99 protein-coding genes (1 of these 99 running past the window's edge) are annotated in these 115,343 nt (G+C 62.7%); 43 read left to right on the top strand and 56 right to left on the bottom strand.

Translation table 11 applies throughout. The features are described from left to right. The 3 genes in view from SB822_RS22550 to mdlC are tightly spaced (at most 19 nt apart) and all read right to left on the bottom strand, a layout consistent with a single transcriptional unit that may run on beyond the window. Window positions 1-330 carry the beginning of an enolase C-terminal domain-like protein gene (locus tag SB822_RS22550; RefSeq protein ID WP_410855697.1) on the bottom strand. It extends 750 nt beyond the left edge of the window, so the window shows 330 of its 1,080 coding nt (coding positions 1-330); it begins with the start codon at window positions 328-330; its stop codon lies beyond the left edge, outside the window. After that, complete coding sequence (locus tag SB822_RS22545) at window positions 327-1,505, bottom strand: alpha-hydroxy-acid oxidizing protein (protein WP_410855696.1); 1,179 nt, start codon at window positions 1,503-1,505, stop codon at window positions 327-329. Before SB822_RS22545 ends, SB822_RS22550 begins: the two co-directional genes overlap by 4 nt. Before the next feature lie 19 nt (window positions 1,506-1,524). Continuing rightward, window positions 1,525-3,102, bottom strand: a complete 1,578-nt coding sequence (mdlC, locus tag SB822_RS22540; RefSeq protein ID WP_009771482.1) for a benzoylformate decarboxylase — start codon at window positions 3,100-3,102, stop codon at window positions 1,525-1,527. A 108-nt stretch (window positions 3,103-3,210) separates the two neighbouring features. On the opposite strand from mdlC, the gene SB822_RS22535 reads away from it, so the two are divergent. Further along, window positions 3,211-4,104 (top strand): LysR family transcriptional regulator, encoded by an 894-nt coding sequence (locus tag SB822_RS22535; RefSeq protein ID WP_007731513.1) that lies wholly within the window; start codon window positions 3,211-3,213, stop codon window positions 4,102-4,104. A 16-nt stretch (window positions 4,105-4,120) separates the two neighbouring features. On the opposite strand, the gene SB822_RS22530 is transcribed toward SB822_RS22535, so the two are convergent. Then, a complete protein-coding gene (locus SB822_RS22530; RefSeq protein ID WP_410855695.1) occupies window positions 4,121-5,455 on the bottom strand; it encodes a PLP-dependent aminotransferase family protein in 1,335 nt (444 codons plus the stop codon). Between the two features lie 86 nt (window positions 5,456-5,541). On the opposite strand from SB822_RS22530, the gene SB822_RS22525 reads away from it, so the two are divergent. Beyond that, window positions 5,542-6,159, top strand: coding sequence for a DJ-1/PfpI family protein (locus SB822_RS22525; RefSeq protein ID WP_007731516.1), 618 nt, complete (start codon window positions 5,542-5,544; stop codon window positions 6,157-6,159). A gap of 247 nt (window positions 6,160-6,406) precedes the next feature. Then, window positions 6,407-8,299, top strand: coding sequence for a methyl-accepting chemotaxis protein (locus tag SB822_RS22520; protein ID WP_410855694.1), 1,893 nt, complete (start codon window positions 6,407-6,409; stop codon window positions 8,297-8,299). A gap of 34 nt (window positions 8,300-8,333) precedes the next feature. Here SB822_RS22520 and SB822_RS22515 read toward each other — a convergent pair whose 3' ends face one another. Continuing rightward, window positions 8,334-8,963: a TetR/AcrR family transcriptional regulator gene (locus tag SB822_RS22515; RefSeq protein WP_410855693.1), complete on the bottom strand. Its 630-nt coding sequence runs from the start codon at window positions 8,961-8,963 to the stop codon at window positions 8,334-8,336. Between the two features lie 219 nt (window positions 8,964-9,182). Between SB822_RS22515 and SB822_RS22510 the strand changes: the two genes are divergently transcribed. The 7 genes from SB822_RS22510 (at window position 9,183) to SB822_RS22480 (ending at window position 16,005) form a co-directional block, all read left to right on the top strand. Next, window positions 9,183-10,262 (top strand): AbrB family transcriptional regulator, encoded by a 1,080-nt coding sequence (locus tag SB822_RS22510; protein ID WP_410855692.1) that lies wholly within the window; start codon window positions 9,183-9,185, stop codon window positions 10,260-10,262. 38 nt (window positions 10,263-10,300) lie between these two features. Beyond that, window positions 10,301-10,612, top strand: a complete 312-nt coding sequence (locus SB822_RS22505; RefSeq protein ID WP_007731523.1) for a hypothetical protein — start codon at window positions 10,301-10,303, stop codon at window positions 10,610-10,612. 155 nt (window positions 10,613-10,767) lie between these two features. After that, window positions 10,768-11,385 carry a glutathione S-transferase family protein gene (locus SB822_RS22500; protein WP_007731526.1) on the top strand — a complete coding sequence of 206 codons (618 nt, stop codon included), beginning with the start codon at window positions 10,768-10,770 and terminating at the stop codon, window positions 11,383-11,385. Window positions 11,386-11,447: 62 nt separating this feature from the next. Further along, window positions 11,448-13,520, top strand: coding sequence for a pyridoxamine 5'-phosphate oxidase family protein (locus SB822_RS22495; protein WP_410855691.1), 2,073 nt, complete (start codon window positions 11,448-11,450; stop codon window positions 13,518-13,520). Window positions 13,521-13,627: 107 nt separating this feature from the next. After that, complete coding sequence (locus SB822_RS22490; RefSeq protein ID WP_079502206.1) at window positions 13,628-14,533, top strand: LysR family transcriptional regulator; 906 nt, start codon at window positions 13,628-13,630, stop codon at window positions 14,531-14,533. Between the two features lie 33 nt (window positions 14,534-14,566). Next, complete coding sequence (locus tag SB822_RS22485; RefSeq protein WP_114223737.1) at window positions 14,567-15,424, top strand: helix-turn-helix domain-containing protein; 858 nt, start codon at window positions 14,567-14,569, stop codon at window positions 15,422-15,424. 59 nt (window positions 15,425-15,483) lie between these two features. Continuing rightward, complete coding sequence (locus tag SB822_RS22480) at window positions 15,484-16,005, top strand: GNAT family N-acetyltransferase (protein WP_114223738.1); 522 nt, start codon at window positions 15,484-15,486, stop codon at window positions 16,003-16,005. Here SB822_RS22480 and SB822_RS22475 read toward each other — a convergent pair. From SB822_RS22475 to SB822_RS22450, 6 genes are all read right to left on the bottom strand, one after another. Continuing rightward, window positions 15,993-16,844 (bottom strand): MipA/OmpV family protein, encoded by an 852-nt coding sequence (locus tag SB822_RS22475; RefSeq protein WP_410855690.1) that lies wholly within the window; start codon window positions 16,842-16,844, stop codon window positions 15,993-15,995. The two genes, SB822_RS22480 and SB822_RS22475, sit on opposite strands and share 13 nt — an antisense overlap. After that, window positions 16,844-17,734, bottom strand: coding sequence for an alpha/beta hydrolase (locus SB822_RS22470; protein WP_079502202.1), 891 nt, complete (start codon window positions 17,732-17,734; stop codon window positions 16,844-16,846). The genes SB822_RS22475 and SB822_RS22470 overlap by 1 nt, the downstream gene beginning before the upstream one ends. A 5-nt stretch (window positions 17,735-17,739) precedes the next feature. After that, window positions 17,740-18,582, bottom strand: coding sequence for a DUF4118 domain-containing protein (locus SB822_RS22465; RefSeq protein WP_410855689.1), 843 nt, complete (start codon window positions 18,580-18,582; stop codon window positions 17,740-17,742). 511 nt (window positions 18,583-19,093) lie between these two features. Then, window positions 19,094-20,260, bottom strand: a complete 1,167-nt coding sequence (locus SB822_RS22460) for a branched-chain amino acid ABC transporter substrate-binding protein (RefSeq protein ID WP_410855688.1) — start codon at window positions 20,258-20,260, stop codon at window positions 19,094-19,096. 119 nt (window positions 20,261-20,379) lie between these two features. After that, on the bottom strand, window positions 20,380-21,735 hold the full coding sequence (locus SB822_RS22455; protein ID WP_410855687.1) for an amidase: 1,356 nt from the start codon (window positions 21,733-21,735) through the stop codon (window positions 20,380-20,382). Between the two features lie 5 nt (window positions 21,736-21,740). Then, window positions 21,741-22,424, bottom strand: coding sequence for a DUF2848 domain-containing protein (locus SB822_RS22450; protein WP_410855686.1), 684 nt, complete (start codon window positions 22,422-22,424; stop codon window positions 21,741-21,743). Window positions 22,425-22,611: 187 nt separating this feature from the next. Here SB822_RS22450 and SB822_RS22445 point away from each other — a divergent pair, with 187 nt between their 5' ends. From SB822_RS22445 to SB822_RS22435, 3 genes are all read left to right on the top strand, one after another. Then, complete coding sequence (locus SB822_RS22445; protein WP_007731552.1) at window positions 22,612-23,556, top strand: LysR family transcriptional regulator; 945 nt, start codon at window positions 22,612-22,614, stop codon at window positions 23,554-23,556. Window positions 23,557-23,587: 31 nt separating this feature from the next. Next, window positions 23,588-24,130 carry an ureidoglycolate lyase gene (locus SB822_RS22440; protein WP_009771463.1) on the top strand — a complete coding sequence of 181 codons (543 nt, stop codon included), beginning with the start codon at window positions 23,588-23,590 and terminating at the stop codon, window positions 24,128-24,130. Window positions 24,131-24,367: 237 nt separating this feature from the next. Next, a complete protein-coding gene (locus SB822_RS22435; RefSeq protein ID WP_410855685.1) occupies window positions 24,368-26,797 on the top strand; it encodes a glucose/quinate/shikimate family membrane-bound PQQ-dependent dehydrogenase in 2,430 nt (809 codons plus the stop codon). A gap of 3 nt (window positions 26,798-26,800) precedes the next feature. Here SB822_RS22435 and SB822_RS22430 read toward each other — a convergent pair whose 3' ends face one another. Together SB822_RS22430 and SB822_RS22425 are read right to left on the bottom strand one after the other, a co-directional pair. Beyond that, complete coding sequence (locus tag SB822_RS22430) at window positions 26,801-28,111, bottom strand: chloride channel protein (protein ID WP_410855684.1); 1,311 nt, start codon at window positions 28,109-28,111, stop codon at window positions 26,801-26,803. 92 nt (window positions 28,112-28,203) lie between these two features. After that, the gene (locus SB822_RS22425; protein WP_007731186.1) at window positions 28,204-28,623 is read right to left on the bottom strand and encodes a MarR family winged helix-turn-helix transcriptional regulator; all 420 of its coding nucleotides are present in this window, start codon (window positions 28,621-28,623) and stop codon (window positions 28,204-28,206) included. A gap of 201 nt (window positions 28,624-28,824) precedes the next feature. On the opposite strand from SB822_RS22425, the gene SB822_RS22420 reads away from it, so the two are divergent. Further along, window positions 28,825-29,886, top strand: coding sequence for a class I SAM-dependent methyltransferase (locus SB822_RS22420; protein WP_410855683.1), 1,062 nt, complete (start codon window positions 28,825-28,827; stop codon window positions 29,884-29,886). 60 nt (window positions 29,887-29,946) lie between these two features. On the opposite strand, the gene SB822_RS22415 is transcribed toward SB822_RS22420, so the two are convergent. The 3 genes from SB822_RS22415 to SB822_RS22405 form a co-directional block, all read right to left on the bottom strand. After that, window positions 29,947-30,180: a pentapeptide MXKDX repeat protein gene (locus SB822_RS22415; RefSeq protein WP_007731183.1), complete on the bottom strand. Its 234-nt coding sequence runs from the start codon at window positions 30,178-30,180 to the stop codon at window positions 29,947-29,949. 68 nt (window positions 30,181-30,248) lie between these two features. Next, the gene (locus SB822_RS22410) at window positions 30,249-31,025 is read right to left on the bottom strand and encodes a molybdopterin-dependent oxidoreductase (RefSeq protein ID WP_007731181.1); all 777 of its coding nucleotides are present in this window, start codon (window positions 31,023-31,025) and stop codon (window positions 30,249-30,251) included. 20 nt (window positions 31,026-31,045) lie between these two features. After that, entirely contained in the window at window positions 31,046-31,684 is a 639-nt protein-coding gene (locus SB822_RS22405; protein WP_035536614.1) for a cytochrome b/b6 domain-containing protein, read from the bottom strand. 312 nt (window positions 31,685-31,996) lie between these two features. Between SB822_RS22405 and SB822_RS22400 the strand changes: the two genes are divergently transcribed. After that, window positions 31,997-32,545, top strand: coding sequence for a sigma-70 family RNA polymerase sigma factor (locus tag SB822_RS22400; RefSeq protein WP_054931368.1), 549 nt, complete (start codon window positions 31,997-31,999; stop codon window positions 32,543-32,545). Next, window positions 32,542-33,183 (top strand): DUF1109 domain-containing protein, encoded by a 642-nt coding sequence (locus SB822_RS22395; RefSeq protein WP_009771456.1) that lies wholly within the window; start codon window positions 32,542-32,544, stop codon window positions 33,181-33,183. The genes SB822_RS22400 and SB822_RS22395 overlap by 4 nt, the downstream gene beginning before the upstream one ends. A gap of 14 nt (window positions 33,184-33,197) precedes the next feature. On the opposite strand, the gene SB822_RS22390 is transcribed toward SB822_RS22395, so the two are convergent. After that, window positions 33,198-34,349 (bottom strand): citrate synthase, encoded by a 1,152-nt coding sequence (locus tag SB822_RS22390; protein ID WP_410855736.1) that lies wholly within the window; start codon window positions 34,347-34,349, stop codon window positions 33,198-33,200. A 119-nt stretch (window positions 34,350-34,468) separates the two neighbouring features. Here SB822_RS22390 and SB822_RS22385 point away from each other — a divergent pair, with 119 nt between their 5' ends. The 3 genes from SB822_RS22385 (at window position 34,469) to SB822_RS22375 (ending at window position 37,178) form a co-directional block, all read left to right on the top strand. Continuing rightward, window positions 34,469-35,836, top strand: coding sequence for an MFS transporter (locus SB822_RS22385; protein WP_079490592.1), 1,368 nt, complete (start codon window positions 34,469-34,471; stop codon window positions 35,834-35,836). Window positions 35,837-35,849: 13 nt separating this feature from the next. Next, a complete protein-coding gene (locus tag SB822_RS22380) occupies window positions 35,850-36,830 on the top strand; it encodes a 2-hydroxyacid dehydrogenase (RefSeq protein ID WP_410855682.1) in 981 nt (326 codons plus the stop codon). A 75-nt stretch (window positions 36,831-36,905) separates the two neighbouring features. Then, window positions 36,906-37,178 carry a DUF2934 domain-containing protein gene (locus SB822_RS22375; RefSeq protein ID WP_007731171.1) on the top strand — a complete coding sequence of 91 codons (273 nt, stop codon included), beginning with the start codon at window positions 36,906-36,908 and terminating at the stop codon, window positions 37,176-37,178. A 97-nt stretch (window positions 37,179-37,275) separates the two neighbouring features. On the opposite strand, the gene SB822_RS22370 is transcribed toward SB822_RS22375, so the two are convergent. From SB822_RS22370 to SB822_RS22345, 6 genes are read right to left on the bottom strand one after another with little or no spacing between them, the layout of a single operon-like run. Further along, window positions 37,276-38,541, bottom strand: a complete 1,266-nt coding sequence (locus tag SB822_RS22370) for an MFS transporter (protein ID WP_410855681.1) — start codon at window positions 38,539-38,541, stop codon at window positions 37,276-37,278. Then, window positions 38,510-39,271, bottom strand: coding sequence for an arsenical resistance protein ArsH (arsH, locus tag SB822_RS22365; RefSeq protein WP_009771450.1), 762 nt, complete (start codon window positions 39,269-39,271; stop codon window positions 38,510-38,512). The genes SB822_RS22370 and arsH overlap by 32 nt, the downstream gene beginning before the upstream one ends. A gap of 2 nt (window positions 39,272-39,273) precedes the next feature. Beyond that, complete coding sequence (gene arsB, locus SB822_RS22360) at window positions 39,274-40,365, bottom strand: ACR3 family arsenite efflux transporter (protein ID WP_009771449.1); 1,092 nt, start codon at window positions 40,363-40,365, stop codon at window positions 39,274-39,276. Continuing rightward, window positions 40,352-40,873: an arsenate reductase ArsC gene (locus tag SB822_RS22355; protein WP_079490606.1), complete on the bottom strand. Its 522-nt coding sequence runs from the start codon at window positions 40,871-40,873 to the stop codon at window positions 40,352-40,354. Before SB822_RS22355 ends, arsB begins: the two co-directional genes overlap by 14 nt. Beyond that, a complete protein-coding gene (locus tag SB822_RS22350) occupies window positions 40,870-41,337 on the bottom strand; it encodes an ArsI/CadI family heavy metal resistance metalloenzyme (protein ID WP_007731159.1) in 468 nt (155 codons plus the stop codon). Before SB822_RS22350 ends, SB822_RS22355 begins: the two co-directional genes overlap by 4 nt. Next, entirely contained in the window at window positions 41,334-41,666 is a 333-nt protein-coding gene (locus tag SB822_RS22345; RefSeq protein ID WP_410855680.1) for an ArsR/SmtB family transcription factor, read from the bottom strand. The genes SB822_RS22350 and SB822_RS22345 overlap by 4 nt, the downstream gene beginning before the upstream one ends. Window positions 41,667-42,115: 449 nt before the next feature. Between SB822_RS22345 and SB822_RS22340 the strand changes: the two genes are divergently transcribed. Then, entirely contained in the window at window positions 42,116-43,321 is a 1,206-nt protein-coding gene (locus SB822_RS22340; protein ID WP_079502190.1) for a GAF domain-containing sensor histidine kinase, read from the top strand. 293 nt (window positions 43,322-43,614) lie between these two features. Here the strand turns inward: SB822_RS22340 and SB822_RS22335 are convergent, their stop codons facing one another. The 3 genes from SB822_RS22335 to SB822_RS22325 all read right to left on the bottom strand — a co-directional run bounded on the left by SB822_RS22335 (window position 43,615) and on the right by SB822_RS22325 (window position 45,890). Next, a complete protein-coding gene (locus SB822_RS22335; protein WP_007581066.1) occupies window positions 43,615-43,818 on the bottom strand; it encodes a cold-shock protein in 204 nt (67 codons plus the stop codon). Between the two features lie 395 nt (window positions 43,819-44,213). Beyond that, window positions 44,214-44,720 carry a phasin family protein gene (locus SB822_RS22330; protein WP_009771444.1) on the bottom strand — a complete coding sequence of 169 codons (507 nt, stop codon included), beginning with the start codon at window positions 44,718-44,720 and terminating at the stop codon, window positions 44,214-44,216. A gap of 1,038 nt (window positions 44,721-45,758) precedes the next feature. Then, complete coding sequence (locus SB822_RS22325) at window positions 45,759-45,890, bottom strand: helix-turn-helix domain-containing protein (RefSeq protein WP_236674407.1); 132 nt, start codon at window positions 45,888-45,890, stop codon at window positions 45,759-45,761. Window positions 45,891-46,248: 358 nt separating this feature from the next. On the opposite strand from SB822_RS22325, the gene SB822_RS22320 reads away from it, so the two are divergent. The 5 genes from SB822_RS22320 to SB822_RS22300 all read left to right on the top strand — a co-directional run bounded on the left by SB822_RS22320 (window position 46,249) and on the right by SB822_RS22300 (window position 52,847). Next, the gene (locus SB822_RS22320; protein WP_410855679.1) at window positions 46,249-46,983 is read left to right on the top strand and encodes an ABC transporter substrate-binding protein; all 735 of its coding nucleotides are present in this window, start codon (window positions 46,249-46,251) and stop codon (window positions 46,981-46,983) included. A 257-nt stretch (window positions 46,984-47,240) separates the two neighbouring features. Next, window positions 47,241-48,227, top strand: coding sequence for an alpha/beta fold hydrolase (locus SB822_RS22315; protein WP_410855678.1), 987 nt, complete (start codon window positions 47,241-47,243; stop codon window positions 48,225-48,227). Window positions 48,228-48,370: 143 nt separating this feature from the next. Beyond that, complete coding sequence (locus tag SB822_RS22310; protein WP_086915626.1) at window positions 48,371-49,264, top strand: LysR family transcriptional regulator; 894 nt, start codon at window positions 48,371-48,373, stop codon at window positions 49,262-49,264. Between the two features lie 95 nt (window positions 49,265-49,359). Then, window positions 49,360-51,327, top strand: coding sequence for an aconitase family protein (locus SB822_RS22305; protein WP_410855677.1), 1,968 nt, complete (start codon window positions 49,360-49,362; stop codon window positions 51,325-51,327). 77 nt (window positions 51,328-51,404) lie between these two features. Further along, the gene (locus SB822_RS22300) at window positions 51,405-52,847 is read left to right on the top strand and encodes an MFS transporter (RefSeq protein WP_007736322.1); all 1,443 of its coding nucleotides are present in this window, start codon (window positions 51,405-51,407) and stop codon (window positions 52,845-52,847) included. Window positions 52,848-52,902: 55 nt separating this feature from the next. On the opposite strand, the gene SB822_RS22295 is transcribed toward SB822_RS22300, so the two are convergent. Further along, a complete protein-coding gene (locus tag SB822_RS22295) occupies window positions 52,903-53,808 on the bottom strand; it encodes a LysR family transcriptional regulator (protein ID WP_410855676.1) in 906 nt (301 codons plus the stop codon). Window positions 53,809-53,908: 100 nt separating this feature from the next. Here SB822_RS22295 and SB822_RS22290 point away from each other — a divergent pair, with 100 nt between their 5' ends. Both SB822_RS22290 and SB822_RS22285 read left to right on the top strand, forming a co-directional pair. Next, entirely contained in the window at window positions 53,909-57,496 is a 3,588-nt protein-coding gene (locus SB822_RS22290) for an indolepyruvate ferredoxin oxidoreductase family protein (protein ID WP_410855675.1), read from the top strand. Window positions 57,497-58,167: 671 nt separating this feature from the next. Then, the gene (locus tag SB822_RS22285; RefSeq protein WP_114223810.1) at window positions 58,168-60,381 is read left to right on the top strand and encodes a TonB-dependent receptor; all 2,214 of its coding nucleotides are present in this window, start codon (window positions 58,168-58,170) and stop codon (window positions 60,379-60,381) included. Here the strand turns inward: SB822_RS22285 and SB822_RS22280 are convergent. From SB822_RS22280 to SB822_RS22245, 8 genes are all read right to left on the bottom strand, one after another. Further along, the gene (locus SB822_RS22280; protein ID WP_410855674.1) at window positions 60,333-61,967 is read right to left on the bottom strand and encodes a PepSY-associated TM helix domain-containing protein; all 1,635 of its coding nucleotides are present in this window, start codon (window positions 61,965-61,967) and stop codon (window positions 60,333-60,335) included. The genes SB822_RS22285 and SB822_RS22280 overlap by 49 nt on opposite strands. Before the next feature lie 5 nt (window positions 61,968-61,972). Next, on the bottom strand, window positions 61,973-62,275 hold the full coding sequence (locus SB822_RS22275) for a hypothetical protein (protein ID WP_410855673.1): 303 nt from the start codon (window positions 62,273-62,275) through the stop codon (window positions 61,973-61,975). Beyond that, the gene (locus SB822_RS22270; RefSeq protein WP_079490639.1) at window positions 62,272-62,544 is read right to left on the bottom strand and encodes a hypothetical protein; all 273 of its coding nucleotides are present in this window, start codon (window positions 62,542-62,544) and stop codon (window positions 62,272-62,274) included. Before SB822_RS22270 ends, SB822_RS22275 begins: the two co-directional genes overlap by 4 nt. An 84-nt stretch (window positions 62,545-62,628) precedes the next feature. Beyond that, complete coding sequence (locus SB822_RS22265; RefSeq protein WP_410855672.1) at window positions 62,629-62,856, bottom strand: helix-turn-helix domain-containing protein; 228 nt, start codon at window positions 62,854-62,856, stop codon at window positions 62,629-62,631. Further along, on the bottom strand, window positions 62,840-63,625 hold the full coding sequence (locus SB822_RS22260; RefSeq protein ID WP_410855671.1) for a hypothetical protein: 786 nt from the start codon (window positions 63,623-63,625) through the stop codon (window positions 62,840-62,842). The genes SB822_RS22265 and SB822_RS22260 overlap by 17 nt, the downstream gene beginning before the upstream one ends. Before the next feature lie 87 nt (window positions 63,626-63,712). Next, window positions 63,713-64,480 (bottom strand): aldolase, encoded by a 768-nt coding sequence (locus SB822_RS22255; RefSeq protein WP_086915630.1) that lies wholly within the window; start codon window positions 64,478-64,480, stop codon window positions 63,713-63,715. Between the two features lie 40 nt (window positions 64,481-64,520). After that, on the bottom strand, window positions 64,521-65,864 hold the full coding sequence (locus SB822_RS22250) for an MFS transporter (protein ID WP_410855670.1): 1,344 nt from the start codon (window positions 65,862-65,864) through the stop codon (window positions 64,521-64,523). A 140-nt stretch (window positions 65,865-66,004) separates the two neighbouring features. Beyond that, window positions 66,005-67,594, bottom strand: a complete 1,590-nt coding sequence (locus SB822_RS22245; protein WP_410855669.1) for an FAD-dependent monooxygenase — start codon at window positions 67,592-67,594, stop codon at window positions 66,005-66,007. A 351-nt stretch (window positions 67,595-67,945) separates the two neighbouring features. Here SB822_RS22245 and katG point away from each other — a divergent pair, with 351 nt between their 5' ends. The 9 genes from katG to SB822_RS22200 all read left to right on the top strand — a co-directional run bounded on the left by katG (window position 67,946) and on the right by SB822_RS22200 (window position 79,579). After that, window positions 67,946-70,210, top strand: a complete 2,265-nt coding sequence (katG, locus tag SB822_RS22240) for a catalase/peroxidase HPI (protein ID WP_410855668.1) — start codon at window positions 67,946-67,948, stop codon at window positions 70,208-70,210. Between the two features lie 328 nt (window positions 70,211-70,538). After that, the gene (locus tag SB822_RS22235) at window positions 70,539-72,353 is read left to right on the top strand and encodes an L-lactate permease (RefSeq protein WP_079502175.1); all 1,815 of its coding nucleotides are present in this window, start codon (window positions 70,539-70,541) and stop codon (window positions 72,351-72,353) included. A gap of 242 nt (window positions 72,354-72,595) precedes the next feature. Continuing rightward, complete coding sequence (gene phoU / locus SB822_RS22230; RefSeq protein ID WP_007736342.1) at window positions 72,596-73,303, top strand: phosphate signaling complex protein PhoU; 708 nt, start codon at window positions 72,596-72,598, stop codon at window positions 73,301-73,303. 224 nt (window positions 73,304-73,527) lie between these two features. Next, window positions 73,528-74,337, top strand: a complete 810-nt coding sequence (locus tag SB822_RS22225) for a class I SAM-dependent methyltransferase (protein ID WP_410855667.1) — start codon at window positions 73,528-73,530, stop codon at window positions 74,335-74,337. Window positions 74,338-74,408: 71 nt separating this feature from the next. Continuing rightward, window positions 74,409-75,491, top strand: coding sequence for an ABC transporter substrate-binding protein (locus tag SB822_RS22220; protein WP_410855666.1), 1,083 nt, complete (start codon window positions 74,409-74,411; stop codon window positions 75,489-75,491). Window positions 75,492-75,502: 11 nt separating this feature from the next. Further along, complete coding sequence (locus SB822_RS22215) at window positions 75,503-76,366, top strand: ABC transporter permease (protein WP_410855665.1); 864 nt, start codon at window positions 75,503-75,505, stop codon at window positions 76,364-76,366. Window positions 76,367-76,390: 24 nt separating this feature from the next. Continuing rightward, window positions 76,391-77,284: an ABC transporter permease gene (locus SB822_RS22210; RefSeq protein ID WP_410855664.1), complete on the top strand. Its 894-nt coding sequence runs from the start codon at window positions 76,391-76,393 to the stop codon at window positions 77,282-77,284. Window positions 77,285-77,307: 23 nt separating this feature from the next. Continuing rightward, a complete protein-coding gene (locus SB822_RS22205) occupies window positions 77,308-78,165 on the top strand; it encodes an ABC transporter ATP-binding protein (protein WP_009771419.1) in 858 nt (285 codons plus the stop codon). Window positions 78,166-78,202: 37 nt separating this feature from the next. Beyond that, window positions 78,203-79,579 carry an LLM class flavin-dependent oxidoreductase gene (locus SB822_RS22200; RefSeq protein WP_410855663.1) on the top strand — a complete coding sequence of 459 codons (1,377 nt, stop codon included), beginning with the start codon at window positions 78,203-78,205 and terminating at the stop codon, window positions 79,577-79,579. A 32-nt stretch (window positions 79,580-79,611) separates the two neighbouring features. On the opposite strand, the gene SB822_RS22195 is transcribed toward SB822_RS22200, so the two are convergent. The 12 genes from SB822_RS22195 to SB822_RS22140 form a co-directional block, all read right to left on the bottom strand. Beyond that, window positions 79,612-80,193, bottom strand: a complete 582-nt coding sequence (locus SB822_RS22195) for a c-type cytochrome (protein ID WP_410855662.1) — start codon at window positions 80,191-80,193, stop codon at window positions 79,612-79,614. Then, entirely contained in the window at window positions 80,186-81,463 is a 1,278-nt protein-coding gene (soxC, locus tag SB822_RS22190; protein WP_086915639.1) for a sulfite dehydrogenase, read from the bottom strand. The genes SB822_RS22195 and soxC overlap by 8 nt, the downstream gene beginning before the upstream one ends. Further along, on the bottom strand, window positions 81,441-82,181 hold the full coding sequence (locus SB822_RS22185) for an amino acid ABC transporter permease (protein ID WP_086915640.1): 741 nt from the start codon (window positions 82,179-82,181) through the stop codon (window positions 81,441-81,443). The genes soxC and SB822_RS22185 overlap by 23 nt, the downstream gene beginning before the upstream one ends. Then, window positions 82,178-82,909 (bottom strand): amino acid ABC transporter permease, encoded by a 732-nt coding sequence (locus SB822_RS22180; RefSeq protein ID WP_410855661.1) that lies wholly within the window; start codon window positions 82,907-82,909, stop codon window positions 82,178-82,180. Before SB822_RS22180 ends, SB822_RS22185 begins: the two co-directional genes overlap by 4 nt. A gap of 7 nt (window positions 82,910-82,916) precedes the next feature. Beyond that, a complete protein-coding gene (locus SB822_RS22175; RefSeq protein ID WP_007736359.1) occupies window positions 82,917-83,735 on the bottom strand; it encodes an ABC transporter substrate-binding protein in 819 nt (272 codons plus the stop codon). A gap of 169 nt (window positions 83,736-83,904) precedes the next feature. Then, window positions 83,905-85,404, bottom strand: coding sequence for an efflux transporter outer membrane subunit (locus SB822_RS22170; protein WP_410855660.1), 1,500 nt, complete (start codon window positions 85,402-85,404; stop codon window positions 83,905-83,907). Further along, a complete protein-coding gene (locus tag SB822_RS22165; RefSeq protein ID WP_410855659.1) occupies window positions 85,401-88,496 on the bottom strand; it encodes an efflux RND transporter permease subunit in 3,096 nt (1,031 codons plus the stop codon). Before SB822_RS22165 ends, SB822_RS22170 begins: the two co-directional genes overlap by 4 nt. Window positions 88,497-88,499: 3 nt before the next feature. Then, a complete protein-coding gene (locus tag SB822_RS22160) occupies window positions 88,500-91,628 on the bottom strand; it encodes an efflux RND transporter permease subunit (RefSeq protein ID WP_410855658.1) in 3,129 nt (1,042 codons plus the stop codon). Between the two features lie 27 nt (window positions 91,629-91,655). Then, window positions 91,656-92,801 carry an efflux RND transporter periplasmic adaptor subunit gene (locus SB822_RS22155; protein WP_410855657.1) on the bottom strand — a complete coding sequence of 382 codons (1,146 nt, stop codon included), beginning with the start codon at window positions 92,799-92,801 and terminating at the stop codon, window positions 91,656-91,658. 190 nt (window positions 92,802-92,991) lie between these two features. After that, window positions 92,992-94,512 (bottom strand): efflux transporter outer membrane subunit, encoded by a 1,521-nt coding sequence (locus SB822_RS22150; protein WP_079494443.1) that lies wholly within the window; start codon window positions 94,510-94,512, stop codon window positions 92,992-92,994. A gap of 10 nt (window positions 94,513-94,522) precedes the next feature. Then, window positions 94,523-97,681: an efflux RND transporter permease subunit gene (locus SB822_RS22145; RefSeq protein ID WP_410855656.1), complete on the bottom strand. Its 3,159-nt coding sequence runs from the start codon at window positions 97,679-97,681 to the stop codon at window positions 94,523-94,525. Between the two features lie 13 nt (window positions 97,682-97,694). Then, the gene (locus tag SB822_RS22140) at window positions 97,695-98,882 is read right to left on the bottom strand and encodes an efflux RND transporter periplasmic adaptor subunit (protein WP_410855735.1); all 1,188 of its coding nucleotides are present in this window, start codon (window positions 98,880-98,882) and stop codon (window positions 97,695-97,697) included. Between the two features lie 275 nt (window positions 98,883-99,157). On the opposite strand from SB822_RS22140, the gene SB822_RS22135 reads away from it, so the two are divergent. The 3 genes from SB822_RS22135 to SB822_RS22125 all read left to right on the top strand — a co-directional run bounded on the left by SB822_RS22135 (window position 99,158) and on the right by SB822_RS22125 (window position 101,997). Beyond that, window positions 99,158-99,802, top strand: a complete 645-nt coding sequence (locus tag SB822_RS22135) for a TetR family transcriptional regulator (RefSeq protein ID WP_086915652.1) — start codon at window positions 99,158-99,160, stop codon at window positions 99,800-99,802. 174 nt (window positions 99,803-99,976) lie between these two features. Next, window positions 99,977-100,747, top strand: coding sequence for a response regulator (locus SB822_RS22130; RefSeq protein WP_086915653.1), 771 nt, complete (start codon window positions 99,977-99,979; stop codon window positions 100,745-100,747). Beyond that, window positions 100,744-101,997 (top strand): ATP-binding protein, encoded by a 1,254-nt coding sequence (locus SB822_RS22125; protein WP_410855655.1) that lies wholly within the window; start codon window positions 100,744-100,746, stop codon window positions 101,995-101,997. Before SB822_RS22130 ends, SB822_RS22125 begins: the two co-directional genes overlap by 4 nt. 67 nt (window positions 101,998-102,064) lie before the next feature. Here the strand turns inward: SB822_RS22125 and SB822_RS22120 are convergent, their stop codons facing one another. The 3 genes from SB822_RS22120 to SB822_RS22110 form a co-directional block, all read right to left on the bottom strand. Continuing rightward, window positions 102,065-102,475, bottom strand: coding sequence for an RcnB family protein (locus SB822_RS22120; protein WP_410855654.1), 411 nt, complete (start codon window positions 102,473-102,475; stop codon window positions 102,065-102,067). Window positions 102,476-102,557: 82 nt separating this feature from the next. Next, a complete protein-coding gene (locus SB822_RS22115; protein WP_410855653.1) occupies window positions 102,558-103,727 on the bottom strand; it encodes a M20 aminoacylase family protein in 1,170 nt (389 codons plus the stop codon). Between the two features lie 37 nt (window positions 103,728-103,764). Then, window positions 103,765-104,985, bottom strand: a complete 1,221-nt coding sequence (locus tag SB822_RS22110) for a diaminopropionate ammonia-lyase (protein WP_410855652.1) — start codon at window positions 104,983-104,985, stop codon at window positions 103,765-103,767. A gap of 173 nt (window positions 104,986-105,158) precedes the next feature. On the opposite strand from SB822_RS22110, the gene SB822_RS22105 reads away from it, so the two are divergent. Beyond that, complete coding sequence (locus tag SB822_RS22105; protein ID WP_079490695.1) at window positions 105,159-105,638, top strand: Lrp/AsnC family transcriptional regulator; 480 nt, start codon at window positions 105,159-105,161, stop codon at window positions 105,636-105,638. A 4-nt stretch (window positions 105,639-105,642) separates the two neighbouring features. Here the strand turns inward: SB822_RS22105 and SB822_RS22100 are convergent, their stop codons facing one another. Next, window positions 105,643-106,779, bottom strand: a complete 1,137-nt coding sequence (locus SB822_RS22100) for a branched-chain amino acid ABC transporter substrate-binding protein (protein ID WP_007736382.1) — start codon at window positions 106,777-106,779, stop codon at window positions 105,643-105,645. A 356-nt stretch (window positions 106,780-107,135) separates the two neighbouring features. Between SB822_RS22100 and SB822_RS22095 the strand changes: the two genes are divergently transcribed. Next, window positions 107,136-107,660: a DUF6622 family protein gene (locus SB822_RS22095; RefSeq protein WP_007736385.1), complete on the top strand. Its 525-nt coding sequence runs from the start codon at window positions 107,136-107,138 to the stop codon at window positions 107,658-107,660. A 194-nt stretch (window positions 107,661-107,854) separates the two neighbouring features. Continuing rightward, the gene (locus SB822_RS22090) at window positions 107,855-108,640 is read left to right on the top strand and encodes a DUF899 domain-containing protein (RefSeq protein WP_007736388.1); all 786 of its coding nucleotides are present in this window, start codon (window positions 107,855-107,857) and stop codon (window positions 108,638-108,640) included. A 13-nt stretch (window positions 108,641-108,653) separates the two neighbouring features. Here the strand turns inward: SB822_RS22090 and SB822_RS22085 are convergent, their stop codons facing one another. The 5 genes from SB822_RS22085 to SB822_RS22065 all read right to left on the bottom strand — a co-directional run bounded on the left by SB822_RS22085 (window position 108,654) and on the right by SB822_RS22065 (window position 114,372). After that, window positions 108,654-109,256, bottom strand: a complete 603-nt coding sequence (locus SB822_RS22085; protein WP_410855651.1) for a DUF4136 domain-containing protein — start codon at window positions 109,254-109,256, stop codon at window positions 108,654-108,656. 56 nt (window positions 109,257-109,312) lie between these two features. Then, the gene (locus SB822_RS22080; protein WP_410855650.1) at window positions 109,313-111,757 is read right to left on the bottom strand and encodes a CHASE2 domain-containing protein; all 2,445 of its coding nucleotides are present in this window, start codon (window positions 111,755-111,757) and stop codon (window positions 109,313-109,315) included. Beyond that, window positions 111,757-113,175, bottom strand: coding sequence for a FecR domain-containing protein (locus tag SB822_RS22075; RefSeq protein WP_410855649.1), 1,419 nt, complete (start codon window positions 113,173-113,175; stop codon window positions 111,757-111,759). The genes SB822_RS22080 and SB822_RS22075 overlap by 1 nt, the downstream gene beginning before the upstream one ends. After that, complete coding sequence (locus tag SB822_RS22070) at window positions 113,172-113,870, bottom strand: response regulator transcription factor (RefSeq protein WP_410855648.1); 699 nt, start codon at window positions 113,868-113,870, stop codon at window positions 113,172-113,174. Before SB822_RS22070 ends, SB822_RS22075 begins: the two co-directional genes overlap by 4 nt. A gap of 100 nt (window positions 113,871-113,970) precedes the next feature. Then, complete coding sequence (locus SB822_RS22065) at window positions 113,971-114,372, bottom strand: hypothetical protein (RefSeq protein WP_079490706.1); 402 nt, start codon at window positions 114,370-114,372, stop codon at window positions 113,971-113,973. Between the two features lie 595 nt (window positions 114,373-114,967). Here SB822_RS22065 and SB822_RS22060 point away from each other — a divergent pair. Further along, window positions 114,968-115,240, top strand: a complete 273-nt coding sequence (locus tag SB822_RS22060) for a hypothetical protein (protein ID WP_007736397.1) — start codon at window positions 114,968-114,970, stop codon at window positions 115,238-115,240. The last annotated feature ends 103 nt before the right edge of the window (window positions 115,241-115,343 follow it).

The raw sequence follows: 115,343 nt of genomic DNA, 5'->3' as shown, positions 1-115,343 counted from the left end.
GGCCATGTCGATGCCCGCTGTCGCCATCCGCAAAAGGCCCGTATGGCCGATCAGCCTGAACTTCGACTGCATCAGGCGATCGATTTCGTGCGGCGCAACGGGCATCCCCCTGATCAGCACCGCCAGTTCCTCGACCATCCGCTGCACAGGCTTCAGCGCCAGCGGTGTGTAGGTGAACAGATACGCGTGACCCGTGACGTTTGCGTTCGTCGTCAGGTCGATCAACACCAGCGGCGCGGTGTCGACCGTGCCGACCGCCGTTCTGATCGGGTAGTGCAGCGGAACGTTGACGGCCCGCGCGCGGAGATCGGTGATACGGATATCGTTCATGATTCGATGCAAGCGTGAGTGTTGGTTCGCAGCGTAGTCTTTTCGATGGACGCGTGCGTCCACAGATAATCGCGCGACAGCCGGTTGATGTCGGCGCAGCCGATCTGCGCGAGCGTCGTGTCGATCTCGCTCTTCATGATCGACAACACAGACTCCACGCCCTGCTCGCCGTGAGCTGCGAGGCCGTACAGCGTCGCCCTGCCGAGCAGCACCGCTTTCGCGCCCATCGCAACGGCTTTCACCACATCCGAACCGCGACGGATTCCGCTATCGATCAACACAGGCGCAGCGACGCGCGATGCCGTCTCACCCAGCGCTTCGAACGGCGCGATCGCGCTATCCAGTTGACGGCCGCCGTGATTCGACAGGATCACGCCGTCCGCGCCGAGCGCGATGCAGCGCTGCGCATCGTCGGCGCGGCTGATGCCCTTGATCAGCAACTTATGCGGCCACAGATCGCGCAACCATTGCAGGTCTTCCCGTGCAAAGCTCGCGTCCATCTGACGGCTCATCAGCGCCGCCTGCAATTCCGTGTCCTTGACGTCCGCACTGGCGAAGTTCGCCAGTTGCGGCATGCCGTGCCGCACCAGATCGAACGACCAGCGCGGATGCAGCGCGCCGTCCAGGATCGTGCGCAGGCTGTATTGCATCGGCATGCCGAAGCCGTTCCTCATGTCGCGCTCGCGCTTGCCGTTGACGCCGACGTCGGTGGTCAGAATCAGCGTCGTATATCCCGCGTTCAGCGCGCGCTTGACCAGCAGTTCCGCCAGCTTGCGATGCACGACGTAAAGCTGAAACCACAGTTCGCCCGTCGCGGCCTTCGCGACGCGCTCGATCGAAGCCGTCGATGCCGTCGACAGCGCGAAAGGAATGCCGAACTTTCCCGCCGCGCGCGCAAGCGCGAGATCGCCATCGTGCCAGAAGATGCCGTTCAGTCCCGTCGGCGCGATCACGAGCGGCGCTGTGATCGGCTTGCCGAACAGCGACGTCTGCAAGTTGCGCTGGCTGACATCGACGAGACGCCGTGGCTGAAACCTCACAGCGTGATAGACATCGCGATTGTGTTTCAATCCGAGTTCGTCTTCCGCGCCACCTTCCAGATAATCGAACACGATCTTCGGAAGCCGCTTCTTTGCGAGCGCGCGAAAGTCCGCGATGTTCACTGGCTTGCTCATTGCACAGTCCTCCGCATCTTCAAGTGCGCGTCTCGACCTCGATGAGCATCGGCTTGTTGCTCGCGAGTGCCTGTCGCAATGCACGCGTCAGCGATTCGCTGGAGTCCGCGCGCAGCGCATCGACGCCATAGCCTCGCGCCAACGCGCAGAAGTCGAGACCCGGCACATCGAGACCCGGCACGTTTTCCACCTGCAGCACGCCCGCAAACCAGCGCAGCGCGCCGTATGTGCCGTTCTTCATGATGATGAAGATGGCGGGGATGTTGTATTGCGCAGCGGTCCAGAGCGCCTGGATGCCGTAATTCGCCGAGCCGTCGCCGATCACGCCGATCACGCGCCGTTCCGGCTTCGCCAGTTGAATGCCGACGGCTGCAGGCAGCGCGAAACCGAGGCCACCCGCCGCGGCGAAGTAATAGCTGCCCTGCTCCGTCATACGAAGACGTTGCCACAGCGTGCCCGTCGTGGAAGTCGATTCGTTCACGTAGATCGCATCGCGCGGCGCCATGTCGTCGAGAATGTCGAACACGCGTTCGGGCGTAAGCGGGCCGGATTCTTCGCGAGCGGGTTCGGGACGCCGCATCGCCGCAGGCAGCGGCCGCGCGCTCTGCGATACGCGCCCGGCAAGCGCGCGCAAGGTCTGCGCGATATCGGCGATGAGCGCGTCGCCCATCGGCGCGCGCGTGGCTTCGTTGATGTCGCAGGTGATCGCGATCAGGCGCGTGCCTTTCGGCAAATACTCGCCCGGCTCGTACTGGTGATACCGGAACACGGGCGCGCCGACCACGAGCACGACATCGTGACCTTCCAGCAACCGGCTGATGCTTGCGATGCCCGCCGGCAGCAAGCCGCGAAAACATGCGTGCGTAGTCGGAAACGAGCAGCGCGGCGCGGACGGCGCCATCCACACGGGCATCGACAGCTTTTCCGCGAGCGTCACGGCAAAGCTGTTGGCATCCGCCGCATCCACGTCCGGGCCAACAATCATCGCCGGATTTTTTGCCTGCTCCAGCGTGCTGACGAGCGACGCGAGCGTCTCGTCAGAAGGCAGGCCCGCCAGTTCGACGCGGCGTCCGGCGAGATGCTCGACGCCCGGCCCCGCTTCCTGTTTCCAGTCGTCGTAGGGCACGGACAGATACACGGGCCCTTTGGCGGGCGTCGCCGATGTGTGGATTGCGCGGCTCAATGCGAGCGGCACTTCCTGCGCGCAGGCGGGCTCGCAACTCCATTTGACGAGCGGACGCGGCAGGCTCGGCGCATCGACATTCGCGAGCAGCGCTTCGACGCCGACCATGGTTCGCACCTGCTGCCCTGCCGTGACGACGAGCGGCGTGTGGGAATTCCACGCGTTCGCCAGCGCGCCCATTGCATTGCCCGTACCGGCAGCGGAATGCAGATTGACGAGCGCAGGCTTGCCCGTCGCCTGCGCGTAGCCGTCGGCCATGCCGACCACGGCGCCTTCGTGCAACCCGAGGATGTAGCGGAAATCAGTGGGAAAGTCCTGCAGAAACGGCAGCTCGTTCGAGCCGGGATTTCCAAAGAACGTCGTCAATCCTTGTTCGCGAAGGATTTCATAGCATGCCTGGTGAACTGTTTTCATAGCCAATATTCCTGATCAACAGGCTCATGCTAGGCAGCGAAGCTCGATAAATCCAATCATCGTTTTTTTGTTCTTATAATAGAACGTGTCTATATCCCCCCCTCCGACGTGACCACAGACCTCAACCTGATCCGGACATTCGTCGCGATCTACGAGACCCGGAGTGTCAGCGCAGCGGCACGGCGGCTGAGCATCACGCAGCCCTCCGTCAGCTATTCGCTGAACCGTCTGCGCGACCTGCTGCAAGACCCGCTTTTCACGCGCACACGCGACGGCATGGTGCCGACCTTCAACGCGACGCAACTGTTCAACGCGTTCAAGAGCGCGCTCGACAGCATCGAAACGGCAATATCGACGACACGTCAGTTCGACCCAACGGGCTCGAACCGCTGCTTCCGGCTCGCGCTCTCCGATCTCGGCGAACTGCATTTCCTGCCGTTTCTCGTGCGCGAGCTTCAGGCCATCGCACCTTCGGTGGAACTGGAGATCGTGCAGATCGACAGCGAGCGGATCACTGAATGGCTGCAAACCGGCAGCGTCGATGCGGTGGTAGGTAATCTGCAATTCGTCGGCGGGCAGGTGCGCAAAAAGGCGCTATTCACCGAGAGCTATTCGTGTTTGCTCAGCGCGACGCATCCTTCGATTGGCAACGCGATGACACTCGCGGACTATGTATCGGCAAATCACGTGGTGGTCGCGCCATTCACGGGACACCATCTCGTCGAGGACGTGATGGGCAGCATGGGACTGACCCGCAAGATTTCGCTGCGCGTGCCGCATTTCACGAGCCTTGTCGCGGTGATTGCTACGACCGATCTGGTGCTCACGCTGCCGACGCGTATCGCGCGTTCATTCGCAAGCGACGGCAGAATGCGTGTATTACCGCTGCCACTGGAGATACCGCCGTTCGAGGTGAATCTGTACTGGTATCCGCACGCCGAAGATTCCGCCGCGCAGCAGTGGTTCTGCGACACGATCGCGCAGTGCCTGAGCGACGTCTGAAGCGCAAGCGCCGCTTTCAGTACGCGTAACCGCTTATCACGCGCCTGACCGTTTCCAGCGACTCGCGCAGCACATCGAGTTCGACGGAACCCAACGCGAGGCGGACCGCATGCGGCACATGGTGCGAAGTCGCGTAGGGTTCCGCCGTCGACACCGAAATGCGCTCGCGCATGAGCGCCGCCGCAACCTGGTCAGCGCGCACTTCTTCCGACAACGGCAGCCAGACGAAATACGACGACGGGTGACGAACGCAATTCAGGCCCGCGAGAATCTCGGCGGCCATGGCTTGCCGGATCTTCGCGTCGCGGCGTTTCTCCGCTTCGAGCCGCTTGACGGTGCCATCGTCGAGCCACGCACACGCGATCGACGTCATCACACCGGGCGTATTCCACGTCGTCGCTCTGATGATCCGCTCGATGGCTTGCATCGATTCAGCGGACGCCACGACAAAACCCACGCGCAGCCCGGTAGCGACGCTCTTCGAAAAACCGGATACATACACGGTCGTTTCCGGCGCGAGCGCGGCGAGCGGCGCGGGCGGCTTTTCGGCGAGGAAGGCGTACGCGGCGTCTTCGATAATCAGTAGCCCATGCCGGCGCGCAATCGACACAAGCTGCTTGCGCCATTGCGCACTCGTCACCCAACCGAGCGGATTGTGCAGCGTCGGCATCACGTACACGGCGCGCACGCGCCGCGACCTGCACAAGCGTTCGAGCGCGTCGAGGTCGAACCCTTGCCCGTCCGCCGGGATCGGTGCCAGTTCGAGGCGACACGCCTCGGCCAGCACCCTGAAACCCGGATACGTCAACGTGTCCACTGCGACCACGTCGCCCGGACTTAGCAACGCCATCACGGTCGACGCCAGGCCCGCTTGCGCGCCGTTCACGAGCGACACCTGTTCCCAGCCGACTTCGAGCCCCCGGCTCGCGAGATGACGAGCCACGGCCGCACGTTCGTGCTGGCGTCCGCCATGCGGCTGATAGCGAAGCAGGCTTTCCAGATCGCCGGACGCAGCAAGCTGGCGCAACGCGCCGCGCAACAGATCGGCCTGACCCGGCAGAGCCGGATAGTTGAAGTTGAGGTCGACCGTGCCCGCCGCGAGCGCGAACTGATCGATGCCTTGTCTAGGCCGCAGCGAAATTTCCCGCACGAACGTGCCGCGTCCCGTCTCTCCGCTGACGAGGCCCATCGCCGCGAGCTCGGCGTAGACCCGCGTCGCCGTGACGAGCGCGAGGCCACGCTCGGACGCGAGCTGCCGATGCGTCGGCAGGCGCGTGCCGGCGCGCAAGCGTCCCGAGCGGATATCCGCGGCAAGCGTGTCGACAAGCTCCTTGTACCGGGGCTGAGCCATATGGAGATGTATCCATGACAATTATTTGATTGTAATGGTATCTGCGCTTAGCATCTCTTCACCACATTCATCGGCGGGCGGACATCATGCACATCGCGATTCTCACTTTCGAAGGCTTCAACGAACTCGATTCGCTGATTGCGCTCGGCATTCTCAACCGGATCAAGAAGCCGGACTGGCGCGTGTCGATTGCGACGCCGCATGCGCGCGTGAAGTCGATGAACGGCGTGGTGATCGAAGGGCAGATCGCGCTGCACGAGGCGAATGCTGCGGATGCAGTTATTGTTGGCAGCGGCATGTCGACGCGCAACGTCGTTGCCGATCAGACGTTGATGGCGCAGATGCAATTCGACCCGTCGCGCCAACTGCTCGGCGCGCAGTGTTCCGGCACACTCGTGCTGGCGAAACTCGGGCTGCTCAATGGCGTACCCGCCTGTACGGACCTGACCACGAAGCCATGGGTCGAGGAAGCCGGCGTGGACGTGCTCAATCAGCCGTTCGTCGCGCGAGGCAACGTCGCGACTGCGGGCGGGTGTCTTGCGTCCCAGTATCTGGCCGCGTGGATCATTGCGCGATTCGAAGGCGTCGATGCAGCCGCGAGCGCGATGCATTACGTCGCGCCTGTCGGCGAAAAGGAAGAGTACGTTGCGCGCGCGATGCGCAATATCACGCCTTTTCTGCAAGAGACGAGCGCGGCCATTTAAGCGCCGCACTTTTAAACCGTTTGCCGCTTCTCTGTTATCGAAATCGCGACACGATTCCCACGCGATGCGACATGGGAAAAGGTACGAAAAAGCCACCAAAAAATATTTATCGAATCCAGCGTCATATCCGCTCAAGCCGCCCCGATATCGGCCGACAACCAACGTAATCAACGATGCGCATTGCTTCGTCTTTAGCGCACCGCAAGTCGATATCGGTTGGTAGTTCGTCATTGGGGCAGAGGTCATTTTGAAGCTTACGGATTCGATCGCATTCAAATTCAGCGCGGCATCGGGCGCCGCGCTCGCAGTCACGGTTCTACTTCTCACGACGGTCGGCGCGTTGAACGTGCGTCATCAGGCTGTCGACGAGTTCGAGCAGTCCAGTCACGCCAGAATCGTCCAGGCCGACGAATCGCTCGATGTGAGCTTCAAAGAGGTCGAACAGAACCTCACGTATCTGACGCAAACGGCGCAACTGAAAGCCGCCGACCAGAGCATCACCGACTATCTGAACCACGGCGGCCAGATGACGCCGGACAAGAACGGCGAAGTCGAGAAGACGATCTTCGCGTTGCTCAAGCAGTTCGGCGACACGCATCCCAACATGCGCTATCTCGACATCGGCACGCATTGGGGCGGCTATGTGCAATGGCCGATCGAAAGCCTGAACGGCGAGCACTACGATCCGCGCGTCAGGCCGTGGTATCAACTGGCGATGACGGCGCCCGATCGTGTCGTGCGGCCCGCGCCTTATCTGAGCGCGGCCGGTTCCGGCGGCGCGATCATTCCGTTCGCTCGCGTCGTGAAGGACAGCAAGGACGAGATTCTCGGCGTGCTCGAAGGCGACATATCGCTCGACGACTTCGCGCGACTCACCAGCGGGATCCAGTTCGGCAAGACCGGCTATCTGCTCGTCACGGACAGCAGCGGAAAAATTCTGATCGATCCGCGCGAGAAGAAACACGAGTTCAAGGAACTGAAGGGCCTGGGCGGCGGATACGAACAACTGTCCAATGGCAGCGATGGGCTCGTTCGCATCCAGATGGACGGCGTCGAGTATCAGTCGTTCATCTACACGTCGCCGAAGAACGGCTGGAAGTACTACGCGCTCGTGCCCGAATCGGAAATGATGGCGGCCGCCAACCGGCTCACGTGGACGCTGATCGGGATGGGGCTGCTGGTGCTCGTGGTCGCCGTGCTCATCATGATTGCATTGGGTCGCCGGATAACTGATCCCATTCGCAATCTTGCCAACTCGATGCACGAAATCGCATCCGGCGACGGCGACATGACGCGGCGTCTGCCTCAACTCAGCAACGACGAAGTGGGCCATCTCGCGAAGCAGTTCAACGCATTCGTCGAAAAGCTGCATGGCGTTTTGCTTAAGGTGAGGACGAACAGCCGTCACCTCGAACTCGCTGCCGGTGAAGTGTCAGCGGGCAATCTCGATCTGTCGTCGAGAACCGAACAACAGGCGGCGTCGATCCAGCAAACGGCGGCCAGCATGGAAGAACTGGCGGGCACGGTGCGCGGCACGGCCGATCAGGCGACGACGGCCAACGCCGTCGCTGCGGGCGCCGTGGATGTGGCGCGGCGCGGCAACGAGGCCGTTGCGGGCGCGGCGAAGACGATGAACATCGCCGTCGAACAATCGGGGCGTATCGTCGGCATTGTCGGGATGATCGAGGGCATCGCGTTCCAGACCAACATCCTGGCGTTGAATGCCGCTGTCGAATCGGCGCGCGCGGGCGAGAGCGGCCGTGGGTTTGCCGTCGTCGCCGCCGAAGTGCGCAACCTGGCGCAGCGTTCGACCAGCGCGGCAAAAGAGATCAAGGGACTGCTGGAGGCGTCCGTCGGTAATGTCGAGGCGGGTGCCGAACAGGTCAACCTCGCGGGCAAGACAATCGCCGAACTGACGGATGCCGTGTCCAACCTCGCCACCATTACCAGCGAAATCGCGGATTCCGCACGCGAGCAAAGCCGCGCGATTGGCGAGGTCAACCAGGCTGTGTCATTGATGGACCAGTCGACCCAGCAGAACGCAGCGCTGGTCGAGGAGATTGCCGCCACGTCCGAATCGCTCAGCACGCAAGGCAAGGATCTGAACGCGACAGTTGGGTTCTTCAAGCTCGGTGCGTGAGGCACGCAACAGTTAGCGGCAAAGCGGCCCGAATCTAACCGCCGCTTTGCTGCGCCGCCGAGACGAGATACATGCGCACGAGTTGACGCATTTCGGCGAGCAGCGCGGCTCGCACCGAAGATTCCTCGTCGGCGATGCCGACGACGGCCTTGAGCATATGGATCAGCACCACCGACATCACCTTCGCCTTCGCGGCGGACAACGCGGGAATCGCTTCACACAGGATATCCGCCACACCGCCGCGCATGACCTTGCGAAAGCGCTTGCGTTCGTCCGCGCTTCCGCCGCGTGCATCCATCAACGCGATCGCGAAACTGCGCTGCGACCGTAGCAGAAGCATCATATCGACGAATGCGTCGGCCACACGCTCCAGCGTCATGCCGGGCACCTGTTGTTTCAGTTCGGTCAGCCCGTTCTTCACGTGCTGCGCGTATTGCAGCAGCAGTGCATCGGCAAGCGCCTCCTTGGTCGGAAAGAAGCGATACAGCGAGCCGATCGCCGTTCCCGAACGCGCCGCGATCTCAGTCATCGTGGCGGCATCGTAGCCCTTCTCCGAAAATACTTCGACGCCCGCGGTCATGATCGCGGCGACGCGCAGCCGCCCTCGTTCGCGTTTGGGTTCGGTGGCGCGCGCCGGGTCGGTTGATGATGTGCTTGTAGTCATTGAGATTGGACGATATGCGAGGATTTGATAGGCTTTCCTCGCATATTATCGCACTCCGTTTGTTGTGCGTCTGGTTCCTGTAATTTCGCTGAAATGCACGATACATTGACTTATGCGAGGGTGTTCTCTAGTATATTTTGAGAGGATACCCTCGCATTTAATCGTCACCGGTCGCATTGCTCATTCGTCATGTTCCAGAAAATGCTCCGCGAGCCTTTCGTGTGGATCGATCGCTCGCCGCCGGCCTGGCAGTGGGCGGCGCTCATCGGCCTGTCGCTTGCGTTCGGCGCCCTACTTTTTTGGCTCGATATTCCGGCCGCCATGTTGATCGGTCCGTTGCTCGCGGGGATCGTGGTCGCTGGTAGCGGTGCAAGGCTGCCGCTCTCGCGGCGCGCGTTCGTGCCCGTCCAGGGGCTGATCGGCTGCATGATCGCGAAAATGCTGCCGTCGTCGGCATCGATGGAACTCGCCGTTCATTGGCCGCTGTTTGCCGCTGGCGTGTTCTCCGTCATTGCGGCAAGCGCCCTGCTTGGGTGGCTGCTGGTCCGCATGGACGTGTTGCCGGGCACAACCGCGTTGTGGGGCGTCAGTCCAGGCGCGGCCACGGTGATGACCTTGATGGCGGAATCGTTTGGCGCGGATGCGCAGCTGGTCGCTGTCATGCAGTACCTCCGGGTGCTGATCGTGGCCGCCGTCGCGTCCGTTCTCGCCCGGATCGTCGGGGCAAGCGGGCCCCACGCGGCGCCCGTCGTCACGTGGCTCGCGCCCATTGCGACATTGCCGCTCGTCCAGACGCTTGCGCTCGCGCTAGTCGGATCGCTCGTTGGGCAGCGCTTGCGCATTCCGCTCGGACCCATGCTCGTCACGATCGTTGCGGGCGTATTGCTCGCGCATCACGGCTGGCTCACGATCGAACTGCCGCGCTGGCTGCTCGCCGTCGCCTACGCGTTCGTAGGCTGGCGCATCGGCCTGAGATTCACCCGGCCGCTGCTCGCGCACGCGATGAAGGCGTTGCCTCGTCTGATCGCGTGCTCGGTCGCGTTGATCGCGATTTGCGCGGGCATCGGCGGCGCGCTCGTCGTGACGGCGGGTGTCGATCCGCTGACCGCGTACCTGGCGACAAGCCCCGGCGGCGCGGATTCAGTGGCGATCATCGCGGCATCGAGCAACGTCGATGTGCGCTTTGTCATGGCGATGCAGATGGCCCGCTTCGTCGCCGTGCTCGCCATCGGACCGGCGGCAGCACGCTTCATTGCGAAACGCGTGCATTCGAAAACCGATGAACCCCGGCGTTCGTAAAGCAACGCCTTTTCACTCCCCACGCAAGAGGTAAAACCATGCAGCAGGTCTGGCTCTTTTTCGCCGGAGCGCTTTTGTGCAATAGCGTCCCGCATCTGTCTTCCGGCCTGCAAGGGCATCCGTTTCCCACGCCTTTTGCGAAGCCGCACGGCGTCGGCGACTCGTCACCTCTGGTGAATATCCTGTGGGGATTCGTGAATCTTGCGCTGGCGCTGGTGATCACCTCGCATCACTGGGACGCGGCTCGCATCGTTCCGGATGCCACGGTCATGCTGCTGGGCGCGCTCGCGATCGGGATTTTTCTTTCGCTTCACTTCGGCAAGGTGCAACGAGACAAACGCGTGGCCTGACGCCGAACGCCATTGTTCTCGGGCGCAGAACCACCGTTCTCGTTTCGAGAAGTATCAATTGACCTGGCGAGGGATTCTGCTGCGAAGGCAGCGTCCCTAGACTTTGCATCAAGTGATCGGGATGTCCCAGTCACATCTGACCAAAGGAAACCGCCATGAAGCTCTACTACCACCCGTTGTCCGGCCACTCGCACCGCGCCCGCCTGTTCCTGTCGCTGCTCGGCATCGAGCATCAATCGATTCAGGTCGATCTCGCCGCTGCCGAGCACAAATCCGCCGAATTTCTGAAGCTCAACCGCTTCGGCCAGGTCCCGGTTCTCGTCGACGGCGACACCACGATCGCCGACTCCAACGCGATTCTGGTGTACATCGCCCGCAAGTTCGGCAAGACCGACTGGCTGCCGCAAACGCCCGCGCTGGAAGCCGCCGTGCAGCGCTGGCTGTCCGTGGCCGCCGGCGAGATCGCTTTCGGCCCGGCCGCCGCGCGACTGATCACCGTGTTCGGCGCAAAATACAACGCCGAAGAGCTGATTGCCCGCGCGCATCGCATCCTCAAGCTGATCGACGAAGAGCTGGCCGGGCGTGAGTTCATCGCGCAACCGCATCCGACGGTCGCCGATGTCGCGCTGTACAGCTACATCGCACGTGCGCCGGAAGGCAACGTCGACCTGTCGTTCTACCCGAACGTCAACGCGTGGTTGCGCCGCATCGAGGCGCTGCCTGGCTTCGTCGAGTTCCAGAAAACGCCTGTCGGCCTCGCCGCCAACAGCTGAGCGCGTCAGTGAGCGGGAAGCCCAACGCGTGGCTTTCCCGGCTTTACGCCCGGAGGCAAATCATGAGCACGGTATCGACGGATAAAGGGTCGCCCTGGCATGCAGGCGAACTGGCGCTGCAAGAGAAAGTCGGCGTGGCCGCGAAGATGCAGGAACTCGGCCGCCGGGTGGTTCGCGACTACATGCCCGATCAGCATCGCACTTTCTACAGACAATTGCCGTTCATCGTGGCCGGCGCAGTGGCTGACGACGGTGACGTATGGGCAACACTCGTCGCCGGTCAGCCGGGCTTCATGCAGTCGCCGACCGAGAAGATTCTGCACATGCACGTTGCCGCCGATCCGCACGATCCTGCATCCGGCGGCATTCACGAAGGCGCGGCAATCGGTCTGCTCGGGATCGAGCTGGACACGCGCCGCCGCAATCGCTTGAACGGTCTGTTGCGTGGTGCGACGTCGCAAGGTTTCGACGTCGAGGTCATACAGAGCTTCGGCAATTGCCCGCAATATATCCAGGCTCGCGATTTCGAATTCATCCGCGATCCCGGTATGTTTTCCGATATCGCGCCCACGGAGTTCGACGGCCTGACCGGTCACGCCCGCGCGATGATCGAAGCAGCGGACACGCTGTTTGTCGCGTCCTATGTGGGCGAAGGCGAGCAACGCCAGGTCGACGTGTCGCATCGCGGCGGCAAGGCGGGCTTCGTGCGTATCGGTGACGACGGCCGCCTGACCATTCCCGATTTCGCGGGCAACCTCTTCTTTGCTACGCTCGGCAACTTCCTCGTCAATCCGCGCGCGGGGCTCATCTTCGCCGACTTCGAAACGGGCGACGTCCTGCAATTGACGGGCGACGCGACCGTCGATCTCGACTCGCCCGAGATCGCCGCGTTTCAGGGCGCGGAGCGGCTGTGGCATTTCACGCCGCGACGCATCGTCTATCGCAAGGGCGCGCTGCCGCTGCGATGGAAATTTCGGGCCAATGGCTGGTCGCCGAACTCGCTGATGACAGGCAGCTGGGACGAAGTGACAAGCCGCCTGAAGGCCGCCGAACTGGCGAATGCATGGCGGCCGTTCAAGGTGACGAACGTCGTCGATGAAAGCGCGGTGATCCGTTCGTTTCATCTCGAACCTGTGGACGGCGCGGGGCTCATTCCACATATCGCGGGTCAGCATCTGCCCATCCGCGTCATGCCGCCCGGTCACGATAAGCCTGTGATCCGAACCTATACGCTGTCGACGGCACCCGCCGATGGTCTCTATCGGATCAGCGTGAAGCGTGATGGACTCGTGTCGTCGCATCTTCATGACACGCTGCACATCGGCAGCATCATCGAAGCGCGTGCGCCCGCTGGCCAGTTCACGATCGATGCCGCCGAGCGCCGTCCCGCCGTGCTGCTCGCCGCCGGCGTCGGCATCACGCCGATGCTCGCGATGCTCAGGCATATCGTGTACGAAGGGCTGCGCACGCGGCGCGTACGCCCGACGTGGTTCTTCCATTCGGCGCGTTCGCTGAAAGAGCGCGCGTTCAGCCGTGAGATCGAAACGCTCGCGGTATCCGCGAAAGGCGCGGTGAACGTGGTGCGCGCATTGAGTCACACCGACGGTGCACGCGAAGGCAAGGACTTCGACGTGGAAGGCCGGATCGATGTCGCGCTACTGTGCGACACGCTGCCCTTCAACGACTACGACTTCTATCTTTGCGGACCGTCAGCGTTCATGCAGTCCATGTACGATGGCTTGCGCAATCTCAACGTCGCTGACAACCGCATTCATGCCGAAGCGTTTGGGCCGTCCGGGCTGCACCGCAGGAAGGATGCTGCAGCCGTCACAGGTCCCGCTCGCGTCGCAGCGGACCAACCGGTCCCCATCGCGTTCGTCAAGTCGGGAAAGGAAGCGCGCTGGAATCCGGACAGCGGTACGTTGCTGGAGCTTGCGGAAGCACGCGGACTGAATCCTGAATTCGGTTGCCGCGGCGGCAGTTGCGGCACGTGCCGCACGCGCATCGTGGAGGGCGCGGTGGCGTACACCATTACGCCGGAATTCACGGTGCCGGACAACGAAGCCTTGATCTGTTGCGCCGTGCCCGCCAATACGGAGACGGGCGGCGGCGACCGTCTGCTGCTCGATCTGTGAGGCAGGCCGTGCGCGGCGGGGTGGGAAACGCTGTTATGCTTGACGCTCGCTTGCCTGTCGACGCCCGGCAGGCGTCCTATATCCCCTTCCCGTTCATCTCCTCAGACATGGACAGGCTCCAGGCAATGAACACCTTCGTGACCGTGGTCGAGACGGAAGGCTTCGCGTCCGCGGCGCGCAAGCTCAACGTGTCGCCGTCGGTCATCAGCCGGGTGATGAACGAGCTCGAAGAACACCTTGGCGTGCGGCTGTTGACCCGCACGACGCGCGTCGTGCGAATGACGGATGCAGGCGCCACGTTCTTCGAGGATTGTCGCCGCATCCTCTCGGAAATCGAGGTGGCCGAGCTTTCCGCTGCCGGTGCGAACACCACGCCGCGCGGCCAGTTGACCGTGACGGCACCTGTCCTGTTTGGAAAGATGTATGTGACGCCCATCGCTCACGACTATCTGACGCGCTATCCGGCCGTCAATCTGAATTGCTGGTTTCTGGACCGCATCGTGAATCTCGTCGACGAAGGGGCGGATGTCGCGATCCGCATCGGCGAGTTGCCGAGTTCATCGTTGCAGGCGATTGCTGTCGGCAAGGTGCGTCGCATGCTGTGCGCTTCGCCCGCTTATCTGGACGCGCACGGCGTGCCGCAGCATCCCGACGATCTCGCGTCTCACGTGACCATCCAGGCGACAGGCCTCACGTCCGCGCCCGAATGGCGCTTCCGCGTGGACGACAAGCCGCTGACGGTGCCGATCCAGCCGCGTCTGGTGACCACCACGAATGATTCCGCGATCTCGGCAGCATTGGCGGGGCTAGGCATCGTGCGTCTGTTGTCGTATCAGATCGCGCAAGAACTGGCGGACGGTACGCTACGCGCCGTGTTGGCCGATTACGAGCTAGCTACCTTACCCGTACATGTCGTCCATCGCGAAGGCAAGCATGCGAATCAGAAAGTGCGCGCATTTCTCGACCTCGCAATCGAAACGCTCAGGGCGAAGGCTTCGCTCTGGCATGCGTAGATAGCGCCGCCCGGCTGATTCATGAAACGTACGATGCCCCATTCCGCACACAACACGCAGCTCGCAACGAGAGAGCATACGCAGTATGGCTATGTCGACGGCGCGGGTATCGAAGTGCTTCATGCCCGCTTCGAGCACCATCGGTTTGCTACGCATGCGCACGACACGTGGGCTATCGGCGCGGTGCTACGCGGCGCAAAGGACTCGATGACCAGCGCGCGGCAACCGTCGATCGTCAACGCCGGCGAGGTGTACGCGATCCCACCGCATGTCGCCCATGCGGGAATGTCCATCGGCGATCACGGCTGCGAATACGTGATGCTCTATGTGCCCGACGCCGAATGGCAATTGCAGTGCGATATTCACGGTGTTTCGCCGCATGCGTTTTCGCAGCCCGTGAAGATGCGCCGTGCGATGGCTCCGTTCGTGCAGTTCGCTGCGCTGTCGATGCAAAGCTCGCACATGTCATCGACATGGCCCGATGAATGGGCGCTGTTGTGTGAAGCGGTGCTCGGTTCGATGAACAATCGCGATGCGTCTGCACAGTCGTCTTCGATAGTCGCCGACAAGCGTCTGCGCGACGCGAAGGCCTACTTGCAGGCATTTTCCAGCCGTAACGTGTCGCTCGACGAGCTGGCGCGCGAGGCGTCGCTATCCGCGTCAGAGTTGTGCCGTCGCTTTACTGCTGCGTTTGGGTTGAGTCCACATCGTTACCAGCTCGTGCTGCGCCTGAAGACCGCAAAGCACTTGTTGCTGGATGGCATGACGCCTTCCGCCGCAGCCGCCGCAACCGGCTTCGCGGATCAAAGCCACCTCGGACGCCACTTCAAGGCCGTGTTCGGCGTGACGCCTGGCGCCGTCGCGCGGCGAAACAGCGCAAGAACGTTCTAGATCGCATCCTGCCCGACGCATAAGGTAGTGCCTCGCACATTGCCCGAGAGCACTTTTCTATGCACACCGCGACCACACCGCCTCGCATCGCCACCTTTCAGGATTCGTTCACCGACGAAGTGGTCGGCTTGATCCTGCATATCCAGAATGACGAGAGCAAGGTCGGCATATCGATCGAGGATCAGCCCGAGCTTCTCGATATCAATCGATACTTCATCGCGAATGGCGGTGGCTTCTGGATTGCACTCGACCAGCAAGGACATGTGGTCGGCACAATCGCCCTGCAGATCGAGACGGCAACGGTTGCCGTGCTGAAGAAGTTCTTTGTGTCGGCAGCGTGGAGAGGCGCGGGGATGGGATGCGCGTCGCGCCTTTACGAAACGCTGTTGGCGCATGCAAGGCTCAAAGGCATCGAAACGATCCTGCTCGATACCCCTTCCGTTTCGACGCGCTCACATGCATTTTATCGACGTCAGGGGTTTCAGCAGATCGCGGCTGGAGAATTGCCCGTCAAGTACGCTTACCCCGATCGGGATTCGTTGCTGTTCAGGCTGGAACTTGCCTCAAATCAAAACCGGTAATTCACCGATGCAAGCGTATTGAGTTCGCTTCGACGCTCGGTGATCGGGCTCGCGGCGGCGTAGTGCTGCAAACGGCCAAGCGTCACCGCGACCGAGGCGGCCCAGTGCTTCGAAATGTCGTAGCTGACGTAGCCGTTCAGATGCACGTCACGAATGCCTGCGCCCGTGTTGTACGCAGGTAGTCCCGACGCTGCGCTCTGCTGGCTCGACACACCAAAGAACGTTCGCGTGTACTCCGCATCCGCCCAGGTAAAGCCGGGACCCATCGAAAACAGCCAGCCTCCAACAGGCAGCGACGCGTAAAGGTCGGTGACAACGGTCTTGCCCTGACCATGCCCGGCGATGTCCTGATACATCGCCACGGACCCGGTGAACATCCACACCGTGTAGTCAGCGAAGAGCTTCAGTTTCGGACCGCCGTCGACGTTCCCCAGCCCGTGCAGATGCGGATCGTCCTTTTCCTGGCGCGACTGGAAATCGAAGCTCAGCGCTGCACCGACGTGATAGTCCTCGCTGCGCAGCACGTTCAGGCCAAGCACGTCGGGACCTTGCGAAAACACGCGATCGTCGTAAGAGATGTCGAGCGCGGGATAGGGAAACACACGCAGTTCACGCGAGCCGGGGTACAGCGGCGTGATGACGACACCCGGCCCGATGCCAATCTTCCATTTGCTGGCGGGCTTTGCTGTCGCGTCGCTTTGCTGCGAAGTTGACGAAGAGGACGAAGAGGAAGGCGGCGCCTCGTCAGCCCATGCTCCCGCTGTGTGGAGCGTCAACGTCATTGCCGCCGCCAGCGTAGCGGCGCGTCTTGCCGCGATGAAGGAACTCGACTTCGCCATCACGCGCGACCTTTGCCCATCGCCGCCAGTTGCCGCAACCGGCGTGCAAGCGCCTTCGACACCACGGGCTTTCCGCCTGCATCGCCCGTACGGCTCGCGATTTCGCTTTCGCGCAGGAACAGCGCGGTCTCCCGCGCGACGATCTCGCGCTCGTTGTCGGATGTAATCATGTGATACGAATCGTCGAGCCAGATGGTGCGCAAGAACGTCGATCCAATCGACGAAGACACGAAGCGTGGATTGCGCGGACTCGATGTTTCATCGTCGATGGCGTGAATGATCAGGCAGTCGTTGCGGATTGCGCGCACTTGCGAGCGCACGCTCGCCGCGAGCCGGCTGGCTTCGTGCAGCGCGGGCAGCGAGATCGTCGATGGGCCGACTTCGCTGAAGTCGTCGCGTTCCATCGCGCGCGCGATCTTGGCCCGCAGCGCGTCGTTGCGTAGTCCATACGGCGCCGATTCGCGATAGCGGTAGCGCGAACGCAACGGCGAGTAGTACGCCCAGTTCAGCAAGAAGCGATACCACGGAATCGCCCAGCCGTCGTACGCGAGCGTAAGCGACAGCAGCGCGACAGCCTGTGCCTGCGGGCGACGATGCACGAGCGAGAGCGAGAGCGCCGCGCCGATCGAAAGCCCGCAGATCGACACGCGCTCGTAGCGCGCGGCAAGCGCATCGTATTCTCGTGTCGCCGCGTCGAGCCAGTGCTCCATCGCCTGCTCTTTCGAACCCGCCGTGTAGCCATTGAGCACGGGCACGCAGGTCGTGAAGCCTTCGTCGTTCAGAAAGCGCGCGAGGTAGCGCAATTCCAGCGGCGAGCTGGATAGACCATGCAACATCAGCACGGCATGGCCGTCGCCTTCGTTGAAGATCGTTCGGACAGAGGTTTTCATAGGCGTCACTCGCCGACGCGCAGCACGAGGAAATCGCCCGCGTGTGTCGTGAAGCGTTCGCAGACACAATCGACAAGTTGCGCGGCGCTATCGCCCGTCTCGCCTTGAACACCTGCCGATGCATGCATCGCGGTGGCATCGCCCGCGCGCAGCCGCACACGATGCGAGCCGGGCCACAGTGCGTTCGAAAGGCGGCGAATATCCTCGGGGTCGACATCGTCGAAGCGAGGGCCTGGTGCGATCTCCGCTGGTGGCAGCGCAACGGCAAGAACGCTGGCCCCGGCCTCGCGCGTGCTGCCAGCGTCAGTACCGTGGGTCCATGCGGGCATGCGCTCGAGTGCCTGAATCAGCACAAACGACTTGCTGTGTTGCGACAGATGACGCAGCAGCCTGTGTGTTTCATCGACGGCGCGGCGCGCGAGCATGCGATCGTTGTCGTGACGCAGCAGCATCTCGTAGCGCGACTGCGCGACCGACGTAATCAGCTCCGCGCGAAATTGCGCGCGCCTCAACCTTTCAACCAATGTAATAAAGACGAGCGCAACCATCGGGTACGACACGACGAACAGCACATCGGAGCGGTCGATGAAACCAAACATCGCGTAAGGCGGCACGAACAGATAGTCGCCGATGCACACGCCGGCCAGCATCATGGTCAGCGCTGGCGCAAGGCCGAAGTAGTACTCGATCAGGACGGCTGCAACGCAGAACGCAGCGCCCGGCATCGCTGGACCGAGCAGCGGATGCAGGAGAAGACGCACGCCACTCGCAATACAGAGCGCGGCAATCGCGGCAAGCCATCGCCGTGCCCCGCGAGGCGCCCAGCGACGGGCGTTTTGAACTTGCATGAATTGTTGTTTGCCGGACTACCGGACACTCTTCGACGTGTGGCCGTCATGGCCAAGATGGACAGACAAACTAGAAAGCCTGGAACGGCCCGAAAGATATCACATGTAATTCGCCGTAATACTTGAACTTTTCCTATTTCAGCATTTATGCGACGGTAGTATTTGCCTTATATGCGCGCTAACGTTTGCGTGCTTTAGGGGAACAAATCGAAAGCAAAGTGACAGGAAGTCAGAGTACTTATTTCTATTCGCGCCGTGGTCCCACTTCGCCTTGAGCATTCGCTGGAGATCTTCCGCGAACAATTGAAAGGAACCCGTCAGGAAAGCCGTCAATGCGCGTGCTTTTTGTCGTACTTCACTACTCGATCCGGTCGCGCCGTCGGTACTGACGAGCACCACAGCGCGGGTAATAGAGCAGATTCACATCGCGCCGCTACTCTCTTTTCTTATCAACTATCAATCCATGCAATTCAAACGGTAATTCGTATCCGCGCGATGCGCGGATACGATCTCACATTCGAATCACATCCATTACCGTTTTCTTCTTGTCCTTGAACTGATAAATCGTAATGGCCGCGTCCTTCAGATCGCCGTGCATATCGAATGCGATTTTGCCGATCACACCGTCATACTGCGTGACGGGCATCGCAGCGAGAACTTTGGTCCGCTCGGTCGAATTGGCGCGCTTCATCGCGTCGTAAATGACGTAGACGGCATCGTACGCAAATGGCGCGTACGCATCGATGGGCACCTTGTAGCGCGCGGTGTAACGACGGTCGAACTCCTGCCCCTTCGGCATCTTCGAGAGCGCGAGTCCCGCTTCGGAGCACACCAGGTTGCCGATCGCGTCGCCCGCAAGGCTCACCATCTTGTCCGTGCATGCACCGTCGCCGCCGAGCACGCTCGCCGTCATACCGAGATTCGCCGCCTGCTTCACCAGCGGTCCCGCCGTCGCATCGGAACCGCCATACATGATGACGTCGGGCCGCAGCCCCTTGATCTTGGTCAAGATCGCGCGGAAGTCGGTGGCCTTGTCGTTGGTCGCTTCGCGCGCGACGATCGTACCGCCGTTCGCCTTCGCCGCTTTCACGAACTCGTCGGCAAGGCCCTGTCCATAAGCCGTCGAATCGTCGATCACGGCAATCCGTTTCGCGTGCAGCGAATTGAGCGCGTAACGCGCGAGTGCCGGTCCCTGCAATGCATCCGTCGCCACGACGCGAAACGTCGTCTTGTAGCCCTGTTGCGTGTAAGCAGGATTCGTCGAGCCTTGCGAAATCTGCACGACTTGCGCTTCGCTATAGATGCGCGACGCGGGAATCGACACGCCTGAGTTGATGTCGCCGACTACGGCCACCACGCCATCGTCGACCAGTTTTTGCGCGACCTGGGTTCCCGTGCGTGGATCAGCGGCATCATCCTGCGAGTCCAGTTGCAGACGTACCGGCTTGCCGCCGATCACAGGGTGCTGACTGTTGATCTCATCGACTGCGAGGCGCGCAGCGTTTTCGCTGTCCTTGCCCATGTTCGCGAGTTGCCCGGTGAGCGGCGCCGCGTGCCCGATCAGCACGACAGCGGGAGTGGCATCGGCGGCATGCGCGGATGTCTGAATAGCGGCCAGCGCAACGACACCAGCTAATGAGCGAAAAGTTTGATTCACGGACTGCCTCACTTTGGTCATGAATGCGGTAAAGGTGCTAAACAAGCGCGCCGTCGATCTCATCGCGCCTGAAATCCAGTATTCGTTCGCCGTAATTGCGCGTCCAACGAGAAATTCTTTTTGCTGTCGATAAACAAATGTTATGCGGGCACGACAGTCTCGCTATGCCTGAGTAACGCTTCAATGCTGCGCGCTATCGCGAGAATCGATGCATCGGCGAGCGCAGGCCCGCAGATCGACAGGCCGACGGGCAGTTCGCCTTCGCGATGGCAAGGCAACGTCAGCGCGCAGCCGTCCATGAAGTTCACGACAGCGGGATTGCGCAGCACCTTCGCATTCGTCGACGAGAACGCCTCGTCGTCGCTTTCGACGCTCGCAATGGCAGGCGGAACGATGGCGACAGTCGGCATCAGCCACGCATCGAATCTCGCAAGACGCGCCCGCGTGTCGCGCACGAAGCGCTCGCGCGCGGCGAGCAGGTCGATATAGTCGGCGGCGCTGCGCCCTTCTCCTGCGCGCAGACGTTTGAGCACGCGCGGGTCGTACCCATCAGCATCACGCGCGACGTGCTCGCGATGCCACGCCCACGCCTGCGCCGCCGTGATGCCCGCAAGCGGATAGCGGCCCGCGACCTCATGCAACTCGGGAAACGCAAAGCGCTCCACGGACGCGCCCGCGCGCCGCAACATGCCGATCGCGCGATTGAACGCGGTGCTGACGGTCTCGTCGAGATCGTCAGCCACGTAGTCGGACGTGACACCGAGCCGAAGTCCTGCGAGCGGGCGCGGCGCCGTGTCGAGCGCTTGTCCGGAGACAATGCCGTCGATCAGCGCACAACAGTCGACGCTGCGCGCAATCGGCCCGATCGAATCGAACGACGTTGACAGCGGCACGATGCCGTCGAGCGGCACGCGCCGCGCGGTCGGCTTGAAGCCGATCAGTCCGCAGAACGCGGCGGGAATGCGGACCGAGCCGCCCGTGTCGGTGCCGAGCGCGGCGGCCACATGGCCGAGCGCGACAGACACCGCCGCGCCTGAACTGGAGCCGCCCGCAAGACGCTTCGCATGAGCAGGATTCACGGGCGTGCCGTAGTGCGGATTTAGCCCGAGGCCGGAGAACGCAAACTCGCTCATGTTGGTGCGGCCCACGAACACCGCGCCCGCCTCGCGCAAACGCGCGACGGCGGCAGCGTCGCGCACGGCAGGCGCCGCGTTGCGCAGTATCCGCGAGCCCGCTGTCGTCACCTGTCCTTTGATGTCGAACAGGTCTTTTACCGAAACGGGGACGCCCGCCAACGCGGAAGGCACGTAGCCGCGCTCGCGAAACGCGTCGCTGCTGGCGGCCGCTTCGCGTGCCGCCACCCGGTCGATATGCGTGTAGGTCGATCCGCCTCGTGCGAGGTCGGCGTCGATAGCCGCGAGGCTCGCGTCGAGCAGTTCGCCTGCCGAGAGCTTGTTGGCCGCGAGCGCCTTGCCGGAATCACGAATGGTGCGCATCGCGATCACTCCGTATGCGCAAGCGCATCGACGCTATAGCGATGCCGCAAGCTGCGTCCCAGCACAGGATCGTGCAACTCCAGTTCGTACGCGCCCGCGGGCGTCAGCGCACCGAGCACGGGCTGCGTGCCGCAGAACAGCACGGTCTCGGGAATCATCGACGTCGAACCGAACGCGCGCCAGATCAGCGGCTCGGGATGCATCAGCCGCGCAAGCGTGCCTTCCTGATAGCGGATACGCTCGCCGCTCGCATCGATACGCCAGCTACGCGCGATCAGCGCGTCCCAATGCGCAGCCACGTCCGCATAGCGCCACAGCGTTTTGCCGAGCGGCTTCGCACACATCTGCTTCGACACGGCAACGTCATAGCCTTCGACCTTGCGGTCCGTATGATCCGAACCGATGCCGACCAGCAAGCCATCCTCTTGCGTCTGGATCAGCACGACTTCCACTTCGCCCGACGAATGGTCGCCGATCACTTCAATGCTGTCCGCCGTCGTCAGCAGGGCGGGCGCGACTTCGTAGAAGCATGGCACGCTCGACGGCCTGCGCACGCCGATCGCTTCCAGTTCGCGAATATGATGCTCGACCTCGGCGTGGTCGCGTCCCGCCCAGCCCGCAATCACGAGACGGCTCGCGTTCACTTCGACGTGCAGCCCGCCTTCGATTTCGCATGACACTTTCTTCATCGCAACGTCCTCTGGTTTGACAGTGTGTTTGCCCTTCCATCAACGGGCATTTGCTGCGAAGTGTTGGCGCGTGCGCCGTGCGTGTCCAACAAATTAAAGTTGTCGCGTGGTTGAAATTTTTCTTGTCACCCAAGGCGTGACGCGGCGCTACACTGAGCCATTCGTGCTTGCCTCGTCAGGGTTGTGAATGAATCTGCGATTTCTCGAAACGTTTGTCTGGCTGGCGCGACTGCGCAGCTTCCGCCTGACGGCCGAGCGGCTGCACGCAACCCAGGCGGCCATTTCGAGCCGCATCTCCGCGCTCGAACAGGAACTCGGCGTGCGGCTATTCGAGCGCGGCTCGAAGGAAGCGACGCTCACGCAGGACGGCAGCAAAGCGCTGCCATTCGCCGAACAGATGCTGAAGCTGAATCAGGCGATGCTGGCGAGCGTCGGCGATCGCTCGAAGGTCTCGGGCCTGCTGCGGCTCGGCGCGATCGAATCGATCGTGCATACATGGCTGCCCGATCTGCTCAAGCGCATCCGCGACGAGTATCCGAACCTCGTGATCGAGCTGACCAGCGACACATCCGCGAATCTCTCCGCGCAACTGGCGAACGGCCATATCGATGTGTCGTTTCAGACGACGAGCGTCGCTGGCGCGGACATGACGAATGTTCCGCTCGGCAGTCTCCCGATGCGCTGGATGGCAAGCCCGGCGCTCAATCTGTCCGCGCAGGCGCTCACCGAAACTGAACTGGCCGCGTATCCGGTGATCAGCTTCGCGCGCCATTCGCCGCCGCATGAGTTTCTGACGGGCCTGTTCGCGGCTAGCGGGGACGTGCAGGTGCAGATCAATTGTCTTTCGTCGGTGGCGGCGATCATCCGGCTCGTGGTCGACGGATTCGGTATTGCCGTGCTGCCGCCCGCGTTCGTGATGCGCGAACTCGAAACGGGCCAGTTGCAACTGCTGCAAGTCACGCACCGCGTGCCCGCGTTGCCGCTGGTCGCCGCGTACCGGCGCACGCCCGACAGCCTGCTTGCCGAGTCGATCACGCGGCTCGCGCTGAACGTCGTGCTCGATTTCAGCCTGAAGCATGGGCCAGAGTTCGCGCTGTTCCCGCCATCGGACGACGCCATCTCGCATGCATGACCGATCCATTCATCAACACGAGTACGCCGACATGCTGACCGCTCTTTCCATACCGATCGAACCGCTCGAAGTGAATCGCTGTGAACCGTATGGCTGGATGCTCGGCAAGCCTGTGCGCACGGACGGCGACGCGCCGGCGTTCGTCAGCCCCGCGTCGGACTTCTGGCGCGAGCATCTGTTCGATACGGGCACAGCGGGCGAAACCGAAATACTCTGGGTCGTGTACCGCAATCGTGGCGCAGAGATCTCCGCGCTCGAATTGCATCGTTTGACGCAGCAGGCCATCGTGCCGTTGACGGCACCCGTCGTGCATATCGTCGCGACGTCGCTCGAAGACGGCGAGCCGGACCTCAATTCGCTGCGCGCATTCGAGATTCCCGTTGGCAAAGGTCTTTGCATGCGGCCTAACGTCTGGCACGCGACGCGTGTCACGAACACAGAGTCCACCTGTTTGATGCTCACTCGCCCTTCGACAACCTACGATCTCGTCGTCCATCTGAAGACGGGCGCGCCTGCTTGCGAAAGCGTCATCAGGACAATCGACACACGCACGCTCGAATTCAGCACGGCCTGAACGTGTTCGCGTGCTATCGCACGCGTCATGCCTCTAGAAAGTTTTGTGTAGTGACTGTCTGCTTGCGATGCGTCCAGACACGGTGCAGGATAAGTCGAGTCAACAGGACGCATGTGCCGCATCGCCTTCCGCACTGATCCACTTCGCATACGCGTTCAGGTCCGCATGTTGCTAACCGATACAGGTTGAGCATCGCACGCGCAACGCGCCGTGAAGCACGAACAGGAGGCTGACAGCATGAACGACGAGAGCAAAGCGAGCACCTCTAAAGGCCCGTCGAGGCACCGGTCACCGTCCGTCGTCGCAAGATGGCTCAGTGTTCTCTTTGCCGTGCTGGCTGGTCTGTATCTGCTGATAGGCGGTATCTGGCTCGTCACGATTGGCGGCTCACCTTATTACATCGTTGCCGGCGTCGTTCTGCTCGCCGTCGCGCGGCTGATCCATCGCGGCAACGGGCTCGCGTTGTCGCTCTATTCCCTCTTGCTGATCGGCACATTGATATGGGCCGTCTTCGAAGCGGGTTTCGATTTCTGGGCGCTTGCGCCGCGCACCGATATCCTCGTTCTGTTCGGCGTCTGGCTGCTGTCGCCGTTCGTCTTCCGTCTGTTCGATGTGTCCGCTCGGCGGGGCGGCGCCGTTGCGCTCGTGGTATGCCTCGTTCTCACGGGGGTCGCGCTCGCGTATGCGGCATTCAACGACCCGCAGGAGATCAACGGCAAGGTCGCGGAAAACGCGGCCGTGTCGCCGATGCAACCCGACTCGCATGCCGGCGACTGGACGGCATACGGCCGCACGCAAGCGGGCACCCGCTATTCGCCGCTCACGCAGATCAACCAGGAAAACGCGAAAGACCTGCAGGTCGCGTGGACCTTCCAGACGGGCGACAAGAAAGGCCCGAACGATCCCGGTGAAATCACCGACGAAGTCACGCCTCTGAAGGTCGGCGACATGCTCTATCTGTGCTCGCCGCATCAGAACCTGTTCGCACTGGACGCCGCGACAGGCAAGGAGAAATGGCGCTTCGATCCGGGCCTGAAAACCGACCCGAGCTTCCAGCACGTGACCTGCCGCGGCGTGTCGTATCACGAGTCGGCGGCTGCCGCCGCCGCGAAGGACGAAGCCGCGCAACGCGCGTTGCCCGCGTGCGCGCGCCGCGTGATCCTGCCCGTCAACAACGGCCATCTTTTCGAAGTCGATGCCGCAACGGGACAGCGCTGCGCCGGCTTCGGCAACGACGGCGACCTCGACTTGCAGCATCTGCAACCGGTGACCACGGTGGGAGAGTACGAGCCGACCTCGCCGCCCATCGTCACCGACAAGATCATCGTCATGGCGGGAGCGGTGACGGACAACTATTCGACCCGCGAGCCGTCCGGCGTGATACGCGGCTTCGACGTCGAAACGGGACAACTCGTGTGGGCGTTCGATCCAGGCTCGGCCACACCGAACGCCATTCCCGACGACCAGCACACGTTCACATCGAATTCTCCCAACTCGTGGGCACCCGCCGCCTACGACGCGAAACTCGACCTCGTCTATCTGCCGATGGGCGTAAAGACGCCCGACATCTGGGGCGGCAATCGCACGCCGCAGGACGAGCGCTACGCCAGCGGGCTGCTGGCGCTGCATGCATCGACGGGCAAGCTCGCGTGGTTCTATCAGACGGTGCATCACGATCTGTGGGACATGGACCTGCCCGCGCAGCCAACCATCGCCGACATCACCGACCGCAACGGCAACGTCGTGCCCGCGATCTACGCGCCTGCGAAGACGGGCAACATCTTCGTGCTGGATCGCCGCACGGGCACGCCGATCGTGCCCGCGCCCGAGCAGCCCGTGCCGCAAGGCGCGGCCGAAGGCGATCGTGTGTCGCCGACGCAGCCGTACTCGCAACTGACTTTCCGGCCCGCGAAGAACCTATCCGGCGCCGACATGTGGGGCGCAACGATGTTCGACCAGCTCGCGTGCCGCGTGATCTTTCACCGGCTGCGCTACGAAGGCCCGTTCACGCCGCCGTCCGAAAACGGCACGCTGGTTTTTCCGGGCAATCTCGGCATGTTCGAATGGGGCGGTCTCGCCGTCGATACCGACCGGCAACTCGCAATCGCGAACCCGATCGCGCTGCCGTTCGTCTCGAAGCTCGTCGCGCGCGGGCCACACAACCCGATTCAGCCGCCAGAGAACGGCCAGGGCGGCACGGGCACGGAATCGGGCATCCAGCCGCAATATGGCGTGCCGTTTGGGGTGGAGCTGAACCCGTTCCTGTCGCCCATCGGCTTGCCTTGCAAACAGCCCGCATGGGGTTACGTGGCAGCGCTCGATCTGAAGACGAACCAGGTGGTGTGGAAAAAGCGCATCGGCACGGTTCGCGATAGCGCGCCCGTTCCGCTGCCGTTCAAGATGGGCATGCCGATGCTAGGCGGTCCGATGACGACGGCAGGCCACGTGTTCTTCATCGGCGCGACGGCCGATAACTATCTGCGCGCCTACAGCACCGACACGGGCGAAGAGCTATGGCGCGCGCGGCTTCCCGCTGGCGGCCAGGCCACGCCGATGACCTATGAAGCGAACGGCAAGCAGTACGTGGTGATCGCTGCGGGCGGACATGGGTCGTTCGGCACGAAGCTCGGCGACTATGTGATCGCGTATGCACTGCCGAACAAGTGACGCTCACTGCTTCGCGAGGTACCGCTGCGCCAGCGCTTCATAAAGCGGTGGCGCAAACAGCTTTGACATCTGGCTGGAAATGAGCGCGGTCGCCATCAGCGAGAGCACCAGCGCGTGTCCGTTGATCATCTCGATCACGATCACGAACGCGGTAATCGGACTTTGCGTGACTGCTGCAAGATAGCCGACCATGCCGAGCGCGATCAGCATCGGCAGTTGCATTTGCCCGAACACGAGATGCAGCGCGTTGCCGATGCCCGCTCCGATCGCGAGCGAAGGTGCAAACAACCCGCCCGGCGCGCCAGGCAGATACGACCCGACCATCGACGCCATCTTCAGCACCGGATAACTCGCGCCAAGCTGTGTATTGCCTTCCAGCATGCCGCGCGCTTCGGCATAGCCGCTGCCGAACGTGTGACCGCCCGCAGCCACACCGATCACCGCAATGAAGAGGCCGCACGCCGCGCCGAACGCAACCGGATGTTCTTTTCTCCACGCCACGACCCGCGCGGGCATCCAGCGATCGGTGTTCAGCAGCAGCCAGCAAAACGCGCCGCCTGCCACGCCCGTCACGACCCCCAGCATCACGACAGCAACGACGAGCAGATCGGGAAAATGCCCGTCGATGTCGATCGTGCCGAAGTACGTGTAGTTGCCCTGCAAGCCTAGCGAGACGATGCCCGCGAAGATGATCGCCGTAATCAGCACGCCGCTGGTTCGCGTTTCGAAGCTGCGTGTCAGTTCTTCGATGGCGAAGACAACGCCCGCGAGCGGCGCATTGAATGCCGCGGACAGCCCGGCAGCCGCACCGGCCAGCGCGAGTTTGCGCTCCAGGCCCACGCCGCGAAGACTGCGCAAGCGCGCCGGATAGAAGCGCCGCAGGCTGAACATCAGCGCGGCGCCGATGTGGATGGTCGGCCCTTCACGTCCGATGGTGAATCCGCCGAGAATCGACAGAAACGACACGGCGATCTTGCCGACCAGAATACGCATGTTCAGCAGACGCGGACCGAGGTCGCGCCCTTCGTGCAGCGTCGCGATGACTTGCGGAATGCCGCTGCCTTCAGCGCCCGCGAAGCAGCGCCGCGTAATCCAGACACCGAGCGCCGCGACTGCGGGTGTGAGCACGAGCGGCAGCCACCAGAACTTCGTCGTATAGCGCAGAAACGCGTCGTAGCCGAAATCGATCAGCCGCGCATACATGACGGCGACAAGCCCGGTCGCGACCGCGCCGAGCCAGAATACGCCGTAATGCAGCCAAAGCCGCCTGCCGCGCAGCAACGCGCGTCGGTCGAGAAGTACGGGAATGCGCATCGGGGCGTCAGTGTGACTAAAGCAAAGTAAGGCACATTGTGACATAAATGCGCGATCCTCCGTTTCGACACGTACAACCCGTGCGCAAATGGTTATTCGCTCGTGTCGCCGAACACCCAGCCAAATGAGCCGTAGTGCGCCTTGTGCTCGGCTGCGAGCTTGAGCAGGCAGCGCTCGCCCTTCGGCGTCAGATGCACCTGCACCTGGCGGCGATCTTCGGCGTCAGGCTTGCGCGTTACGAGACCGGCCGATTCGCAGCGCGACACGAGCGCCGCCGTGCCGTTCGGCGCGGCCTGCAGACGCTCCGCCAGTTCGCCGACAGTGGCCCACTGCCTCCCCTCGAAACCGCGCACATGCAGCAGCAATTGATATTGCAGCGTCGTAATACCCGCCGCGTTGGCGATCTCCTCGGACGCGCGCAAGAACTTGCGCAGCTCGTAACGGAATACCGACATCGCTTCCAGATCCTGTTTGCCCGGAAGGTTGCGTTTGGGCTGCCTGCTTGAACTCATCTGAAGTCCTGGTGAATGGATAAAGACACGGTGATGTTCGCGGATCATACACACGATCGAATCGCCCGCCGTCACCTGTACTTTGCCTTTCATCTGTCTTTTCAGTATCTATACTTTGCATGGGCGAAGTCGGCGAAACGCACGCATCGACGGGACGCTCTTTTCGTCATATCAATTCTGCCTTCTTCAGGGAGGTGGCACGTGCAATACGACGAACAGAAAGTGCAGGACTTCATGGAGCGCATGGTTGGAGAGTTCGGCGCGGTCGCCTCGGCGCCGCTGATCGCGCTGGGCGACCGGCTCGGCCTGTACAAGGCGATGACCGAACAGGGCTGGATGACCTCCGAACAGGTCGCCGACCGCGCCGGCCTCGCCGAGCGATACGTGCGCGAATGGCTTGCGGCGCAGGCCGCATCGGGCTTCATCCGCTACGATGCCGAAACCGCCCGCTACCAGCTCGAAAACGAAATGGCGATGTGCTTTGCCGAAGAAGGCAGCCCGACGTTCATCCCCGGTTTCGCCGACTGCGCCGAAGCGATGTTCCGCAGCCTGCCGAAGCTCGAAGGCGCATTTCGCACGGGGCTGGGCGTCGGATGGCATCAGCATCATCCATCGCTGTTCAAGGGCACAGAGCGATTCTTTCGTCCAGGCTATGCGGCGCATCTGGTCGACGAGTGGATTCCGGCTTTAATCGGTGTCGAAGCCATACTCAAGGGACGCGGCGCGAAAGTCGCGGATGTTGGCTGCGGCCACGGCATATCGACGATGCTGATGGCGCAGGCCTATCCGGACGCGACCTTCGTCGGCTTCGACTATCACGAACCGTCCGTGCAACGAGCACGAGAACTCGCGGATGAATCGGGTCTCAGCGAGCGCGTCACGTTCGAAATGGCAAGCGCACAACAATACCCGGGAAGCGACTACGATCTCGTCGCATTCTTCGATTGCCTGCACGACATGGGCGACCCGACGGGCGCGGCGGCCCATGTATTGCAATCGCTGAAGCCCGAGGGCACGTGGATGATCGTCGAGCCCTTTGCGAACGACCGGCTCGAAGACAATCTCAACCCTATCGGGCGCGTGTTTTATTCGGCATCGACGATGATCTGCACGGGCGCGTCGTTGTCGCAGGAAGGCAGAAAAGCGCTCGGCGCGCAGGCGGGCGAAGCGCGGCTCAGGGAAGTCGTGACTGCGGGCGGCTTCACGCGTTTCAGGCGCGCGACGCAAACGCCGTTCAATCTGGTTTTTCAGGCGCAGGCCTGAACGGCCCATATGGAATCAGCCGGGCGCGCATGCACGCCCGGCTTGTGCGGTTGCGCCGGCTTACTGCGACATCGCCCCCGACGCCGGATGATCCATTCCCATCGCGTCGTGCTTCTTCATCTTGTCGCTCTTCTTCATCGAATCGTGCGACATGTTGTCCTTTTTCATCGCGTCGTGCGACATGCTGTCTTTGCTCATCGCATCGTTTGCCATCGCGCCGCTTGCCTGCGCGAATGCAGCCGTCGTGCCTAACGCCATCGCTGCTGCGAATACTGCCGTCATCAGTCGTTTCATTGCTCATCTCCTTGCTGGGTTGAAATTGGTATCCGGCATGACCGGAACCGGAAAAAGAAGAACTGCGCTCAGGAACCGCCGAACCAGTTGTAGCCCTGATCGACCCAATAGCCGCCGGGATAGGTATTGGTAACGAAGATCTCGACGATATGCTTCGGGTTCTTGTAGCCGAGCTTGGTCGGCATCCGCAGCTTCATCGGGTAGCCGTATTTCGCAGGCAAACGTTCGCCGTCGTATTCGAACGTGAGCAAGGTCTGCGGATGCAGCGCCGTCGGCATGTCGATGCTCTCGTAGTAGTCGTCGGCGCAGCGAAAGCCGACATACTTCGCGCTCGTATCCGCCCCGACGCGGCGGAGGAACTCCGCGAACGGCGTGCCGCCCCAGCGTCCGATTGCGCTCCACCCTTCCACGCAGATATGCCGCGTGATCTGCTCCGCGTGCGGCAGCGCGTACAACTCGGGCAGCGTCCACACGCGTTGCCCTGTCACGAGACCGCTCACCTTCAGCCGATAGTCGCTGCCGTTCACTTCGGGCACGTCGTCGATGCCGTAGAACGCATTGAACGGAAAGGGCCGCGTGAGTTGCGCTTCGGTGTAGGTCGGCGCGAGCTGGTTTGGATCGAACAGGAACGCCTGCGCGCGATCGTTCAGCCGTGAGACGGCAGTCAGAAATGCGTTGACCGATTTGTCGTCGGTGATCGAGCAGCCTGTGAGCAGCGACAGGCCGCCCAAGGTCAACAGGCGCTTGCCGAACAGACGGCGCGAAGGCATGTCCAGTTCGCGGCGCGCATCCGCGAGAATCGCTGCGCGGTCGAGCTTGATGATGGGTTTGTCGTCGGTCTTCATGTCGTGTCCTCGGGCGGAAATCAGCGGCCGCGCAACATGGTCAGGAGCGAGCGCGGCACGAGCGCGACCATCGCGACATGCACGACGACGAACGCCGCCATCACAGCCATCGCGCAGAAGTGAACGATGCGCGCGTTGTCATAGCCGCCCATCAGCTCGCGCAACAGCGGAAACTGGACCGACTTCCAGATCGCAAGCCCCGACAGCACGAGCACCACGAGATCGACGATCACGACGAGATACGCGAGCTTCTGCACCGCGTTGTACTGGCGCAAATCTGTGTGAGCGAGCTTGCCGCTCAATGCGGCGAGGAAGTCGCGCAGCACGGCGCGCGGCGAGATCGGGAAGAACTTCGCGACGAGGCGCCCGCTTGCGATGTTCAGCGCGAGATACACGATGCCGTTGAACACCAGCAGCCACATCGCCGCGAAGTGCCATTGCAGCGCGCCGCCAAGCCAGCCGCCGAGGGTAATAGACGGTGGAATCACGATGTTGTGAAACACCGGCGACGCGTCATAGATGCGCCAGCCCGAGAACATCATCACGAGTGCGGCGAAAGCATTGAGCCAATGCGTGATGCGCAGCCAGATCGGATGAATCGGTGCATTGCGCGGTGCGGTTTCGGGTGCCGGAGTGAGGGTCGCTTTCATCGTGTCCATGTCGATCACCATGACGGTCTGATACACGTCAATTCGTCAGGGACACGGGATTGGTTACAGCCTCGCGTGCTTTTTCGAGCAATTCACTCCGCTCGCGAAAAAATTTCGAACACGTGTAACCGGAAACGGTGAAACGACGAATTAACCCGGTAAAGGAGGCGGGTGACGACGATGGACGACGACCGCGCTATAGTGGCGCATCACGGCTTCGGCTGTGCCGAAACGCTCGATCTGAAGCTCAGCGCCCCGCTCGCCGCGGCAGCGAGCCACGTGCACGTCTCGTCGTCTCGCCGTCCTGCCAATAAGGGAGCCATGTTGCAAGAAGCGGAAAGCCGCCTGAAAGCATTGTTCGTGCGCGGACTCGACGGCGATGCCGACGCTTATCGCAGCTTTCTGCAGGCACTCACGCGGCACCTGCGCGGCTTTCTGCGCAGACGCATTCCGCACTATCGCGACGACGTCGAAGACCTCGTCCAGGAGATTCTGCTCGCAGTGCATAATGCGCGTCACACCTATCGTCCGGACGAACCGCTGACTGCGTGGCTGCATGCGATCGCCCGCTACAAGCTGATGGATTTCTTCCGTTCGCGCGCACGCCGCGAATCCCTCAACGATCCGCTCGACGACTACGCCGAGCTGCTCGCCGACACCGACGACGAACCCGCTCAGGCGCGCCACGATATCGGCAAGCTGCTTGAACATCTGCCCGACAAGCAGCGATTGCCCATCGTTCACATGAAGCTCGAAGGCCTGTCGGTGACGGAGACGGCGCGCATCACGGGCCTGTCCGAATCGGCCGTTAAGGTCGGCGTGCACAGGGGTCTCAAGGCGCTGTCCGCGCTCATTCGGGGGCTGCGATGAAGACCGACGATCTCATTGGCCTGCTGTCGAACCAGGTGACGCGTATCGAGCGCGGCGCTGTTGCGCGCCGCTTCACCAAAGCGCTGCTGCTCGGCGCGTTGGGCTCGCTGATCCTGATGAGCGTGGTGTTCGGCGTGCGGCACGATCTGGGCAGCGTCGCGCGCACCACGATCTTCTGGGCGAAGATGGCGTATCCGCTTGCGATCGCGGTGGGCGCGATGCTCGCCGTGATGCGGCTCGGCCGACCGGGCGCGCGTGCGGGCTATTCGTGGGCGATCATCGCGTTGCCGTTTGTCGCGGTGTGGATCGCGAGCATGATGGTGCTCGACAGCGCGGCGCCCGGCACGCGCTTGCCGATCGTGCTCGGTCATACGTGGCGCACGTGCCCGTTCAATATCGTGCTGCTGTCGGTGCCGACGTTTCCTGCCGTGTTCTGGGCCGTCAAGTCCCTTGCGCCGACGCAGTTGCGGCTCGCGGGTGCCGTCGCCGGGCTGCTTGCGAGTTCCACTGCGACGATCGTGTATTGCCTGCATTGCCCGGAGATGAGCCCGGCGTTCTGGAGCGTGTGGTACGCGATCGGGATGTTGCTGCCCGCGGGCATCGGCGCGTGGCTGGGGCCGAAGCTGTTGCGCTGGTAGGGACGGCGCGGGGCTCAAGCTTCGAGGTCGTCTCCTTCGGCGACGGCAGGCCCGATATAGTGCGCGCGAGGACGCAACAGACTGCCGCTCGTCATCTGTTCGATGGAGTGCGCGGCCCAGCCTACGCTTCTTGCGATCGCGAACAGCGCGAAGGCCGCGTCTCTTTGCAGCTCACAATGCTCGACGAGTGCGGCAAGCGCAATATCGATAGTGGGCTGCATGCCCGTCGAGCTGTCCACGCAAGCGATCAGCTCGCCCGTCGTTTGCGACGGCGCTAACATCGACAGCAGACAGGCTGCTCGCGGATCGCCTTGCGGGTAAAGCTCGTGTCCAAAACCGGGTAACGACTTGTTATCGGCGAGCCGGCGTCGCACGGTCTGCTCGGCTCCCGAATGGCGCGCATCGTCGATCAACGCATGCACTCGTGTAATCGCGTCGCCGTGCAACGGCCCGGAGAATGCGGCAAGTCCCGCCAGCATGCACGCACCAAGCGACGCACCCGTCGACGCAGCAACACGGGCAGCAAACGCCGAGCTGGTCAGTTCCTGATCCGCGAGCAGCACGAGCGTCCTGCGCAAAAGCTCCGCGTGCCGCTCAGCCCGCCATGCACGAGCGATGCGCAGATGCAGCGGCCCCTCGTCCGAATCGAGCCCGACAAAAGCACTCGCGAGATGGCCGACCAATCCGGCCGCGTCCTCATGCATGCGCTCGACGTCCCGCACATGAACCGACCCGCCCTCAGCGGCCGCCATGCTCATTGCGGCAAAGACACGCGCTCTTGCGGAACCTTCCATCCTGACCGGTTGGGAAGCCGGAAAGCGCGGCCGTTCGGCCGAGTCCCACAACAGTTGCGCTGCTTCCTCCAGCGTCGCGGTCGCGGCCATTTGAATCGCGTCCTTGCCGCGGTAATACAGCCTGCCACGAACGATGGTCGAGATATGCGTATTGATGATGGGCTCGCCCCACGCCATCGTGCTCGCCGCGATGTTCTTGCGCGCGCGCCCAAGGTCGCGCTTTTTCATCAGCATCGAAATATCCGACGCGCGATACAGCTTGCGGCTGATGTGATCCGGGTCCCAGCGAACCTCGATCTGACCGCGGCTGACATAGGCGTATAGCGTCTGCTTGCGCACGCAGAGCGCCGCGCACGCCTCCTCCTGTGTCATCCAGTTCTTCACGTTGATTGACTCAATCAAGGTTGACGGTCATAGGTGCCGCCGGTTTAATGCAAAACATAAACACACAAAAAAATCCGCACGACGCGCGCACCAAGGAGGAGATATCGATGGCTTCAGACCGAACGACCCAGTATATATCGACGGCATCGGAGCGCATGACGCGCACGCGCTACTCGATCCTCGCGACGATCCTGCTGCTGGCGACGGTCGCCTATGCGGACCGCGCGATCCTGTCGATTGCAGGGCCCGGCATCGCGAAGGAATTCGGCCTGAATCACGTGCAGTTGGGCTATGTGCTGTCGGCATTCAGCTGGGCGTATGTGGTGGGTCAGATTCCAGGCGGCCTGCTGCTCGACCGGTTCGGCACCAAGAAGATGTATGGCGCAACGCTCATTCTGTGGTCGATCGCGACCATGCTGGTCGGCTTCATCGGCAACGTCACGTCGGATGTCTCCGTTGCACTTGCGCTGCTGTTTGCGCTGCGCTTCGCGCTCGGCCTGATCGAGGCACCGAGTTTCCCGGCGAACGGCCGCGTCGCGGTCATGTGGTTCCCGAAGGAAGAGCGCGGGCTCGCGACATCGCTGTTCGCTTCCGCTTCCTACTTCGCGGTGGCGATCTTCTCGCCTTTCGCGGGCTGGCTCACGGCGAAGTTCGGCTGGCCCTCGCCCTTCATCGCGCTTGGACTCATCGGCATTGCAGCGGCTGGCCTGTGGGCCGTCGTCATGCACGAACCGCGCAACCATCCGCGCGTATCGTCGAGCGAGCTCGATCACATCATTGCGGGCGGCGCGATGATCGACATCGACTCGAAACACGAACTGCAGGCACGCCCCGCCGTGTCGTGGGCGCTCGTACGGACGCTGCTCGGCAACCGGATGCTGTGGTGCTCGTATATCGGCCAGTACTGCACCATCGCGCTGAGCTATTTCTTCATCACGTGGTTCCCGATCTATCTCGTGCAGGCACGCGGCATGAACGTCATGGAAGCGGGTTTCGCAACGATGATTCCCGCCGTGTCCGGCTTTCTCGGCGGCATTGCGGGCGGCGTGATCTCCGATATGCTCATCCGTCACGGCTGGAGCGTTTCGTGGGCGCGCAAGACCCCGTATATCGTCGGCATGCTGGTGGGCTGCTGCCTCGTGCTGTCCGCCTTCACCGAGAGCAATCTCCTGATCGTGCTGCTGATGACGCTTGCGTTCTTCGGCAAAGGCACTGCTGCGGGCGCGGGCACGTGGGCGATCGTCAGCGACACGGCGCCGCGCGAAGCGGTTGGCCTTGCGGGCGCGATCTTCAATTGCGTCGGCAACATCGGCGGCATCGTCACGCCGATCGCGTTCGGCTACATCGTGCAGGCAACGGGCGGCTATACAGTCGGGCTCTACTTCGTCGCTGCGCACTGCCTCGTCGCGGCAGTCGTCTACCTGCTGTTCATGGGCAATATCAAGCGCGTGCAGATGCGCACGCCCGGCACTTAATGGAAATCAAACTATGCAACAAGCGGACACGCTGAAGCCAACCGTACTCAACGCGGCGGAATTGCCCGAGTGGACTAATGCGGAACTCAGAGCGCTTTTCAATGTTCTCGATCTGCCGAAAGATCCCGACGCCGCCGCTGCGTTTCTGGCGAAGCATGGTCATGAAGTGCGCGGCATTGCGTTACGCAAGACGAAGATCGACGCAACGTTTCTCGACGCCGTGCCTGCTGTCGAGATCATTTCGAGCTACAGCGCAGGTCTCGACAATCTGGACGTGCAGGCAACCAGGTTGCGCGGCATCACGATTGAAAACACGTCACACATTCTGGCCGAAGACGTCGCGAATGCAGCCGTCGGTCTTGCGCTTGCCGTCACCCGCGACTTCATCAGCGCGGACGCCTTCGTCCGCACGGGAACGTGGCCTGAGCACGGACAATATCCGCTTGGACGTTCGATCTCGCGCATGAAGGTCGGGATCGTCGGACTCGGCACGATTGGGTCCGCAATCGCGAAGCGCCTGCAAGCATTTGGCTCGAACCTCGCGTATTTCGGCCCGAGCCGGAAAACGGTCGATATTCCGTACTATGACGACGTCGCCCATCTCGCGCGCGATTGCGACATGCTGATTCTGACCTGCCCGCTTTCTCCTTCCACGCATCATCTCGTCAATGCAGCCGTGCTCGATGCGCTTGGACCTCGCGGGTATCTCGTGAACATTTCACGCGGGCCTGTGGTCGACGAAGCGGCGCTGATTGCCGCGTTGGCGCAAGACGGGATTGCGGGCGCGGCGCTCGATGTTTTCGAGTACGAACCGGTCGTTCCCGAAGCGCTAATACGCGATCGCAGAGTAGTGTTGACGCCGCATATCGGCTCGGCGACGGACGAAACGCGCCGGAGCATGGCGGAGAACGTCGTCGATACGCTTGCCAGGCATTTCGGGCTCCCCGGCCCGCGCGGCAGGCAAATTGACGCTGCCGTCGAAAGTATCGGATGACATTGCCGACGTCGTTCCAGGATCAGGCATCGCGAATGCTCAATGCCAAGGCGCTATTGATCCCGGGAGAACGACATGGCTGAATATGATGGCGAACGCAGCACCGACGAACGGATTCGCGAACGTGCGTATCAACTTTGGGAGCGGGACGACGACCCCAGGAAACATGCCGACGAGTACTGGGATACGGCACGCCGGCAGATCGAAGCCGAGGGCGCGGATGATGCGCCCGTCGAGCCTCCGATCGAGCAATCCGACAAGCGACAGCTGGAAAGCGAAGACCCGCAGGAAGGCGAAAGCCCGAATGGAGATGCTGCAGGCAAGCCGCGTGCGAAGCGGACGCGGTGACTAACGCGGAGTGAAATCGTCACGCCACCGTGCAGGTTCTACGTATGCTTGCATCTCGTAGAACCTGCAAAAAATCAGGTCTCCAGCGGACCTGATCTCATGACGTGCTGCTTCCTCGCGCAGTGAGCGTGGAGGTCACTCGAGCCGCCGATCGCACAGCGAACACGAAAGCGCCTGCCGACACCAGCGACACAATCAGCACCGTCCATTCGACGGGGAGATAGTTGTCCGTCATCGCCCATATTGCCGCCGCCGAGATCGGTGCAATGCCTTTCGCGATGTTCGACGGCATCGAAAGAAGGCCGCTCACCGCGCCGTAGCCTTCCGTCCAGAGGATGTTCTGGACAATCGTCCCGCGCAGAATGGTCATCATGCCGTTGGCGCCGCCGTACACAACCGCGAACAGGATGAGCCCAGCCGTGGACGTGCCGACGCACATCAGGATCACGACCGAGGCGGGGAAAGCCGTGGTGACCACAATGCCGATGATGGCCGGACGCACGTTCCTGCCGGCCGTGAACCACAGGACCCGCGCAAGTACCTGTGCCGGCCCGATGGTTGCCATCGTAGCGAGTGTCGCGGCAGGCGACACTGCACGCTCGGTCATTAGCGGAACGAGGTGGAACGTCAAGGCGGCAAATGTCGAATAGTAGGCAGTGAAGCAGACGGCGAGTCCCCAGAATGCGGGCGTTCGCAAGGCGCGTCGCGTTGATTCCCTGCTGGTCGCGTTGAACGTACTTCGATCTGATACGCCATCCGCGCGTGCGTTCCGTCGAATAGCAAACACGTGGATAGGAAGACAAACAGCGACGTTAGCGAGCGCCAGCACGATCAGCGCGCCGCGCCAGTGATACCCGTCGATCAGGACCTGTGTCAGCGGAATGAACACAGTGCTCGCGAATCCCGCCACGAGCGTTATCAGCGTGATCCTTCCCGGATAGCTGGCCGGAAAATCGCGCGTGATGACGGCGAACACAGGGTCGTAGAGCGTCGCCGCCATGGCAATGCCGAGCCCTACCCATACGGCAAACAGCGTGGACAGACTGTGAGCCTGCGACCACACAGCGAGCATCGCCGTTGCGAGGATCGTGCCGCCCGTCATCACCATGCGGCCGTGTCCACGGTCTATGAGCGTCCCGACCGGGTAGGCTGCGAAGCCCGAGACCAGCAGGCCCGTCGAGAGCGCGGCGTTCGTCGCTGTGCGGCTCCATCCCATCGTGCTTTCCATCGGCACGACAAAAAGCGAAAACGCATAGTAGATGGAGCCCCACGAAACCAGCTGCGCGACCGCGAGCGCCCACGTCTCTATCCGCGCATGAACGTGATCGGGCTCATTCAGTTTCGCTGTCGTCGGTGTCGGCATTCGAACTGGTTTCGTGTCGCATCGCCGCGCTGGCAAGCGTGCTCGCCGGCGCGGGCGCTGCCTCCTTCCGTTCACTATAGCGATCGGTCAGATAGTCCGAACGATCCCGGACAAGCAGCGTGAATTTGAACAGCTCTTCCATCACGTCGACCACGCGGTCGTAGTAGGCAGAGGGCTTCATCCGGCCGTCGGAATCGAACTCCTGATAGGCCTTCGCAACCGACGACTGGTTGGGGATCGTCACCATCCGCATCCAGCGGCCGAGCACGCGCAGCGCATTCACCGCGTTGAAAGACTGCGAGCCGCCACACACCTGCATGACAGCGAGCGTGCGGCCTTGCGTCGGCCGTATTCCCGCGCTTTCGAGCGGCAGCCAGTCGATCTGGTTCTTGAACACGGCCGTCAGATTGCCGTGACGCTCAGGGCTGCACCATACCTGCCCCTCGGACCACTCCGACAGTTTGCGCAGTTCGATCACCTTCGGATGGTCTGCCGGGACGCTATCGGCGAGCGGCAGGCCGTGAGGATCGAACACACGTGTGTCCGCGCCGAAATGCCGGAGGATGCGCTCGGCTTCGAGCGTAAGCAGCCGGCTGTACGACGTGGCCCGCAGCGACCCATACAGCAGCAGGATGCGCGGCGGATGCGTCGATGTAGCCGCGGGTGTCAGCTTCTCCAGTTGCGGTGTTTCGAGATGTGAAGCGCTGATGTTCGGCAGATCGCTCAGCATGGTCAGTTTCTCCGAAGGCTGGCCGCAGCTTGCCGATGCCCTGATTCATACCAGAGCTGTGAACGGTTCACGATGCCGACCACCAGCAGCATCACGGGCACCTCGATCAATACGCCGACTACTGTCGCGAGCGCGGCGCCCGAGTGAAAACCGAACAGACTGATTGCCGTGGCGACTGCGAGTTCGAAGAAGTTGCTCGCGCCAATGAGACTGGATGGTCCAGCCACGCAATGTGCGACGCCAAGCCGGCGATTGAGCAGGTAGGCAAGCCCCGAGTTCAGAAACACCTGAACGAGGATCGGCACAGCGAGCATCGCGATCACCAGCGGCTGCGCGACGATCGCCTGGCCTTGAAACGCGAACAGCAGGACCAGCGTCGCAAGCAATGCGCAGATCGACCACGGGCCAAGGCGCGCAACGACGCTGCGAAAATGCGCTTCGCCGCGCGCCAGCAGATGGCGCCGCAGCAGTTGCGCGAGGATGACGGGAATGACGATGTACAGACAGACGGACGCGATCAGCGTATCCCACGGCACCGTAATCGCAGACAAGCCGAGCAGCAACGCGACGAGGGGAGCGAACGCCACGATCATGATCGAGTCGTTCAGCGCGACCTGCGACAACGTGAAATACGGATCGCCCTTGCACAGCTGCGACCACACGAACACCATCGCCGTGCAGGGCGCGGCGGCCAGCAGGATCAGACCCGCGACGTAGCTGTCGAGCTGCTCGACGGGCAGCCAAGGCCGGAACACGTGACGGATGAACAGCCAACCGAGCAGCGCCATCGAGAACGGCTTGACGAGCCAGTTGACCGCAAGGGTCACGCCGATGCCGCGCCATTGGCTGCCGACCTGCTTCATCGCCGCGAAGTCGATCTTGACGAGCATCGGGATAATCATGATCCAGATCAGCACCCCGACGGGCACGTTGACGTGCGCCACTTCCATACGGCCTATCGCCTGAAACACGCGCGGAAGTATCTGCCCGAACACCACACCGGCAACGATGCACAGCGCAACCCATAGCGTCAGATAGCGCTCGAAAAAACCAATCGCCGGGCGCACGGCTGTGCGAGCCTCAGTGCTGCTCATTGGCTTCTTCTGCCGGGCGTTCGCCGATCGCGCGCATTTCGCGCTGGATCGCGTTGTGATCGAGAACATGCAAAGGCAGGTTCACGAATTGGTTCACGCGGTTCATGATCTGTCGATAGACCTTGTCGAAGACTTTACGCTTCTCGTCGTCGGTTCCCTGGAAGGCCGCGGGATCTTCGAATCCCCAATGCGCCGTCACGGGCTTGCCAGGCCAGATCGGACAGACCTCGCCAGCAGCCTGATCGCACACGGTGATGACAAAGTCCATCTGCGGCGCGTCGGGTTTGGCGAACTCGTCCCAACTCTTGCTGCGCATCTGTGCCGTGTCATAGCCCAGCGCGTTGCATCGCTCGACCGCGAACGGATTGACCGCGCCGGATGGATGGCTGCCCGCGCTGTATGCGCGAAAGCGGCCTTTGCCAAGCACGTTGAACAGCGCTTCAGCCATGATGCTGCGCGCGCTGTTGCCCGTGCAAAGGATCAGGACGGAATAAGGTTTGTCGCTCATTGGCGGCTCCGGATTGAAATCGCGGTCTCGGACGGCACGCAACAGGCTGCCGTCGATCCGCTTACTGGTAATGCCTCGATATGGGACTGTCCATAGACGGGCGCCGATTCGAGCGTTCGAAAGGTTTCCCACGCGACGCCTTGCGGATCGACGGTCCACGCCTTGTCGGACTTCGCATAGCAACACGTGGTGCCGCTCTGGTGCTGCACAGGGAGTGCGGCCGCAGCGAAGCGCGCGTTCATCTCGGCAAGTTCTTCATCGGTTTCGACCTGGATGCCGATGTGGTCGACGCCCGGCTTCGCACCGCGTTGGGAGATCGCAAAGTTCACGGGCGGATCGGTCAACTCCCACTTGCAATAGTCGCTCTTCGTAACCGTCGGCTCGACGTTGCCGAACACCGCGCTATAAAAGCGGACGCTGTCCGCAAGGTTCTCGACCGCGACGTGGATGTGCATGCGTTTCATGGCTTGTCTCCGCAGCAGTTGGAAAGATCGCTGGCGGCGCAGGGGACGCCGGCGCAACAGTTCTCCGTGAGAAAGCCGATCAGCGTGGTCATCGCATCGAAGTTGGCGGTGTAGATGACGAAGCGCCCCTCCTGTCGCGAACTCACCAGTTCAGCGTGCGTGAGGTCTTTCAGGTGAAACGACAGGCCGGAAGGCGAAATCCCCAACTGCTGCGCGACTTCACCCGCTGCCATGCCTTCAGGGCCGGCAATGACAAGCTGGCGAAAGATGGCGAGGCGGGATTCGTGAGCGAGCGCGCCGAGCGCGCGTACGGCATTGATCGTGTCCATGTGGACTACTTTACCCGTTCCATTTCTATATTTCAAGAAATGTTGAAATGATAGCGTTTCAGGGACAGGACTGATCGTTTAGCCGTGGAGCAATCGCACCGCGTGGTTGATTGCGAAATGCGGGCTAGTTTATAGAAGCGCCGGGTATTCTCGGCGTGGTGGATTCAGACTCGCCAGCGAAACAAATCGGCCTCGAATGGGCGCGCGCATGGGTCGATAACCACGCGTGAAGCGCCGCTTCCGCCCCGCGCTGGCGGTATTCCGAATATTGGCGAGCCCGTTTCTGTTGATACCCTCGAGCGCGATGACGCCGCCCTCATGAAATGCGCCACGGCCTTGCCGACGGCGTGACTACGCAACCTCGCGCCGGCGCCTTTTCACGACAATCGCGTCAAGGCCCGACCGCGCAAGAAATGTTGCAAAATGGACCAAACCACGGGGTGGTATAGATGCCAAATTTACCGGCTTCACTCGATTCGCAAGAGTCGCTGGCCCGCGACCTTGGTACGGTAGCCCGGATCTCCGCCGTACCGTCCATTCTGCGGATGATTTGTGATGAGACGGGAATGGGATTCGCGGCAGTTGCGCGAGTCACTGACACCAGCTGGACCGCTTGCGCCGTGCAGGACAACGTCGGCTTCGGGTTGAAGCCCGGCGGCCAACTGGAACTCCAGACGACGCTGTGCTTTGAGTCTCGCGCAGCACGCGCGCCTATCATCATCGACAAGTTCAGTGAAGATGCGACCTACCGCGGTCACCACACCCCTGCAATCTACGGCCTCGAAAGCTACATCTCCGTTCCAATCATCTTGCCGAACGGTGAGTACTTCGGAAACCTCTGTGCAATTGACGCCCGGCCAGCGCAAGTCTCGGAGCCACGCATCGTCCGGATGTTTGAGGTCTTCGCTAATCTGATTGCGATGCAACTGGACAGCGAAAAGCGACAGTGGTCGACCGAAGCACAACTGCTGAGTGAAAGGGAAACGGCCGCGCTGAGAGAGCAGTTCATCGCCGTACTTGGCCATGACCTGCGAAACCCACTCGCAGCCGTGAATGCAACCGCCGAAATACTGAGCCGTCGTCACGCTGACCCAGACCTGACGAACATGGGGAAGCGCCTTAAAGCGACGGTGTTCCGGATGAGCCGGCTAATCGACGACGTGATGGATTTCGCGCGAATTCGACTCGGATCAGGGATGAGAGTCGCCATCACGCCTGTCGAAGACCTCACAGCGCACCTGCGCGCGGTCGTCGACGAGCTTCGCGCCGCAAATGAATCGCGCATTGTAACCAGCCATCTTGATGTTCAAGCAGTCGTCCGTTGCGACACTGGGCGCATCCAGCAGTTGCTATCCAACCTGCTAGCTAATGCTCTCACGCATGGGTCGACCGATGCGCCGGTTGTCGTGGAAGCGAGCAGTGACCAGACTCATCTGGTTCTCTCGGTCACCAACGATGGAGAGCCTATTGAGCCGCATTTATTGGCGAAGGTGTTCGAGCCATACTGGCGACCTCCGACAAGCGCACCTGGCGGCGGATTAGGCCTCGGTCTCTACATCTGCAAGCAAATTGTCGAAGCACACTGTGGCACGCTCGAGGTGGTTTCTACCGCCGACGCAGGCACCCGTTTTACGGCCCGTATCCCTCTAACGTGAAAAGACATCAGCTTCACTCCGATTGCCCCTGGGTGATCACGCCTCGGCCTTTGCAGGTTGTGTTTCGTCCGTCATGCAGGCTTCAGATGTTGAAGGGTTCGAAGGCCTCAGTGAACAAGCTGTGGAAATCCATGGCCATACCCTCAAGCATTGCGGTGAGCGTGTCATCACATGCGGGCGTGGGCAATCAAAAGGACGTGGCCCTTTCCGCATTCACGAACGGCACATAACTGCAAGAAGAACGGTCCGCCTCGGCGGACCGTTCTTCGCGCGACCGCGAAAGCGCTTAGGTATCAGATCGGTTGAATGTTGGCCGCCTGCTTGCCCTTCGGTCCTTGCTTGACCTCGAAGCTCACCTTTTGACCCTCCTGAAGAGACTTGAATCCCTCCGCCTTCACTTCCGAAAAATGAGCAAACAGATCTTCGCCGCCATCGTCTGGCGTAATGAAGCCAAAGCCCTTCGCATCGTTAAACCACTTCACAGTACCGGTTGCCATGATTGTTTCCAAAATTGAAATAGGCCGCGTTATGCAGACGCCATCGGCCGCGTCGTAGATGCGTTCAATGTCTTCAGACGATCGCGATTACGGACAAAGGAAACGTGCTGCGGATACTTGGCGCACGATGAGTCAACGGCGCGGGCGCAAGCCCGACGCTTCCTTATCAAGTCTTGAGATGATGCCGCGGCAACTGGGCGGTACAGTAGTCCGCTCAATATCGTATATGGCCAACAGAAGAATCGTTCAACTACTCCACGTACAGCGCGATAACCCGGACCCAATGGGAGTCCCGGTCTTCCGACCGAGACTCCGGCTTTCGACCCAGCATGCAACACCACTGCGCCAGCGCGCCAATATACGGAATATGTTCAGGCGGCAGGGCCGAGCTAGCGCTACGCCTGGCTGACAGCGGTCTCGACGGCCTTTTTGGTCGCCCTTGTGGCTGCTGCATACGCCGCATCAGCGGCCTGGCTCGCAGCGCCGAAACTCGACTTCCAGAAGGCCACAATCGTGTCGCCTCCCGGCAGTGCATTTTTCGACATGTTGTCGAACCAGGCTTTTGGTTCAAGTGAAGGTTGCTTGAGAACCAGTTTGGCCGCCTCCTCGAACTCGGCCTGAGTGCTCGAGACAATTTCGGTTACGTGCTTCCAATAGGCCTGCGCCTTTTGAACGCCAGTCTGAAGTTGGGTCGTTTGAACTGCGAAGGCTGCTTGCGGATCTTTGCCAATGCCGGGCTGGACAGCGATTTCCTGCACCTCGGCCAGAGTCGCTTTGACCGTCTGTGTATTGAGTTCAAGCAGCATTTCGAACCCGTGGAGAGCTTTGCTCGCAAGACCGAAGACTGTGTCGACGCTTGCTTTGGTGGCGCTAATCGTTTGTTCCGGTACAAGCGTGGTCATGGCTGACTCCAAAAATAGGGGCATGTCGCCCAATTCGCATGCTGCGTTGCAGCAATTCATGAGCCTATCTTAATGATAAATTCCGTGAAGTCAAACATATATTTAGCGGGTCTGCAGCACCAATCCCCATGGAAAGCTCGCCCCGTATGAATTGTCACGTGACCGGCCGTCAAACGAGTCCTTTCTCCGGAATTTCCGTGTCTGCGTTGCGTCGCAGCAATTTTCACCGGTTGTCTCGGCGGTTGACGATAGGTTGCTGACTTGCTCGAGCACGCTCCGCCCCCGATTTCCTCAAGCAGGCAGCAATCTATTCGGATGAATATGCTCGATGCTCGGACGAAGGGCTTGCCTTGCCTGAACGAATTCCTGGCCGGCCTCGCAGTTGTGCCCAAACCGAACCCCACACGCCCATCGATTTGATTCGTTGACGATTTCCAATCAAGAAATCACAAGAAAACAGCTACATGTGGGAAATTGTCGCGCAATACTCGACGTGCCCGCCTGGTCTCCTCGCGGGTTCTTCACCTTGGCCCGCTCTAACGGGCTTCCTTTTCTTCCAGTGTCGACGGCCTGTTTTCCACCAGGAGGCAGAAACTATGGACGACTGTACCGTTTGCGCCAGTCTCGAAGGGCGGCCTGCTGACATTGCACGCGCAGAAGGCATGAAGTTGATAGGCATCGGCCAATGTGAAGGCGTAACAGCTATTGAGCATTATCGCTGCGAGCATTGCGGTGCTGTCATGGCGCGCCAACTTTGCGGGTGCTCGTCTGAGAAAGTGTGGACAGTCCTTGCTTGACCATTGCCCCCCCGGACAGCAACATCAATCCCGGCAACAACGTCAGCGCGATAAATGCAGCGATGAATCCGTAACGCGTTAGCCTGTCTCTCTGGAGGGACCGAGTCATCAGCGATTAGCTTCGAGAACAAATGGGCTAAGCGTAGTCGATATGCAATCGGGCGTCCTTGCACAAAAATCGGATTCACTGGTATTTTTTCGATCCGATTACTGCGGCACGTAGCAACGCGAACGCTTGCGACTATTGCCGGGCCGCCGCGCGGAACTGGCTCGGTGCCTGCCCCACTTCTCTGCGGAAGAAGCGCGTAAAGTACGCGGCATCTGCGAAGCCAAGCCCGAAAGCAATCTGCTCCACCGACATGTTCCCAAAGATGAGATCGCGCTTCGCCTCGGTGATGATGCGTGCGTGGAATGGAGCCGTTGCGGATAGCCGATGTATGCGGATGCTCAGCGATGGCGATCTTGAGCGGGACTTTTCTGGTCAACATCCTCTCCTTGAGTGGTTCGTCGCCGGCGACGGGATCAGCGCCTGGCGTATCGTCTCGATGGATTCAGAATATTTGACCGGGCCTGCCGTGTCCCTACACAAAACGCAGATTCAATGGCACTTTTGTCGAGGCCGTGCGGGCGCCAGGTGATGTTCAGTGGGACTTTTATGCACCGACACAAAACCGGTTTATCCTTGCACCCTCAGGCCGCAGCACAAAAACGCGGTCGCCACGGGAGCATTCATGACTATCGATCAAACCGTCGTTGCCGCGTTCACGCCCACCGGCAAGGTGCGCGCGTCGATCAATCTCGGCAACCCGATCCTCGCTAACAAGAACGCTGAAACGGGCGAGCCGTTCGGCGTATCCGTCGATCTCGCGCGTGCGTTCGCCGACAAGCTCGGCGTCGCACTGGAACTGGTCGTGTTCGACGCAGCGGGCAAATCGGTTCAGGCGATCAGCGAGGAGCGCGCGGATTTTGGCTTCTTCGCCGTCGATCCGTTGCGCGGCGAGACGGTTGCGTTCACGGCGCCGTATGTGTTGATCGAAGGCTTCTATCTCGTGCGCGATGACTCGCCCGTGAAGACAAATGCCGATGTCGATCATGCGCACAACCGCGTCGCCGTCGGCAAGGGCAGCGCGTATGACCTGTTCCTGACGCGCGAACTGAAGGCCGCGGAGATCGTGCGCGCGCCGACTTCTCCGGCTGTCGTGCAGACGTTCCTCGAACAGAATCTCGAAGTCGCTGCGGGCGTGAAGCAGCAGCTCGAAGCCGATGCGAAGAAGGCCAGCGGGCTTCGGCTGCTCGACGAACGGTTCATGGTGATCCAGCAGGCAATGGGTACGCCGAAGAGCCGGGGGCAAGCGGCGGCGGCAGCGTTGCATGCGTTTGTCGAAGAGATGAAGGCTTCCGGGTTTGTCGCCGACGCGCTGGCGCGACATGGGATCGCGGGAGCGTCGGTCGCGCCGAAGGCCTAAAGGTTGCGCGCCCTGCGTGCGCTCCAGCCAGCTTTGCATAGAGACGGCCCGAGGCAGCCGTCACGTCCAGTCCTCCCTTCGCCGGCATTGCCGACATGTTCGATCCGATGCAACGAGTTCATCGGCAAACACGTACGTCAATTGGCCGGCACCTCCCTACTATCCATTCCAGTCGCCGCACTGTGTCGTTGACATCGTGCCGGCATTGCCATCCCGGCTTTCGCACATGTTCGCCCTTCAGAGCGACTGGAATCATCATGCGCAATACGTTTATCTCCGCCTTGCTCGCCGCGTCGATTGTTTTGACGGGCGCGGCGCATCACGCTCACGCTGCCACCAATGACGACTATCTGCCGATGACATCGGCGGCCATCTCGACCTCGACCGCAAAAATCGTCGACGGCAAGGTCGACGTGAACGGCGTGCGTTACCACTATCTGCTCGCGCGGGGCAAGCAAGAGGGCACGCCCGTCGTGCTGCTGCACGGCTGGGGCTCGACCTCGTACATGTGGCGCTACGTGATGCCGCAACTCGTCGCGCGCGGCTATACGGTGCTCGCGCCGGATCTACGCGGCCTCGGCGATACATCGAAGCCAGCGACGGGCTACGACAAGGCGAACGTCGCCGAAGACATTCGCGCGCTCGTCGCGAAGCTCAACCTCGGTCCGCAGGTCAACGTCGTTGGCCACGATATGGGCGGCATGGTCGCTTATGCGTATGCGGCCCAGCATCCTGACGAAGTGCGCACGCTCGCGATTCTCGACGTGCCGCTTCCCGGCATCGAGCCGTGGGATCAACTCGTGCAGACGCCGCGCACGTGGCACTTCCGCTTTTATTCGGTGCAGGATGTGCCCGAGATGCTGATCGCCGGACACGAACTCGAATACCTGAAGTGGTTCCACAACTCGGAAGCGGTGAACTCCCGCGCGTTCACGAACGAAGTCGAAGAAACCTATGCCCGCGAATACGCGATGCCGGGTGCACTGCGCGCGGGCTTCGAGTACTACCGCGCGTTTCCGCAAGACGTGAAGGCCAATCAGGCGTTTTCCGCGACGAAGCTGACGATGCCGGTGCTTGGCATCGGCGGTGCGGGGAGCTTCGGGCCGATCATCGGCGATCATTTGCGGCATGTCGCCACGAATGTCGAGGCGGTCAATGTGCAGGGGTCGGGTCATTGGGTCGCCGAAGAGCAACCTGCTGTCGTGACGGGCGCATTGCTCCGGTTTCTGCCGCCTGCGCGTTGAATGTCGAGGCGCATTGCCCTCACTCGTGGCATCACGCGCCCACCGGCCACGGGCGCAAAAAGGGCCGCTGTTAATATGGCCGCTGACGGACTGCCCCGATCAGTTCGCCCCACAAGCCAAGAACGTCGACAAGGTCCGGCAGCATGCGCATCGATCCGTACAGCCTGGAGCTGTTCATATCCGTCGTGCAGGAAGGCTCCATCGCTCGGGCGGCCAGCCGCAATCACATCGCCCCTTCAGCTTTGAGCAGACGCATTGCGGATCTCGAATCCGCAATGGGCCTTCCTTTGCTGATCCGCTCGCCTTCAGGCGTCGAGTTGACCGAGGCGGGCCGCCACGCATTCGCGCGCGCGGCATCCGTCCATGATCAGTTGCAGTCGCTCGCGCGCGAGGTTCAGTCGCTCAGCGGCCAGGTCGCCGGCGTCGTGCGTCTGTATGCGAACGCGTCCGCGATCGTCGGCTTTTTGCCCGAGCGTCTGAAAGCCTTTCAGGCCCGCTATCCGCTCGTACAGATCGCGTTGACCGAGCACATTAGCGATGAAGTGATTCGCGCGTGCGTGGACGACCGCGCAGATGTGGGCATCTCGGCGAGCAGCAAGATACCGGGAGGCTTGGATTCATGGCACTTCGCCGATGATCCGCTGATGGTCGTGCTCCCGCTCGATCATGAACTCGCCGCCCTCGATGCGCCGACATTCAGCGACGTCATCCGTTTTCCACTCGTCGCGTTGCAGGCGGGCGGCTCACTCGATCAGACTCTGAAGGAGCGTGCCGATGCCGTGCGGACGCCGCTCAACCTGTCCGTGACGGTCAACAGTTTCGATGCGCAATGCCGGATGGTCGAAGCGGGACTCGGCATCGGCATCGTCCCGACGAGCGCCGCGTCCGCTTTCGCCGGATCGCGCGGTTTCGTGCGCCGGCCGCTCGATGAAACGTGGGCGCGTAACCGCAGCCTGCGCGTTCACGCGCTCAAAAAATCGTCGCGCCTTAAAGCCGTGCAGGCGTTGATCGATTCACTCTCTCAGGCCGAGGGTTAACGAGGACATCGCGATTTGCGATGTCCCCTTTGCCGATCGAGCACTTCGTGGTCGAAGCCGTCGCCGTCTAGATTTCCCGTTGAAGGAGAAATCAGATGGCGAAACTGGATTTGACGGGCCGGATACTGTTTCTTTGCGACGATCCTGAACGGATCGAACGGCAACTCGACGGCTCCGATCTGACGCAGGCGTTGGCGGGAACGCTGAGAGACGACGTATCGACGGACGAGATCACGCCGATGAGCGTGCTCACCCGCTTCGACGAACGTCTGGGCCGGTTTCCTTACGTCGGGTTCCGCACGGGAGATCGTAATCCGATCGGCCCCGACGCGATCCGCGCGGGCGGCTTTTGCGTGACGGTCGCGGGCAATCGATACGGTAAAGGTTCGTCGCGCGAACACAGTCCGATCGCGGAATATCGCGCGGGCATCCGGCTCGTGATTGCGAAGAGCTTCGAACGGATTTATCGGCAGAACGCGGATAACCTTGGCCTGTTTACATCGACGGATTTCGGGCTGATCGAACGCATCCAGCGCGGCGAGCCGATCGAGATTGAAGAACTCGTTGCCTCGCGCGACAACCTGTCCGCGTCGATCCTCAGAAGCGGCGGCCTGTTGCGCTATGGCGCGCGGCATATGCGGCGCATCGAAATCGCCGTGTGCCCCGTAGATTCCATCGATACCGAACCCCGCACGCTTGCGCAAAAGATTCTGCAGCGCCACGCGCTTCGCACGGAAGGCACGGGCGATTCGCTCACGCCCGGCTCCGGCGTATTCGTGCGTGCCGACTGGCGCTTTATCCACGAGTACTACACGGGCATGGCAACGCATATGCTGCACGCGACGTTCGGCAAGCCATTGTCGCTGGATCAGCCCGAAACCATTCTCACGTTCGAAGACCATCTCTCCTATTCGCACAAGAGCGAACTGCACGTGAGAAACGGTCTGCTGCCCGATGTGCGCGAACTGTCGGAAGCACACCGGCAATTCGCTAAAGACTACGGGCTGACGAATCACGGCTACCTGAACGCCACGGGCGACACCATCAGCGAAGGCTCCGAAGGCATCTCGCACGCGATGATGGCGGAACGCTATGCGCTGCCAGGTCAGCTCATCGTCGGCACGGATTCGCACACGCCGCATAGCGGAGCGCTCGGCTGCGTGGCGTTCGGCGTCGGCACGACGGATATGGCGAACGCTTTCGTCACGGGCGCGGTGCGGATGACCGTGCCGCAATCGCTGCGCGTCGATTTCGAAGGCCCCGTCCCGGCCGGCGTGACGGCGAAGGATCTCGCGCTGCATTTGCTCGCCGACCCGAGAATCCGTGCCGGCGCGGGCGTGGGCAAGATATTCGAGTTCGCCGGCTCCGCGATCTCGCAGCTGACGACCGACGAACGCGCGACCCTCACGAACATGACGGCGGAACTCGGCGGCTTCACCGGCATCGTCGCGCCCGACGAAGAAACCGTCCGCTTTCTCAAGGAACGGCGCGGCATCGACTTCGTGATCGAGCCGTGGATGCGCAGCGATCCGGACGCAGTCTACGCCGACGTGATCGCGATCGACTGCACGCAGATTTCGCCGATGCTCGCCGCACCCGGCGACCCCGGCAACGGCATTGCGCTGCGCGATCTTGCCCAACGTCCACGCGTCGAGATTGCGTATGGCGGTTCGTGTACAGCGGGAAAGCGCGAGGACTTCGACCACTATCACGCGGTGCTGGCATGGGCTGCGGCGCGCGGCATGCGCGTGCCATCCGATGTGAAGCTCTATCTGCAGTTCGGCACATCCGACGTCAGGGACTATTGCGTGCGGCGCGGCTATATCGACGCGTTCGAGCAGGTCGGCGCCATCCTGCTGCAACCGTCGTGCGGCGCATGCGCGAACTGCGGGCCGGGTTCGTCGACGGATGCGAGCCAGGTGACGATCAGCGCGATCAACCGCAATTTCCCCGGCCGCTCCGGGCCCGGTCAGGTATGGCTTGCCAGTCCGCCGACCGTGGTGGCGAGCGCGCTTGCGGGCCGGATCGCTTCATTCGCCGAGTTGCAGGAGCAGTACGCGTGAAGCGCCGTGCGATCGACTACGGATAGCGGGCAGTGCTCGATCCGAGAAACATTCAAACTACGAGACAGGAGACAGACATGGCCATTCTGGAGGGCGCCTCGGATCTACGCGCCACTGACCTTCCAACGCGCGTCGAGACAGCGTCGGCGGCCGCTACGGGCGCGATTTCGGCGCGCCTCGACAGGCTTCCCGCGACGCGCGCAGTCTGGAAGCTGATCCTGCTGCTGAGCCTTGGTTTCTTCTTCGAGCTCTACGATCTTCTCTTCACCGGCTACATCGCGCCCGGTCTCGTCAAGAGCGGCATCCTCACGCCCACCACCACAGGTCTGTTCGGCACGTCAGGCGTCGCGAGCTTCATCGCTGCGCTCTTCAGCGGACTGTTCGTCGGCACGATCGCATGCGGCTTTCTCGCCGACCGTTTCGGCCGACGCGCGATCTTCACGTGGTCTTTACTGTGGTACGTCGCTGCGAACACGGTGATGGCCTTCCAGGATACGGCCACCGGTTTGAACTTGTGGCGCTTCATCTCGGGCATGGGAATTGGCGTCGAGCTGATTACCATCGGCACCTACATGTCCGAACTCGCGCCGAAGCATCTGCGCGGCAGGGCATTCGCAATCTGTCAGACGATCGGCTTCTCGGCCGTGCCTGTCGTCGCGTTTCTTTCCTGGCTGCTCGTGCCCAGGGCGCCATTTGGCGTGGACGGGTGGCGATGGGTCGTGCTGCTCGGCGGCATCAGCGCGCTGTTCGTCTGGTACTTCAGGCGCAATCTTCCGGAAAGTCCGCGCTGGCTGGCGGGCAAAGGGCGGCTTCGCGAAGCCGACGAAGTCCTCGCCCGTCTCGAAGAAAAAGTCGCGCAGCAGCACGGGCAGCCGTTGCCCGAGCCAGGCCCCGCCGACCCGGTGCCGCGCAAGGCCGGATTCGCCGATATGTGGAAACCGCCGTATCGCAAGCGCACCGTGATGCTGATCATCTTCCACATCTTCCAGACAGTCGGCTTCTTTGGCTTCGCGAACTGGGTGCCGACGCTGCTCGTCAAGCAAGGCATCACGGTAACGTCCAGCTTGCTGTACACGACCGTCATCGGCCTGGCTGCGCCGCTTGGGCCGTTGCTCGGCTACTGGATTGCCGACCGCTTCGAACGCAAGCATGTGATCGTCTGCATGGCCGCGCTCAATATCGTGGCCGGCCTGCTCTTCAGCCAGGCGGCATCGGCCGTCGCCATCGTGATACTGGGCGTGCTTCTGACGCTAGCGGGCAACATCATCTCGTTCACCTATCACGCGTATCAGCAGGAACTCTATCCGACGGCGATTCGCGCGCGGGCAGTGGGCTTCGTCTATTCGTGGAGCCGTCTGTCGGCGGTGTTCAGTTCGTTCGTGATCGCGTTCACGCTGAAGGATTTCGGTGTCACGGGCGTATTCGTTTTCATTGCGGGCGCGATGACGCTCGTGATCTTCGTGATCGGTCTGATGGGCCCGCGAACGCTCGGCAAATCGCTCGAGAGCATTTCACACTGACCGTGTCTCGCGTGTGCCGGCGGCCTGCATGGCGGGCCGCCGCGCGCGGCATCCTTCACGTGCCGCACGCGTGAATCAGAAACTGCTGTAGCGCCGTCGCCGGCCCGCTCAACTGCGCGCCCTTGGCCCAGATCATGCCCGCATCCATTTGCGGCACCACGTCCGTGATGGGGCGCGCGTCGATACGCTTGCCTTCCAGCGACCACGGACGGAACACCATATCCGACAGCACCGTCACGCCGAAACCATGCGCGACCAGTCCGCGCAGCGCTTCCATCGAACTGGTGCGAAACGCGACGTTCGGTGTAATCCCCTTCTTCTTCCAGTAGCGCAGCGTCGACTGCTCGCCCTCGTCCACCGTGATCAGGATGTACGGATGCGCCGCGATGTCCTTTAGCGACGGCGCGTCCACTTGCGCCAGCGGATGTGACGGCGCGAGCCACAGTTGCCGCCGCGAGCGGATCAGCACCTGGCTGCCGAACCGGCTGAGCTTTTCGACATTCGACAGCAGCACGACGCCGATCTCGACCTCGCCATCCAGCACCGCGCGTTCGATGTCCGCCCGCTCCATGTCGCGCAAATCGAACTCGATGAACGGATACGTCGCCCGGAAACGCGCCAGCAGTTCGGGCAGGAAATAGCCCAGCACCGTATAAGAAGCGGCGATGCGCACCGTTCCGCGCATATCGTGCGAGCGAAACGGCGGTTTGTGCACGGCATCGCGCGCGGCGTCGAGCACGCGTCGCGCGTGGTTGTAGAAATCCTGGCCGTCCGGCGTGAGCGTGACGCCCTGCGGCAACCGCTCGAACAGCCGTGTGCCGAGACCGCTTTCCAGCGCGAGCACCGCGTTGGTGATCGCCGATTGCGATACGTGCTCGTTGGCCCCCGCCATCGAGAACTGGCCGGTTTGGGCCGCCGCCACGAAGTAACGCAGCTGCCGGAGTGTGAGATCGAACGCCATCTGATTTTCGAATACCAGAATTGTCTATTTGTGATTTTACGATAGCAATTCGGCTTTTTATACTCGCGAAAAATCACGATTCCCCGGAGACAGCCCTGCCATGAATGCGCCCGATCTAGCCGTCGCATCCGACCTAGCGACCGAAACGCCCGACACGCCCGTCACGCTTGAAGACAAGTACACGCTCGAAAAAGGCCGTGTGTATATCAGCGGCACGCAGGCGCTGGTGCGTCTTCCGATGCTGCAAAAAGCACGCGACCGTAAGGCCGGGCTCAACACGGCTGGCTTCATTTCCGGCTATCGCGGCTCGCCGCTGGGCGCGCTCGATCAGTCGCTGTGGAAAGCAAAAAAGCATCTGCAGGACAACGACATCGTCTTCCAGCCCGGCGTCAACGAAGATCTGGCCGCGACGTCCGTCTGGGGCACGCAGCAGATCAACCTGTGGCCAGGCGCGACGCGCGACGGCGTATTCGGCATGTGGTACGGCAAAGGCCCCGGCGTCGACCGGACGGGCGACGTGTTCAAGCACGCGAACTCCGCCGGTAGCGACGCGCGCGGCGGCGTGCTCGTGCTGGCGGGCGACGATCACGCGGCGAAGTCGTCGTCGGTCGCGCATCAGTCGGAGCACGCGTTCATCGCGGCGGGGATTCCCGTGCTGTATCCGGCGAACGTGCAGGAATATCTCGACTACGGGCTGCACGGCTGGGCGATGAGCCGCTACTCGGGTCTATGGGTCGCGATGAAGTGCGTGACGGACGTGATCGAATCCACGGCGTCGATCGATCTCGATCCGGACCGTGTCGAAATCGTCACGCCGACCGACTACGCGATGCCTGAAGGCGGCCTCAACATCCGTTGGCCCGACGCGCCGCTCGCGCAGGAAGCGCGGCTGCTCGACGAGAAATGGTATGCGGCGCTCGCCTATATCCGCGCGAACAAGCTGAACCGCGTCGTGATCGATTCGCCGACGCCGCGCTTCGGCATCATCACGGCGGGTAAGGCCTATCTCGACGTGCGCCAGGCGCTCAGCGACCTGGGCCTCGATGAAGACACATGCGCTCAAATTGGCTTGCGTGTGCTGAAAGTCGGCTGCGTGTGGCCGCTCGACGCGCAGGATGCACGTTCATTCGCAACGGGCCTGGAAGAAATTCTCGTCGTCGAAGAAAAGCGCCAGATTCTCGAATACGCGCTGAAAGAAGAGCTATACAACTGGCGCGAGGACGTGCGGCCAAAGATCTACGGCAAGTTCGACGAGCGCGACAACGAAGGCGGCGAATGGTCAGTACCACGCGGCGACTGGCTGCTGCCCGCGCATTACGAGCTGTCGCCCGCGCTGATCGCGAAGGCCGTTGCACGGCGCCTCTCGCGCGCCGATTTGCCCGACGACGTGCGGGCGCGGATGCTCGCGCGCGTCGCGATCATCGAAGCGAAAGAGCGCGAAGCGGCGAAGCCGCGTGTATCGGTCGAACGCAAGCCGTGGTTCTGCTCGGGCTGCCCGCACAACACGTCGACTAACGTGCCTGAGGGCTCTCGCGCGCTTGCGGGCATCGGCTGTCACTACATGTCGATGTGGATGGACCGCAAGACGGAAACCTTCAGCCAGATGGGTGGCGAAGGCGTCGCGTGGATCGGCCAGATGCATTTCTCCGGCGATAAGCATGTCTTCGTCAATCTCGGCGATGGCACGTACTTCCATTCGGGTCTGCTTGCGGTTCGCGCGGCCATCGCGGCAAACGCGAACATCACCTACAAGATTCTCTACAACGATGCCGTCGCGATGACGGGCGGCCAGCCCGTCGACGGCGTGCTGACCGTGCCGCAGATCGCGCATCAGGTCCACGCCGAAGGCGCGAAGCGCATCGTCATCGTCACCGACGAGCCGCAGAAGTATCACTCGGGCATCGTGTTGCCTGCGGGCGTCGATGTTCATCATCGCGATCAACTCGATTCCGTGCAGCGCGCACTGCGCGATATGCCCGGCACGACCGTGCTGATCTACGACCAGACTTGCGCGACCGAGAAACGGCGGCGGCGCAAACGCGGCGCGTATCCCGATCCCGCGCGCCGTGCGTTCATCAACGATGCGGTATGCGAAGGCTGCGGCGATTGCTCGGTGCAATCGAACTGCCTGTCCGTCGAGCCGCTCGATACGCCGCTCGGCACGAAGCGCAAGATCAACCAGTCGTCGTGCAACAAGGACTTTTCGTGCGTGAAGGGCTTTTGTCCGAGCTTCGTCACGGCTGAAGGCGCGCAGCTTCGCAAGCCTCAGGCCGCGCGCGGCAGCGGCGCAGTTAATGGCGAGTTCGACACGCTGCCGGTGCCGTCGCTACCGGCGCTCGCCAGGCCGTACGGCATTCTCGTGACGGGCGTCGGCGGCACGGGTGTCGTGACGATTGGCGGACTGATTGGCATGGCCGCACATATCGAACGCAAGGGCGTCACCGTGCTCGACATGGCCGGCCTCGCGCAAAAAGGCGGCGCCGTGCTCAGCCACGTGCAGGTCGCGTCCTCGCCCGACGCGTTGCACGCGACGCGCATTGCGACGGGCGAAGCGCGGCTGGTGATCGGTTGCGACGCGATCGTGTCGGCGTCGAACGATGTGCTGTCGCGCACGCAACACGGCGTGACGGTTGCCGCGATCAACAGCGGCGCGACGCCGACGGCCGAATTCGTCAAGAACCCGAAGTGGACTTTCCCGGGCACGCAGACGGAAGCGGGACTACGCGACAGCATCGGCGAAGGATGCGCCTTCATCGACGCCAACGCGCTCGCGCTGAAGCTGCTCGGCGACACGATCTATAGCAATCCGTTGCTGCTTGGGTTTGCGTGGCAGAAAGGCTGGCTGCCGCTACAACTGTCGAGCCTCGTGCGCGCGATCGAGCTCATTGGCGTATCGGTCGAGAAGAATCGGCAGGCGTTCAACTGGGGACGCTATATCGCGCATCATGGCGAGGCGGCTGTGAAGGCGCTGCTCAAGCCGGCTGTCGCGCCGCAGGCGATCGTCATGCAGATGCCTGAATCGCTCGACAAGCTGATCGCATCGCGTGAAGCGCTGTTGACGGCGTATCAGAACGCAGCGTATGCGCAGCGCTATCGCGATGTGATCGACCGTATCCGCGTGAAGGAAACGCAGATCGCAGGCAACTCGAAACTGCCGCTCACGCGCGCGGTGGCGACGGGCCTCGCGAAGTTGATGGCCTACAAGGACGAATACGAAGTCGCTCGCCTTTACGCGGATCCTGCTTATCTGGACAAACTGCGTCAACAGTTCGAGGGCGAACCTGGCCGCGATTACAAGCTGAGCTTCCATCTCGCGCCGCCGTTGCTCGCGAAGCGCGACGAACGTGGGAATTTGCAGAAGAAAAGCTTCGGTCCGTGGATGCTGCCCGTCTTCCGTGCGCTCACGCGCATGAAGGGACTGCGCGGCACCGCGCTGGATGTATTCGGCAAAACAGCCGAGCGGCGCGGCGAGCGGCAACTGATTGCGGAGTACGTCGCGCTGGCCGACGAGTTTTGCGCAACGCTCGATCTTGAACGCCTTCCCGTGGCGCTCCAGCTCGCCGGCCTGCCGGACGATATCCGCGGCTTCGGTCATGTGAAGGAACGCAATTTCCAGGCAGCGGCGAAAAAGAAGGAGCGGTTGCTCAGTGACTATCGGACGCCGGAGCGGTTGACCGCGAGCGCGTAACATCGATTGGATGGAGGCCGAACCGGGGCTTGCGGCAAACGCTGGCCCCGGTGCTTCGCCCGATACGCGCTTCGAGGTGCAACATGCTCGGGTTCTTCATACGCCGAAGAAGGGACGCACGCGCAGGGATGATGTGCCTGCTGGCTTGCCTTGTCGCCGGTTGTTCGACAGTCGATCAACCGCAAGCCGGTCAGACAGAGACGGCGCAGTGCCGCGTACCCGGCCACTTTTGCCAGACGTTCTTTGGCCCGTGACTGAAAGCCAACGCGCCGTGCGCATACCGAGGGGACAAAAAGAAAAGCCCACCAAGTGGTGGGCTGAATCCATATCAGGAGGAGACATGGAGGAGACAGAGATCAGTATAAACCCCTATTCGTGTAATGCAAGCGTTTGTATCGCCGCAGCAACGTTCATTTTCCCCGCCGCCCCCGCCAAGCCCGCCCGCGTGTAGCCTGCGCGCGACACCGCACCTCCCGCCTGTTGCACTAGCGCAACGCTTTCCATTCCTTCCCGTTGCGTTTATTGAAAACGCATATACGAATCATTCTTATTTGAATAAAATCGCATCACCCGCCTGCATCCGTCGTTCCGACGACCGCTTCGCGCCCAACCAAAAGTAGTCGACGCCCGCCGTCACCCCAAAAAACAGTTTTACTCAGGGATTGGCCATCATGCCTACCACCAATTCTTCGCGTCCGCGCGTTCGGCCGCTGCATGCTGCTGTCCGCCATCTGTTCGCCTATGCAGCGTTGCCGCTGACGATGGGCATCGCCGTCACCGCCCACGCACAGTCGTCTGACGCGCCTTCGAACGGCGCCGCCGGCACCACGCTCCCCGCCGTCAAGGTGCAAGGCCAGGCGGAAGCCCTGCCCGGCGATTTCGCGCCGACCTATTCGGGCGGCCAGATTGCGCGCGGCGGCCAGTTCGGCGTGCTCGGCAACCAGAAGAACATCGACGTGCCGTTCAGCATGACGAGCTACACGTCGAAGGCGATTCAGGATTCGCAGGCGCAGAGCATCGGCGATCTGCTGTCGCACGATCCCGCCGTGCGTCCGGCCTACGGCTTCGGCAACTTCTCGGAAGTATTCGTGATCCGCGGCTTCCAGCTGAACGGCGACGACGTGTCGCTGAACGGCCTGTACGGCATCACGCCGCGCCAGCTCGTTTCCGTCGATGTGCTCGAGCGCGTCGACGTGTTCAAGGGCGCCAATGCATTCCTGAACGGCGCATCGCCGACGGGCTCCGCGATCGGCGGCGGCATCAATCTCGAACTCAAACGCGCCGACGACAAGCCGCTCACGCAAGTGACCGTCGATGGCACGGCTTCGGGCCAGATCGGCACGCAGGTCGACGTGGGTCGCCGCTTCGGCAGTGAAGGCCAGTTCGGTATTCGTGTGAACGGTTCGATCGACGGCGGCCAGACCAGCATCGACGACGAATTCCGCCACAACCAGACAACAGCCGTTTCGCTCGACTGGCGCGGCGAGAAGCTGCGTCTGTACGGCGACTTCCTGTATCAGCGCAAGAATATCGACCAGGGCCGCTCGACCATTTCGGTGACGGGCGACATCATGCCCGAACCGCCGTCGGCAACGCACAACTTCGCGCAGCCGTGGACGCAGAGCACGCTTGAAGACACGGTCGGCATCCTGCGCGCCGAATACGACTTCCTGCCGGGCTGGACGGCCTACGCGAGCGGCGGCGTGCATCGCTCGCACGAAGACGGTACGTATTCGTCGCCGACTTTCAACGCGCTCACGGGCACGACGGCCACGCGCGGCGACATCCTGCGCACGACCAACGCGGAATCGGCGGAAGTCGGCGTGCGCGGCCGCTTCGCGACGGGTCCTGTCACGCATATGGTGTCGCTGGGTGCGGCGATTACGAGCCTCGTCGACCGCGAAGCGTTCGCCTTCAGCAGCTCATTCCCGACCAGCCTGTATGGTGGCGGCATCGTGCCCGAGCCGGCGGCGAACGGCTTCGTCGCAGGCAGCTTCGAAGAGCCGAGCCTCGCGGACCAGATCCTGACGCGCAGCATTGCCGTATCGGATACGCTCGGCTTCTTTAACGACCGCGTGCTGTTCACGATCGGCGCGCGTCACCAGCAGCTGCATCAGAACAACTACACGGTCGGCACCGACCAGATCACCAGCACCTTCGACCAGTCGATCAACACGCCGATCTTCGGTCTCGTCGTCAAGCCGACCAGCGAGATCTCGCTGTTCGCGAACCGCGCCGAGTCGCTCGCGGCGGGCCAGACGGCGCCGTTCGGCGCGAGCAACGTCGGCCAGACGCTTTCGCCGCGCCGCTCGAAGCAATATGAAGTCGGCGCGAAGTACGACACGAATCATTTCGGCGGCGAGCTGTCGCTGTTCCAGATCGAGCAGCCGACGGCCTATACGGACAGCACGACCAACGTGTTCGGCACAAACGGCACGCAGCGTAATCGCGGGATCGAATTTTCGGTGTATGGCGAGCCGGTCAAGGGCGTGCGCCTGCTGGCGGGCGCGACGCTGCTCAACGCGAAGCAGCTCGACACGAACCTCGGCGCGACGGACGGCTATCGCCCGATCGGTGTGCCGGCGTATCTGTTCAACATCGGCGGCGAATACGATTTGCCGTGGGTGCCGGGCCTGACGTTCACGGCCGCATGGGTCCACACGGGCAACCAGTATCTGGATGCGGCGAACAAGCTGTCGATTCCAGCGTGGGACACCTTCGATCTCGGCGCGCGCTACACGACGACCGTCTTCAAACACACGACGACGCTCCGCGCGACCGTCCAGAATGTGACCAACAAGTCGTACTGGTCATCGACGACGGGCGCTTACCTGACTCAGGGCAAGCCGCGCACGTTGCTGATGTCGTTGACCACGGACTTCTGACGCGAGCGGTCGAACCAGACGCTGTCGGTGCGCCCCATCGATACGCGTCTGGCCGTCGCGCGCCACATCCACGCATAGCAGGCAGCGCCGAGCGCCGCGACGATATCGACGGCCAGCGAGCCGTCGCTACTGCCCGCCCACCAGTTCGTCGACGGAAACAGCCAGCCCGCGACGCTCGTCAACGGCAGCGCAGCCGTGGCAATCACCGCGCACAGCAGCAGTTCGACAGCCGCGCGCGGCGCGCCGCGCAAGAACGCCCACGCGACGCACGCCAAAAACACCGTGTAGTAGATCGTCGCGTGCCACGCGTGCATATCCGCGACATGGCCGCTCAGCCACTTCGCTGCGACGAGGCTCAAAGCTATGCCATTGATGCAGCCGAGCGCCACACCCACCGTCAACGAAGCGAGAAAGCTCGCCGAACGACGCTGCGCGATGCTCTGGTTCTCCGCGCGCTGCGTCTTGCGCCGGCTTTCGATCCACAGCAGATTGCCCGAATAGAAGAGAAACGCGCCAGCGAGTCCGAGCACGAAGTAGCCCCATTGAATCGGCGCGCCGCCATAGCTGCCGAAATGCAGCGCGTAAATCGCGCTCGTGGCGGCGGCCCAGTTGTCGCCGTTGCCATCGCCGGGCAGGAACTTGTGGTTCACGAACTCGCCGCTGACGGGGTCCATCAACGCGAAGCCGCCGCTGCGCGCGAGGTAATGCGGGTCTTCGCCGCGCACGAAGACAGTCGCGCCAGGCTGTCCCGCGCGCCGCCATGTCAGCTCTTCCGGCTCGAAACCGGGCGCCTGTGCGCGCACCTTGTCGAGCAAAGTCGTGGGCGCGAGCAGTTTCGTCGCGTCCTGTTCGGGCTTCGCGGGCGCCTTGCCGAAGAACGGATTCTGTGCGACGAGCATCGGTTGCAGCTTGCCGTCGTAGATCAGCTTGTCTTGCGCACTGTAGATGTAGTCGTGCAACCCGAAGCCCACAACCGACAGCGCCATCACCAGATGAAACGGCAAGCTCAGAATGCCGACCACGTTGTGCGCATCGAGCCACATCCGCTTCAGGTTCTTGCCGATACGCAACACGAACAGGTCTTTGATCAGTGTCGGAAGCAGCACGATCACGCCCGACACCAGCGCCAGCCCGTACAGCAGCGAGACCACGCCCATCACGCCCATGCCGACGTCGAAGCCTCCCGGCACGCCCGCCGTCATGTGCAGCACGTTGACGAACTGCGCGACATCGGACGGATGCGTCGTGTCGATATGCAACTGGCCGTTCGCATCGAACGTGGCCGTCGCGCGCTGCGAGCGGCCGTGCGTGGGCCACGTCAACCACGCGTGATCGCGGTCGTGAAAACGCAGCGACAAATACTTGCGCGCATCGGGCTGCGTCGCAAGCACCTGCCCGATCAGCTTTGGCGAATCTTCGACGCGAATCAGTTGATGCACGCTGGCGGGCGGCGTGGCCCAGTCGATCAGCTGATCCTTGAACATCGTGATCGCGCCCGCGTAGAAGCAGATGAACAGCGCGAGACCGCAGATCACGCCGGTCCACGTATGCACGGTCTTGTAGACGCGTAGGAGATCGGTGCGCATGAGGGTTACTTGCAGATTTCGAAGAGCGCCAGTGTCACGACGCTCGCTGCGCCGAGCCAGAGCCACGCGCGCAAGCCGCTGCGAAACAGATACGCGACGGAGAACACGCCTGTCCAGACGAGCGGCACGAACAGCATCGCTGTTTCGGCTTTCGCGGCATCGACGCTCGCGCTCGGCGCGAGCCGCACGAGCAGGCCGCTCAACGCGAGGGCGACGATGAATCCGCAGATCGCTCCCGCCGTCGTCTTGCCGATCCAGTGTCCTTCGACTTTGGCTTTCTTCGGCACGTCGCGGGTTGTGTCGCTCATGGCGCCGTTCCCGATGCGCGTCTGCGCAAAGCCGCCACGAACGGAAACGCGACGAAGCTCGCCATCACGGTCGTGATGACGATGGAAAGCGTCGTCGCCAGATGACCCGCGACGATACCGGGAATCAGGGCCGCAATGGCGGCGACGAGCGCCGCGCTTCGGCAGGCGCGCGGCCACAACGGCGCGGCGCGCCATTGCTGACCCGGCGATCCAAGATAGAAGAGAAGCGCGCTGACAAACGCGAGCGCGACCGGCAAGAACTCGCGCATGGGCGGAACGCTGGACGAAACACTGACTTAATGAGAATCATTATCATACATCAGTGGGGCGATGGCCGCTCCGGAAGGCGCCGCTCAGAGCAAGCTCTCGCGCTTGCGAAACTCACGCGGCGACACGCCATTGCCATCGCGGAAACGCCTGCTGAAATGCGCCGCGTCATTGAAGCCATTGCGATACGCAATCTGTTCGATCGACAGACCGGCTAACAACGGATTCAGCAACTCATCGCGACACCGCGCGAGCCTTTGCTGCAGCACGTATTTGCCATATTGCAGATCGAGCGTTTCAAAGAGCTTGTGCACGTAGCGCTTCGAGACGCCCAAGGCCAGCGCGCACGCTTCGACATCCAGTTCCGGGTCGCACAGATTCGCTTCGATAAACCGCGTCAGTTGCACCCAGCGCAGCGGTTGCGCGACGGTTGGCGCCGCCTCGCGGCCAGTGCGTTGCGCGATTTCCTCCGCTTCCCGGTAAGCCGCGCCAAGCAGTGCGACCAGAGCCTCTTCGGCAGCGGCTAGCGTGACGGGACTCATGCTCTCGAAAGAAGGCAACACTTCGTCGACGAAACAATTCAGGCATCTTCACGATGCCCGATGCAGCATCCGCCCGCTGTGGACGAAACTGCGCGTGCCGCGAAACCGCCTGACCAAGAAAACGCGTAATCGGCAAACGGATCATCAGCAGATGCGCGGGTTCTTCGATACGCGCAACCGACGGCACGCGTGCCCGCCGAAACGTGATATCGCCCTTTGCGAACGGCAGCGTGCAACCTTGCTGCGTGACCGTGCCGCGCCCAGCCAGCGCGACCAGCACGACGACGTCGTCGCCCGTAAGCCAGCGCAGATGGTCGTTGTCGTGCCGCACTTCCTGGCGGCCCATGTGCGCCGTCGCGAGCACGCCGCCGCCCGTCAGGCGGCATGCGCGCAACTCGTCTTGCGCGACATGTCCGTCGAACAGCAATTCGCCCGGCATCACGATGTAATCGAGCGAACGCTTCAACTCGTCGATACCGCTCGACGGCATCGGGTAGAGCGTCGGCGCATAAGGCAGACGAAACGCGGAACTGTCGGGCATGGCGAAATCCTCCCGGCCTCTACGCCGCTGGATAGTGATGATGTCGCAGCCAACCATTCTCGCATGTGCTCCCGCCCCACGCCGCGCTCAGAACAGCACGTCCGGCTCCCGCTTGATCACGCGTCGTGCGAACAGCGCAAAGCTCGACTTGACGATGCTCGGCAGCAACAGAAAATCGTGCGACTCTTTTGCGCGCGCCGCGTCGATGGGTTTCAGTTCGCCAACTGACTGCGCAAGAATCTGGCTGCGCGCCGCGCGCTCGATCAGCACCGACAGATACGCCGATTCTTCCAGCGAAGAAGTCGCCGCGAGAAAGCCATGGTTCGCCAGCAGAATCACCCGCTTGTTGCCGAGTGCCGTCGAAATGATCTCGCCTTCGCTATCGCCGATCGGCAAGCCGGGCCATTCGCGCAGGAACGCGCAGTCGTCGTGAAACGGCGTGGCGTCCATGTGCGCGACTTCGAGCGGACGTCCCGTCATCGACAGCGCGTTCACATACGGCGGATGCGTATGCACGATGCAGTTCACGTCGGACCGCCGCCGGTAGATCCACAGGTGAAAACGGATGGCCGGATTGGCCATGCCGCGGCCTTCGATCACGTTCATCTCGTCGTCGATGCGGATCACGTTGTTGCGCGTGGCTTCGTCGAAGCCGTATGCCATCGCCGTGGTCAGAAACGTGCCGTCGGATTCGCGCACGGTGATCTGTCCGGCGAGCGTTTCGGAATGTCCCTCGTGCGCGAGCATCCGGCACGCGAGCGCGATTTTCTGACGCGCGTCCCACGCGCCCTGTTCGAGCTTGCGGTCCATCTTCGCGGCGAGGCCGTCGTTCAATTCTCGGTCGTGTTCATTCATCGACTACTCCATTATGAAAGCGTGTTTGCTTCGAGGCGCATCACGCCGAACGTGCATCGCCCAGCGGATTCGTGCGAATCTCCGGCGCCTGAGTTAAGGGTTGCGCGTGCGTTGCATCGAGCGGGCGTCGCGGAGCAAAGAACGTAAAGCACGCGGCGACGAGCGCGCTCGCGGTAATGTAGGTCGCCACCGCGTTCGGATTGCCGTGGCCTTGCGCGAGCAACGACGAACAGATCAACGGATTAATCCCGCCGCCGACAATCGCGCCGATCGCGCCAATCGACACACCGGAGAATCGCACGCGCACATCGAACATGTCGGCAAAGAAGCCGCCTTGCGGGCCATACATCATCGGATGCACGATGCCGAGCGCAAGCACGACGGCGACGGTGATCCACATAGGATCGCGCGTATTGAGCATCGTAAAGAACGGCCACACATAAAGCGCGCATGTGACCAGTCCGGCGAGATAGATCGGCTTTCGTCCGATGCGGTCCGACAGCGCCGCAAAGAACGGCACCATGAAAACGCCGAGCGCAGCGCCACTCATGATCGCGCCAAGAATCACGGATTTCGGCAGCTTGAGCTGCACCGTGACATACGCGACCGCGAACAGCACCACGAACACCGACCACGTGATTTCACCCAGCCGGGCCATGAAGACGATCAACACGGCGCGCGCGTGGTCGCGCATCAGGTCTCTGAGCGGAAAGCGCGCCACGCCGTGACGCGCCTGCAATTGCGCGAACTCGACGGTTTCCGGCAGACGCGCGCGGCCAACGAGCCCGATCACCACCAGCACCGCGCTGAACAGAAACGGCAGACGCCAGCCCCATGACAGAAACGCGGGCTCGGGCAACAGCGAAGTCAGCAGCAACGCGCCCGTCGACAGCAGCACGCCGCCGTAACTGCCTGAGTTGCTCCAACTGCCGTAAAGTCCCCGGCGATGCGCGGGCGCGCTCTCGACGCCGAGCACGATCGCCCCGCTCTGCTCACCGCCGATGGCGAACCCTTGCAGCACGCGCAGTGTCGTCAGCAGGATCGGCGCCCAGATGCCGATGGATGCGTAAGTCGGCAAACAGCCGACCAGCGTCGATGCTATGCCCATCACGAGCAGCGTGACCATCAGCAACGTCTTGCGGCCGATCCTGTCGCCGAAGTGCCCGCAGATCAGCGCCCCAGCGCCGCGCGCGAAATAGCCCGCCGCGTAGGTGCCGAGCGAGGCAATCGTGCCGGCGAGCGGATCGAGGTTCGGGAAAAAGAGCCGGTTGAACACGAGCGCCGAGGCCGTGCCGTACAGAAGGAAGTCGTATTGCTCGATGGCCGTGCCGAGAAACGCGGAGACAAACACATACGGCCAGCGGGCGCGGGCAGGCGTGGACATGGGGACCTCGGGCGTGGGGTGTGATGCCTGCAGTATCGTTTTTGACACGCCCGAGGATTTGTCTATGCGCGAACCGATGTCTTGTTTGCGGGTGTACCTTTTGTGGCGCGACACGGATGGGTTTTCTGCGTTGGCCGGGTTTAGCCGCGAAGAACTCTTCCCCAGCTTTTCACCGCCTCGCCCGAGCAACTGCCGCTTCTCCACCCGATATGCCCATCCGGCCGCACGATCCAAACCGTGCCGCCTGACGCGCGAAACGTTGCCGCAAACTCGCCGTTCGTATCCGTCAACACCGTCATCAGTTCGCCGCCTGGCGCTTCGCCGTCCGGCGCCACAACCAGCACAGCTGACGCCGCGCCCGGCAGCAATTCGGCAAGCGCCCGACAGCCATCAGCAAACGCTTCAACCTGCGCGCCAGCCGCATCGACATAACCAAGCAGCACATGCCGTCCATGCCCGACAAACTCCTGCAATCGCCGTGGACGCCCCACAAAACGCTGCACCAAACCATACGCATCGGGCAGCCGGTCGCCCGGCGCTGGCAACTCCGGGTCCGCATCCGCGCACATATCGGCGACGATCGGACTGCCGCGATACGTCACCAGCAACTGCGTCTCGCGCATCGCCGGATTGGCGGCCTGGCGGGCGAGCACGGCGTTGAGCGCAGCGCTCGTCGACTGAACGACGTCCACGCCCACGGGATGCCGTTCCGCCGAATAACTGTCGAGCAACGCAGGATGCGCAAGACCTTTCGCCACGTGCGCGAGTTTCCAAGCGAGGTTGTGTGCGTCCTGCAAGCCCGTGTTCATTCCTTGCCCGCCGACAGGCGGATGAATATGCGCGGCGTCGCCCGCAATGAACACGCGGCCATGTCCATACTCAGACGCAATGCGATGGCTCACGCGATACACCGAGGACCAGCGCATCGAAGACAAACGCGTACCTTCCGGCAGCGAGGACAACAGCAGGGCGCACATCGTGTCGAAATCAGGTGCGGCAACTCCCGCCAGCGAAGCTGAATGCTCGTCAGGCACGATCATCGACAGCCGGTAGCGCCGCGCCGATCCACGAATCGGCACCGCCGCCACGCTGGTTTTCGCGCGCGCCGCGTCGCTCCATTCGAAGCGGTACATGGGCCCGCGCGGATGCGCCCAGTCGACGTCCACGTCGGCGAGCGCAAAAGTCTGTGGAAACTGCGCGCCTTCGTACGACAGGCCCAATGCCGAACGCACCTTGCTATGCGCCCCGTCACATCCGACGAGCCATCGGCAGCGCACCGTGCGCGCCTCGCCGTGTGGCCCCGTCAGAAACGCTTCGACGCCATCGCCCGTTTCGACAAAGCTGTCGAGCTTGAACCCATAGTGCACGCGCCCGCCATGCTCGGTGAATGCCGCTTCGAGCAGCCGCTCCGTCTCGTACTGCGCAAGCGAAAGCGACCCGTACGGCAAATCCTGCTCCGGCACATGCATGCTGCGCGCAGGCACCATCGCCCCGTCGACCCATGTTTCGACGCCTGTGAGCCAGACACCCGCCTCGATTGCGCGATCAACGATTCCCAGATCGTCGAAAATCTCCAGCGTGCGCGGCGTGATGCCGAGCGCCTTGCAGAAGAACCCTCTCGCCGGCATCCCGTCGATCACGCTCACGGCGACGCCATCGCGCTGCAATTCGGTGCCAAGCAGCAAGCCGACGGGACCAGCGCCGACGACGAGCACATCCACGTCTTCCATGTTCCGCTCCTCACGGTTCATCGCGCACCCAAATCGAATCAAGGCGAACTGTCACGCAAACCCAAAAAGAATAGGCGATACGGCACCGCATATCAGCGCAAGGGCGCGGTGAATGCACTCGCGCGCGTTATAGCGGCGAGCTATTGGCGGCATTGCCGCAAACGAATTCAGTTGCCCTTCGCCGTCGCATATATTGAAAGCGAGCAGATGCGCCGACAACGCGGCGATATGCGTAACCGCACATACCGCCACGCTTGTAACCGAGGTGCGGGCGCAGGACGGCGATCTGTCGCGCAAGCCCGACACCATCGTAAAACGCATAGTGGAGACATCCTCCCAAGGAGACGACGCATGTCAAACGATGCAAAGTGCCCGTTCATTCATGCCGCCGGCGGCGGAACGACCAATCGCGACTGGTGGCCGAAACAGCTTCGGCTGGACCTGCTCAGCCAGCACTCCAGCCGGTCCAATCCGCTGGATAAGGAGTTCGACTACGCCAAGGCGTTCAAGACCCTCGACCTCGCCGCCGTCAAGCAGGACCTCGCGGCGCTGATGACCGATTCGCAGGACTGGTGGCCCGCGGACTTCGGCCACTATGGACCGCTGTTCATCCGCATGGCGTGGCATAGCGCCGGCACATACCGCACGGGCGACGGACGCGGAGGCGGCGGTCGCGGCCAGCAGCGTTTCGCGCCGCTGAACAGTTGGCCGGACAATGTCAGCCTCGACAAAGCCCGCCGCCTGCTCTGGCCGGTCAAGCAGAAATATGGCCAGAAAATTTCGTGGGCCGATCTGCTGATCCTGTCCGGCAATGTCGCGCTCGAAACCATGGGCTTCAAGACCTTCGGCTTCGCGGGCGGTCGCGAGGACACGTGGGAACCGGATCAGGACGTCTACTGGGGCAATGAAAAAACCTGGCTAGGCGGCGACGTCCGCTATGGCAAAGCCGCCGCGCCCCGCGACGCAAGCGACGAAGGCGTGCTCGTCGCCGACGAGGAACTGCACGGCGAAGAAGCCAGCCGCACCGACGGCGGGCGGAATCTGGAGAACCCGCTCGGCGCCGTGCAGATGGGCCTGATCTACGTGAACCCGGAAGGCCCGGACGGCAATCCCGATCCGCTCGCCGCCGCGCACGATATCCGCGAAACCTTCGCCCGCATGGCGATGAACGACGAGGAAACCGTCGCGCTGATCGCGGGCGGCCACACGTTCGGCAAAACGCACGGTGCCGGTCCCGCCGATAACGTCGGCGTGGAACCCGAAGCCGCCGAGCTGGAAAACCAGGGTCTGGGCTGGAAAAGCAGCTTCGGCACCGGCAAGGGCGGCGACACGATCACGAGCGGCCTGGAAGTCACGTGGACGGCCACGCCGACGCAGTGGGGCATGGGGTTCTTCGAGAACCTGTTCGGCCACGAATGGGAATTGACCAAGAGCCCCGCTGGCGCGAACCAGTGGGTCGCCAAGGGCGCGACGGCAACGATCCCCCATGCGCACGATCCGTCGAAAAAGCTGTTGCCGACCATGCTAACCACCGACCTGTCGCTGCGCCTCGACCCCGAGTACGAGAAGATTTCGCGGCGCTTCATGCAGAATCCGGATGAGTTCGCCGACGCGTTCGCGCGCGCCTGGTTCAAGCTGACGCACCGCGACATGGGGCCGCGCGCCCGCTATCTGGGCCCGGAAGTGCCCGCCGAAGAACTGCTGTGGCAGGACCCGATTCCCGCCGTGAATCATCCGTTGGTCGATACCAACGACATTGCCTCGCTGAAGCAGAAAGTTCTGGCTTCGGGGCTTTCCGTCTCGCAGCTGGTGTCGACGGCGTGGGCGGCGGCGTCGACATTCCGCGGCTCGGACATGCGCGGCGGCGCCAATGGCGCGCGCATCCGTCTTGCGCCGCAGAAGGACTGGGCGGCCAATCAGCCCGAGCAACTGGCGAAGGTGCTGAAAACGCTCGAAGGCATCCAGAGCGAATTCAACGGGGCGGCGTCGGGCGGCAAGAAGATTTCGCTTGCCGATCTAATCGTGCTGGCGGGTGGCGCGGCAATCGAGCAGTCCGCGAAGGCCGCCGGGCATCTCGTCAGTGTGCCGTTCACGCCGGGGCGCATGGACGCGTCGCAGGAACAGACGGACGTGCAATCCGTCGCCGTGCTGGAGCCGGTCGCCGATGGTTTCCGCAACTTCCTCAAGGGCAAGTACAACGTGCCGGCGGAAGCGCTGCTGATCGACAAGGCGCAACGGCTGACGCTGACGGCGCCGGAGATGACGGTGCTGATCGGCGGCTTGCGCGTGCTGAACGTGCACACGGGCGCCGATTCGCACGGTGTCTTCACGAAACGGCCGGAAACGCTGACCAACGACTTCTTCCGCAACCTGCTCGACATGGGCACGGAATGGACGCCTACGACGCCCGCGCGCGAGGTCTTCGAGGGCGCCGACCGTCGAACGGGCGAAGTGAAGTGGACGGGCACGCGTGTCGATCTGATCTTCGGTTCGCACGCGCAGTTGCGCGCGCTTTGCGAGGTCTATGCGAGCGAGGACGCGCAGGAGAAGTTCACGCGCGACTTCGTTGCCGCGTGGGTAAAGGTGATGAATCTGGATCGCTTCGATCTGGCTTGAGCGGTTGCAGCTGTTGAATGCGCGGTGCGTTTGCCGTCGTTAAAGCGGCAACGCACCGCGTTGTTTTTTGTGCGCCGCGCATCACGCCGGCTTCGGCGGTGTCGCAGCGCGTGACACTTGCCCGACTCATTGACCACGCATCGACATTTCCTTCCGCGCCCACAAACGCCTCGCAAACATGCGCCGTGGTGGCCCCAAAACTTGAAATCCGCGATTCGTCCCGCTATACCACAAGCATCGGTCGGGAATCTGAAAGGATCGAGCGTGGCTCCGGCGCGGTTCGACCGTTGCTGGCTCACCGTGAATCCTTGGATCAAAAGGGAAAGCCATGTACCAGCAGACCTATAACCCGTTGGGCAATGCATTCCTTTCCACGATCGTTGCCGCGATCCCGATTCTGACGCTGCTCTACTTCATCGCGCTGCACCGCCACCGCGATGCACAGGGCAACGTGCATCTCGGCATCTCCGCGCCGTACGCAGCGTTTTTCGGCGTGATCGCCGCGTTCATCATCTCGTGTCTGGTCTTCAGGATGCCGGTGGCGTCGGCCGTTTCCGCGTTTGCGCTCGGTTCGCTTTCCGGCTTTCTCGGCATCATCTGGATCGTGCTCGCCGCGATGTTCCTGTACACGATGAGCGTCGTGACGGGCAAGTTCGAGATCGTCAAGGAGTCGATCGTCCACATTTCCTTCGATCGACGGCTGCAATGCGTGCTGATCGCTTTCTCGTTCGGCGCGATCATCGAAGGCACGTCGGGCTTCGGCACGCCCGTCGCGATCGCAGGTGCCGTGATGGTCGGGCTCGGCTTCAGGCCTTTCCAGTCCGCCGTGCTCAATCTGCTGGCGAATACGGCACCCGTTGCGTGGGGCGCGATCGGCACGCCGATCGTCACGCTCGCGGCCGTGAGCGAACTCGATCAGGTCACGCTGTCGGCGATGGCGGGCCATCAATTGCCGTTCGTCTCGGTCCTCGTGCCTTTCTGGCTGGTCGCGACCTTCGTGAAGATGGAAGGCGGCACGTGGAAAGAAGTCTTCGAAGTCTGGCCCGCGATGCTATGTGCGGGCGGATCGTTCGCGCTCATGCAGTTCTACGCGTCGGGCAGCCCCGCGCTGCATCTGATGACGGACGTCGTATCCGGCGTGTTCTCGGTGATCTGCACGGCGCTGTTCCTGCGCTTCGTGTGGCACCCGAAAACACGCTTTCTGCTGCGCGATGAACGCGAAGCGCTCGCTCGCGCCGGCAAGGGCACGACACCCGTCACGGCGGACCGCGGCGAATGGAAGTACCCGTATTCAGCGGCGGAAACGGTCTATGCGTGGATGCCGTGGGTGATCCTGATCGCCTGTTGCGCGCTGTGGGGCGTGCCGGAGTTCAAGAAGCTGCTCAACAACCTGTTCGCGGGCGTCACGTTTTCGACGACGCTGCTCGGCTCGCCCTTCAAGGGCACGCTGTCGCTGCCCGTCTGGGACATGCCCGCGCTGCACAACCTCGTGCAGCGGATGCCGCCCGTCGTGGCCGCCAACGCGAAAGCGGAAGCGGCGCGCTTCACGATCAACTGGCTGTCGGCGGCGGGAACGGGCGTTTTTGTCGCCGCCGTGCTTTCGGGCCTCGTGCTGAGGCTAAGCGCCACGCAATGGAAAGACGCCTTCGTTCAGACCATGCGCCGGATGAAAATCCCCGTGCTGGTGATCGCCCAGGTGCTGGGCCTCGGTTTCCTCACACGCTACTCAGGCACCGACGCCGTCCTCGGCCTCGCGTTCACGGGGGCGGGGGTGCTCTATCCGTTCTTCGCGGCGTTCCTCGGTTGGCTCGGCGTGTTCCTGACGGGCTCCGACACGGCGTCGAACGCGTTGTTCGGCAGCCTGCAACGCATCACGGCGCAGCAGCTCAATCTGAACCCAATCCTGATCGTGGCGACGAACTCGACGGGCGGCGTGATGGGCAAGATGATCGACGCGCAGTCGATCATGGTCGCCTGCGCGGCCTGCTACGACGATCCGAAGGAGCGTTCGTTCGCGCTCGGGCCGATTTTCCGCACGGTGTTCTTCCATTCCATTGCCGGAGCCGCGTTAATCGGCGTGATTGCGATGTTGCAGGCGTATGTATTCCCCGGGATGATTCCGATCCCACCTGCTGGCAAATAACGCTGTCGTGGCCGTCTGGCCGCCCGCAGACGGCCGCCAACGCTCTCTTGCTCCCTCCGACCCGTTGCCTGCAGGCAACGCGACCTTGCGCGTCGGTATAACCCCGCTTGCATGTGCATTTTTTCACCGTTAACATAAAACGATATATACGGTTTTCTACACTGCGGAATTCGACGCGGTGTGGCGACAAGCGGTGATACCGCATCACACTACATAGAGCCTGTGTGGCAAGGGGGCGCATCATGTCCGACAAGCATCTCTCCAGTCAGTTCGACGCTGCGCTCAACATGCTATCGACCAACCTGCTGGAAATGGGCGGCGTAGTCGAACGGCAAATTACCCGCTGTCTGTCGTTGCTCGACGCCTATGACCCCGCGCTCGTCGAAGACATTCGCGACAGCGAGCGTGAGCTGAACGCGCTCGAAATCGAAATCGATGAAGAAATACACCGCGTGATCGCGCGCCGACAGCCGGCTGCACGCGACCTGCGGCTATTGATGGCCATGTCGAAGTGCGTCACCAACCTCGAACGCATGGGCGACGAAGCGCGCAAGATCTCCAAACGCATGCGGCGCATCGACGAATATGGCGGAACCTCGTCCATCTCGCTGGCCGAGCTGAAGCAGTGCGGTGAACTGGCGTCGTCGATCCTGCATCGGGTGCTCGACGCGTTTGCGCGCATGGACGCCGTGGCCGCCGCGCAGATCGTGCGCGACGACAAAGCCATCGACGATGTATTCCGCGCATTCGTCGAGCGGCTCGTGGCACACATGAACGAGACGCCGCGCACCGTTTCGGTCGCGCTCGAATATCTGTTTATCGCGAAGGCGTTGGAGCGGATCGGCGATCACGCGAAGAACATTGCCGAATTCGTCGTCTTCGTCGTCAAAGGGCGCGATGTGCGTCACATTCCGCTACGCGAACTCGAACGCGAGGCATTGACGAACTGAGCACGAACTGACACACCGCATTGACACACATTAGCGGCAAATCAACGGGCCAGGCATCCGCATCGTTCACTCTTGCAGATACCTGATCACGATAGCAAACGCAGCCGCACCAGAACGTGACAGGAAAGCATCGCAGCGCATATGAATAGCTCGAATGCTTTCTTGTCGCGACGTACCACGTCGACAAGAATGAGCGCTCAAAGACGACCACTGCGCTCATTCCCATGTCGAAAGCACCCAGCCTGCAGCTCGATTCCGCCACGCTTGCCGACGAATACGATCGCCTCGGCATCCGCCAGTTCAATCATGGTCTGCAACTGCTCGACGCGCTCGACCTGCGTAAAGGCGAACGCGTGCTCGACATCGGCTGCGGCACGGGCCGCCTGACGGAATCGGCCGCGCAGCGCGTCGGCGCACAGGGCGAAGTGCTCGGCATCGATCCGTTGCCGCTGCGCGTCGAGCGCGCGCTGCAACGCGCGCAAGGCCGTTTCGCGGCGCGCGTCGGCCGTGCGGAGAAACTTGCGGAAATCGCCGACGCGCACTTCGACGTCGTCTACCTGAACAGCGTGATTCACTGGATACCGGACCAGCAATCGGCGTTGCGCGAAGCGTGGCGCGTGCTGAAGCCCGGCGGCCGGATCGGCTTCACGACCATGCCCGCAGACGTGCCGCACGATCTGCATCGCGTGCTGCACACGCTGATCGCCGACGACCCGGCCTCCCGGCACGCGGAGATCGGCGCGCCGAACAAGCTCACGCGCGAAAGCACGGCAACGCTGCTGGCTTCCGTGGGCTTCGAACCCACGCTCAACGAAATCCGCGAATTCGACGACGCATTCGACAACGTCGACGACGTGCTGTCCTTCAGCCGCGCGAGTTCCTTCGGCAATTTCCTGTCGTCGCTGCCCGATCCGCACATCGCGCGTCTACGCGAGCGCCTCGCAGCCGCGCTCGAATCGCATCGCGGTCCGCGTGGTCTGCAGTTGACACGCCGCATGATCTTCACCACGGCTCGCAAACCGCTCGCGCACTAGTCGCGCCTCGACGGTTCGCCACCTTCGGCGTCCGCCCTTCATCTCTTCTTCCGTTTGCATTCGCTCATTCAATGGACAACCGATTCCGACGCACCTTCACGCTCGTGAGGTCCGTTCTGCTCGCGACCGCGCTTGCCTTCACCGTGCCGCAGGCACACGCCGATAAACCTGCCGTGATCCGCATCGGCGTCGCGCAGCAAGGCGCGGGCGATCCGCCCACGTTCGGCGGCTCGCCCGCCGCGACGGTGCAGCAGTTACAACTGCTCGAAAAGGAATTCGCCGCCGACGGCATCAAGGTCGAATGGCTGTTCTTCAAGGGCGCGGGGCCCGCCGTCAACGAAGCAATCGCCGACAAATCGCTCGACTTCGCTTTTCAGGGCGATCTGCCTTCCGTGCTCGGCCGCGCGAATGGCCTGAAGACGCGCATCCTGCTCGAATCGGGCGTGCGCGTCGGCGTGAAGATCGCCGTGCCGCCCGATTCGAACGTGCAGTCGGTGAAGGATCTGAAAGGCCGGCGCGTGTCGATCTTTCGCGGCACCAATCTGCAACTGGTCGCGGACAACGTGCTCGCCGCGAACCAGCTCGACGAACGCGACCTGCGCGTGATCAATCTCGACTCGGCGAGTTCGCTGGCGGCGTTGTCGTCGAAGGGCATCGACGCGTCGGTCAACGACTATCACCTCTACAAGCTGCGCGATCAGGGTCTCGCGAAGATCATCTACGAATCGCAGACGGACGGCCCGCAATTCACGCGACAGTCGCATCTGCTCGTGCTCGACGACTTCGACCGCGCGCATCCCGACATCGTGCAGCGCGTGGTCAATGGCTTCGTCAAAGGCGCGCAATGGTCGTCGGACGAAGCGAACCGCGACGCGCTCTTCAAGCTGTGGGCGAAGAGCGGCGTCACCTACTCGTCGTGGCAAGCGGAGTTCGCCAACCAGACTCTGAAGTCGCGCAATTCGCCGCTCGTCGATCCATTCATCCTGGCGCGCTACAAGGCCGTGGCGAACGACGCGCTCAAGCTCAAGCTGATCCGCCAACCCGTCGAAGTCGACGGCTGGTTCGAGACGCGCTATCTCGACAACGCACTGCGCACACAGTCGCTCGAGCACTACTGGACGCGTTACGACGCGCAAGGCAAACCGCTGGGTTGACGGAGTCCGCGATGAGCAAGGCAATCGACCAGTGGCCTGCCATTCCGAAGCGCGCCACATCGGACCAGGACCAGGCAAGCCCGGCATCGGAGCAGGTGCAACGGCGCGTGCGCGCGGTCGTGTGGCATCTCGCGCCGTGGCTGCTGCCTGCTGCGCTGTTTGCGCTATGGAGCATCGGTTGCGCGCGCGGCTGGATCGCGCCGCAGATTCTTCCGCCGCCGCAACAGGTGTTCGACACGCTGTACGAACTCGCGCTCAGTGGCGACCTGGCGCGCAACACACTGGTCAGCCTGCAACGCGTGCTGGTCGGCTTCGGCGTCGGCGCGCTCGCGGGCTTCTTCATCGGGGCGGCCTTGGGTTTGTCGCGCACCGTCGAAGCCTATGTGCTGCCCGCCTTCAATGCGCTCGTGCAGATTCCCGTGTTGGGCTGGCTGCCGTTCCTGCTGTTGCTGGTCGGCGTCGGCGAGCCGCTCAAGTACATCCTGATCGCGCATGCCGCGCTCGTGCCCGTCACGTTGAGCACGATGCAAGGCGTGCGGAACACGCCCGCCGCGCTCGATGAAGTTGCGCGCGTGTTCGGCTACAGCCGTTTGCAGCGCGTCGTGTATGTCGTGCTGCCCGCCGCCGTGCCGACGCTCGCCACAGGCGTGCGGCTCGCGTTCACCAAGGCGTGGCTCGCGCTCGTCGTGGTGGAACTGGTCGCATCGTCGGAAGGGCTCGGCTATCTGATCGTGTACGGCCGGCAGCTCTTTCAGCTCGACCTGGTGATGGCTTCCGTCGTGATCGTCGGCGCAATCGGCTTTGCGATCAACCGCGCGCTCGATGCACTCGAAGCCCGTCTGCGGCGCGGACAACCGTCGGCATTTCGCGAGTGAATCATTCGACCGAGGACACACGTCATGCCTTCCCCACGTCCGTTTCCACGTCTTTTTTCGCAGCGCAAATCCAGCGGACCGCCTCCATGCAGTTGCGACGCACCCGTAAAGCCCGCGCGTAAGTCCGCACTCAAACAGCGTCTTTCCGCGTTCAACTGGCGCGGCCTCGTGCTGCCGCTCGCCGCGTTCGCGCTGTGGTGGCTCGTATCGGCGTTGCATCTCGTCAAGAGCGGCTTGCTCGTCAGCCCCGTCGATGTCGCGCGCACTAGCGTTCAGCAGATTCAAAGCGGCGCGTTGCTGCGCGCGCTGTCGGCTTCGCTTGCGCGTGAAGCGAGCGGCTTCGTGATCGGCACGGCGGGCGGCCTGCTGCTCGGCGCGGCGCTCGGCTTCTCGCGCATCGCGACGCGACTGATCGGTCCGACGTTCGACACCTTCAAGCAAATCTCGCTGTTCGCGTGGATACCGCTGATCTCCGTGTGGTTTGGTCTCGGCGACATGGCAAAGGTCGTGTTCCTGTCGCTGGCCGCGCTGCTGCCCGTCGCCGCGCACACCTGCGACGGCATCCACGCCGTGTCGCCGCGCTATGTCGAAGTCGCACGCGCGTTTCGCTATTCGCGCCTTCAAATGGCCCGCTTCGTGATCCTGCCCGCCGCGCTGCCGTCGATCTTCACAGGCATCTATCTGGCGCTGATCTACTCGTGGCTCGCGACGCTCGGCGCGGAATATCTGCTGGTGGCGGGCAGCGGGATCGGCAATACGCTGATCGACGGCAGCGAGCAGTTCAGGATGGACCTCGTGCTGTTTGGAATCATCGTCGTCGGCATCACGGGCTGGGGGCTCAACGCGCTTGCGCGCGGCGTCGAACGGCGTGTGCTTGCGCGGCGCAGCGGTGCATCGCGCGAACGCGCCGCCGCGTGACATCAACATTCAGGTAACGGCATATGACGACGACAGTCTCCGAAGGCATCCGCATCCGCAACGTCAGCAAACGCTACGCGCAGCAGGACGAAGCGAACGGCACCCTGCTCGTGCTCGACGACATCTCGCTCGATATCGCGCAGGGCGAATTCGTCAGCGTGCTCGGCGCGAGCGGTTGCGGCAAGTCGACGCTGCTGCGGCTCGTCGCGGGACTCGATCGCGACTATCGCGGCGATATCCGTGTCGACGGCGAGCGCGTGCGCGACACGTCGCTCGAACGCGGCATCGTGTTTCAGGATCACCGGCTGTTCCCGTGGCTCACGGCTTCGCAGAACATACTCGCCGCGTTGCGCAACGCGCCGCTTTCGACACAGCAAAAGCGCGAAGCCGTCGCCGAGCATGTTGCGCTCGTCGGCCTGGAAGGCTTCGAGCATGCGTATCCGCATCAGTTGTCGGGTGGCATGGCGCAGCGCGTCGCGATTGCCCGAGGACTCGTGAACCGGCCGCGCGTGCTGTTGCTCGACGAACCGTTCGGCGCGCTCGATGCGCTGACGCGCGGGCGTCTACAAAACGAATTGCAGCGCATCTGGCAGCACGAGCGGATCACGATGATTCTCGTCACGCACGACGTCGACGAAGCGATCTATCTGGGTGACCGCGTCGTGACGATGGCGCCGCGTCCAGGCCGCGTGAAGCGCATCGCCCACGTCGATCTGCCACGCCCGCGCGAGCGCAGCGATGCGCGCTTCGTGCGGCTGCGCGAGCAGATCCTCGCCGATTTCACCGACCGGCCCGCGCCCGCCGATCAAGACACGCCTGGCAGCGGCCTGCGCACAAACGCACATGAGCCGCGCATCACGGAATGGCGCCTTGCGTGGTAAAGCCCGATTTCTTTCGACGTCGATCAAGGAAACTACAGTGAGCGAAGCACGACAACACCAAAGACAGATCAGCCTCGGCGCATTCCTGATGGAAACGGGACACCACATCGCCGCATGGCGCCACCCCGACACGCACGCGACAGGTGGCCTCGACTTCGCGCACTACGCGCAGCTCGCGCAGATCGCCGAGCGCGCGAAGTTCGACGCGATCTTCTTCGCCGACAGCGTCAGCGTGCGCGACACGCATTTGCCGTCGCTGTCGCGCACGGCGCGCGCGGATCACTTCGAGCCGCTGACGCTGCTGTCCGCGCTGTCCGTCGTGACTTCGCATATCGGCCTGGTCGCCACGGTTTCCACGACGTTCAACGAACCGTACAACGTGGCGCGCAAGTTTGCTTCGCTCGATCATCTGAGCGGCGGACGATCCGGCTGGAATCTCGTCACGTCGAGCACGGAGACGGAGGCGCACAACTTCGGTTTCGACAAGCATCCGGACCACGCGCTGCGCTACGAGCGCGCAAAGGAATTTCACGACGTGGTGACAGGGCTGTGGGATAGCTGGGACGACGACGCGTTCCTGCGCGACAAGGCGAGCGGCATCTACTTCGATCCCGACAAGGTGCATGTGCTCGACTATCGCGGCAAGCATTTCAAGGTGCGTGGGCCGCTGAACGTCGCGCGTTCGCCGCAAGGGCGCCCCGTCGTGATTCAGGCGGGCGCATCCGATGCGGGCAAGGAACTCGCTGCGCAAACGGCCGAAGTGATCTTCGTCGCGCATCAGACGCTCGACGAAGCGAAGCATTTCTATCGCGACGTGAAAGGTCGGCTTGCGCGCTATGGACGCCGGCCCGAGCATCTGAAGATCATGCCCGGCATTTTTCCCGTGATCGGCAGGACGCAGCAGGAAGCGCAAGACAAGTTCGACGCGTTGCAGGACCTGATTCATCCGACTGTCGGCTTGCAGTTGCTGTCGAACATGTCGGGCGGCGTCGATCTGTCGATGTATGACGTCGACGGGCCTGTGCCTGAATTGCCGGAAACGAACGGCGGCAAAAGCCGGCAACGGCTTCTGCTCGATCTCGCGCGCCGCGACAATCTGACGATACGCCAGCTATATCTGCGCATCGCGGGTGCGCGCGGGCATCAGCAGGTGATCGGCACGCCGCAGAGCATCGCGGACCAGTTGCAGCAGTGGTTCGAAGAGGAAGGCGCCGACGGCTTCAACATCATGTCGCCGTGGCTGCCTGGTGGACTTAGCGAGTTTGCCGAACTGGTCGTGCCGGAGTTGCAGCGCCGCGGACTGTTTCGCACCGAATACGCGGGCCGCACGCTGCGCGAGCATCTGGGACTGCCGCGCCCGGAGAACCAGTTCTCGGAATCGACACAAGCTGCACAACTTGCGCAGACCGTCTGACCGGTTGTTCTACGCGCGACGGAGCGAGATGGCTACAGACGCCCCGGTCGCGGATCAGCAACGAAGCCGTCGCGATTGGGCATGCGGACCGACGCCAGCGAATGCGCATCGAGACGCGCATCGTCGGGCACGATGCCGTTCTGGTTCAGAATCCAGGCGCTCACCGCATAGACTTCATCGGCGCTGAGCGATTGCGGTGCGTTGTACGGCATCGCGCGGCGGATGTAGTCGAAGAGCGTCGTCGCATACGGCCAGTAGCTGCCTACCGTGCGCTTCGGATTCGCTGAAGCGAGCGTGCCGCGTCCGCCAATCAGCTGATCGCCGATCAGCCCTTCTCCCTTCGCACCGTGGCACGCGGCGCATTTGGCCGCGAAGATTTTGCCGCCCATCGCCACGTCGCCGCTGCCCGAGGGCAAACCGTGGCCATCGGGCGCGACGTCGATATTCCATGCGACGATGTCGGCATCGTTGACGGGCGTGCCGATCGCATCGGCCGACTTGCGCAGATCCGCATTCAACGCGGGCCGTTGCCCGTCATTCGATGCGGTCAACGAAGTCGAGCACGCAGCCAGCGACGCGCAAAGCAAAGACACTCGAAAGATGGACCTAAGCATTTTTCACGCTTCCATCGGCGCCGATGCGCCACTGGTGAATGCCGTTGTAGTGATAGTTCGAGTTCAGCCCGCGCGCCTGCACGAGAGCCTCGCGCGTTGGCTGCACATAACCGGTCGAATCAGTGGCGCGCGACAGAATGACTGTGGGCTCACCGTTCCAGACCCAGCCCGATTGAAAACGCGTCAACGCGCGATCGCGCGGCGTGTCGTCGAGCGCCGCGTCCTGCCACGTCTTTCCGCCATCCGTCGATACTTCGACCCGGCGAATCGCGCCGCGCCCCGACCACGCGAGACCGACAATCGGATAAAAGCCGTGCACTGTCAGCTTTTGCCCCGACGACGGCCGCGTAATCACCGACTTCGCGTCCATCTCGAACACAAACTGCCGCGCGCTTCCATCCGGCAACAGCCCCGTGTATTTCGACGTTTCCTCGCGCGTCTCCAGCGGCGCATCGACGATCTTCAGCCGCCGCAGCCACTTCACGTTCGTATTGCCTTCGAAGCCCGGCACGAGCAGCCGCAGCGGATAACCGTTCTCCGGCCGCAGGCGCTCGCCGTTTTGCGCATAGACGACGAGCGCGCGGTCGAGAATCCGGTCGAGCGGCAAACTGCGTGTCATCGCGGCAGCATCGGCGCCTTCGGCGAGCAGCCATTTCGGTGCGCGTCCGTCCGTCGCCGCCGCGAGTCCGCCCGTCGCTTCGAGCAAGGTCGAAAGACGCACACCCGTCCATTCGCAACACGACAGCAGTCCGTGCGTGATCTGCACAGGCAGGCCGCTCGGGCCTTTCCATTCGCTCCCCGTGTTGCCCGAGCATTCCAGGAAATGAATCCGCGACTCGGACGGCAGACGCAGCAGATCGTCCATCGTGAACAACTTCGGCTCGCGCACGAGACCGTGCACGACGAGGCGATGCGCGTCGGGATCGATATCCGGCACACCCGAATGGTGACGCTCGTACACGAGCCCGTTCGGCGTGATCGTGCCGTGCAGGTCCGCGAGCGGCGTGAGCGACGAGGCCGCGCCCGGCATCGGCCATGCGCGCGCCGCGCGGCGCACCACGTTCGCTTCGCGCGGCGACGGCTGCCCATACGGATGATCGAGGATCGGCGCGCCGGGCGTTTGCGTCCACGGATCGACGTTCAGCGGGCGCAACAGCGTCGCCGCCTTCACACCGGGCGCGACCAGCGCGGAAAGCGCCAGCCCGCCGAGCATCCGGCGACGCGGCAACGCGGGAGCGGCTTTGGATTCAGGAATCGGCGGATTGGACATGAGGGAACGGGGTGGTTCGCGAGTGCGTGTCGGGCGTATTGCGACGCCACCTGCCATCGAGCAGGCGTGTCGCGCACAATTGCAACGCGGAGCACAGCAGCAGATAAACCAGACCGACGAACAGGAATATCTGCACGGGATAGACCATCAGCCGGTTATTGACCTGGTTGGCGAGAAACGTGAACTCAGGCACGCCGACGATATACGCAAGCGACGTGTCCTTGATCAGCGACACCCACTGGTTCACGAACGACGGCGTCATGATCCGCACGGCCTGCGGCAACAGCACGTAGCGCAACGCCTGCCAGCGCGTGAGGCCCAGCGACATGGCCGCCTGCTCCTGCCCCGCGCGGACGGCGGCGACGCCCGCCTGCACCGAATGCGACAGATACGCGCCGCCGATCAGCGCCAGCGCGCATACGACCGTCGCGAGTCCGGGCACGTCGATGTGCAGCAGCATCGGCATCAGAAAGAAGGTCCAGAAGATCAGCATCAGGACGGGAATCGCGCGGAAAAAGCCAACGACGGCGGTAAGCGCGAGATGCACCGCGCCGCGCGTCATCGACAAGGCAATGCCGCCCGCCAGCCCGACAACTGCGGACAACAGCGCCGACACAATCGACATCACCAGCGTCAACGCGGCCCCGCCGAGCGGGCCATTCGGGAACGTGCCGAGCAGCAGATAACGCAACGTCGGCAACCAGTCGATTGCGCTCATGCGGTGCCTCGCTGCCACGCGTGCGCGCTGCGGCGCTTCCAGAGAAGCAAGCCGACTTCGATCGCGGCGATGGTCGCGATATAGAGAACCGTCGCGGCGCCGAACGCCTGGAACGTCTTGAACGTTTCGGTATCGACTTGCCGCGACGTGTATGACAGTTCCGCGAGACCGATCGCCATCGTCAGCGACGAATTCTTCACGATGTTCATGTATTGCCCCGCGAGCGGCGGGGTTGCAATACGGATCGCCTGCGGCAGGATCACGTAGCGAAACGCGCCGAGCGGCGCGAGTCCCAACGCGGCAGCGGCCTGATACTGCCCGTCCTTGACGCCGCGCATTCCCGCGCGAAACTCTTCGCCGACGAACGTCGTCGCATAGCACATCAACCCGATCCAGCCCGCGACGAACTCGAACGGCGGCCATGCGAGCGTGAAGGTCCACAACGAAAGCGTATGCGGCGTATTGAGCCACTCCATCCAGCTTTGCGGCAGCAGCGTCGCCGCACCGAAGTACCAGAACAGCAACTGCACGAGCAACGGCGAGTTGCGAAAGACGAGCACATACAGCGCAGCAACGCGCGTAACGAAGCCGTTACGCGCGTTGCGCGCCATCGCAAGTGTGAAGCCCAGTAGCGTCGCCGACACGATCACGCACGCCGACAACAGCAAGGTCATCAAGAAGCCGTGCGCGAGCCACCCGACGTACTTCGGTTCCAGCCAGCCGTTCATACGTGGTTCAGCTCTTCTGCGGATCGCCGATCTTGAACAGACGCGGCAACGGCGCGCGGCTGGTCGGGCCAAACCACTGATCGTAGATCTTGCCCGCAGTGCCGTTCGCTTCGAGCCCCTTCAGCGTGTCATCGACCACGTTCAACAGACGCGTCTCGCCCTTCGGCACGCCCACGCCTTCGTAGTCGTTGGAAATCGTGAACGGCGAAATTTCGTAGTTCGCCTTGTCCGGCACGTTCGCCAGCAGCGCGACCAGCTTGGGGCCGTCCTGCGTGATCGCCTGCACGTTGCCCGTGCGCAGCGCGGCGAATGCGAACGGCGTGTCGTCATACGCGACGATCGTCGCGCCGGGGAATTGCGCGCGAACCTGCTGCTCGTTCGTCGTGCCTTTATCCGCGCCGACGCGCAGGCTGTTCAGTTGCTGCGGCGTTTTCAGCACGCCCTTCTTCGCGATGAACTGCGTGCCCGACGCAAAATACGGCGTGCTGAAATCGACTTCTTTCTTGCGCTCGTCGGTGATCGTGAAGTTTGCGAATACCAGATCGACCTTGCCCGACTTCAGAAACGCAATGCGGTTAGCGGGATTGGTCGGCTGGATTTCGAGCTTCACGCCGAGTTTGTCCGCGACGGCGCGCGCGTAATCGACATCGAGTCCAACAATCTGATTGTTCTTCGGATCGACAAAGCCAAACGGTGGATTGCTGTCGAACGTTGCGACGCGCAGCACGCCTGCTTTCTTGATGTCGTCGAGACGGTCGGCGTGCGCCGCGCTGGAAGCGGCGAGCATCAACCCCATGATGACAGCGCCAGCGAATCGGATTTTCATGGTAAAGACCTTCTGATAGTTATGCGTGTAGCGGCGTGCAGCGTGCGACGGCTCATCGCCGATATCGATGATGAGCCGCGACTTTAGCAACGCCCATGCGCGCGACGAACCAATAAATCGTCACGAGCAAAGCGGTACACGTCATATGCGCCGCATCCGGCGCAATTCACTATTCAGAAGGTGCCGCCGCCTTTGCGGTCGTCACATCGCCATCCCAGCCGCCGCCCAATGCTTTCACGAGCATGACGGCGTTTTGTAGCGCGGTGCTGCTGTAATCGAGCGCGATCTTGCGGTCCTGTACTTGCGTCAGTTGTGTATCGAGCACATCGATGCGGCTCGATGTGCCCGCCGCGAAATTGCGCTGCTGGCTGGCCGCGAGTTCGCCGCTGCGCTGCGCGACGTCGTTCGATGCCGACGCTTGGCGCGTCGTTATCTGCACCGCGCTCAAATAATCTTCGACGTCCTGGAACGCGCTCAACACCGTCTGCCGGTACGCGGCGACTTCCTGATCGTAGTTGGCACGCGCAGCGCGCACCGATGCGCTCGTCGCGCCCGCATCGAACACCGTTTGCGCAACGTCGAATCCAAGCGACCAGAAGCGCGCCGGCAGCGAGACGAGATGTGCGAGCGAAGTGCCGCTCCAACCGCCATCCGCCGAAAGCGTGATGGTCGGGAAATAGCCCGCCTTCGCAACGCCGATCTTCGCGTTGTACTGCGCGACCGTGCGCTCGGCCTGCACGACATCCGGCCGGCGCTGCAACAGTGCGGACGGCAGCGAAACGGGCAGCCCAGGCAACGCGAAGCGATAGTCCGCCTGCACCGGCAACGAGAACGCCGCAGGCGCTTCGCCGATCAGCACGGCAATCGCGTGCTCATACTGACGGCGCGTGAGTTGCGTGCTCGCGATGCTTTCGTCGATGGCTTGCAGCGTGTTGTGTGCGGTGCGCACATCGTCATACGACGACACACCGTGCTTGTACTTCGCTTCCGTCAGCGCGAGCAGTTCGGCGTCGATGCGTCGTTCTTCATCGAGGATCGCGAGATCGGCGTCGGCGGCCCGCACGGTGAAATAGTCGACGGCCAGCGTCGCGAGCACGCTCAGGCGTTCGCCTGCCAGTTGCGCATCCGATGCCTGCGCGCTCGCCTCGCTCGCTTCGACGGAGCGCCGCAATCTGCCCCACAAATCCGGCTCCCAGCTCGCCTCCAGTTGCGCCGACACGCTCTTCGACGCATAGCTGCTGACGGTTCCGCTCGACGACACCTGCGTCGTGCTGCCACTACCCGAACGCGTGCCCGAGCCCGCAAAGGAAACCGTCGGAAACAGGCTCGCGCGTGCCGATGCCACCTGGGCGCGCGCTGACCGATACGCCGCGTCGTACTGCGCGAGCGTCTGGTTCGCCTTCAATGCGCGCTCGCACAGATCGTTGAGCGTCTGGTCGCCGAACATCGTCCACCAGCGGCTATCCAGCGATGCCGCTGGATCTGGCTTAGCCTGTTGCCACATTCCGCTCGCGTCGGTGCTGTTCATTTCCTTGAACGTGGCAGGCACGGCGACGTCGGGCTTTTTGTAGTCGGGGCCGATTGCGCAGCCAGCGAACAGAGTCGCAATGGCGACAGCCACGATCGATCGATGCACACGCCGCATCGTGCGCGTTGCTTTGTCCATCATGATGGGTTTCCGTTACGTGAGGCACGCCGGCCGTTGAAGCGGTCGAGCCAGAGGTAGATCACGGGCGTCGTGAAGAGCGTCAGCAACTGGCTGACCATCAGGCCGCCGAGAATCGCCACGCCGAGCGGATGACGAAACTCATGCCCATAGCCCGAACTGACGATCAGCGGCACCGCGCCGAACAGCGCGGCGAGCGTCGTCATCATGATCGGCCTGAAGCGCGTGAGGCACGCCTGATAGATCGAGTCCTCCGCGCTCGCGCCCTGTTCCCGCTCGTACGTGACCGCGAAGTCGACCATCATGATCGCGTTCTTCTTCACGATGCCGATCAGCAACACGATGCCGATGAGCGCGATGATCGTCAGCTCGTAGCCGCATACGTAGAGCGCGATCAGCGCACCGAGGCCCGCCGAGGGCAGCGTCGAGAGAATCGTCAGCGGATGAATGAGGTTCTCGTACAGAATGCCGAGCGCGATATACACGGCAATCAGCGCGCCGATGATCAGCAACACTTCGCTGCCGCCCGACTGCTGCATCATCGCGCCTTGCCCTGCGAACGCCGGCAAAATCGTGTTCGGCAGATTCAGCGACGCGACGGCCGCCTTGATGGCCGCATTCGCATCGCTCATCGACACGCCTTCGCGCAGGTTGTACGACAGCGTGACAGCGGGGAACTGGTTGTCGTGCGCGATCGTGACGGGCGCGTGCGCCAGTGTGCGCGTTGCGAGCGCGGACAATGGGACGAGCGTTGCGTTCGTTGATGAAGATGCAGTGGACGTACTGGTCGCGTTCGTCGCTGGCACGTACAGCGTGTCAAGCGTCTTCGGGTCTTGCCAGTACTGCGGCGCCACTTCCATCACCACGTGATACTGGTTCGCCGGGCCGTAAACCGTCGCAATCTGGCGCTGGCTGAACGCGTCGTTCAATGCATCGTCGATTGCTTCGAACGGCACGCCCATGCGCGCCGCCGCGTCGCGATTCACTTGCAGCATCATCGAAAGACTCGCGCTTTGCACGTCGGCGTTCACGTCGCGCAGTTGCGGCAACGCGCGCAGCTTCGCCTCGATGCGCGGCACCCACGTATCCAGCTCGTCCTGGTTCTCCGCCGTCACCGCGTACTGAAACTGCGCCGAGCTTTGCCGCGCGCCGAACATCAGATCCTGCGCCGATTGCATCAACAGGCGCACGCCGGGAATGTCGGCCGTGCGATGGCTCAGATCGGCGATCACCTGATCGGCACTATGCTTGCGCTCCGACAGCGGCTTGAGCGTAATGAACATCATGCTGTTGCTCACCGCATTGCGCCCGCCGACGTAGCCCGACACCGATTGCACATCCGGGTTCTGCAGAATGCGCTTGTTGATCTCATCGAACTTCTGCTTCATCGCCTGAAACGAAATGCTCTGCGACGCCTGAACGTTGCCCATCAGCCGCCCCGTGTCTTCGATCGGGAAAAAGCCTTTCGGCATCACGGCCACCATGCCGACATTGGCGAACAGCAGGAACACGGTGACGGCAAGCATCGTCTTCGGATGACGCAGCGCCCAACGCAGACTGCGGCCATAAGCGCGTTCGACGCGCGGCCCGACCGCGCCTTCGCTCTGCTTGTGCGGAACATGGCGCAACAACAAGCGTCCAAGCGTGGGCGCGAGCGTAAGCGAGATCACCATTGAAATCAGAATCGCAATCGCGAGCGACACCGAGAACTCGCGGAACAGCCGCCCAACCAGACCGCTCATCATGATGAGCGGCAGAAACACGACCACCAGCGACACGCTGATCGTCAGCACCGTGAAGCCGACTTCGCGCGTGCCGTCGAGCGCGGCAGCGAGCGGCGACTTGCCCTGATCCAGATGCCGCATGATGTTTTCGACGACGACGATCGCGTCGTCGACCACGAAGCCGGTCGAGATCGTCAGCGCCATCAGCGACAGGTTGTTCAGGCTGTAGCCAAGGAAGTACATCGCGGTGAAGGTGCCCGCGAGCGCGAGTGGCACCGTGATCGCCGGGATCAGCGTGCTGCGCCAGTCGCGGAAGAACGCGTATGAAACAGCCGTCACCAGCAGCACAGCCGCCAGCAGCGAGACTTCAACGTCGAACACCGACGAGCGGATCGTCTGCGTGCCGTCCAGCACGACGTTCAGCTTGACCGTCGACGGCAGGCTCGCGGCGAGTTGCGGCAGCGTGGCGCGAATCGCGTCGACGGTCTTGATCACGTTCGCGTTCGGCTGCTTCGACAAGATCAGCAGCACCGCCGGCTTTCCGTTCGCGAGGCCATAGTTGCGCAGGTCTTCCGTCGACTTCACCACTTGGGCGACATCGGTGACATGCACGACCGTGCCGTCGTGCGTGCGGATCACGAGCGGCTTGTAGTCAGCGGGTTCCATCAACTGATCGTTCGCGCCCAGCACATAGTGCTCGCCGTTCATGCTGACGGCGCCCTTCGGCAGATCGACGCTCGCGTTGGCCAACGCAGTGCGGACAGAGTCGAGCGCGATGCCGTAGTGGCTCAACTGATCGGGATTCAGTTCGACGCGCACCGCCGGCAGCGCGCCGCCGCCCACAGTCACATCGCCGACGCCTTGCACCTGCAGCAGCTTCTGTTGCAGCACCGACGACGCATAGTCGTACATCTGCCCGACGCCCACCGTATCCGACGTCAGCCCGACGATCATCACGGGCGCGGCAGCCGGATTCATCTTGCGATAGGTCGGCGTTTGCGTGAGCGTCGTGGGCAGATTGCTGCGCGCGGCGTTGATCGCCGCCTGCACGTCGCGCGCGGCGCCGTCGATGTCGCGGTTCAGATCGAACTGCAACACGATCTGCGACGAACCCGAGGAGCTTTGCGACGTCATCTGCGTGAGGCCCGCAATTGAACCGAAGGCGCGTTCGAGCGGCGCCGTCACGGTCTTGGCGACCGTATCGGGGTTCGCACCCGAAAGCGTCGCGCTGACCATCACGACAGGAAAATCCACCGACGGCAACGCGGCGACAGGCAGCAGCCGGAACGCGACGATGCCGAATAGCGCGAGACCAATCGCAAGCAGCATCGTGCCGACGGGACGGCGAATGAACGGAGCGGACAGATTCATGCTTTAGCTCGCGTTCGTATCGCCGGACGGCGTGATCGCGGCGCGCGTTGCGAGACGATGCAGCGCGAGGAAGATCACGGGCGTCGAAAACAGCGTGAGCAACTGACTCACGACCAGCCCGCCGATAATCGCAATACCGAGCGGCTGCCGCAACTCGTGGCCCATGCCCGTGCCGAGCGCGAGCGGCAGCGCGCCGAACAGCGACGCGCAGGTCGTCATCAGGATCGGCCGGAAGCGCAGTTCGCACGCGCGGCGCATCGCGTCATGCGCGGTGAGGCCGAGCGTGCGCTCCTGTTCGAGCGCGAAGTCGACCATCATGATCGCGTTCTTCATCACGATGCCGATCAGCAGCACGATGCCGATCAGACCGATGATGTCCAGCTCGCCGCCGCAGAACAACAGCGCCGCGAGCGCGCCGCACGCGGCGGAAGGCAGCGTCGACAGAATCGTCAGCGGATGGATGAGGCTTTCGTACAGAATGCCGAGCAGGATATACACGGCGATCAGCGCGCCGACCAGCAGCAAGGCTTCGTTTCCGAGCGACGTGCTGTAAAGCTGCGCCGCGCCTTCAAGGTTCATCTGCACGCTTGCGGGCGGGTTCAGCTTCGCTTCGATCGCTTCGATACGGTCGATGGCCGTGCCGAGCGTCACGCCATCCGCGAGATTGAACGACACGTCCGCGTATGGAAACTGTGCCTGGCGTTGAATCGTCAACGGCGCAGCGCCGACTGTCGCGGTCGCGATGCTCGACAGCGGCGAAAGCGACGTCGATGTGCTTGTCGATGTCGAAGTGGAAGAAGTAGTCGATGAGGCGCTCGTCGTGCCCACATACAGCCCGTCGAGCAACGCGAGCGGCGACTCGCCGACCAGCCGCACGTCCGCGCCCAACGTCACGTGATACTGGTTCACGTGCGTATAGATAGTCGAAATCTGCCTATCGCCGAACGCGTCGTAGAGCGCGTTGTCGATGTCCTGCGCGGTGAGGCCGAGCCTCGACGCCGTCGCGCGATCGAAGTCGAACTTCAGCACGTTGCCTTGCTGTTGCGCCTGGCTTTGCACGTCGGTGAAAAGCGGGTCGGCGCGCAGCGCAGCGAGCAAACGCTGCGTCCATTCATTGAGTTCGGCGCGATCAGTAGCCTGCACGCCGACGCGGTAACTGTTCGCGTTGATCTGATCGTCAAGCGTCAAGTCCTGCACGGGATGCAGATAGAGCTTCAGGTCGGCGCGCTGCGCCGCGTCTTGCGTGAGTCTTTGAATCACGGCGCGGCTCGAATCCCCATCCTTCAGGCTGATGAGCATACGGCCCTGGTTGATGGTCGGATTGTTCTGGTCGATGCCGACGAACGACGACACATTGGCCACCGCACTATCGTTCGCGACGCGGCCCGCCAGCGTGCGCGTCGAAGCCGCCATCCGCTCGAACGACGCGCGCGGCGAACCCAGCGAAATCCCTTCGATCAAGCCCGTGTCCTGCACCGGGAACAAACCCTTCGGCAGCACCACGAACAGCACGACTGTCAGCAGCGTCGCGGCGGCGACAACCAGCAGCACCACCAGGCGATGCCCGAACGCCCAATCGAGCGCACGCAGATAGCCACGATTCAAACGCGCGAGCCAGTCCTTTGCGGCGGCATCGCTGTCGCTCGCGGCGTGATCGGCGCGCAGCATGCGGGCGGCCATCATCGGCGTGAGCGTCAACGAGACCCAGGCGGAAATCACGATCGCAATCGCCAGCGTCAGCGCAAACTCGCGGAACAACCGGCCGATCACATCGGGCATGAAGAACAGCGGAATCAGCACGGCAACGAGCGCCACCGAGATCGACAGGATCGTGAAGCCGATCTGCCGCGCGCCCTTTAACGCCGCGTCCAAAGGCGTCTCGCCATTCTCGATGTGGCGCATCACGTTTTCGAGCATCACGATCGCGTCATCGACCACGAAACCCGTCGCCACCGTCAGCGCCATCAACGTGAGGTTGTTGACGGAAAAGCCGAGCGCGTAGATGCCCGCCACCGTGCCGACCAGCGCGAACGGCACGGTCACGGCGGGAATCAGCGTGAACTCGAGCCGCCGCAGGAACACGAACACGACCATCACGACGAGCGCGATCGCCGCGGCCAGTTCCATCTTCACGTCATGCACGGAAGCGCGGATGGTCTGCGTGCGGTCGCTGAGCACGCTGATCTTCACGGTCGCCGGCAACGACGCGCGCAGTTGCGGCAACAGCGCTTCGATCCGGTCGACGACGTCGATCACGTTCGCGCCCGGCTGTCGCTGCACATTGATGATGATCGCGGGCGTCGCGCCGCTCCATGCGGCTTGGCGCGGATTTTCAGCCGTCTCCGAAATCTTCGCGACATCCGCGAGACGCACGGGCGCGCTGTTGCGATACGAGAGCACGAGGTCCGTGTAATCGGCGGCGGACGTGAGCTGGTCGTTCGCGTCGATCGTGAAGGCCTGCAACGGGCCGTCGATCGTGCCTTTCGCGCTGTTCACGTTCGCGTCGCCGACAGCCGTACGCACATCCTCGAGCGACAGACCCATCGCGTTGAGCGCCCGCGTGTCGGTCTGCACGCGCACGGCAGGCCGCGCGCCGCCCGACAGCGTGACGAGCCCGACGCCCGACACCTGCGAGAGCTTCTGCGCAATGCGTGTATCCGTGAGGTCCTCGACGCGCGTAAGCGGCAACGCATCGGATGTGACGGCGAGCGTGAGCACGGCCGTATCGGCGGGATTGACCTTGCTGTAGACGGGCGGATAAGGCAGGTTCGTCGGCAGCGTGCTGTTCGCGCTATTGATCGCGGCCTGCACTTCCTGTTCGGCTTCGTCGAGATTGGTCGACGTCTGGAACTGCAACGTGACGAGCGACACGCCGAGCGAACTCGTCGAATTCATGCGCTTGAGCCCCGCCATCTGCCCGAACTGCTTTTCGAGCGGCGCGGTGACGGAGGTGCTGATCACATCGGGCGATGCGCCGGGATACTGCGTGTAGACCTGGATCGTCGGGTAGTCGATTTCGGGCAACGCCGAAACCGGCATCAGCCGGTAAGCGATCAGGCCGATCAGCAGCAGTGCAAGCGTCATCAGACCCGTCGCGACAGGACGGCGGATGAACGGGCGGGAAATATCCATCGGTATCTTTTGGTTCGGAAGCGCGCGTCAGGGGCGAACGATCTTCACGGCGCTGCCGTCGTCGAGCTTGTCCGCGCCATCCAGCACGATCGTGTCGCCCTCCTTGAGACCGCCTTGTTCGACGACGGTCGCGTCGTTGTAAGCGACGCCCGCCGTCACGCGGCGCAGCGCGACCTTGCCTTCGCCCTGCTTCGCGTCGGCGGCGCTCAGCGTCAGCACGAAATCGCCCGATGCGCCGTGCTGGATCGCGACCGTCGGCACGGTCAACGCGCCGTGCAAGGTACCGACCGTCATACGCACGTTGACGAAGCGGTTCGGGAACAGCCGGCCGTCGCGGTTCGGCGCGCTCGCCTTCAGCTTGACCGTGCCTGTCGTCGTGTCTGCCTGGTTGTCGATGGCGGCGAGCGTCGCGTGATCGAGCACGGTGCGCTTGTCGCGCGCGAAAATCTCGACGGACAACGCGCCCTTGTCATGGAATGCATCGACCACGTCGCCCGTCTTGTCTTCGGGCAACGCGTAGACGACAGTGGTCGGTGAGTCGCTGGTGATGGTCGCTATGCCCGTCGTGTCGCTCGTCGTCACGTAGTTGCCGGCGTCGGTGGACAGCAGGCCGATCGTGCCGTCCATCGGCGCGACGATCTCGCAGTAGCCGACCTGCACGCGCAGATTCGCCACGCTGCCCTGATCCGCCTTGACGGTGCCTTGGTACTGGCGCAGCGTCGCGCGCTGCGTGTCGAGCGTCTGATGCGAAATCGAGCCGCCGTCGATCAGGCTTTCGTAACGCGTCAAATCGGCGCGTGCGTTGGCAAGCAGCGCTTCATCGTGTTCGAGCGTGCCTTGCGCTTCGAGCAACTGGGCACGCAGCGCGCGCGAGTCGATCCGCGCAATCGGCTGACCCGCTTTCACGCGCTGGCCTTCCTTCACGAGCATCGCTTCGAGCGTGCCGTTGACCTGCGTTTTCACGGTGACGGTCGCGCGCGGCGTGACGGTGCCGAGCGCATCGAGTTGCAGCGGCACGTCGGCGCGCGTCACCGTGCCGATGGTGACAGGCGTGACTTGTGCAACGGAATGCGGCGGCTTGTGAAGCGCAGCGAACGCCTGCCAGACGATAACGCCAGCAGCAACGATGCCTGCGGCAATCAACACACGACGGATTGGACGATTGAATTTCACGCGGAGATTTGTCGGCGCTCAGGCCGTTCAACGGATTGCCAAACGGAATAAAAGAACGACGCCACGCGGGCGTCGCCGGAAAGCAGCGCGCACCTCACGCGAGGATTGGCGGTTGCTCAGGAGATGAAGGGGAATGTAGCAACGGGAACGCGCGCCCAGGTTTAGCGCGCTTAGCAGATGTTTCTGCGTGTTACGGCTGCGCGGCGACGCGCGTGGGCTGTTGAGGCTGCGCGGCTTGCTGCGCGTAGGGTGCATCGGCGGAACGGGGCGTGTCGCCCGTGCGCTCGATCCAGCCGCCGCCAAGATACTGATAGAGATCGACGAGATTCGTCAGCCGGTTCAGCGACGCCGTAATCAGCGACTGTTGCGCCGAATACAGATCGTTCTGCGCCGTCAGCACGTTCAGATAACTGTCCACGCCGTCGCGATAGCGCAGATCCGACAGATCATAGCGGCGCTGCTGCGACTCGACGTTCTCCTGCAACGCCTTGATCTGCCGGTCGTAGGTGCCGCGCGCCGCCAGCCCGTCTGAGACTTCGCGGAACGCCGTCTGGATCGCCTTCTCATACTGCGCGACAGCGACGTTCTTTTCGAGCTTCGCGAGATCGAGGTTCGCGCGGTTCTCGCCGCCCTTGAAAATCGGCACCGAGATCGTCGGCCCGAAGCTCCATGCGAGCTGCCCTGGCTTGAAGAGCGTGCCGAGGCTCGCGCTCGCCGTGCCGAAGTCGCCCGTCAGCGAGATGCTCGGGAAGAACGCCGCGCGCGCCGCGCCGATGTTCGCATTCGCGCCGATCAGCGTCGCTTCGGCTTCCATGATGTCGGGACGCCGCGTCAGCAAATCAGACGGCAAGCCCGCCGGAACGTCCGCAAGTAGTTGTTGGCTGGCGAGCGGCAAGCCTTGCGGCAGGTCGGCAGGCAGCGGCGCGCCGACCAGCAGCACGAGCGCATTCTCCGCCTGCGCGCGCGAGCGCTGCTGGCTTTCGTAGTTCGCCTGCGCCTGCTGCATCGTGCCCGCCGCTTCGCGCAGATCCAGTTCGGAGCCGGTGCCCGTGTCGTACTGGAGCTTCGTCAGTTCGTACGAGCGGCGCGCCGTGTCGTACGTGTTCTTCGTGCTTGCCAGCATTTCGTCGTAGGCGACGAGCGTCAGGTATTGATCGGCGACTTGCGAGACGAGCAGGATCTCTGCCGCCTTGCGCGCTTGCGCCGTCGAGAAGTACGTCTGCAGCGTCTGCTCGGTGAGGCTGCGCACCTTGCCGAAGAAATCGAGTTCCCACGAAGCGCTCGCCGCCACCTGATAGTCGGCGCCCACGGTCGCCTTGCCGACGTACGACAGGTCCTTCGGCGTGCGACTCCGCGTGCCCGTGCCATCGACGGAAAGCGACGGCATCAGATCGGCGCGCTGAATCCGGTATTGCGCGCGTGCTTCTTCGACCTTGAGCGCCGACACACGCAAGTCGCGGTTGTTCTGCAACGCGAGTTCGATCAGACGTTGCAGACGCGGATCGACGAAGAACTCGCGCCAGCCGATATCGCTCGCGGCATGATCGTTCGCCGTACGCGTCGCCGTGCCCTTCGCGGGCTGGTTGTCGTAGACGCCGCCTTGCGGAAAGGTCGCCGCAACGGGCGCGGCCGGGCGCTCATAAGTCGGCGCGAGCGTGCAACCCGTCGCGAAGAGCGCGGCGGCGAGCGTCGTCAGTAGTGTTCTGTTCATATGCTTGTCCTTACTGGGCCGTTTCTTCTTCGACGTCGTGTTCGGCGCCATGCGGTGTCGAGCCGTCGCGCGAGAACTTCTCGCGGATCACGACGTAGAACATCGGGATCATGAAAACGGCGAGGAACGTGGCCGTCATCATCCCGCCGATCACGCCCGTACCGATTGCGTGCTGGCTCGACGAACCGGCGCCGTTGCTGATCGCGAGCGGCAGCACGCCGAGCACGAACGCCAGCGACGTCATCAGGATCGGGCGCAGCCGCAAACGCGCGGCTTCGAGCGCGGCCTGCACGGCCGTCATGCCTTCTTTGATCTGCAATTCGCGCGCAAACTCGACGATCAGAATCGCGTTCTTCGCGGACAGACCGACCGTGGTCAGCAAGCCGACCTGGAAGAACACGTCGTTCTCCAGTCCGCGCATCGTCACAGCGAGCAATGCGCCGATCACGCCGAGCGGCACGACGAGAATCACCGCGAACGGGATCGACCAGCTTTCGTACAACGCGGCGAGACACAGGAACACGACGAGGATCGAAATGCCGTAGAGAATCGGCGCCTGCGAGCCCGACTGCCGTTCCTGGAACGACAGTCCCGTCCATTCGTAGCCGATGCCTTGCGGCAGCTTCACGGCGAGCGCCTCCATCGCGGTCATCGCCTGGCCCGTGCTCTTGCCTGCGGATGCCTGCCCCTGGATTTCGACCGACGAGATGCCGTTATAGCGTTCGAGCTTCGGCGAGCCGTAGACCCAGTGTCCCGACGCCACCGACGTCAGCGGCATCATCGAACCGGAACTGCCGCGCACGTACCACTTGCTCATGTCCTCGGGCGTCATGCGGAACGGCGCGTCGCCTTGCAGATAGACCTTCTTGATCCGGCCATCGGTATCGAGGAAGTTGTTCACGTACGCCGACGCCCATGCAATCGAGAACGTCTGGTCGATGTCCGACACAGTGACGCCGAGCGCCTGCGCTTTCTCGCGGTCGATATCGACCTTGAACTGCGGCGTATCCGACAGCCCGTTCGGACGCACCAGCGCCAGCGACGGATCTTTCGCGGCCATCCCGAGCAACTGGTTGCGCGCGGCCATCAGCGCGTCGTGGCCGAGACCGGCGTTGTCCGTCAGTTCGAAGTCGAAGCCGGATGCGGTGCCGAGTTCGGGAATCGACGGCGGGTTCACGGCGAGCACGGTCGCGTCTTTGTACGACGCGTAGTGCGCGAACACGCGGCCTACCAGCGCCTGCACTTTCTGGTTCGCATGCTGGCGTTGCGAGTAGTCCTTCATCCGCACGAACGCGATACCCGCGTTCTGTCCGCGGCCCGCGAAGCTGAAACCGTTCACGGTAAACACCGAGTCGACAATGTCTTTTTCGTCGTGAAGCAGATAGTCGGTGACGTTCTTCAGCGTGCGTGCCGTGGTCTCCTGCGTCGAGCCGGGCGGCGTCTGGACCAGCACGAACATCGTGCCCTGATCTTCATCGGGCAGGAACGACTTCGGCAGGCGCATGAACAGGAAACCGACGGCGACGATCACCGCGAGATACAGCACGAGCCAGCGCCCCGAACGGCGGATCACATGCTGCACGCCCGAGTGGTACTTGTCGCGGCCGTTGTCGAACGTGCGGTTGAACCAGCCAAAGAAGCCCGTCCTCGTGCCGTGATGCCCCTTCGGGATCGGTTTGAGGATCGTCGCGCACAGTGCGGGTGTGAGAACAAGCGCGACCAGCACGGACAGCACCATCGCCGCCACGATAGTCAGCGAGAACTGCCGGTAGATCGCGCCGACCGATCCGCCCGAGAACGCGACAGGCACGAACACCGCCGACAGCACCAGCGCAACGCCGACCAGCGCGCCGGTGATCTGACCCATCGCCTTGCGGGTAGCCTCTCTTGGCGATAGCCCTTCTTCGGACATCACGCGCTCGACGTTCTCGACCACCACGATCGCATCGTCCACCAGCAGGCCGATGGCGAGCACGAGACCGAACATCGACAGCGTGTTGATCGAGAAGCCCGCCGCGCTCATGATCGCGAACGTGCCGAGCAGCACCACAGGCACGGCAATCGTCGGGATCAGCGTTGCACGCAGGTTCTGCAGGAACAGATACATCACGAGGAACACCAGCACGATGCCCTCGAGCAGTGTCTTCACCACTTCTTCGATCGACATCTTCACGAACGGCGTCGTATCGTACGGATACTGCACGACGAGACCATGCGGGAAGTTCTTCGACAGTGCGTCGATCTTCGCGCGCACCAGCCTCGCCGTCTGCAGCGCGTTCGCGCCCGTCGCGAGCTGGATGCCGAAGCCCGCTGTCGGCTGGCCGTTGTACTTGGTGTCGAAGTTGTAGTTCTCGCCGCCCAGATCGATGCGCGCGACATCCTTGATGCGCACCTGCGAGCCGTCCTGATTCACTTTCAGCAGTACGTTGCCGAACTGTTCCTGGGTTTGCAGCAAGGTCGCCTGCGTGATGGTCGCCTGCAATACCTGGCCGGGCACGGCAGGCGTGCCGCCGAGCGAACCTGCTGCGACCTGCACGTTTTGATTCGTCAACGCGGTTTCCACGTCAACAGGCGTGAGGCTGTACTGGTTCAGCTTGTTCGCGTCGAGCCAGACGCGCATCGCGAACTGCGAGCCGAAAAGCTGCACAGTGCCGACGCCGTCGACACGGCTCACCGGATCTTCGACATGCGATGCCACATAGTTCGCAAGATCGTAGCGGTCCATGCTGCCGTCCGTCGATACGAACGCCATCACCAGCAGGAAGCTGCTGCTCGACTTCGTGACCTTCGTGCCCTGCTGCTGCACGCTTTCGGGCAACAGCGGCGTCGCGAGCTGCAGCTTGTTCTGCACCTGCACCTGCGCGATGTCGGGATTGGTGCCCGCCGCGAAGGTCAGCGTAATCGTCGCGTTGCCGGAGTCGTCGCTCGATGACGACATGTAGAGCAGATGGTCGAGACCGCTCATCTGCTGCTCGATCACCTGCGTAACGGTATTTTCAACCGTTTTCGCCGATGCGCCCGGATACGTCGCGCTGATCTGCACCGCGGGCGGTGCGATGGTCGGATACTGCGCGACGGGTAGATTGAAGATCGAAGCGACGCCCGCGAGCATCAGAATGATTGCGATGACCCATGCAAAGATAGGCCGGTCGATAAAGAACTTTGCCATTTAAACGCCCTCGTTACTGCGCGCTGTGCGCGTCGGATGCGGGCGCTGCGGCTGCTGTTTGTGCTGCCGGGTCGGTGCCAGGCAATTGCGCGTCAACCGTTTTCACCGTCATGCCGGGACGCACCTTGTCGACGCCTTGCACGATCACGCGGTCGCCCGTTTGAAGGCCGCTCTCGACCACCCAGTTCGCGCCGTACGTGCCCGATGTCACCAGTTGTCGCGTCGCGACCTTGCCGTCGGCGCCCACCACCAGCGCCGTCGGGTCGCCCTTCTGGTCGTGCGTGACGCCCTGTTGCGGCACGAGGTACGCCTGTTCGTTGATGCCTTCCTCGATCTTCGCGCGCACGTACATGCCCGGCAGCAACACGCGCTGCGCGTTGTCGAACAGCGCGCGCACGGTGACGGAGCCGGTGGTCTGGTCGACGGTGACGTCGGAGAATTCGAGCTTGCCCGTGCCGCCATACGGACGGCCGTCTTCGAGAATCAGCGTGACTTTCGCCGCGTTCGGGCCGCTCGTCTTGAGCCGCCCTTCCTGCGCGTCGCGGCGCAGCTTGAGGCCGACCAGACTCGATTGCGTGAGGTCCACGTAGACGGGATCGAGCTGTTGCACAGTGGCAAGCAGCGTTGCCGCGCTCGACTGCACATACGCGCCTTCCGTCACCGACGACTTGCCGATGCGCCCCGAAATCGGCGAGGTCACGTCGGTATAGCCGACGCTGATTTGCGCCGTTTCGACGGCGGCCTTGCCCGATGCAACATCGGCGGCGGCCTGGCCTTCTGAGGCGACAGCGTTGTCGTAGTCCTGCTTGCTGATCGCGTTCGCTGCGACCAGCACCTTGTAGCGCTCGGCTTCCGCATGCGTCGACACGAGCGTGGCTTGAGCCTTCGCGAGCGTCGCCTTCGCGCTGTTCAATGAGGCGATGTACGGCGCGGGATCGATCTTGTAGAGCGTCTGTCCCGCCTTGACTTCGCTGCCTTCCGTGAACTCGCGCTTCAGCACGATGCCGTCGACGCGGGCTCGCACTTCAGCCACGAGATGCGCGCTCACGCGACCCGGCAATTCGACGGTCACGGGCACGCCCGTCGGCTTGATGCTGACGACGCCGACTTCGGGCGTCTGTTGAGGCGGTGCCGCGGGCTTGTCGCTGCACGCGGCGAGGAACGGGATTACAGCGGAGATCGCAGCCGTGGCCGCGAGCATACGAAAGTTACGGTTCTTTAATAGCGCTGGCATCGTACAAAGTTGTTTGAATTGAACGGGGCCGGCGCGCAACGAGTGTTGATCCAACACGCACCGACACGATAAGGTCGTGACGATAGGGGTTGTTCGCCTTTCTCGGGTTACAGCCACCAGGCTGCCGTAAGACTTGTTAATCCAACGCGGCGTCGCGCCGACTACGATGGCCGCGTGATTCACACGGTCGCTGCGCGGATTTGCGTGCGCGGCGCCGAACGGCAGGAGAAAAGGCACCCGTCATGGGACGAACGAAGCAACAGGCGCTCGACACGCGGGCAAAGATCATCGACGCCGCCGAGCGCGTGTTCTTTGTGCGTGGCTTTGCGCGCGCGGCGCTGGAAGACATTGCGTCGGAAGCGGGCGTGACGCGCGGCGCCGTCTACGGACACTTCAGGAACAAGGAGGCCGTGTTTCAGGCGATCTACGAGTGCGCGGACATGCCGCTCGATCCATTCGTCGTGCAGTCGTGCGAGCAGGACGCCGATCCGTTGCAGCATCTGCATGCGCAATTGCTTCAGCGCTTGCGCGACGCGTTGTATCTGCGGCGCGCGCGGCGTCTATATAGCATCGCGCTGACGAAGTGCGAAGTGACGGCAGAGACGGCTGCGTTTTATGAGCGCGTCGCGATGGCCGCATTGCGCGCCGAAGCGCAGATCGATGCCGCGCTAAGGGCCGCGTCGCTGCGCGGACAGTTGCCGCCCGACGTCGATACGCGCGCGGCCGCTGGTTTCATTCACGCGGCGCTGACCGGGTTTTTGCACAAGCGATTGTTGATGTCGGCCGAGTCGCGCGCCGATCTTGAAGCAGAGCAGACGCTTGCTTCGGCGCTGCGGTGCGTGGGCGCAAACACCACATTCACCGCGTTCGAACCCGCTCGCGCCTGATTGCGCGGCGTCGGAGACCGCCGCCGGAATCCGTTAAGACTTGGTAAGACTTGCTAAGTCCCCCGAACCGGGGCCGCACCGCGTTGCGCTATAGTCATACGCACATCCGATACCTGGCGGCAACGACGCTGCCCCGCCCAACGCGGCAAAGCGCCGGCGCAGCCTGCTCACACCATGCCCGACACACCCATCCAGGTGCTGCTCGTCGACGACGACGCCGACCTGCGCGACCTGCTTCGCAACTTCTTCCAGCAACGCGGTATCGAATTCTCGGTGCTGCACGACGCCACGCATCTCGCGCGCAGGCTCGAACGCGAGCGTCCGTCGATCATCGTGCTCGACCTGATGATGCCCGGCGTCGATGGGCTCACCGCGCTCAAGCAGTTGCGCGCGAGCGGCGACACGATTCCCGTCGTCATGCTGACGGCGCGCGCCGATGGCGTCGATCGCGTGATCGGCCTTGAACTCGGCGCGGACGATTATCTCGGCAAGCCGTTCATGCCGCAGGAATTGCTCGCGCGCATTCATGCCGTGCTGCGCCGCCATAAGCTGCATCCGGAAGCGCCGCCTGCCGAGCATCGCGAGGCGCTCGTGTTCGGACGCTTCCGGCTCGACTTCGCTTCGCGCACGCTCTTTTGCGACAACGAACCCGTCAAGCTGACGGGCAGCGAGTACGCGTTGCTTGAAGTCTTCGCGCAGCATCCGATGGAAACGCTGTCGCGCACGCGCATCGTCGATCTGCTGCACGGCCCGGATTCGGAAGTGACGGAACGCGGCATCGACGTGCCCGTGTGGCGTCTGCGGCGTCTGCTCGAAGACGACCCCGCTGCGCCGCGCCGCATTCAGACGATGCGCGGCATCGGCTATATGTTCGTGCCTGGCGAAGGCGGTGAGGTCGGCGATGGCGGCGACGCTAGCGAAGGCGACGACAACGCATCGCGATGAAAAACCCGTTCAATACGCTTTTCGGCCGTCTCGCGACGCTGACGGTCGGCCTGATCGTGGCCGTACACGTGACGTCGCTGTTCGTCGTCGACCGCGACCGCGGCCATATCGACGCCGAGCATGCGCGCCGCGACGTGCTGCTGGCCGTGCAGGCCAAACACGATGGCGAGGCAGCCGCGCGACACGTCGCGCAGACGCTCGGCATCGAATATGTCCCCGATGCGGACGCGATCCGCCTGGGTTGTCCGAACCAGTGCGAGGGCTCCAACGCGCCATTCGAGCATGATCTGTTGCCGCGCATGCCCGAAGGCAGCCGCGTCGTGTTCGATCCGCACACGGGCTCGCTGTGGATACGGTACGGCAACGAGCCGTACTGGCTCTTCATGCGCAACGCGAATCTGCCGGGCATGCGCTTTCTCGGCTCTTCGCTGGTGATGTTGGTGCTGGCCGTTTGCGCGGCGCTGCTGGCCGCGTGGCAGTTTCAGCGTCCGTTGCACAGGCTGGCGGACGCGGCGCGCGAATTCAGAGTCGGCCGGCGCGTGCCGCCCGTGACGCAGAGCGGTCCCGCCGAAATGCGCGCGCTGATCGGCGACTTCAACCAGATGATGCGCGAGCTCGCGCAGTCCGAGCAGGAACGCGCTGTGATGCTGGCGGGCGTCGCGCACGATCTGCGCGCGCCGATCACGCGCATGCAGGTGCGCGCGGACCTGTTGCCCGACGCGGCGAACCGCAGCGGCTTCCTGCGCGACGCCGAGTCGCTGTCGCGCATCGTCACGCAGTTTCTCGACTATGCGCGCGATACGGCCGACCCATCTCCGCACGCGAATGTCGATGCGCATTGCCGCCGTCACTATGGCGACGGACTCGACGACGAAGCGCTCGTGCGTCTGCATCTGAATGCGGGTGATGGCTTCAATCTGCCGCTCGTTGACCTCGACCGGATACTGTCGAATCTGATCGAAAACGCGATGAACTACGGTGAGCCGCCCGTCCAGATTTCGACGTCCGCGCATAACGGCGTCTACACGCTCATCGTGCGCGATCATGGACGTGGCATTCCACGCGAACAGCTCGAACGCGCATTGCAGCCGTTCACGCGGCTCGATCCGGCGCGCGGCGGCGACGCGCATTGCGGCCTCGGCCTCGCGATCGTGCGGCGGCTCACGCGCTATAACGGTGGACAGTTCGAATGCGATAACGCGCCCGATGGCGGGTTTCGCGTGACGCTGACGTTCGGGCGCGAAGCCTGACTGCGCTTCTTCTCTCACGCAGTGTCTAAACGAAATGCCGCCAACAATGGGCGGCATTTTTCATGAATCAACGATGCGGTGCGAGCAGGATGCTCGAAATCACGCCCGTCGCGATCGCGGCGAGCACGAAGTCGCCATTGACCTGCACCCATTGATAACCTGACGGCGGCGGCTGAAGCTCATACCCACGCCAATCGTCGACGACATATTGCGGACCGCGAAAGTCGGGCGGCAAGCGGTCGCCGCGATGCCAGTCGCGGTGCGGCACAGGACGATGCGACGCATCGGCGCGAACCGGGCCGCCAGCGTGTTGTGGACCGCCGGGGCCGCCGAGGCCACCATCGGGACCGCCGCGCTCGTCGGCAGCGGGATGACGGCCCGGGCCGCCGTCATCGCCCGGCGCGTATTGCGCGAACGCCTGAGTTTGAGCAACGACACACGAAGCGGCAAGCAACAACACAGATACGGTTTTTTTCATCAAACACTCCCCCAAATAAAGTGAGAGTGTTTTCCGGCGCAACGATTCAAACGGCGTCCTTACTGTGTCTTACGGGCGGCTTTTATGCGTGATTGCCAGGCAGTTCGAGACGCGCAAGCTCCGCGAAATATCGCGCGCCTGTCAACAGGATATCGTCGTTGAAATCGTAGGTTGCGTTGTGCAAAGGCACGCCGCCCTTCTCCGCCGACTCGCCATTGCCGATGAAGATGAAGTTACCGGGCACGGCCTGCAGGAACGCACCGAAGTCTTCGGAGATCATCATTGGCGGCACGTTGGCGTCGACGTTTTCTGGACCCGCGATATTGCGTGCCGCGCTCGCCGCCACATCGACGAATTGTGCGGAGTTCACCGTCGGCGCGAACTCGTGCGTGTATTCGAACGTGCAATCCGCACCGTGCGCCCGGCAGATGCCTTCGCTCACTTCCCGCATGCGCGTTTCGAGCAGCGTCTGCACTTCACGCGAATAACTGCGCGTATCGCCCTTGATAGTCACGTTCGACGGGATCACGTTTCTGAGTCCATCCGTAATGAACTCCGTGCAAGAGATTACCGCTTGCAGACCCGGATCAAGATTGCGCGACACGATCGTCTGCAATGCGAGCACGATCTGCGATGCGATGACGATGGGATCGTTGCCCATATGCGGACGCGCCGCGTGCGTGCCGAGTCCCTTGATGTGAATCACGAAGTTATCTTCGCTCGCCATGATGCCGCCCGCGCGCGTCGCAAATGTTCCGGCGCGCATGCCGGGCATATTGTGTGCGCCGAAAATGGCATCGACGGGAAAGCGCTCGAACAGTCCATCCGCCATCATCGCTTTCGCACCGCGTCCATGTTCTTCCGCGGGCTGGAAAATGAAACGCACCGTGCCGTTGAAATCGCGCCGCTCGGCAAGCAGCCGCGCTGCGCCGAGAATCATCGACATATGCCCGTCGTGTCCGCACGCGTGCATCTTTCCCGGCGTACGCGATGCATGCGTGCGCGCGGGCGCGTGCTCGGTGATGTTCAGCGCGTCCATATCGGCGCGCAGTCCGATCGCACGTTCGCCGTCGCCGACCGTCAGATTCGCAACCAGCCCCGTTCCACCGATGCCGCGATGCACGTCGAGCCCCAAGGTCGCAAGAATGTTCGCGACATAGTCGGACGTGTTGACCTCTTCGAAACCCGTCTCGGGATATTGATGCAGATGCTGGCGCCAGCTCTTCAATTGTCCCTGCAGCGTGCTTTCCATATCGGTTGTCCTTGTCGATCGGATTCGGGTGCGCCTGTTAGCGGACGCAGCTTTGCTTCCACACCTGCTGACGCGCATTCACCTCTTGCGCCGATTCGCCGACGAACTGCGCATAAGCGGCGGGCGCCGTCGCGCCTTCCGTGTTGATGACGAGCACGCGCGCGTTGCGATCCAGGCCTGCCGCGCGCGCGAATTCGTCGTTTCGCATCAATACGCAAAGGCCTGCGAAACCCGCCGCGCCCGATTCACCGGCGACAAGCGGCACGTCATCGCCCGCCCCCTCTGCGAGGCGGCGCATCGCATCGACTGCGTCGCCGTCATCGATCAGCATGAAATCGTCGATGCATTGCTCCAGGATCTTCCACGCGAGCGGCGATGTTTCGCCGCAGGCGAGACCCGCCATCACGGAATCGACCGATCCCGTCGCTCGCGCTGCGTGTCCGGCGATAGCGCTCTGATACAGGCAATCCGCCTGGCGTGGCTCGACGACGATGAAGCGCGGCCTTTGCGCGCCACCGCGCTCCCAAAGATAACTCGCGACGCCCGCAGCAAGTCCGCCCACGCCGCCTTGCAAGAAGACATGTGTGAACGCAGGCGCATCCGTGGATTGCTCGATGATTTCAGCGGCAATCGTGCCGTAGCCCTGCATGACGTCGCGTGGAATGGCTTCATAGCCGTCATACGATGTATCCGAAACCACATGCCAGCCATTGTTCTTCGCGAGCGTCGCCGCGTGTGCGACCGATTCGTCGTAGTTGCCCGCAATGCGGACGATGCGCGCGCCATACGCGGCAATCGCCTGTTCCCGCTCGGCGCTGACGTTCGCGTGCAGCACGATCACACAATGGCAACCGATACTCTGCGCAGCGGCCGCGAGCGCCTTGCCGTGATTGCCGTCCGTGGCACTGATGACGGTGAGATTGGCGAGCATCTCCGCATAGCGTCCTTCGATGAGCGCCTGCGGTTCGATGTCGTGCGCGTGCCATAGACGCATGACGAGACGCATCAACGCGATCGGCGCGCCCAGCGCCTTGAAGCTGCCCAGCGGCGAGCGGAACGACTCGTCCTTGACGCACAGACGCGCGATGCCCAGTTGCGAAGCCGCCTCGGTTAGCTCCCACAGAGGCGTGGCTTGCTGGCTGATGAGTTCCCAGCCCGACAGCCATACGCGGCTTTGATCCGCTGACTCGACGTTGAGAATGGTCCGCAGCGTGTCCGGGTAGGCGAAGTGGATTGCCCGGGGATTGGAGATCAGCATCCGTTGGTGCTCCAGAAATCGGACCATTCGACGGTCCGTTGATCAAAACTTGGTGAGCGCTTGTTTGCGCAAGCAATGATGAAATGATATTGCGCGACACCATCAATAAAGTCTCGAAGTTTGGCTGTATCGTGCAAAAATATCTCTCACATCACGACTCGCGACGCGAAATCATGGCTACCCAACTCGACAACTTCGATCGCAAGCTTCTGATGGAAGTCCAGCGCGATGCGCAGATTCCCCAGACCGAACTCGGTGTGCGCGTCAATCTGTCGACGGCCGCCGTCAACCGGAGATTGCGCCGTCTCGCGGATGAAGGGGTGATCGACCGTTACTCGGCGATCGTCGCGCCCGAGAAAGTGGATTACCCGCTGACCATCGTCGCGAACGTCGAAGTCGAGAGCGAGCAGATCGGATTGCTCGACGCGATGAAACGCACTTTCGCGCAGTGTCCGCAGATTCAGCAGTGCTACTACGTCGCGGGCGAATGGGACTTCGTGCTGGTGATGACGGTACGCAACATGGACCAGTACACCGAACTCACGCGGCAACTCTTCTTTTCCAACAACAACGTCAAGCGCTTCAAGACGCTGGTAAGCATGAGCCGCGTGAAAGTGGGCCTGGGCGTGCCCGTCGATATCGTCGACGAATGACGCGTCAGCGCACCACGGAGCGGTCGGTCCAGTTGCCCTGATCGAACTGGCGAACGGTAATCGCGCCGTTACGGATATCGCCTTTCTCGTCGAACTGGATCGGGCCGGTGACGCCGTCGAGCTTCGCCGCGCGGAGCTTCGGCAGATAGGCCTTCGGGTCCGTCGATCCCGCTGCCTGCATCGCGTTCGCTATGGCGATCACCGCGTCGTAGGCGTACGGCGCGTATAGCTGCACAGGCACGCCGAAGCGCTGTTCATAGCGCTTGAAGAACTCCGGCCCTTGCGGCATCTTGGCGGGCGGCACGCCTGCCAGCGTGCAGTACGTGTCGCTGCTCATCGACGCGCCCGCCAGCTTGATGAACTGCGGCGTGCACGCTTCATCGCCTGCAACGAACTTGACCTTCAGGCCAAGCTTCTGCGCTTGCTGCACGAATGCGGCGGCCTGCGTGTCGCCGCCCGTGAACGCAATGCCGTCCGGTTGACGGCTCTTGATGGTCGTGAGAATCGCCATCCAGTTGGTCGTCTTGTCGGTGCCGTATTCGCGCGCGACCACGTTGCCACCCGCCGCCTTGACCGCCTTTTCGACTTCGTCGGCAAGCCCCTGCCCGTATGCCGTACGGTCGTCGACAATGGCGATTTTCCGCGCGCCAAGATCGTGAACCAGATACGTGCCGATCACCGTGCCCTGTCTCACGTCGTTGGCAACCATGCGGAACACGTTCGTGAAGCCTTGCTGCGTCAGTTTCGGATTGGTGGCGGACTCGGTGATCATCGGCACGCCTGCATCCGAATAGATTTTCGATGCCGGAATCGACGTGCCCGAATTCGCGTGCCCAACGACGCCCGCTACGCCGTCGTCGATCAGTTTCTGCGCGACGGTCACGGCTGTTTTCGGATCGGCTGCATCGTCCTGCGAATCGAGGACAAACGTGACGCTCTGTCCATTGATGCGGATCTTGCGGCTGTTCAGATCCTCGATCGCGAGGCGCACGCCGTTTTCGTCGTCTTTGCCGATGTGCGACAGCTCGCCCGTCAAAGGCGAAACCTGTCCGATCTTCACAGTGAGGTCCGCATGCGCCGCGAGCGGCTGCAATGCGAGCGCGGTGAGCGTCAGAAGCGATAGGGGTCGAAGTGTTTGCATGGTCGTCAGCTTGAAGAGTGGGCTCGCGCTCGGGGATGGACGTTTTTGCCATCCGGGTTTGGCCTTGGGCTGCTTTACAAGGTTGTATCGATCGTATTCGCGTGCCCTGATAGCCAAAATTTGCAGCCCGCCCGTTCCCGCAAAATCCAGTCGATACAGCGGACGTTCGAGAGATTTTTTATCGCGCCGCCGGTTTTCGCCTGATTCCGCCTGGATCGAGCCTGATTTCGGCCGAAGCAGGCACCCTCATTCTTCGCTAATTCCCCGTCTATACGATGCACGTCATTCGCTAGTGCAGTCCGTCATCACCGATCCGAAAACATTTCGTCTGACGCATTCGTCTGAAGGAGATCATCATGTCATTCGCAGCCATCATTCACGGTACGCCCATCTGGGTTTGGGTGTTGCTCGTCTACCTGCTTTCGCGCGGGTTCAAGGCCATGAACAGCGGCACCGCGCCGCTTTCCCGCCTGGCCATCGTGCCGCTCGTCTTCGCGGTCTGGGGCATTGCGCACCTGGTGACAGACCCGCTGACAGGTTGGGCCGACGCGATCGTCTGGGTGGTCGCCGCGCTGGCGGGCGTCGCGGGTGGCGTGTTCATGGCGAGCCGCACGCGCTTCATCGTCGATCCGATCGCGAACACCGTGATGCTGCCCGGTTCCATGCTGCCGCTGGCGCTGATCGTCATCACCTTCGCGGCCAAGTTCTGGCTCGGCGTCGAGCTGGCGACGGCAACCAGTCTCGCGTCGCTCGGCACGTATATGTTGATCAGTGCAGCCGTATCAGGTGCCGTCGCAGGGATGTTCGCCGGTCGTTTCCTGACCTACTGGCGAGCCATGAGCGCGCGCCGCATTCTCCGGACTTGCTCTCAAGGCGCGTAAGCGGGGATTTGGGAAGCGGGCACGCCCGTTGCGCCCCACGATTCCAGGGAAATATCGCCAAACTTGTTACTCCCAGTGTTCGCTTTCTGGGTCCAGACTGTCTCACGGCAAGCAACGCGCGATGAACAACCAACGAAGCCGCGCCTCATCCCCGAGGCGCGGCAACTTGTTCAAATCAGGAGGTCGCAAGCGCCATGACTACATCAGACGAGAACGGAAGCAAAGGCGGGCAACGGGCGATGCGCACACCACCCGTCGTATCGCCGCAAGAATGGGAAACCGCGCGCGAGCAATTGCTCGTGAAGGAAAAAGGCCACACGCGCGCCCGCGACGCGCTCGCCGCCGAGCGCCGCCGCATGCCGTGGATGGCCGTCGACAAGACCTACGCATTCGAAGGACCATCGGGCAAAGTCAGTCTGCCCGACCTGTTCGACGGCCGGCGTCAACTGATCGTGTATCGCGCGTTCTATGAACCGGGCGTGTTCGGATGGCCCGAGCATGCGTGCCGCGGATGCTCGATGGTGGCCGATCAGGTCGCCCATATCGCCCACCTAAACGCCCGCGACACGACGCTCGTTTTCGTTTCGCGCGCGCCTCAGGCGGACATCGCGCGGCTGAAGGCGCGTATGGGCTGGCAGATCCCTTGGTTCACGATCACGGACAGCTTCGACGCGGACTTCGGCGTCGGCGAATGGCACGGCACGAACGTGTTTTATCGCGACGACAACCGGATCTTCCGCACCTACTTCATCAACAATCGCGGCGACGAGCAGATGGGCGGCACGTGGAACTATCTCGACATCACGCCGCTGGGCAGGCAAGAGGTCTGGGAAGATTCGCCCGAAGGTTATCCGCAGACGCCGACCTACAAGTGGTGGAACTGGCACGACAGCTATGTCGACGACGCGCCGCCCGACAGGAAGTGGGTCGAGGTGTCGGACGCTGGCGAGGCGGCATTCAGGAACAAGCCTGAGACGTGATCGCCGGGCCGCGTCACCTGTCGATCTGCTTCACCGTGACCACTTCCGGCCTACCCGCCGCTTCGCCGTTGCGCAGTTTCACGCGCCAGCTTCCGTATCCGGCAAACGGAAACTGCGCAAACGCGCTTTTGACGAGCCATGGAATGGGATGCAGCGCGTCGGCATTGCGGTCGCGGCTCGTCGCCGTGACCTTGTAGACTTCCTTGCCGGTCGCGGCGTCGAAGAGGCGCAACGTCATCGAATGCTGATACTCGCGGCCGAAGAGCGAAAAGCCTGGCTTTGCAACGCCATTGCAGGCTGAATCCGCGCAGTCGCCCGCAATCACGCCGACGGCAGCCGGCCGCGTGTCGTACGCGAGCGAGAGCATATAGCTCGCGCGCTCCACCGATCGATCGACAAGCCCGTAATTGCCTAGCTCGCTGTGAATCAGCGCCTCGTATTGCGCGCGGGCGGCGCCCGTTTCCTGCGACGGCGTCTGCACGATCGCATACGTGCGCTCGCCCTGTAGCACGACGGGCGTTCCCGACACCTGAACGTCCGTCGTCACGCCCGCGCATCCGGCGAGACCCGCCACGCTCGCGACAACAACGGCAGCACAACATAGCGTCTTCTTCACGTTCTTCTCGCTTCGATCGAATACAGATTCATGTGCGCATTGAGCGTTCGAGTTGTTCAAGCGTTCGTCTCATCGAGCGCGGGCAGCGTGATCGTGAATGCCGTGCCTTGCCCGAGCGCGCTTTCCACGTGCACATCGCCGCCATGCCGCGTCACAACCGCTTTCACGAACGCCATGCCGAGCCCCGTACCCGTGGCCTCAGGTCGTTCGACTTCGTGAAAGCGTTGAAACCGCTCGAACAGATGCGCCTGGTTTTCGGCCGACATCCCGTAGCCTTCGTCGCGGACCGTGCAGCGCACCCGCGCCGGCCATTCGCCCGACGCAGGTTCATCCTGCGCGACCGTGCACGTAATACGCGTTTCGGGTGGGCTATATTTCACAGCGTTGTTCAGGATGTTGACGAGCGCGCGCGTCATCAGTGAGCGGTCCGCGTTGATCCAGTGGCCGTCGCCCTGTTCGTCGTACGCGGCTTCAAGACGAATGTGCCTGGCTTGCGCCTGCGGCCACACTTCATCGCTTGCGTCGATTACGAGTTCGACGAGACTCACGGGTTCGAACGAATAAGCCTGGGATTCGGCGCGCGCCAGTTGCACGAAATCGTCGGCGAGCATCAAGGCCCGCTGCGCGTATCGCTCGACCCGGTTCAACAATTCGCGCAAGCGTTCGGAGTCGGGCGTGCGCGCGCGTTCGAGTTCCACGAGCGCAAGGATCGATGCCTGCGGCGAACGCATGTCATGCGACAGCAGACGCAACGCGTCTTCACGCAGCCGTTCGGCCGCGTGCACGGCCGTCACGTCGACAAGACCCGCGATCCACCCGATCACCACGCCTTGCGCATCGGTGCACTTCGCGTAACGCAACAGATGATCGCGCTGGTTGCGATCGCGGACCTCGATGCCCCGCTCCATCATCTCCGCGAAAGCGATGCGGCCGGGATCGAGCAGCGCGGGCCAATGCGTGCGTCCGAGCGCATCGGCCTCCGCGCGGGAACCGATCGCCTTCACGAACGCGAGTTCGCCGAGCACGTGGCGCAGTTGCGTGCCTTCGGGCGTCGCCGCGCCGAGCCGTTCGAAATACGCCTTCGCCGCGTGGTTCGCGATCAGCACGACACCATGCACGTCGCTGACGAGAATCGGCTCCGGCACGCTATCGAGGCTATTCCACACGAAGCGCTTCATGTCCTGCACGCGGCGCGCCGCCTGCGCCATCAGCGCCATCTGCTGCGCGAGCGCGTCGCCGCGAAATTCACGGCTGCGTTGCGGCGCTTCGGGCAACAGATGCGGCTCGTCGGCGAGGCGCTGCAGTTCCTTGCGCAGATACGACATCGTCATTTCGAGCCGCCGCCAGTTCCAGATCGGATAAACGGCCGCCAGTCCAACGATCGCAGGCACGGGCGACATCCATAACCGCATGCCGTAAAGCAGCGCCGCGCTGAGACCGAGCATCGTTGCGCAGAGCACGATCGTCATCAGCAGCGAGCGCAGCGGCGACAGCACGAGCAGGCCCGCGAGCAGCACGCCGAGCGGCACCAGCGACACCGCGAACACCCACAGTCCGTTGACGGGATCGATCGCGCGGCCTGTCACGAGCGTATCGAGCACGTTCGCATGAATGTAGACGCCGGGCAGCGGCCCGAGCCGGCCCGACACAGGCGTCGAGAACCGGTCGTAGAGGCCCGATGCCGTCACGCCGATCAGCACGATCTTGCCGCGCAGCATGTCGCGCGGCACGTCGCCCGCAAGCACACTGGCAAACGACACCTTCGGATAGGTCTGCGCGAGCGGGCTGAACGGGATCAGTACGCGTGCTTCGTCATTGCCTGCGATCGAGGTGCGGTCGGGCACGTCCGCTGCAACGCTCGCGGGATGCGCCAGCTTCACCATGCCGCCCTTGATCGCGCGCCAGATGGGCACCATCAACTGCGGCCAGCGCATATGCGCGTCGCCTTCGAACAGCGCGACACTGCGCACGATGCCATCGGCGTCCACTTCGAGGTTGATATGGCCGAGTCCCGCCGCGGCGCTCGCGAGCGGCTCGACCGGCTTGACGGCGACGCGCTCGCCGTTGGCATCCGCGGGAGAAAGGAGAATCGGTAGATACGTCGGCGTCGCGGCGACCGCGCGCGCCAGTTGCGCGTCGTCCGGCGCGGGCTCGGTGAAGAGCACGTCGTAGACCACGGCCGCCGGTTTGGCCTTCGCGATTTCGTCGAGCAGTTGCGCATGCACGGCGCGTGGCCAGGGCCAACGGCCGAGCCGCGCAATGCTCGCATTGTCGATTTCGACGACGGCGATATCGGGCAGCACCGGTTGCGCGCGCAAGCGCAGGAAGCCGTCATAGACGAGATGATCGACACTCGCCGTCAGTCTGCCGAGCGAGCCGGCGAGAATCACCAGAATGCCGAGGCAGCCGATGCACAGCCATTCGAACAGGAAGCGGCGCCCGACTGGCCGCCCAAGACGTATGCGCGGATCGAAACTCATGCGCGGGCCGCTGGTGGTCATCACCGTGCCAGTGTAAATGAGCGGATCGCGCTGCCCTTCTGGTATAGCCGGCCGTTGTCGAACTGCTCGGCGATCACGGTCCAGTAGTAGTCGCCCGGCGGCAGATCGGAGACGACGATCTGCCCCGCCGCGAGATCCGTGCGGTCGACGAGCGGCTCGCGCAGATCCGCTGTCGTAGCCAGAACGAAGCGGAAGCGGGTCTCGACACCTGTGCGGCTTGCGAGCCAGCGGAACTCAAAGTCGCGGCTGCCGGCACGCAGCCCGGCAGAGACATCGAGTCCAAACTGGCGGCGCTCGAACGCATAGATATGCGGCAAGCCTTCGAGGCCCATACCGTCGATCGACGAAATGCGCACGAAGTAGTTGCCGTCAGGCAAGTCGCCGAACGTTGCGTGCGGCACGTTCACGCGCTGGTCGCGGATCAGGTCGAACAGATCGGCGTCGCGCGCGATCTGCACGCGGTACGCGCGGGCGTTCGCGTCGGGCACGAGATCGAACGCGACGTCCTTGTCGTCCTGCACCTTGCCCGGGTTCACCAGCGCGGGCGCGGGCAGCAAGGCCACCGGCCCGCCGACGCCGCCCGTCGAACGCGTAACGCTGCCGAAATGTGCGCCAATCAGTTGCGTCGATGCCTGCAACGGCACGCCCGGCGCACGTGGCCGCATGCGCGCCGCATCGACGCCGACCGCGCCGTCGAGCACGGCGACGGCTGTCGATTGTTCGTCGCCGTCGTAGCTCACGCGAAAGCGCGTGCCGCGCACGCCCGCCACCACCGACGGCGAACGGATCTGGAAGCGATCGTCCTTCTTCGTCGCATGGTTGACCTCGCTATCGACCTCGCCCCGCTTCAGGTCGATCACGCGATCTTTCGCGCCCGTCAGCACGGTCTGCCGCAGCGCGCCGATTTCGATCGTGCTGTCCTGAGGCACGGACAGATGCGAACCGTCATCGAGTTCCAGCGTGACGAAGCCGTTATGCCCCGTCTGCACGCGGTCGCCTTCGACGAGCACCATGCCGGCCGTGACGGGCGCGAACGGATTCTGTCTGAATGCATGCCCGGCGGGACCGCTCACGGCGACGACGCGCGCCGAGCGCGGCTCCTGCTTCAGCAATGCAACGGGCAAACGTAACTGCACGCCGGGCTGAAGATGCAGCGGATCGGCGACATGATTCAACTTGCGCAGCACGGCCCAGTCGCGCGGATCGCGCAGATAGTGATCGGCGACGTCGTACAGCGTGTCGCCGGGCCGCGTCACGTAGATTGCCGTCGCCGCCGTTGCATGCGCATTGGATGTCTGCGCGTTCGAACTGGCGGGCAGCAGGCCCGACGCCACGACCAGAAACGCAATGATGCCGGGAGCGCGCCGCGCCGCCCACGAAAGCGCACGCGGCGTGTTGCTCGGTACAGCCACCGTCACGCATCCCCCTTTTCGATCCGTTCCAGCCGGTAGCCGTAGCCGTAGATGGGAGTCAACCGGTAGCCGTGCTCAGGGCGGAGGCCGAGCTTGGCGCGCAGCATCGACACGTGGGTGTCCATTGTGCGCGATGGAATGTCGACGTCCTGTCGCCAGATCGCTTCGAGAATATGCGCGCGCGACAGCGGCTGGCTCAGATGCCGGAACAGCAGCAGCGCGAGCTCGAACTCCTTTTGCGTCAGCGTGACGGGCGCGCCGCGCGCGACAACCTGTTTCGATCCCAGCTCGAACTCGAATTCCCCGAAGCTTTCTTTCGTCGCCATCTGGTTGAGTTGGTAGGCGCGGCGCAGTAGCGATCGCACGCGGGCGAGCAGCACACTCGATGCGACGGGCTTGACGACGTAGTCGTCCGCGCCTTTGTTCAGCATCGACGCGATATCCGTTTCGCGGCTGCGGCTCGTCATGAACAACACGGGCAGGCGATCGGACAGGCTTTGACGCACCCAGTGCAGCACCTCTTCGCCCGACATGTCGGGCACGTTCCAGTCGAGCACGAGAAGGTCGAACGTTTGACGGCGCAGGTGCTTGACGAGCGCGCGGCCTTCGGCGAACGCATGGCAATCGTGTCCATCGATCGCCAGCGACTGGCAGACCAGATCAGCTTGCGCCACGTCATCGTCCAGGACTGCAATTCTCATAGATCCCCGCACGCGAAATCATTCATCGGGCCAGCGGAGCAAGCGCGCCTGGGCTCGCTCCGTGGACATGCTGACACGATCACCGTATCGTCTGTCGCGCCTACGCTTGCACGCCGTTCAAGGCCACCACGTCATCGTCACTGTTATCTTTCGACCGCAGATGCGCAGTCAGCGCCGCCTCGAGGTGAAGCCGCACATGTTCCCACGCGGCATGCGCGTAGTCCGGCTCGCGTGCCGCCCATTCCTGTGCGAGACCGAACACGCGGCGAACTGTCGACGCGCAATGCGTCAGACCCACACTGCTTCCTGCTGCGGAATCGCGCAGCCACTCGGCCAGCCACGGCATCTCGGACGCACACGAATCCGCATACGCCTCGGTTGCCGCGCGAGCGTGCGAATCGGTCGCAGGATCGAGTTCGATCCGCTGCGGATAGCCGCTGCGTTTGCGCGTGCGCTTGCCCGTCTTGAAAGGAATGCGCGTGGTGCCTGGTCTGAAAAACATCCGATCCCTCGATATGCAACGACGATTCAGATCCACTGCGCCGACTTACCCCGTTTGCCCGCGAATCGCCATCCGGCATCAACGTTTTTCAACAATTGAGAGGGACAGTATAAAAAGAGGGCGCAATAAAATCATTTAAAGATTGTCAGATCGTGGTGCGCGCCCGGTCGGGAGGTGTTGGTTGGTCTTCCCCCGCTGTCATGTAGCTGTCGTACTTCACCCCGTTCGATTTGTAAATTGGCATGCAAGACTTTGTAAGTCTCTCATCCATCATTCCGGAAAGGAATGTGAAGCACCCATTCTCCCTGATTGCTGCCTTTTGAATTCTGACGGGCTTCGATTCGAAACCGTGCCCGTACTATATGAGATTCATTGCTTGAAAACTTTTAGCAATTGTCAAGTCATGAAAGCGCACGAAAGCGAAGGCATTAAAAATGCGCTTCATGCGTTAAAAATTTCACTAACATTATTTAGCAAACTGGCTCGCGCCGTTTTGGTAGTCTGCCGATGTGCCAGCCGTGCAAGGTGGTATGTGACAAGGCGCTGCAACTAATCGCAGCTTGAGCAATGCCAGCTGAAATGCGAGGGGTTCATCATGCTGATGTGGATTGCAAACTGGGCAGCACGCCACGCTCCGACTCCCGAGAAACAGGCCGAACGCGCGCTTCATGAATTGCGCATGGAATTGTTCCGCGCGGAACAACAGGTCATGGACGCACAGTTGCGCGCTGAATATTTCCGCGCGCGGCTGCTCTTTCTCGAAGATGTCACGAGACAGGGCATCGAAGCGGTTTCTGATCAGCGCAAAGGTCAGCAGGAATTGATGCAGCCATCTCGGTCGGGCCCGAGACTCACTGCCGCGCAATAGCAGCGAGAACTATGTCATTTGCGGCGCAATCGGGTAGGGTGAGGGGTCACCCCCTCAGCCCTCCCACACCACCGTACGTGCGGTTCCGCATACGGCGGTTCAT

Origin of the sequence: Paraburkholderia sp. SIMBA_054, assembly GCF_046534875.1 — a bacterium.
Lineage (GTDB): Bacteria > Pseudomonadota > Gammaproteobacteria > Burkholderiales > Burkholderiaceae > Paraburkholderia > Paraburkholderia hospita.
This window is presented reverse-complemented; position numbering and strand designations above follow the sequence as displayed.

Coding starts and splice junctions, on each gene's coding strand:
- SB822_RS22175 (WP_007736359.1), bottom strand. CDS start 83,735: ATGAAAATCCGATTCGCTGGCGCTGTCATCATGGGGTTGATGCTCGCC.
- SB822_RS22435 (WP_410855685.1), top strand. CDS start 24,368: ATGAACGACGAGAGCAAAGCGAGCACCTCTAAAGGCCCGTCGAGGCAC.
- SB822_RS22330 (WP_009771444.1), bottom strand. CDS start 44,720: ATGACCACGCTTGTACCGGAACAAACGATTAGCGCCACCAAAGCAAGC.
- SB822_RS22455 (WP_410855687.1), bottom strand. CDS start 21,735: ATGCGCACCATTCGTGATTCCGGCAAGGCGCTCGCGGCCAACAAGCTC.
- SB822_RS22475 (WP_410855690.1), bottom strand. CDS start 16,844: ATGGCGAAGTCGAGTTCCTTCATCGCGGCAAGACGCGCCGCTACGCTG.
- SB822_RS22485 (WP_114223737.1), top strand. CDS start 14,567: ATGCCCCATTCCGCACACAACACGCAGCTCGCAACGAGAGAGCATACG.
- mdlC (WP_009771482.1), bottom strand. CDS start 3,102: ATGAAAACAGTTCACCAGGCATGCTATGAAATCCTTCGCGAACAAGGA.
- SB822_RS22430 (WP_410855684.1), bottom strand. CDS start 28,111: ATGCGCATTCCCGTACTTCTCGACCGACGCGCGTTGCTGCGCGGCAGG.
- SB822_RS22160 (WP_410855658.1), bottom strand. CDS start 91,628: ATGGATATTTCCCGCCCGTTCATCCGCCGTCCTGTCGCGACGGGTCTG.
- SB822_RS22460 (WP_410855688.1), bottom strand. CDS start 20,260: ATGACCAAAGTGAGGCAGTCCGTGAATCAAACTTTTCGCTCATTAGCT.
- SB822_RS22350 (WP_007731159.1), bottom strand. CDS start 41,337: ATGAAACGCATGCACATCCACGTCGCGGTCGAGAACCTTGCGGACAGC.
- SB822_RS22305 (WP_410855677.1), top strand. CDS start 49,360: ATGGCGAAACTGGATTTGACGGGCCGGATACTGTTTCTTTGCGACGAT.
- SB822_RS22375 (WP_007731171.1), top strand. CDS start 36,906: ATGGCTGAATATGATGGCGAACGCAGCACCGACGAACGGATTCGCGAA.
- SB822_RS22235 (WP_079502175.1), top strand. CDS start 70,539: ATGTACCAGCAGACCTATAACCCGTTGGGCAATGCATTCCTTTCCACG.
- SB822_RS22090 (WP_007736388.1), top strand. CDS start 107,855: ATGACTACATCAGACGAGAACGGAAGCAAAGGCGGGCAACGGGCGATG.
- SB822_RS22290 (WP_410855675.1), top strand. CDS start 53,909: ATGAATGCGCCCGATCTAGCCGTCGCATCCGACCTAGCGACCGAAACG.
- SB822_RS22340 (WP_079502190.1), top strand. CDS start 42,116: ATGCCAAATTTACCGGCTTCACTCGATTCGCAAGAGTCGCTGGCCCGC.
- SB822_RS22450 (WP_410855686.1), bottom strand. CDS start 22,424: ATGAAGAAAGTGTCATGCGAAATCGAAGGCGGGCTGCACGTCGAAGTG.
- phoU (WP_007736342.1), top strand. CDS start 72,596: ATGTCCGACAAGCATCTCTCCAGTCAGTTCGACGCTGCGCTCAACATG.
- SB822_RS22065 (WP_079490706.1), bottom strand. CDS start 114,372: ATGTTTTTCAGACCAGGCACCACGCGCATTCCTTTCAAGACGGGCAAG.
- SB822_RS22170 (WP_410855660.1), bottom strand. CDS start 85,404: ATGATGGACAAAGCAACGCGCACGATGCGGCGTGTGCATCGATCGATC.
- SB822_RS22415 (WP_007731183.1), bottom strand. CDS start 30,180: ATGAAACGACTGATGACGGCAGTATTCGCAGCAGCGATGGCGTTAGGC.
- SB822_RS22100 (WP_007736382.1), bottom strand. CDS start 106,779: ATGCAAACACTTCGACCCCTATCGCTTCTGACGCTCACCGCGCTCGCA.
- SB822_RS22110 (WP_410855652.1), bottom strand. CDS start 104,985: ATGCTGATCTCCAATCCCCGGGCAATCCACTTCGCCTACCCGGACACG.
- SB822_RS22380 (WP_410855682.1), top strand. CDS start 35,850: ATGCAACAAGCGGACACGCTGAAGCCAACCGTACTCAACGCGGCGGAA.
- katG (WP_410855668.1), top strand. CDS start 67,946: ATGTCAAACGATGCAAAGTGCCCGTTCATTCATGCCGCCGGCGGCGGA.
- SB822_RS22260 (WP_410855671.1), bottom strand. CDS start 63,625: ATGCCCGACAGTTCCGCGTTTCGTCTGCCTTATGCGCCGACGCTCTAC.
- SB822_RS22385 (WP_079490592.1), top strand. CDS start 34,469: ATGGCTTCAGACCGAACGACCCAGTATATATCGACGGCATCGGAGCGC.
- SB822_RS22115 (WP_410855653.1), bottom strand. CDS start 103,727: ATGGAAAGCACGCTGCAGGGACAATTGAAGAGCTGGCGCCAGCATCTG.
- arsB (WP_009771449.1), bottom strand. CDS start 40,365: ATGAGCAGCACTGAGGCTCGCACAGCCGTGCGCCCGGCGATTGGTTTT.
- SB822_RS22165 (WP_410855659.1), bottom strand. CDS start 88,496: ATGAATCTGTCCGCTCCGTTCATTCGCCGTCCCGTCGGCACGATGCTG.
- SB822_RS22490 (WP_079502206.1), top strand. CDS start 13,628: ATGGACAGGCTCCAGGCAATGAACACCTTCGTGACCGTGGTCGAGACG.
- SB822_RS22480 (WP_114223738.1), top strand. CDS start 15,484: ATGCACACCGCGACCACACCGCCTCGCATCGCCACCTTTCAGGATTCG.
- SB822_RS22515 (WP_410855693.1), bottom strand. CDS start 8,963: ATGACTACAAGCACATCATCAACCGACCCGGCGCGCGCCACCGAACCC.
- SB822_RS22150 (WP_079494443.1), bottom strand. CDS start 94,512: ATGAACAGAACACTACTGACGACGCTCGCCGCCGCGCTCTTCGCGACG.
- SB822_RS22395 (WP_009771456.1), top strand. CDS start 32,542: ATGAAGACCGACGATCTCATTGGCCTGCTGTCGAACCAGGTGACGCGT.
- SB822_RS22345 (WP_410855680.1), bottom strand. CDS start 41,666: ATGGACACGATCAATGCCGTACGCGCGCTCGGCGCGCTCGCTCACGAA.
- SB822_RS22275 (WP_410855673.1), bottom strand. CDS start 62,275: ATGAGCGACACAACCCGCGACGTGCCGAAGAAAGCCAAAGTCGAAGGA.
- SB822_RS22440 (WP_009771463.1), top strand. CDS start 23,588: ATGCTGACCGCTCTTTCCATACCGATCGAACCGCTCGAAGTGAATCGC.
- SB822_RS22140 (WP_410855735.1), bottom strand. CDS start 98,882: ATGCTCGCGGCCACGGCTGCGATCTCCGCTGTAATCCCGTTCCTCGCC.
- SB822_RS22335 (WP_007581066.1), bottom strand. CDS start 43,818: ATGGCAACCGGTACTGTGAAGTGGTTTAACGATGCGAAGGGCTTTGGC.
- SB822_RS22080 (WP_410855650.1), bottom strand. CDS start 111,757: ATGACCACCAGCGGCCCGCGCATGAGTTTCGATCCGCGCATACGTCTT.
- SB822_RS22070 (WP_410855648.1), bottom strand. CDS start 113,870: ATGAGAATTGCAGTCCTGGACGATGACGTGGCGCAAGCTGATCTGGTC.
- SB822_RS22095 (WP_007736385.1), top strand. CDS start 107,136: ATGTCATTCGCAGCCATCATTCACGGTACGCCCATCTGGGTTTGGGTG.
- SB822_RS22195 (WP_410855662.1), bottom strand. CDS start 80,193: ATGCTTAGGTCCATCTTTCGAGTGTCTTTGCTTTGCGCGTCGCTGGCT.
- SB822_RS22280 (WP_410855674.1), bottom strand. CDS start 61,967: ATGCGCACCGATCTCCTACGCGTCTACAAGACCGTGCATACGTGGACC.
- SB822_RS22270 (WP_079490639.1), bottom strand. CDS start 62,544: ATGCGCGAGTTCTTGCCGGTCGCGCTCGCGTTTGTCAGCGCGCTTCTC.
- SB822_RS22250 (WP_410855670.1), bottom strand. CDS start 65,864: ATGTCCACGCCTGCCCGCGCCCGCTGGCCGTATGTGTTTGTCTCCGCG.
- SB822_RS22445 (WP_007731552.1), top strand. CDS start 22,612: ATGAATCTGCGATTTCTCGAAACGTTTGTCTGGCTGGCGCGACTGCGC.
- SB822_RS22310 (WP_086915626.1), top strand. CDS start 48,371: ATGCGCATCGATCCGTACAGCCTGGAGCTGTTCATATCCGTCGTGCAG.
- SB822_RS22495 (WP_410855691.1), top strand. CDS start 11,448: ATGAGCACGGTATCGACGGATAAAGGGTCGCCCTGGCATGCAGGCGAA.
- SB822_RS22295 (WP_410855676.1), bottom strand. CDS start 53,808: ATGGCGTTCGATCTCACACTCCGGCAGCTGCGTTACTTCGTGGCGGCG.
- SB822_RS22130 (WP_086915653.1), top strand. CDS start 99,977: ATGCCCGACACACCCATCCAGGTGCTGCTCGTCGACGACGACGCCGAC.
- SB822_RS22525 (WP_007731516.1), top strand. CDS start 5,542: ATGCACATCGCGATTCTCACTTTCGAAGGCTTCAACGAACTCGATTCG.
- SB822_RS22410 (WP_007731181.1), bottom strand. CDS start 31,025: ATGAAGACCGACGACAAACCCATCATCAAGCTCGACCGCGCAGCGATT.
- SB822_RS22255 (WP_086915630.1), bottom strand. CDS start 64,480: ATGAATGAACACGACCGAGAATTGAACGACGGCCTCGCCGCGAAGATG.
- SB822_RS22315 (WP_410855678.1), top strand. CDS start 47,241: ATGCGCAATACGTTTATCTCCGCCTTGCTCGCCGCGTCGATTGTTTTG.
- SB822_RS22285 (WP_114223810.1), top strand. CDS start 58,168: ATGCCTACCACCAATTCTTCGCGTCCGCGCGTTCGGCCGCTGCATGCT.
- SB822_RS22060 (WP_007736397.1), top strand. CDS start 114,968: ATGCTGATGTGGATTGCAAACTGGGCAGCACGCCACGCTCCGACTCCC.
- SB822_RS22105 (WP_079490695.1), top strand. CDS start 105,159: ATGGCTACCCAACTCGACAACTTCGATCGCAAGCTTCTGATGGAAGTC.
- SB822_RS22215 (WP_410855665.1), top strand. CDS start 75,503: ATGAGCAAGGCAATCGACCAGTGGCCTGCCATTCCGAAGCGCGCCACA.
- SB822_RS22505 (WP_007731523.1), top strand. CDS start 10,301: ATGCAGCAGGTCTGGCTCTTTTTCGCCGGAGCGCTTTTGTGCAATAGC.
- SB822_RS22185 (WP_086915640.1), bottom strand. CDS start 82,181: ATGAGCGCAATCGACTGGTTGCCGACGTTGCGTTATCTGCTGCTCGGC.
- SB822_RS22205 (WP_009771419.1), top strand. CDS start 77,308: ATGACGACGACAGTCTCCGAAGGCATCCGCATCCGCAACGTCAGCAAA.
- SB822_RS22530 (WP_410855695.1), bottom strand. CDS start 5,455: ATGGCTCAGCCCCGGTACAAGGAGCTTGTCGACACGCTTGCCGCGGAT.
- arsH (WP_009771450.1), bottom strand. CDS start 39,271: ATGCTGAGCGATCTGCCGAACATCAGCGCTTCACATCTCGAAACACCG.
- SB822_RS22465 (WP_410855689.1), bottom strand. CDS start 18,582: ATGCAAGTTCAAAACGCCCGTCGCTGGGCGCCTCGCGGGGCACGGCGA.
- soxC (WP_086915639.1), bottom strand. CDS start 81,463: ATGTCCAATCCGCCGATTCCTGAATCCAAAGCCGCTCCCGCGTTGCCG.
- SB822_RS22370 (WP_410855681.1), bottom strand. CDS start 38,541: ATGCCGACACCGACGACAGCGAAACTGAATGAGCCCGATCACGTTCAT.
- SB822_RS22320 (WP_410855679.1), top strand. CDS start 46,249: ATGACTATCGATCAAACCGTCGTTGCCGCGTTCACGCCCACCGGCAAG.
- SB822_RS22355 (WP_079490606.1), bottom strand. CDS start 40,873: ATGAGCGACAAACCTTATTCCGTCCTGATCCTTTGCACGGGCAACAGC.
- SB822_RS22545 (WP_410855696.1), bottom strand. CDS start 1,505: ATGAGCAAGCCAGTGAACATCGCGGACTTTCGCGCGCTCGCAAAGAAG.
- SB822_RS22400 (WP_054931368.1), top strand. CDS start 31,997: ATGTTGCAAGAAGCGGAAAGCCGCCTGAAAGCATTGTTCGTGCGCGGA.
- SB822_RS22135 (WP_086915652.1), top strand. CDS start 99,158: ATGGGACGAACGAAGCAACAGGCGCTCGACACGCGGGCAAAGATCATC.
- SB822_RS22425 (WP_007731186.1), bottom strand. CDS start 28,623: ATGAGTTCAAGCAGGCAGCCCAAACGCAACCTTCCGGGCAAACAGGAT.
- SB822_RS22220 (WP_410855666.1), top strand. CDS start 74,409: ATGGACAACCGATTCCGACGCACCTTCACGCTCGTGAGGTCCGTTCTG.
- SB822_RS22405 (WP_035536614.1), bottom strand. CDS start 31,684: ATGGACACGATGAAAGCGACCCTCACTCCGGCACCCGAAACCGCACCG.
- SB822_RS22245 (WP_410855669.1), bottom strand. CDS start 67,594: ATGGAAGACGTGGATGTGCTCGTCGTCGGCGCTGGTCCCGTCGGCTTG.
- SB822_RS22145 (WP_410855656.1), bottom strand. CDS start 97,681: ATGGCAAAGTTCTTTATCGACCGGCCTATCTTTGCATGGGTCATCGCA.
- SB822_RS22120 (WP_410855654.1), bottom strand. CDS start 102,475: ATGAAAAAAACCGTATCTGTGTTGTTGCTTGCCGCTTCGTGTGTCGTT.
- SB822_RS22390 (WP_410855736.1), bottom strand. CDS start 34,349: ATGACACAGGAGGAGGCGTGCGCGGCGCTCTGCGTGCGCAAGCAGACG.
- SB822_RS22180 (WP_410855661.1), bottom strand. CDS start 82,909: ATGAACGGCTGGCTGGAACCGAAGTACGTCGGGTGGCTCGCGCACGGC.
- SB822_RS22225 (WP_410855667.1), top strand. CDS start 73,528: ATGTCGAAAGCACCCAGCCTGCAGCTCGATTCCGCCACGCTTGCCGAC.
- SB822_RS22500 (WP_007731526.1), top strand. CDS start 10,768: ATGAAGCTCTACTACCACCCGTTGTCCGGCCACTCGCACCGCGCCCGC.
- SB822_RS22210 (WP_410855664.1), top strand. CDS start 76,391: ATGCCTTCCCCACGTCCGTTTCCACGTCTTTTTTCGCAGCGCAAATCC.
- SB822_RS22300 (WP_007736322.1), top strand. CDS start 51,405: ATGGCCATTCTGGAGGGCGCCTCGGATCTACGCGCCACTGACCTTCCA.
- SB822_RS22125 (WP_410855655.1), top strand. CDS start 100,744: ATGAAAAACCCGTTCAATACGCTTTTCGGCCGTCTCGCGACGCTGACG.
- SB822_RS22470 (WP_079502202.1), bottom strand. CDS start 17,734: ATGAAAACCTCTGTCCGAACGATCTTCAACGAAGGCGACGGCCATGCC.